Origin of the sequence: Pseudomonas syringae group sp. 26L6, assembly GCF_032587815.1 — a bacterium.
Lineage (GTDB): Bacteria > Pseudomonadota > Gammaproteobacteria > Pseudomonadales > Pseudomonadaceae > Aquipseudomonas > Aquipseudomonas amygdali.
On sequence record NZ_JAWHPJ010000018.1, the window covers coordinates 1 to 115,343 of the forward strand.

General features: G+C 58.4%; 93 protein-coding genes and 4 pseudogenes (1 of these 97 running past the window's edge). 42 read left to right on the forward strand and 55 right to left on the reverse strand.

The window, feature by feature from the left end; translation table 11 throughout:
* Positions 1-347: pseudogene (locus RYA97_RS07675) on the forward strand (threonine dehydratase); the annotation flags it as partial.
* 357 nt (positions 348-704) lie between these two features.
* Positions 705-1,133 carry a DUF2269 family protein gene (locus RYA97_RS07680; RefSeq protein ID WP_005781562.1) on the forward strand — a complete coding sequence of 143 codons (429 nt, stop codon included), beginning with the start codon at positions 705-707 and terminating at the stop codon, positions 1,131-1,133.
* 13 nt (positions 1,134-1,146) lie between these two features.
* Here RYA97_RS07680 and RYA97_RS07685 read toward each other — a convergent pair whose 3' ends face one another.
* On the reverse strand, positions 1,147-1,803 hold the full coding sequence (locus RYA97_RS07685) for an HAD family hydrolase (protein WP_005781560.1): 657 nt from the start codon (positions 1,801-1,803) through the stop codon (positions 1,147-1,149).
* A 142-nt stretch (positions 1,804-1,945) separates the two neighbouring features.
* Between RYA97_RS07685 and RYA97_RS07690 the strand changes: the two genes are divergently transcribed.
* The 6 genes from RYA97_RS07690 to RYA97_RS07715 all read left to right on the forward strand — a co-directional run bounded on the left by RYA97_RS07690 (position 1,946) and on the right by RYA97_RS07715 (position 8,323).
* Positions 1,946-2,425, forward strand: coding sequence for an RNA pyrophosphohydrolase (locus tag RYA97_RS07690; protein ID WP_002555745.1), 480 nt, complete (start codon positions 1,946-1,948; stop codon positions 2,423-2,425).
* A gap of 21 nt (positions 2,426-2,446) precedes the next feature.
* Positions 2,447-4,726: a phosphoenolpyruvate--protein phosphotransferase gene (gene ptsP, locus RYA97_RS07695; RefSeq protein ID WP_002555744.1), complete on the forward strand. Its 2,280-nt coding sequence runs from the start codon at positions 2,447-2,449 to the stop codon at positions 4,724-4,726.
* 585 nt (positions 4,727-5,311) lie between these two features.
* Complete coding sequence (lgt, locus tag RYA97_RS07700) at positions 5,312-6,124, forward strand: prolipoprotein diacylglyceryl transferase (RefSeq protein WP_004655000.1); 813 nt, start codon at positions 5,312-5,314, stop codon at positions 6,122-6,124.
* A gap of 52 nt (positions 6,125-6,176) precedes the next feature.
* The gene (locus RYA97_RS07705) at positions 6,177-7,148 is read left to right on the forward strand and encodes a thymidylate synthase (protein ID WP_005745077.1); all 972 of its coding nucleotides are present in this window, start codon (positions 6,177-6,179) and stop codon (positions 7,146-7,148) included.
* Positions 7,149-7,225: 77 nt separating this feature from the next.
* Complete coding sequence (locus RYA97_RS07710; RefSeq protein ID WP_003343866.1) at positions 7,226-7,423, forward strand: hypothetical protein; 198 nt, start codon at positions 7,226-7,228, stop codon at positions 7,421-7,423.
* Positions 7,424-7,426: 3 nt separating this feature from the next.
* A complete protein-coding gene (locus RYA97_RS07715; RefSeq protein ID WP_005733859.1) occupies positions 7,427-8,323 on the forward strand; it encodes a hypothetical protein in 897 nt (298 codons plus the stop codon).
* Between the two features lie 21 nt (positions 8,324-8,344).
* Here the strand turns inward: RYA97_RS07715 and cadR are convergent, their stop codons facing one another.
* Entirely contained in the window at positions 8,345-8,791 is a 447-nt protein-coding gene (gene cadR / locus RYA97_RS07720; RefSeq protein WP_005758944.1) for a Cd(II)/Pb(II)-responsive transcriptional regulator, read from the reverse strand.
* An 85-nt stretch (positions 8,792-8,876) separates the two neighbouring features.
* Between cadR and RYA97_RS07725 the strand changes: the two genes are divergently transcribed.
* The gene (locus RYA97_RS07725; protein WP_316892053.1) at positions 8,877-11,132 is read left to right on the forward strand and encodes a heavy metal translocating P-type ATPase; all 2,256 of its coding nucleotides are present in this window, start codon (positions 8,877-8,879) and stop codon (positions 11,130-11,132) included.
* A 157-nt stretch (positions 11,133-11,289) separates the two neighbouring features.
* On the opposite strand, the gene hutG is transcribed toward RYA97_RS07725, so the two are convergent.
* The 9 genes from hutG to hutU all read right to left on the reverse strand — a co-directional run bounded on the left by hutG (position 11,290) and on the right by hutU (position 22,493).
* Entirely contained in the window at positions 11,290-12,090 is an 801-nt protein-coding gene (gene hutG, locus RYA97_RS07730) for an N-formylglutamate deformylase (protein ID WP_004654988.1), read from the reverse strand.
* Between the two features lie 11 nt (positions 12,091-12,101).
* Positions 12,102-13,307, reverse strand: a complete 1,206-nt coding sequence (gene hutI, locus RYA97_RS07735) for an imidazolonepropionase (protein WP_117140585.1) — start codon at positions 13,305-13,307, stop codon at positions 12,102-12,104.
* Between the two features lie 15 nt (positions 13,308-13,322).
* A complete protein-coding gene (locus tag RYA97_RS07740; protein WP_117140586.1) occupies positions 13,323-14,699 on the reverse strand; it encodes an amino acid permease in 1,377 nt (458 codons plus the stop codon).
* Positions 14,700-14,805: 106 nt separating this feature from the next.
* Positions 14,806-16,353, reverse strand: coding sequence for a histidine ammonia-lyase (gene hutH / locus RYA97_RS07745; RefSeq protein ID WP_117140587.1), 1,548 nt, complete (start codon positions 16,351-16,353; stop codon positions 14,806-14,808).
* A gap of 54 nt (positions 16,354-16,407) precedes the next feature.
* Positions 16,408-17,949: a histidine ammonia-lyase gene (gene hutH / locus RYA97_RS07750; protein ID WP_117140588.1), complete on the reverse strand. Its 1,542-nt coding sequence runs from the start codon at positions 17,947-17,949 to the stop codon at positions 16,408-16,410.
* 12 nt (positions 17,950-17,961) lie between these two features.
* The gene (locus RYA97_RS07755) at positions 17,962-18,792 is read right to left on the reverse strand and encodes a glycine betaine/L-proline ABC transporter ATP-binding protein (protein WP_005781542.1); all 831 of its coding nucleotides are present in this window, start codon (positions 18,790-18,792) and stop codon (positions 17,962-17,964) included.
* The gene (locus RYA97_RS07760; RefSeq protein WP_005745086.1) at positions 18,789-19,640 is read right to left on the reverse strand and encodes an ABC transporter permease; all 852 of its coding nucleotides are present in this window, start codon (positions 19,638-19,640) and stop codon (positions 18,789-18,791) included. The genes RYA97_RS07755 and RYA97_RS07760 overlap by 4 nt, the downstream gene beginning before the upstream one ends.
* Before the next feature lie 73 nt (positions 19,641-19,713).
* On the reverse strand, positions 19,714-20,682 hold the full coding sequence (locus tag RYA97_RS07765; RefSeq protein WP_005745087.1) for an ABC transporter substrate-binding protein: 969 nt from the start codon (positions 20,680-20,682) through the stop codon (positions 19,714-19,716).
* A 113-nt stretch (positions 20,683-20,795) separates the two neighbouring features.
* Entirely contained in the window at positions 20,796-22,493 is a 1,698-nt protein-coding gene (gene hutU, locus RYA97_RS07770; RefSeq protein WP_029241093.1) for a urocanate hydratase, read from the reverse strand.
* A gap of 651 nt (positions 22,494-23,144) precedes the next feature.
* On the opposite strand from hutU, the gene betT reads away from it, so the two are divergent.
* The gene (gene betT / locus RYA97_RS07775) at positions 23,145-25,100 is read left to right on the forward strand and encodes a choline transporter BetT (protein WP_004663279.1); all 1,956 of its coding nucleotides are present in this window, start codon (positions 23,145-23,147) and stop codon (positions 25,098-25,100) included.
* Between the two features lie 160 nt (positions 25,101-25,260).
* Here the strand turns inward: betT and RYA97_RS07780 are convergent, their stop codons facing one another.
* Entirely contained in the window at positions 25,261-26,307 is a 1,047-nt protein-coding gene (locus RYA97_RS07780; RefSeq protein ID WP_057404920.1) for a LacI family DNA-binding transcriptional regulator, read from the reverse strand.
* 173 nt (positions 26,308-26,480) lie between these two features.
* On the opposite strand from RYA97_RS07780, the gene RYA97_RS07785 reads away from it, so the two are divergent.
* The 4 genes from RYA97_RS07785 (at position 26,481) to mgrA (ending at position 32,428) form a co-directional block, all read left to right on the forward strand.
* Positions 26,481-28,796 carry a TonB-dependent receptor gene (locus RYA97_RS07785; RefSeq protein WP_016982726.1) on the forward strand — a complete coding sequence of 772 codons (2,316 nt, stop codon included), beginning with the start codon at positions 26,481-26,483 and terminating at the stop codon, positions 28,794-28,796.
* Positions 28,797-28,831: 35 nt separating this feature from the next.
* Positions 28,832-30,157, forward strand: coding sequence for an LLM class flavin-dependent oxidoreductase (locus RYA97_RS07790; protein ID WP_016982727.1), 1,326 nt, complete (start codon positions 28,832-28,834; stop codon positions 30,155-30,157).
* Between the two features lie 215 nt (positions 30,158-30,372).
* Positions 30,373-31,308 carry a sulfonate ABC transporter substrate-binding protein gene (locus tag RYA97_RS07795; protein ID WP_005733877.1) on the forward strand — a complete coding sequence of 312 codons (936 nt, stop codon included), beginning with the start codon at positions 30,373-30,375 and terminating at the stop codon, positions 31,306-31,308.
* A gap of 82 nt (positions 31,309-31,390) precedes the next feature.
* Entirely contained in the window at positions 31,391-32,428 is a 1,038-nt protein-coding gene (gene mgrA / locus RYA97_RS07800) for an L-glyceraldehyde 3-phosphate reductase (RefSeq protein ID WP_016982728.1), read from the forward strand.
* 177 nt (positions 32,429-32,605) lie between these two features.
* On the opposite strand, the gene ntrC is transcribed toward mgrA, so the two are convergent.
* The 7 genes from ntrC to glnA all read right to left on the reverse strand — a co-directional run bounded on the left by ntrC (position 32,606) and on the right by glnA (position 39,326).
* Positions 32,606-34,042 carry a nitrogen regulation protein NR(I) gene (gene ntrC / locus RYA97_RS07805; RefSeq protein ID WP_002555721.1) on the reverse strand — a complete coding sequence of 479 codons (1,437 nt, stop codon included), beginning with the start codon at positions 34,040-34,042 and terminating at the stop codon, positions 32,606-32,608.
* Positions 34,039-35,124, reverse strand: a complete 1,086-nt coding sequence (glnL, locus tag RYA97_RS07810) for a nitrogen regulation protein NR(II) (RefSeq protein WP_002555720.1) — start codon at positions 35,122-35,124, stop codon at positions 34,039-34,041. Before glnL ends, ntrC begins: the two co-directional genes overlap by 4 nt.
* A 283-nt stretch (positions 35,125-35,407) precedes the next feature.
* Complete coding sequence (locus RYA97_RS07815; RefSeq protein ID WP_029241094.1) at positions 35,408-36,025, reverse strand: DUF4124 domain-containing protein; 618 nt, start codon at positions 36,023-36,025, stop codon at positions 35,408-35,410.
* 11 nt (positions 36,026-36,036) lie between these two features.
* A complete protein-coding gene (locus tag RYA97_RS07820) occupies positions 36,037-36,579 on the reverse strand; it encodes a DUF4124 domain-containing protein (RefSeq protein WP_080900655.1) in 543 nt (180 codons plus the stop codon).
* A 78-nt stretch (positions 36,580-36,657) separates the two neighbouring features.
* Complete coding sequence (locus RYA97_RS07825; protein ID WP_054996175.1) at positions 36,658-37,215, reverse strand: chorismate mutase; 558 nt, start codon at positions 37,213-37,215, stop codon at positions 36,658-36,660.
* Positions 37,216-37,341: 126 nt separating this feature from the next.
* A complete protein-coding gene (locus RYA97_RS07830; protein WP_057404925.1) occupies positions 37,342-37,755 on the reverse strand; it encodes a cupin domain-containing protein in 414 nt (137 codons plus the stop codon).
* A gap of 164 nt (positions 37,756-37,919) precedes the next feature.
* Positions 37,920-39,326 carry a glutamate--ammonia ligase gene (gene glnA / locus RYA97_RS07835; protein ID WP_002555716.1) on the reverse strand — a complete coding sequence of 469 codons (1,407 nt, stop codon included), beginning with the start codon at positions 39,324-39,326 and terminating at the stop codon, positions 37,920-37,922.
* Between the two features lie 335 nt (positions 39,327-39,661).
* Between glnA and thiI the strand changes: the two genes are divergently transcribed.
* Positions 39,662-41,116, forward strand: a complete 1,455-nt coding sequence (gene thiI, locus RYA97_RS07840; protein WP_004654939.1) for a tRNA uracil 4-sulfurtransferase ThiI — start codon at positions 39,662-39,664, stop codon at positions 41,114-41,116.
* A 144-nt stretch (positions 41,117-41,260) separates the two neighbouring features.
* Positions 41,261-43,081 carry a translational GTPase TypA gene (gene typA / locus RYA97_RS07845; RefSeq protein WP_002555714.1) on the forward strand — a complete coding sequence of 607 codons (1,821 nt, stop codon included), beginning with the start codon at positions 41,261-41,263 and terminating at the stop codon, positions 43,079-43,081.
* 111 nt (positions 43,082-43,192) lie between these two features.
* Here typA and RYA97_RS07850 read toward each other — a convergent pair whose 3' ends face one another.
* From RYA97_RS07850 to RYA97_RS07860, 3 genes are all read right to left on the reverse strand, one after another.
* Positions 43,193-44,014, reverse strand: coding sequence for a DeoR/GlpR family DNA-binding transcription regulator (locus RYA97_RS07850; protein ID WP_057404926.1), 822 nt, complete (start codon positions 44,012-44,014; stop codon positions 43,193-43,195).
* Positions 44,015-44,137: 123 nt separating this feature from the next.
* The gene (locus RYA97_RS07855) at positions 44,138-44,911 is read right to left on the reverse strand and encodes an L-iditol 2-dehydrogenase (protein WP_057404927.1); all 774 of its coding nucleotides are present in this window, start codon (positions 44,909-44,911) and stop codon (positions 44,138-44,140) included.
* Positions 44,912-44,950: 39 nt separating this feature from the next.
* A complete protein-coding gene (locus tag RYA97_RS07860) occupies positions 44,951-46,267 on the reverse strand; it encodes an ABC transporter substrate-binding protein (protein WP_057404928.1) in 1,317 nt (438 codons plus the stop codon).
* A 281-nt stretch (positions 46,268-46,548) separates the two neighbouring features.
* On the opposite strand from RYA97_RS07860, the gene RYA97_RS07865 reads away from it, so the two are divergent.
* Positions 46,549-47,448, forward strand: a complete 900-nt coding sequence (locus tag RYA97_RS07865; protein ID WP_029240989.1) for an AraC family transcriptional regulator — start codon at positions 46,549-46,551, stop codon at positions 47,446-47,448.
* On the opposite strand, the gene RYA97_RS07870 is transcribed toward RYA97_RS07865, so the two are convergent.
* Together RYA97_RS07870 and RYA97_RS07875 are read right to left on the reverse strand one after the other, a co-directional pair.
* Positions 47,449-48,708 (reverse strand): sodium:proton antiporter, encoded by a 1,260-nt coding sequence (locus tag RYA97_RS07870; RefSeq protein ID WP_316892061.1) that lies wholly within the window; start codon positions 48,706-48,708, stop codon positions 47,449-47,451.
* Between the two features lie 279 nt (positions 48,709-48,987).
* Positions 48,988-49,317, reverse strand: coding sequence for a DUF2790 domain-containing protein (locus RYA97_RS07875; protein ID WP_004663292.1), 330 nt, complete (start codon positions 49,315-49,317; stop codon positions 48,988-48,990).
* Positions 49,318-49,534: 217 nt separating this feature from the next.
* On the opposite strand from RYA97_RS07875, the gene RYA97_RS07880 reads away from it, so the two are divergent.
* Entirely contained in the window at positions 49,535-49,759 is a 225-nt protein-coding gene (locus RYA97_RS07880) for a hypothetical protein (RefSeq protein ID WP_004663296.1), read from the forward strand.
* 450 nt (positions 49,760-50,209) lie between these two features.
* The gene (locus RYA97_RS07885; RefSeq protein ID WP_057405703.1) at positions 50,210-51,535 is read left to right on the forward strand and encodes an OprD family porin; all 1,326 of its coding nucleotides are present in this window, start codon (positions 50,210-50,212) and stop codon (positions 51,533-51,535) included.
* 227 nt (positions 51,536-51,762) lie between these two features.
* Here RYA97_RS07885 and RYA97_RS07890 read toward each other — a convergent pair whose 3' ends face one another.
* From RYA97_RS07890 to RYA97_RS07940, 11 genes and pseudogenes are all read right to left on the reverse strand, one after another.
* Positions 51,763-52,152 (reverse strand): hypothetical protein, encoded by a 390-nt coding sequence (locus RYA97_RS07890; protein ID WP_183134543.1) that lies wholly within the window; start codon positions 52,150-52,152, stop codon positions 51,763-51,765.
* Between the two features lie 565 nt (positions 52,153-52,717).
* Positions 52,718-52,963, reverse strand: a complete 246-nt coding sequence (locus RYA97_RS07895) for a hypothetical protein (protein ID WP_080725948.1) — start codon at positions 52,961-52,963, stop codon at positions 52,718-52,720.
* A gap of 7 nt (positions 52,964-52,970) precedes the next feature.
* Positions 52,971-54,534, reverse strand: a pseudogene (locus tag RYA97_RS07900) (RHS repeat domain-containing protein); the annotation flags it as partial.
* 103 nt (positions 54,535-54,637) lie between these two features.
* Complete coding sequence (locus RYA97_RS07905; RefSeq protein WP_005772187.1) at positions 54,638-55,057, reverse strand: NTF2 fold immunity protein; 420 nt, start codon at positions 55,055-55,057, stop codon at positions 54,638-54,640.
* Between the two features lie 8 nt (positions 55,058-55,065).
* Positions 55,066-55,708 (reverse strand): annotated as a pseudogene (locus RYA97_RS07910) (RHS repeat-associated core domain-containing protein); the annotation flags it as partial.
* 193 nt (positions 55,709-55,901) lie between these two features.
* Entirely contained in the window at positions 55,902-56,333 is a 432-nt protein-coding gene (locus RYA97_RS07915; RefSeq protein ID WP_010196009.1) for an NTF2 fold immunity protein, read from the reverse strand.
* Between the two features lies 1 nt (position 56,334).
* Positions 56,335-60,559 (reverse strand): annotated as a pseudogene (locus tag RYA97_RS07920) (RHS repeat-associated core domain-containing protein).
* 112 nt (positions 60,560-60,671) lie between these two features.
* Positions 60,672-61,259 carry a hypothetical protein gene (locus RYA97_RS07925; protein WP_005781260.1) on the reverse strand — a complete coding sequence of 196 codons (588 nt, stop codon included), beginning with the start codon at positions 61,257-61,259 and terminating at the stop codon, positions 60,672-60,674.
* A 290-nt stretch (positions 61,260-61,549) separates the two neighbouring features.
* Positions 61,550-64,705, reverse strand: coding sequence for a CusA/CzcA family heavy metal efflux RND transporter (locus tag RYA97_RS07930; RefSeq protein ID WP_010194684.1), 3,156 nt, complete (start codon positions 64,703-64,705; stop codon positions 61,550-61,552).
* 24 nt (positions 64,706-64,729) lie between these two features.
* A complete protein-coding gene (locus tag RYA97_RS07935) occupies positions 64,730-65,983 on the reverse strand; it encodes an efflux RND transporter periplasmic adaptor subunit (protein WP_016980471.1) in 1,254 nt (417 codons plus the stop codon).
* 67 nt (positions 65,984-66,050) lie between these two features.
* Positions 66,051-67,277, reverse strand: a complete 1,227-nt coding sequence (locus tag RYA97_RS07940) for a TolC family protein (RefSeq protein WP_016980472.1) — start codon at positions 67,275-67,277, stop codon at positions 66,051-66,053.
* A gap of 266 nt (positions 67,278-67,543) precedes the next feature.
* Between RYA97_RS07940 and RYA97_RS07945 the strand changes: the two genes are divergently transcribed.
* From RYA97_RS07945 to RYA97_RS07955, 3 genes are all read left to right on the forward strand, one after another.
* On the forward strand, positions 67,544-68,218 hold the full coding sequence (locus RYA97_RS07945; protein WP_004654919.1) for a heavy metal response regulator transcription factor: 675 nt from the start codon (positions 67,544-67,546) through the stop codon (positions 68,216-68,218).
* Positions 68,215-69,606 (forward strand): heavy metal sensor histidine kinase, encoded by a 1,392-nt coding sequence (locus RYA97_RS07950; RefSeq protein ID WP_016980473.1) that lies wholly within the window; start codon positions 68,215-68,217, stop codon positions 69,604-69,606. The genes RYA97_RS07945 and RYA97_RS07950 overlap by 4 nt, the downstream gene beginning before the upstream one ends.
* Before the next feature lie 114 nt (positions 69,607-69,720).
* Positions 69,721-70,122, forward strand: coding sequence for an MAPEG family protein (locus RYA97_RS07955; RefSeq protein WP_002555701.1), 402 nt, complete (start codon positions 69,721-69,723; stop codon positions 70,120-70,122).
* A gap of 47 nt (positions 70,123-70,169) precedes the next feature.
* Here RYA97_RS07955 and RYA97_RS07960 read toward each other — a convergent pair whose 3' ends face one another.
* Together RYA97_RS07960 and ligB are read right to left on the reverse strand one after the other, a co-directional pair.
* Positions 70,170-70,580, reverse strand: a complete 411-nt coding sequence (locus RYA97_RS07960; RefSeq protein ID WP_005746924.1) for a DUF1090 domain-containing protein — start codon at positions 70,578-70,580, stop codon at positions 70,170-70,172.
* Positions 70,581-70,620: 40 nt separating this feature from the next.
* Positions 70,621-72,306, reverse strand: coding sequence for an NAD-dependent DNA ligase LigB (gene ligB / locus RYA97_RS07965; RefSeq protein WP_005781251.1), 1,686 nt, complete (start codon positions 72,304-72,306; stop codon positions 70,621-70,623).
* A gap of 855 nt (positions 72,307-73,161) precedes the next feature.
* Between ligB and RYA97_RS07970 the strand changes: the two genes are divergently transcribed.
* Positions 73,162-73,782: a LysE family translocator gene (locus RYA97_RS07970; protein ID WP_005781244.1), complete on the forward strand. Its 621-nt coding sequence runs from the start codon at positions 73,162-73,164 to the stop codon at positions 73,780-73,782.
* Positions 73,783-73,863: 81 nt separating this feature from the next.
* On the opposite strand, the gene metK is transcribed toward RYA97_RS07970, so the two are convergent.
* Positions 73,864-75,054, reverse strand: coding sequence for a methionine adenosyltransferase (gene metK / locus RYA97_RS07975; protein ID WP_002555698.1), 1,191 nt, complete (start codon positions 75,052-75,054; stop codon positions 73,864-73,866).
* 20 nt (positions 75,055-75,074) lie between these two features.
* Entirely contained in the window at positions 75,075-76,070 is a 996-nt protein-coding gene (locus tag RYA97_RS07980) for an ArsR/SmtB family transcription factor (RefSeq protein WP_016980677.1), read from the reverse strand.
* A 259-nt stretch (positions 76,071-76,329) separates the two neighbouring features.
* On the opposite strand from RYA97_RS07980, the gene tkt reads away from it, so the two are divergent.
* The 7 genes from tkt to fba all read left to right on the forward strand — a co-directional run bounded on the left by tkt (position 76,330) and on the right by fba (position 82,807).
* Positions 76,330-78,327 (forward strand): transketolase, encoded by a 1,998-nt coding sequence (tkt, locus tag RYA97_RS07985; RefSeq protein ID WP_016980678.1) that lies wholly within the window; start codon positions 76,330-76,332, stop codon positions 78,325-78,327.
* Between the two features lie 151 nt (positions 78,328-78,478).
* A complete protein-coding gene (gene epd, locus RYA97_RS07990; protein WP_002555695.1) occupies positions 78,479-79,522 on the forward strand; it encodes an erythrose-4-phosphate dehydrogenase in 1,044 nt (347 codons plus the stop codon).
* A gap of 22 nt (positions 79,523-79,544) precedes the next feature.
* Positions 79,545-80,708, forward strand: coding sequence for a phosphoglycerate kinase (locus tag RYA97_RS07995; RefSeq protein ID WP_005746919.1), 1,164 nt, complete (start codon positions 79,545-79,547; stop codon positions 80,706-80,708).
* Positions 80,709-80,735: 27 nt separating this feature from the next.
* Complete coding sequence (locus RYA97_RS08000; protein ID WP_005746917.1) at positions 80,736-80,966, forward strand: hypothetical protein; 231 nt, start codon at positions 80,736-80,738, stop codon at positions 80,964-80,966.
* An 85-nt stretch (positions 80,967-81,051) separates the two neighbouring features.
* On the forward strand, positions 81,052-81,249 hold the full coding sequence (locus tag RYA97_RS08005; protein WP_004654900.1) for a hypothetical protein: 198 nt from the start codon (positions 81,052-81,054) through the stop codon (positions 81,247-81,249).
* A gap of 52 nt (positions 81,250-81,301) precedes the next feature.
* A complete protein-coding gene (locus RYA97_RS08010) occupies positions 81,302-81,628 on the forward strand; it encodes an MliC family protein (protein ID WP_002555692.1) in 327 nt (108 codons plus the stop codon).
* Between the two features lie 114 nt (positions 81,629-81,742).
* A complete protein-coding gene (fba, locus tag RYA97_RS08015) occupies positions 81,743-82,807 on the forward strand; it encodes a class II fructose-bisphosphate aldolase (RefSeq protein WP_004654897.1) in 1,065 nt (354 codons plus the stop codon).
* Between the two features lie 218 nt (positions 82,808-83,025).
* Here fba and RYA97_RS08020 read toward each other — a convergent pair whose 3' ends face one another.
* Positions 83,026-83,445 carry a DUF3010 family protein gene (locus RYA97_RS08020; protein ID WP_002555669.1) on the reverse strand — a complete coding sequence of 140 codons (420 nt, stop codon included), beginning with the start codon at positions 83,443-83,445 and terminating at the stop codon, positions 83,026-83,028.
* Positions 83,446-83,500: 55 nt separating this feature from the next.
* On the reverse strand, positions 83,501-83,911 hold the full coding sequence (locus RYA97_RS08025) for a lysozyme inhibitor LprI family protein (protein ID WP_002555668.1): 411 nt from the start codon (positions 83,909-83,911) through the stop codon (positions 83,501-83,503).
* A gap of 228 nt (positions 83,912-84,139) precedes the next feature.
* Between RYA97_RS08025 and RYA97_RS08030 the strand changes: the two genes are divergently transcribed.
* The 6 genes from RYA97_RS08030 to RYA97_RS08055 all read left to right on the forward strand — a co-directional run bounded on the left by RYA97_RS08030 (position 84,140) and on the right by RYA97_RS08055 (position 91,906).
* Positions 84,140-85,117: a dipeptidase gene (locus RYA97_RS08030; RefSeq protein WP_002555667.1), complete on the forward strand. Its 978-nt coding sequence runs from the start codon at positions 84,140-84,142 to the stop codon at positions 85,115-85,117.
* Positions 85,118-85,200: 83 nt separating this feature from the next.
* The gene (locus tag RYA97_RS08035) at positions 85,201-85,731 is read left to right on the forward strand and encodes a DUF5943 domain-containing protein (RefSeq protein WP_005613912.1); all 531 of its coding nucleotides are present in this window, start codon (positions 85,201-85,203) and stop codon (positions 85,729-85,731) included.
* 15 nt (positions 85,732-85,746) lie between these two features.
* A complete protein-coding gene (gene dgcA / locus RYA97_RS08040) occupies positions 85,747-87,807 on the forward strand; it encodes a dimethylglycine demethylation protein DgcA (RefSeq protein ID WP_005746915.1) in 2,061 nt (686 codons plus the stop codon).
* Positions 87,808-87,937: 130 nt separating this feature from the next.
* Positions 87,938-89,899 carry a dimethylglycine demethylation protein DgcB gene (gene dgcB / locus RYA97_RS08045; RefSeq protein ID WP_005746914.1) on the forward strand — a complete coding sequence of 654 codons (1,962 nt, stop codon included), beginning with the start codon at positions 87,938-87,940 and terminating at the stop codon, positions 89,897-89,899.
* A complete protein-coding gene (locus RYA97_RS08050) occupies positions 89,899-91,119 on the forward strand; it encodes an electron transfer flavoprotein subunit alpha/FixB family protein (protein ID WP_005746913.1) in 1,221 nt (406 codons plus the stop codon). Before dgcB ends, RYA97_RS08050 begins: the two co-directional genes overlap by 1 nt.
* The gene (locus RYA97_RS08055) at positions 91,109-91,906 is read left to right on the forward strand and encodes an electron transfer flavoprotein subunit beta (RefSeq protein ID WP_005746912.1); all 798 of its coding nucleotides are present in this window, start codon (positions 91,109-91,111) and stop codon (positions 91,904-91,906) included. Before RYA97_RS08050 ends, RYA97_RS08055 begins: the two co-directional genes overlap by 11 nt.
* An 871-nt stretch (positions 91,907-92,777) precedes the next feature.
* On the opposite strand, the gene RYA97_RS08060 is transcribed toward RYA97_RS08055, so the two are convergent.
* Positions 92,778-95,186 carry a fibronectin type III domain-containing protein gene (locus RYA97_RS08060; protein ID WP_117140772.1) on the reverse strand — a complete coding sequence of 803 codons (2,409 nt, stop codon included), beginning with the start codon at positions 95,184-95,186 and terminating at the stop codon, positions 92,778-92,780.
* Between the two features lie 203 nt (positions 95,187-95,389).
* Positions 95,390-96,688 carry a glycine-betaine demethylase subunit GbcA gene (gbcA, locus tag RYA97_RS08065; RefSeq protein WP_002555658.1) on the reverse strand — a complete coding sequence of 433 codons (1,299 nt, stop codon included), beginning with the start codon at positions 96,686-96,688 and terminating at the stop codon, positions 95,390-95,392.
* Between the two features lie 309 nt (positions 96,689-96,997).
* Between gbcA and gbcB the strand changes: the two genes are divergently transcribed.
* A complete protein-coding gene (gbcB, locus tag RYA97_RS08070; protein WP_004654878.1) occupies positions 96,998-98,098 on the forward strand; it encodes a glycine-betaine demethylase subunit GbcB in 1,101 nt (366 codons plus the stop codon).
* Positions 98,099-98,378: 280 nt separating this feature from the next.
* On the opposite strand, the gene RYA97_RS08075 is transcribed toward gbcB, so the two are convergent.
* Positions 98,379-98,645, reverse strand: coding sequence for a hypothetical protein (locus RYA97_RS08075; RefSeq protein WP_039847315.1), 267 nt, complete (start codon positions 98,643-98,645; stop codon positions 98,379-98,381).
* A gap of 123 nt (positions 98,646-98,768) precedes the next feature.
* The gene (locus RYA97_RS08080; protein WP_004654874.1) at positions 98,769-98,999 is read right to left on the reverse strand and encodes a DUF6124 family protein; all 231 of its coding nucleotides are present in this window, start codon (positions 98,997-98,999) and stop codon (positions 98,769-98,771) included.
* A 379-nt stretch (positions 99,000-99,378) separates the two neighbouring features.
* Between RYA97_RS08080 and RYA97_RS08085 the strand changes: the two genes are divergently transcribed.
* On the forward strand, positions 99,379-100,215 hold the full coding sequence (locus RYA97_RS08085; RefSeq protein ID WP_005744101.1) for a 23S rRNA (adenine(2030)-N(6))-methyltransferase RlmJ: 837 nt from the start codon (positions 99,379-99,381) through the stop codon (positions 100,213-100,215).
* A gap of 281 nt (positions 100,216-100,496) precedes the next feature.
* Here RYA97_RS08085 and msrA read toward each other — a convergent pair whose 3' ends face one another.
* The 6 genes from msrA to RYA97_RS08115 form a co-directional block, all read right to left on the reverse strand.
* On the reverse strand, positions 100,497-101,144 hold the full coding sequence (gene msrA / locus RYA97_RS08090; protein WP_005744100.1) for a peptide-methionine (S)-S-oxide reductase MsrA: 648 nt from the start codon (positions 101,142-101,144) through the stop codon (positions 100,497-100,499).
* A gap of 147 nt (positions 101,145-101,291) precedes the next feature.
* On the reverse strand, positions 101,292-103,985 hold the full coding sequence (locus tag RYA97_RS08095; protein WP_117140505.1) for a GGDEF and EAL domain-containing protein: 2,694 nt from the start codon (positions 103,983-103,985) through the stop codon (positions 101,292-101,294).
* A gap of 250 nt (positions 103,986-104,235) precedes the next feature.
* A complete protein-coding gene (gene mdtD, locus RYA97_RS08100; RefSeq protein WP_005744099.1) occupies positions 104,236-105,648 on the reverse strand; it encodes a multidrug transporter subunit MdtD in 1,413 nt (470 codons plus the stop codon).
* Positions 105,649-105,657: 9 nt separating this feature from the next.
* Entirely contained in the window at positions 105,658-106,983 is a 1,326-nt protein-coding gene (locus tag RYA97_RS08105) for a TldD/PmbA family protein (RefSeq protein ID WP_005744098.1), read from the reverse strand.
* Positions 106,983-108,425, reverse strand: a complete 1,443-nt coding sequence (locus RYA97_RS08110; RefSeq protein ID WP_057404966.1) for a TldD/PmbA family protein — start codon at positions 108,423-108,425, stop codon at positions 106,983-106,985. Before RYA97_RS08110 ends, RYA97_RS08105 begins: the two co-directional genes overlap by 1 nt.
* Before the next feature lie 126 nt (positions 108,426-108,551).
* Positions 108,552-109,592 carry a low specificity L-threonine aldolase gene (locus RYA97_RS08115; protein WP_005744095.1) on the reverse strand — a complete coding sequence of 347 codons (1,041 nt, stop codon included), beginning with the start codon at positions 109,590-109,592 and terminating at the stop codon, positions 108,552-108,554.
* A gap of 99 nt (positions 109,593-109,691) precedes the next feature.
* Between RYA97_RS08115 and RYA97_RS08120 the strand changes: the two genes are divergently transcribed.
* Positions 109,692-110,438, forward strand: coding sequence for a TraX family protein (locus RYA97_RS08120; protein WP_117140506.1), 747 nt, complete (start codon positions 109,692-109,694; stop codon positions 110,436-110,438).
* 108 nt (positions 110,439-110,546) lie between these two features.
* On the opposite strand, the gene RYA97_RS08125 is transcribed toward RYA97_RS08120, so the two are convergent.
* Positions 110,547-111,743, reverse strand: coding sequence for a class I SAM-dependent rRNA methyltransferase (locus RYA97_RS08125; RefSeq protein ID WP_005744093.1), 1,197 nt, complete (start codon positions 111,741-111,743; stop codon positions 110,547-110,549).
* 81 nt (positions 111,744-111,824) lie between these two features.
* Positions 111,825-112,364: a type 1 glutamine amidotransferase domain-containing protein gene (locus RYA97_RS08130; RefSeq protein ID WP_005735018.1), complete on the reverse strand. Its 540-nt coding sequence runs from the start codon at positions 112,362-112,364 to the stop codon at positions 111,825-111,827.
* A 238-nt stretch (positions 112,365-112,602) separates the two neighbouring features.
* Between RYA97_RS08130 and RYA97_RS08135 the strand changes: the two genes are divergently transcribed.
* The 3 genes from RYA97_RS08135 (at position 112,603) to RYA97_RS08145 (ending at position 114,710) form a co-directional block, all read left to right on the forward strand.
* Entirely contained in the window at positions 112,603-113,415 is an 813-nt protein-coding gene (locus RYA97_RS08135; RefSeq protein WP_183134523.1) for an HDOD domain-containing protein, read from the forward strand.
* A 45-nt stretch (positions 113,416-113,460) separates the two neighbouring features.
* Positions 113,461-114,273 carry a bifunctional DNA-formamidopyrimidine glycosylase/DNA-(apurinic or apyrimidinic site) lyase gene (mutM, locus tag RYA97_RS08140; protein ID WP_002555642.1) on the forward strand — a complete coding sequence of 271 codons (813 nt, stop codon included), beginning with the start codon at positions 113,461-113,463 and terminating at the stop codon, positions 114,271-114,273.
* A 98-nt stretch (positions 114,274-114,371) separates the two neighbouring features.
* Positions 114,372-114,710 carry a hypothetical protein gene (locus RYA97_RS08145; RefSeq protein ID WP_005758164.1) on the forward strand — a complete coding sequence of 113 codons (339 nt, stop codon included), beginning with the start codon at positions 114,372-114,374 and terminating at the stop codon, positions 114,708-114,710.
* An 8-nt stretch (positions 114,711-114,718) separates the two neighbouring features.
* Here RYA97_RS08145 and RYA97_RS08150 read toward each other — a convergent pair whose 3' ends face one another.
* Positions 114,719-114,970, reverse strand: a complete 252-nt coding sequence (locus RYA97_RS08150) for a YfhL family 4Fe-4S dicluster ferredoxin (RefSeq protein ID WP_002555640.1) — start codon at positions 114,968-114,970, stop codon at positions 114,719-114,721.
* A 98-nt stretch (positions 114,971-115,068) separates the two neighbouring features.
* On the reverse strand, positions 115,069-115,343 hold the 3' portion of the coding sequence (gene coaD / locus RYA97_RS08155; RefSeq protein WP_002555639.1) for a pantetheine-phosphate adenylyltransferase. 205 nt of this gene lie beyond the right edge of the window; the window shows 275 of its 480 coding nt (coding positions 206-480); the start codon falls outside the window, past its right edge; it ends in the stop codon at positions 115,069-115,071.

Genomic DNA, 115,343 nt, shown 5'->3' on the forward strand with positions numbered 1-115,343 from the left:
CCGGGCAGGGTTTTCCGGTGCTGGACCTGACCGACAACGAACTGGCCAAACTGCATATTCGCCACATGGTTGGCGGGCATGCCGAGCGGGTCAATGATGAAGTGGTGCTGCGCTTCGAGTTCCCGGAGCGACCGGGCGCGCTGTTCAACTTCCTCAACCGTCTGGGCGGCCGCTGGACCATCTCGATGTTCCACTACCGCAACCACGGCGCTGCTGACGGCCGGGTGGTTGCCGGGCTGGTGGTGCCGGAGGATGAGCGGCATCTGGTCGGTGCTGCTCTGGATGAGATCGGTTACCCGTATTGGGATGAAAGCGAGAACCCGGCGTACAGGCTGTTTCTGGGCTGACGTTGGGCGCAGAGCAGGCTTCTGCCCGCAGGGCGTGGGAGCGGACCGGGCGACGCTTCGCTTGTTCGCGAAGGCGGTGTTTCAGGCGACGCAACTTCGGCGGATGTACCGGGCCTTTTGCGAACAGGTTCGCTCCCACGGCCTTCGGCCAGAATCAAAGGCGGATTTGTGTATAACTCTGAGCGCTGGAGCGAAGGTCTGCGAAGCTGCCCTGAAACCGGTAACCTCGGTTGCGTCTGATGTACCGTGTGCACCGGTTTTGCTGCCGGTTCCCGGCAGTTCGCGGACAAGTCCGCTCCCACACAAGCGAAGCGTCGCCTGGTCCGCTCCATTCCGATCTAAAAGGAACACCGCGTCATGGAACCCATCACCGCCCTCAATACCCTGCACATCGTCGCTATTGCGCTGTTGTTGATCAGCGCGCTGGTGTTGGCCAGCGGGGTGGTCAAGGTGCGTCTTGAAGGCGACACGACCATTCAGAATCGCCTGCTCAAGCGGCCCTTGCTGTTTTTCTGGGTCCTTATGGCCGTGTGCCTGGCGACACTGCCATTCAGCGGCTGGTGGCTGGTGCATCTGAAAGGGTTGTCGCTGGGCCAGGCCTGGGTGCTGGGCAGCAGCGTGCTTTACACCCTGGGGCTGTGCAGTTGGGTGTGGCTGGTGGTCAGGCTCAACCGGTTGCGCCTCGGTGCCAAGGGCGGCAAGCGAGGCTTTACCTTGGCGCTGACCCTGATCAGCGTCGTGTGCTTTGTGGCGATGGCCGGTCTGATGGGCTTCAAACCGGCCTGAGCAGTGCCGACGTTCAGTTACGCAGGGTGATAACCGGCCAGCCGCGTCGCTCGGCTTCGGCACGCAATTTATCGTCCGGATCGACCGCAACCGGGTTGGCCACTTGCTCCAGCAGCGGCAGGTCGTTCATCGAGTCGCTGTAGAAATAGCTGTCCTCAAGGCTGAACGCGTTGTCTTCAAGCCAATGATTGAGGCGTGTCACCTTGCCCTCACGGAAGCACGGAACGCCCGTAGTACGGCCTGTGTAACGACCATCAACCATCTCGCATTCGGTTGCCAGCAGTGTATCGATGCCCAGCCGCGCCACAATCGGTGCGGTCACAAAGCGATTGGTAGCGGTAATGACCACCAGCTTGTCGCCTGCGTCGCGGTGTTTGGCGATCAATTCCAGCGCCTTGGGCAGCATGATCGGCTCGATGCAGTCACGCATGAAGTCGCGGTGCCATTCCTCCAGTTGCGCCATATCAGTGTTGCCCAGAATCTCCAGGGTAAAATTCAGGTAGTCGGTCATGTTCAGCGTACCGGCCATGTAATCCTGATAGAACTCATCGTTGCGGGTCTTGTAGGTTGCGGCATCGAGGATCCCGCGTCGGCACAGATAATCGCCCCAGGCATGGTCGCTGTCGCCGCCCAGAAGCGTGTTGTCGAGGTCGAATAAAGCCAGACGCATAGGGTTACTCGCTGAAATAGTTGAAAAAAGAGTCCCAGAATACGAGGTTTTCACAAGTCTTCACATAAGGTGATAAGCCTCGTTGCTGGTTTGATCGCCTTTGTGGAACAATGCGGCGACATGCGTTTGCGAGGTTGTTGCCGTGATCGACCCCGATGGTTTCCGTCCTAATGTCGGGATTATTCTGACAAACGATGCTGGTCAGGTCCTATGGGCTCGGCGTATTAACCAGGATGCCTGGCAGTTTCCTCAGGGTGGAATCAACCCGCAGGAGACGCCGGAAGACGCGCTTTATCGTGAATTGAATGAAGAAGTCGGGCTGGAACGACATGATGTGCAAATACTTGCCTGCACTCGGGGCTGGTTGCGCTATCGTCTGCCGCAACGTCTGGTCCGTACGCACAGCCAGCCGCTGTGTATCGGCCAGAAGCAAAAATGGTTTCTCCTGCGCCTGATCTCCAACGAGCAGCGGGTGCGGATGGATTTGACCGGTAAACCGGAGTTCGATGGCTGGCGCTGGGTCAGTTATTGGTACCCGTTAGGCCAGGTGGTGACATTCAAGCGCGAGGTGTATCGACGCGCACTCAAAGAGCTTGCCCCGCGCCTGTTATCGCGCGACTGACACGGAGTTCGACCCCGAGCCATGCTCAATACGCTGCGCAAGATCGTCCAGGAAGTTAACTCCGCCAAGGATCTCAAGGCGGCGTTGGGCATTATTGTGTTACGCGTCAAGGAGGCCATGGGCAGCCAGGTCTGCTCGGTCTATCTGCTCGATGCCGAGGTCAACCGCTTTGTGCTGATGGCCTCTGAAGGCCTCAACAAGCGCTCCATCGGCAAAGTCAGCATGGCGCCGAATGAAGGCCTGGTCGGTCTGGTCGGCACGCGTGAAGAACCGCTAAACCTCGAAAACGCCGCAGATCACCCTCGTTATCGCTATTTTGCCGAGACTGGTGAAGAGCGTTACGCCTCGTTCCTCGGCGCGCCGATTATCCACCACCGTCGCGTGGTGGGGGTGTTGGTGATCCAGCAAAAGGAGCGTCGTCAGTTCGACGAGGGCGAAGAAGCCTTCCTCGTGACCATGAGCGCGCAACTGGCGGGCGTTATCGCGCATGCCGAAGCCACCGGCTCGATCCGCGGTCTGGGTCGCCAGGGCAAGGGCATTCAGGAGGCCAAGTTCGTGGGTGTGGCCGGTTCGCCGGGCGCTGCTGTAGGTGTGGCAGTGGTCATGCTGCCGCCTGCCGATCTGGAGGTGGTGCCGGACAAGACCGTCACTGACATCGCCGCCGAGCTGGCGTTGTTCCAGAACGCGCTGGAAGGCGTGCGCAATGACATGCGCACCCTGTCAGCCAAGCTCGCCACCCAGCTGCGCCCCGAAGAGCGCGCGCTGTTCGATGTTTACCTGATGATGCTCGATGACGCCTCGCTGGGCAGCGAAGTGACCGATGTCATCAAGACCGGCCAGTGGGCGCAGGGTGCCTTGCGCTCGGTGGTCAGCGAGCACGTCAAACGTTTCGAACTGATGGACGATGCCTACTTGCGCGAGCGAGCCTCGGACGTCAAGGACCTGGGCCGTCGCCTGCTGGCCTACCTGCAGGAAGCGCGGCAGCAGGCGCTGGTCTACCCCGACAACACGATTCTGGTCAGTGAAGAATTGACCCCGGCCATGCTGGGCGAGGTGCCGGAAGGCAAGCTGGTGGGTCTTGTATCGGTCCAGGGGTCCGGCAACTCCCACGTTGCGATTTTGGCGCGGGCCATGGGCATTCCCACGGTCATGGGGCTGGTGGACTTCCCTTACTCCAAGGTCGACGGCATCGATCTGGTGGTCGACGGTTATCACGGCGAAGTCTTCACCAACCCCAGCGAAATCATGCGCAAGCAGTTCGGCAAGGTGGTCGAGGAGGAGCGCCAGCTTTCCCAAGGCCTGGATGCCCTGCGTGAACTGCCCTGTGTGACCCTGGACGGCCATCGCATGCCGCTGTGGGTCAATACCGGCCTGCTGGCTGATGTTGCTCGCGCCCAGCAGCGCGGTGCCGAAGGGGTGGGGCTGTACCGTACCGAAGTGCCATTCATGATCAACCAGCGATTCCCGAGTGAAAAGGAACAGCTGGCGATTTATCGTGAGCAACTGGCCGCCTTCCATCCGCTGCCGGTGACCATGCGCAGCCTGGATATCGGCGGCGACAAGTCGCTGTCCTACTTCCCGATCAAGGAAGACAACCCGTTTCTGGGCTGGCGCGGTATTCGCGTCACTCTCGATCACCCGGAAATCTTCCTGGTCCAGACCCGCGCCATGCTCAAGGCCAGCGAGGGCCTGAACAACCTGCGCATTCTGTTGCCGATGATCTCCAGCACCCACGAAGTGGAAGAAGCGCTGCACCTGATCCACCGGGCGTGGGGCGAGGTGCGCGACGAAGGCACCGACGTGCCGATGCCGCCTGTGGGCGTGATGATCGAAGTGCCTGCGGCGGTCTACCAGACCCGCGATCTGGCGCGTCAGGTCGACTTCCTCTCGGTAGGCTCCAACGACCTGACCCAATACCTGCTGGCGGTCGACCGCAACAACCCGCGTGTGGCCGATCTTTATGATTACCTGCACCCGGCCGTGCTCCAGGCCCTGCAAAGCGTGGTGCGTGATGCACATGCCGAGGGCAAGCCGGTCAGCATCTGCGGCGAGATGGCCGGCGACCCGGCTGCGGCTGTGCTGCTGATGGCGATGGGCTTTGACAGCTTGTCGATGAACGCCACCAACCTGCCGAAAGTGAAGTGGATGCTGCGTCAGATCAACCTCAGCAAAGCCAAGGAACTGCTTGCGCAGTTGATGACCAACGACAACCCGCAAGTCATCAGCAGCTCCCTGCAACTGGCGCTGAAAAACCTCGGCCTGTCGCGGATGATCAACCCGAGCTCGGTCAAAGGGCACTAATCGCCACGATAGTTACAGAACTATCGTTCCTCACGCTCCAGCGTAGGAATGCCGTGGGTGACGTTCCGCTTCATAAATCTGTGCCGCGCCGCCCGCTCAAGATCGGACGCAGAGCGTCCAGACTGCATGCGACGCAGAGCGCCGCACGATAGTCGAGATTATCGTTCCTCACGCTCCAGCGTAGGAATGCCGTGGGTGACGCTCCGCGTCATAAATCTGTGCCGCGCCGCCTGTTCAAGATCGGACGCAGAGCGTCCAGAACTGCATGCGACGCAGAGCGCCGCACGATAGTCGAGATTATCGTTCCTCACGCTCCAGCGTAGGAATGCCGTGGGTGACGCTCCGCGTCATAAATCTGTGCCGCGCCGCCTGTTCAAGATCGGACGCAGAGTGTCCAGAAAGGCGCTACCACGCGGAGCGTGGGAGCGATAACCCCGCTTCTTTACCGCCAGACACATCAGGTGCACCTTTTTTCACTTCGTTCAGCTGGCTTCCATCGGTAGCCGCTAGAGCATCCTGCCGGGCTCCGGTAACATGCGCGCCTGATTCAATCGCTCGCAAGGGCGTTCCAATTGAGGAGTCGCAATGCTGCCTTACCCGCAGATTGACCCGGTAGCCGTCGCTATCGGCCCGCTGCAAATTCACTGGTACGGGTTGATGTACCTGGTCGGCATCGGTGGCGCCTGGCTGCTCGCGTCGCGTCGTCTCAACAAATTCGACCCGACCTGGACCAAGGAAAAACTCTCCGACCTGATTTTCTGGCTGGCCATGGGCGTGATCGTCGGCGGGCGGCTGGGCTATGTGCTGTTCTACGACCTGTCTGCCTACATCGCCAATCCTCTACTGATATTCGAGGTCTGGAAGGGCGGCATGGCGTTCCATGGCGGCTTTGTCGGTGTGATGATCGCGGCCTGGTGGTTTGGCAAACGCAACGGCAAGAGCTTCTTCCAGTTGATGGACTTCGTCGCCCCGCTGGTGCCGATCGGCCTTGGGGCCGGGCGCATCGGCAACTTCATCAATGCCGAGCTGTGGGGCAAGCCGACCGACGTGCCGTGGGCGATGGTTTTCCCGCCGTTCAGCGACCCTGCGCAACTGGCGCGTCATCCTTCGCAGCTGTATCAGTTCGCATTGGAAGGCGTTGCACTGTTCATCATCCTCAATCTGTACGCTCGCAAGCCGCGCCCGACCATGGCCGTTTCCGGCATGTTCGCGCTGTTCTACGGCATCTTCCGCTTTGTGGTCGAGTTCGTCCGCGTCCCTGACGCCCAGTTGGGCTATCTGGCGTGGGGATGGGTGACCATGGGTCAGATCCTCAGTCTGCCGATGATCATTGCCGGCCTGTTCCTGATCTGGCTGGCCTACAAGCGCGACCCGGCTGCCAGCAAGGCAGCGGCTTAATACCGAAACGCCGGGTGTCAGCACCCGGCGCGTTCAACAAGGCAGGTGATTTATGAAGCAATATCTGGAACTGGTCGCACATGTGATCAAGCACGGGACCTTGCAAGCCAACCGTACCGGCGTGAACACCATCAGCTTTCCGGGTGCGATGCTGCGTTATGACTTGCAGGAAGGCTTTCCGGCCATCACCACACGGCGCATGGCGTTCAAATCGGCCATCGGCGAAATGGTCGGCTTCCTGCGTGGCGTGAACAACGCTGCCGAATTCCGCGAGCTGGGCTGCAAGGTCTGGGACCAGAACGCCAACGAAAACGCCCAGTGGCTGAACAACCCGTTCCGCAAGGGCGAGGATGACTTGGGCGAAATCTATGGCGTGCAGTGGCGCAAGTGGCCTGCCTACAAGCGTATCGATGCCGGCAATGTCGCAGCCATCGAACTGGCGCTTGGTCAGGGTTATCGCCAGATTGCCGAATCGGAAGAGGGCGGCCAGTCGTTCGTAGTGCTGTACAAGGCCATCGACCAGATTCGCCAATGCGTCGACACCATCATCAATGACCCAGGCAGCCGCCGCATCCTGTTCCACGGCTGGAACTGCGCACAGCTCGATGAAATGGCCCTGCCGCCGTGCCACCTGCTGTACCAGCTGCACCCGAACCCGCAGACCCGCGAAATCTCGCTGACGCTGTACATCCGTTCCAACGACCTGGGCCTCGGCACGCCGTTCAACCTGACCGAAGGCGCTGCACTGCTGAGCCTGATCGGTCGCCTGACTGGCTACACCCCACGCTGGTTCACCTACTTCATCGGCGACGCCCACGTGTACGAAAACCACCTGGACATGCTCAACGAACAGATGACCCGCGAGCCGTACCCGATGCCGAAACTGGTGATCTCCGACCGCGTGCCCGAGTTTGCCAAGACCGGCGTGTATCAGCCTGAGTGGCTGGAGCTGATCGAGCCTTCCGACTTCACACTGGAAGGCTACCAGCACCATCCGGCAATGACGGCGCCGATGGCGGTTTGAGCCCGTAAGAGAACGAATCTAGCGCTGTGCTATAGTTTCAGCGCACGCCCCCCTGACCTTGTTCAATGGAATCGACTATGTTTTTCAATCGGATTGGACATCGTAGTGATACGAAGAAGGCTGAAGACGCAGCCCTCATGCAGGCAATCAAGAGCATCGACACTCTTGTGGTAAGGGGGGGGCGCATGTCCATGGACGCCAAAGAAATCGAAGGCTTGGTTCGCTCTTCACGCGATAAGGCTAAAAAACTGGTCACTCCTCAAGCCGAATCCTGATAAATGGCTTTTTTACTTCTGCTGCCACTACTTGTCAGCGGCTTTTTGGTGTGCCTGAAGGATCCCACCGTTTACTGCAGGCTGCATCGCTATGAAGGCCAGATGCTTTACTTGCAGGTGGGGCGATACGGTATTTACTGCTTTGTAGCGGCCATGTGTGTCACTGCAGTCCTTGCAGGACTGTTCTCGCATGACTGGGGTGTGCTGTGCCCCAAATGGCTGCAAGCGGCAAACGCGGCCTTGCCAGTCTGTTTTGCCGTGAACACCGACTTCATGGGTGCCTTAGGTCAATTGGGACAGGACTTCGACATCACGGGCAGGAATTTTAGCCAAGTGGGTGTGTTCCTTGCCCTCTCAGGTTTACTGACCTTGGCGATGCCAAGTCTGGGGGCCTTTATTACTGTCAGGATTCTCAAGTGGCAACTGGGTGCCAGTAAAAAAGAAGAAATTGCGGCCTATCTGCTGGGCGAGTCTGTAGATCACAGCCCTATCTGCTCGACTCTTTTCGATGCATTCGTCGAAAAGGATGAAGTGATGATCACGATGGCAGATCGAAAGGTCTACGTCGGCTACATCATGGACGTCGGGGCCCCTACCGAAGTGACGGGTGTGAATCAGGAGATTCTGCTCATTCCCACCGTCAGTGGCTATCGGGATAAAGACACCCTTAAAGTGGTGTACACGACCGATTATCCAAGCGATACACCGCTCAGGCCTATTGGTTTTCGGCAGGAAAATATTGTCTCGATCAGCGTCTTCAGCGAGGAAGTACGCGAAGCTTTCAAGCGCGTTGATTCTGAGCGGGCGGGTGAAGAGGCTGCGAAAGAGAAAGCTGCCAAAGATCAGCTCGTAAAGGCGATCACTGAGCTTGTGGCGGTGGTGCAAGCTGCGCAGCGTTAAACGAGAGATGTCAAACCCAACTCAATGCCCATGACTCCTCCCCACATGTGAAGCCTCGCCCTCTGGCGCTGCCACAGCCCCGGTCACCTCCAGCCTCTCCAGTATCGCGCAGTGTTCTGCCGCGCCATCGCTGCAGCGGCGGCGCAGGTCGAGTAGTTGTTCCTGGAGCGCTTGCAGGCTCGCGACCCGGGCGTTGACGTGTTCGATGTGTTCGTCGATCAGCGCATTGACGCTTTCGCACTGGTCCTGCGGGCTGTCGCGCAGGCTGAGCAGGTTGCGGATTTCCTCCAGAGTCATGTCCAGGCTGCGGCAGTTGCGGATAAACGATAGGCGCTCCATGTGTGTCTGGGTGTACAGCCGGTAGTTGCCATCGCTGCGGGCAGGTGCGGGCAGCAGGCCTTCGCGCTCGTAATAGCGGATGGTTTCGACCTGTGTGTCAGTCAGTTTTGCCAGTTCGCCGATTTTCATTTGGACTCATCTCGTTTGAGTGCTTGACCCTATAGTGGCTACAGGGTGTTCACTTGGCAACAAGCAGAATCCTGGAGCGCAAAGAATGGGTACGACGATCAAGACTTCCCCCGCACATGACCACGACCACGATCATGACCACGGCGAGCATGCGCCTGAGCAAAAGCCCGTAGAACATGCTCATGCGTGCTGCTCCAGCGATGCACAACCTGCTGTGGTGACCTTTAACGATGCGCTGGCATCAGGTAGTCGCTTGAGCAGCTTTCGTATCGAAGCCATGGATTGCCCGACCGAGCAAACCCTGATCCAGAACAAGCTGGGCAAGCTTGCCGGGGTGCAGAAGCTTGAGTTCAACCTGATCAATCGCCTGCTGGGCGTCTGGCACGATCTGCCGTCTACCGACCCGATTCGTGACGCCATCAGTTCGCTGGGCATGCAGGCCGAGCCGGTCGAGGAGGGCGCAGCGTCTGACCAGCCGGCTCCGGCGGTGAAGAAACACTGGTGGCCGCTGGCATTGTCCGGCGTTACTGCGCTGGGTGCAGAAGTGGTCCATTTTGCTTCACTCGGCCCGACCTGGGTCGTTGCTCTGCTGGCGCTGGTGTCGATCTTCAGTTGTGGGCTGACGACTTACAAGAAGGGCTGGATCGCGCTCAAGAACTTCAACCTGAATATCAATGCTCTGATGAGTATTGCGGTGACCGGTGCAATTCTGATCGGGCAGTGGCCTGAAGCGGCAATGGTGATGTTTCTGTTTACTGTGGCCGAGTTAATCGAAGCCAAGTCCCTCGACCGTGCGCGCAACGCAATCAGCGGGCTGATGCAGTTGACGCCGGAACTGGCCACCGTTAAACAGGCGGACGGCAGTTGGCAGGAAATTGAAGCTAAAAACGTCGAAATTGGCGCTATTGTCCGCATCAAGCCAGGTGAGCGCGTAGGGCTCGACGGTGAGGTGGTGTCCGGTAATTCGACCATCGATCAAGCGTCGATCACAGGTGAAAGCCTGCCGGTCGAGAAGACTGTCGGCGACAAGGTCTTCGCAGGCACTATCAATCAGGCGGGCTCGCTGGAATATCGTGTGACCGCTGCGGCGAACAATTCGACGCTGGCGCGCATCATTCATGCGGTAGAAGCGGCTCAGGGTTCGCGTGCGCCGACCCAGCGCTTTGTCGACAGCTTCTCGCGCATCTATACGCCGGTGGTGTTCGTTGTCGCCTTGGGCGTGGCGCTGATTGCGCCGCTGTTTTTCGGCGGCGAATGGTTTGACTGGGTTTACCGCGCGCTGGTGTTGTTGGTAGTCGCTTGCCCCTGTGCGCTGGTGATTTCTACGCCGGTGACGATCGTCAGCGGTCTGGCGGCAGCGGCGCGCAAAGGCATCCTGATCAAGGGCGGCGTTTATCTGGAAATGGGCGAGAAGCTTGATTACCTGGCCCTCGACAAGACTGGCACGCTGACCCACGGCAAGCCCGTGCAGACCGACTACGTGCCGCTGGCCCCGACGGTCGCCGACACTGCGCCGGCCATTGCTGCGAGCCTTGCGGGTCGCTCCGATCACCCGGTTTCGCAAGCGATTGCCAAGGCGGCTGACAGCAGCCTGAGGCTGCATGAGGTCTCGGCGTTTGAAGCCTTGGGTGGAGGTGTGAAGGGCGCAATCAACGGCCAGATGTATCACCTGGGCAATCATCGCCTGGTTGAAGAGCTGGGTCTGTGTTCGCCAGAGCTGGAGGCGAAGCTCGATGTTCTGGAAATGCAGGGCAAGACCGTGGTGCTGTTGCTGGACACCTCCGGTCCGATCGCGCTGTTTGCGGTGGCTGACACTGTCAAGGAAACCAGCCGTGAAGCCATCGCTCAGTTGCATGAGTTGGGCATCAAAACGGTCATGCTGACTGGCGACAATCCGCACACCGCCAAGGCGATTGCCGATCAGGTCGGTATCGACGAAGCGCAAGGCAACTTGCTGCCTGCCGACAAGCGGAGTGCCATCGAGGCCCTTTATGCTCGCAACCACCGTGTAGGCATGGTGGGTGACGGCATCAATGATGCACCGGCGCTGGCTCGGGCCGAGATTGGTTTTGCGATGGCGGCAGCGGGTACTGATACTGCTATCGAGACGGCAGATGTCGCCCTGATGGACGATGATCTGCGCAAGATACCGACGTTCATTCGATTGTCCCGTCGGACCTCGGCAGTTCTCAAGCAGAACATTGTTCTGGCAATCGCGACCAAGGTGTTGTTTATCGGCATCACGTTTGCGGGCATGGCGACCATGTGGATGGCTGTGTTTGCCGACATGGGGGTGAGTTTGCTGGTGGTGTTCAACGGCTTGCGGTTGCTCAAGAAGTGATCAGCCGTGGGCTTTGAAGGGCGGACGCGGAGCGTCCAGAACGGCATTCCCACGCAGAGCATGGGAACGATAATCGTGGCCACCGGCTCCGATCACTGGCTATCGCTCCCACGCTCCGCGTGGTAGCGCTTTTCTGGACGCTCTGCGTCCGACGTTGTCAGCCAAACCGCTCCTGTCCCCAGGCAATGAAGGTTTCCAGCAGTGGCTTGAGCACGGCGCGGGTCGGCTCTGCCAAGTCCGGGCGGTAGTGGAAGGGCACGAACTCCTCCATGTAGGTGCTTTGCGCCAGTTCCAGCTGCACCGCATGGATGTTGTTGGCCGGGTCGCCATAGTGGCGGGTGATGTGGCCGCCCTTGAAGCGCCCGTTCAACACATGGCTGTAGTCTTTGGCCGCAGCGCAGACCTGCTCCATTCGGCTGGCCAGCTCCGGGTCGCAGCTCACACCATTGAAGGTGCCGAGGTTGAAGTCCGGCAGGCGACCGTCGAACAAATGCGGAATGTGCCCGCGAATCGAGTGGGCGTCGAACAGCAGCGCATAGCCGAACTCATCACGCATCCGCTGCAGCTCCTGCTCCAGCGTCTGGTGATAAGGCGTCCAGATCTGCTGCAGATACAGCGCCCGCTCTTCGGCACTCGGCGTCTGCCCATCTTTGAACAGCGGCACGCCATCGAACAGAATCGACGGGAACAGGCCGGTGGTCGCGCCAGCGTACATCGGTTTGTCGTCGGAGGGCCGATTAAGGTCGATGACAAAACGCGAGTATTCAGCGGCCAGGGTACTGGCACCCAATTCAGCAGCAAAGTCATACAGGCGCGGGATATGCCAGTCGGTGTCCGGCAGGCTCAGGGCTTCGTCCACCAGCGCGGCTTCGACCACCGGGGTCAGTTTCAGACCGGCATGCGGCATGCTGATCAGCAGCGGAACGCGGCCGCGTTTGAATGTCAGAACGTTATCCACAGGGCTCTCCTTCAGATCGATGATTCGACGCCGTGGCGCACGATGCGTTTATCCAGATCGCCGCCCAGCCAGTAGGCCAGATCAGCCGGTCGCTCAATGTCCCAAGCGACGAAATCCGCTACCTTGCCGACCTCCAGCGAGCCGTGGGTCGCGCTCATGCCCAGTGCCTTGGCGGCATTGAATGTCACACCCGCCAGTGCCTCTTCAGGTGTCATGCGAAACAGCGTGCAGGCCATGTTGAGCATCAGACGCAACGACAGCCCTGGCGAGGTGCCGGGGTTCAGGTCGGTGGAAATCGCAATCGGCACGCCGTGCTTGCGCAGCGCTTCCATCGGCGGCAGCTGTGTTTCACGGAGGAAGTAAAACGCCCCCGGCAGCAGCACTGCGACGGTCCCGGCAGCGGCCATGGCGACGGCATCGTCTTCGGTCATGAACTCCAGATGATCCGCCGACAGCGCCTTGTAACGTGCCGCGAGGCTTGACCCGCCAAGCGAAGAAAGCTGCTCGGCATGCAGTTTGACCGGCAGTGCCAGTTGCCCTGCGCTGATGAACACCTGCTCGACCTGCGCAGGTGAAAACGCCAGGTACTCGCAGAACGCGTCCACGGCATCCACCAGCCCTTCGGCAGCCAGTGCCGGCAGCATGTCGTTGCAGATGTGATTGATATAGTCGTCGGCGCGATCCGCGTATTCCGGTGGCAGGGCGTGGGCGGCCAGACAGGTGGCGCGTACAGTGACCGGTTGAGTATTGCCCAGGCGGCGGATCACCCGCAGGATTTTGCGCTCGTTTTCCAGGTCCAGCCCATAACCTGACTTCATCTCGACGGTAGTCACGCCTTCCTTGAGCAAGTGTCGCAAGCGTCGCTCGGCACTGGCGTACAGCTCATCTTCACTGGCCGCACGAGTCGCGCGCACCGTGCTGGCGATACCGCCGCCTGCTGCGGCAATCTCGGCGTAGCTCACACCCTGGAGACGCTGTTCGAACTCACCGCTGCGGTTGCCGCCAAACACTGTGTGCGTGTGGCAGTCGATCAGGCCGGGCGTCACCCATGCGCCGCCCAGATCGATGCAGTTGTCATGTTCCGGCTCGGCCAGCTCGGTTTCAGGCCCGATCCACTCGATGAGCGCTCCGGAGGTCACGATGGCGGCATTCTCGATGATCGAGTATTTACCGTGCGCCATGCTTGCGATGTGACAGTGTTTCCAGAGCGTTTTCATTTCGGGCCTCTTTGGTCAATGGGGATTGTTGAGCGCCTTTGGCTTGACCCACAACCCGTAGGCGATGAGCAGCAGCACAATCCAGATTGCGCCGACGATCAAGGCTGCACGGTTGTCCGGGAAATAGCCCAGCACTCCGAAGATGAACAGCATGAAGACGATGGCGGCGGCCGGACCGTAAGGCCAGAACGGCACCGCGAATTTCAGTTGTGCGGCCTCGTCGCGGTTCATCGAACGGCGCATGGCAACCTGGGTGAGCAGAATCATCAGCCAGACCCAGACCGTGGCAAACGTTGCCAGCGAGGCGATCAGCAGGAACACGTCCTTGGGGATCAGGTAGTTGAGCAGCACGCCGCCCAGCAACGCGATGCCCATGACCAGCACGGTCATCCACGGCACACCATGCCGTGACAGACGCGCAAAACTGGCGGGTGCCTGACCGTCACGGGCCAATCCGTACATCATGCGCCCGGCGCCGAAGATGTCGCTGTTGATGGCCGACACCGCAGCAGAGATGACCACGATATTGAGGATAGTCGCCGCCGACGCGATGCCCAGATTGTCGAAAATCTGCACGAACGGGCTGCCTTGGGTGCCGATCTGCGGCCACGGGTAAATGCACATCAGCACAAACAGTGTCAGCAAATAGAACAGCAGAATGCGCAACGGTACGGCGTTGATCGCCTGTGGCAGGCTGCGTTGCGGGTCCTTTGCCTCACCGGCCGTGATGCCGATGATTTCAATGCCGCCGAAGGCAAACATCACCACCGCGAACGAGGCGATCAGACCGGTGACGCCGTTGGGCATGAAGCCGCCATGTGCCCACAGGTTGCTGATGCCGATTTCGGTGCCGCTGGTCGAGCTGCCGATACCGAAGATCATGATGCCGAAGCCTGCGACGATCATCGCCACGATGGCGCTGACCTTGAGGATCGACAGCCAGAACTCGGTTTCACCAAAGACTTTCACGTTGCACAGGTTGAGCGCGCCGATCAGAAAGACGATGCCCAGCACCCAGATCCAGCGGGGTACTTCCGGAAACCAGAAGCCCATGTAGATGCCGAATGCGGTCACGTCGGCGAGGCAGACAATGATCATTTCGAATGCGTAGGTCCAGCCCAGTACGAAACCGGCCAGCGGGCCCATGTAGCGCGTGGCGTAATGGCTGAAGGAGCCGGAAACCGGGTCGTGAACGGCCATTTCGCCCAGTGCGCGCATCACCATGTACACCGCCGCGCCGCCGATCAGGTACGCCAGCAATACGGCCGGACCGGCCTGTTGAATCGCCGAGGCCGAGCCGTAGAACAACCCTGTGCCGATGGCAGAGCCCAGGGCCATGAAGCGGATATGGCGGGCGGATAACCCGCGTTTCAAACCATCTTGTGACGTCATTTCAGGTCCATTTCATTACATACAGGTATGGCAAAAGCCGCGAAAACGCCTGCAATCGGCTTCCCGCAGCAATGACCAAAGCGAGCCCTGCCAGGCTCGCGGTACATCACAAACTCGGTAGCAGACGTGCAGGAACCAGCGGGTTCAGGCAAGTGGAGGACAACAGCTGACTGGCAGCTTCGATGTCCGGTGCAAAAAAACGGTCCTTTTCATAGAACGGGACCTTGCTGCGCAACAGGCTGCGGGCTTGCTCCAGTTTCGGAGAGGTTTTCAGACCCTCACGCAAGTCCAGACCCTGGCAGGCAGCCAACCATTCTACGGCAAGAATCCCGCGAACGTTTTCTGCCATTTCCCATAACCGCTTGCCAGCGGCCGGGGCCATCGACACATGGTCTTCCTGATTGGCGGATGTCGGCAGGCTGTCGACGCTGTGCGGATGAGCCAGCGCCTTGTTTTCACTGGCCAGCGCGGCGGCCGTGACCTGCGCGATCATGAACCCGGAATTGACGCCGCCGTTGGCGACCAGGAAGGGCGGCAGTTGCGACATGTGCTTGTCCATCATCAGCGAAATACGCCGTTCGCTGAGCGAGCCGATCTCGGCAATGGCCAGTGCCAGATTGTCTGCGGCCATGGCGACCGGCTCGGCGTGAAAATTGCCACCGGATATGACGTCGTTCTCGGCGGCGAACACCAGCGGGTTGTCGGACACCGCATTGGCTTCGATTTCCAGCACTTTGGCGGCTTGGCGCAACTGGGTCAGGCATGCTCCCATGACCTGCGGCTGGCAGCGCAGCGAGTAGGGGTCCTGAACCTTGTCGCAGTTGCGGTGCGACTCGGACACGCCACTGCTTTCGCCTAGCAAGTCGCGGTAGCAGGCAGCGGCATCGATCTGCCCGCGCTGACCGCGTGCTGCATGAATACGTGCATCGAAGGGTGAGCGCGAACCGAGCACGGCTTCGACGGTCAGCGAGCCACAGGTCAACGCCGCAGCGAACAGGTCTTCGCCCTCGAACAAGCCGCGCAGTGCATACGCGGTGGACACTTGCGTACCGTTGAGCAGCGCCAGTCCTTCCTTGGCGGCAAGGGTGAGCGGTTGTAGTCCCGCGACAGCCAATGCATCGACAGCATTCAGCCATTCGCCCTTGTAACGCGCCTTGCCTTCGCCCAACAGCACCAGCGACATGTGCGCCAGTGGAGCCAGGTCACCCGAAGCGCCGACCGAACCCTTGAGCGGAATATGCGGATAGACCTCGGCATTGATCAACGCGATCAACGCATCGATCACCACCCGACGAATACCCGAGAAGCCACGGCTCAGGCTGTTGACCTTGAGCACCATGATCAAGCGCACCAGATCATCGCTGATCGGCTGACCAACACCGGCCGCATGCGACAGCACCAGCGAACGCTGCAGATTTTCCAGGTCTTCGCTGGCAATCCGCGTCGAGGCGAGTAGGCCAAAGCCGGTGTTGATCCCGTAGGCGGTGCGGTTCTCGGCCAGAATGCGTTCGACACAGGCGACGCTGTCGTCGATCTGCTGGTCTGCGCTGCTGTCCAGCGTCAGGCTGACCGGCTGCTGATGAATGGCGCGCAATTGCGCCAGGGTCAGTTGGCCGGGGATCAGGTTCAGCGTCTTGGCAGATAAGGTGGTCACGATGCAGCTACTCCTTGATTGATGCAGCAACGGCGTGTGGCCGTCCGCCGCTTTTTATAGGGTTGCCGCATGATCGCGGCAGTGCTGGAAAACCCTTTCCAGCGATGTTGCGTCTTTGAGCAGGGCCGCGCTGCTGGCGATATCAGGGGCCAGCCAGCGGTCTTCATCGTAGGCCGGAACCCGCTCGCGCAGCAGTCGCCACGCAGCACCTGTACCCACGCCAAACCCTTGCGCCTTGAGGAATTCGAACGCCTGGGCCGCCAGCAAATACTCGATGGCCAGAATCTGTGTGACGTTGCCTAGCACTTTGTGCAGCTTGAGCGCGGCACTGGTGCCCAGGCTCAGATGGTCTTCCTGCAGGCCGGAGGTGACGTAGTTATCGACCACCGCCGGTTGCGCCATCTGGCGGTTTTCCGCGCACAGCGAGGCGGCGACGTACTGAACGATCATCATCCCCGAATTCACCCCTGGCTGGCTGACCAGAAACGCCGGCAGGCCGCTGACCATCGGGTTGATCAGGCGGTCGAGACGTCGCTCGGCGATGGAGCCCAGTTCTGCCAGCGCCATGCACAGCAGGTCTGCCGCCATCGCCACCGACTGGCCATGCGGGTTGGCCTGAGACACCACGCGCCAGTCATCGGGCGTGCCGAGCAGCATGGGGTTATCGGTGACCGAGTTCAGCTCGGTCTCGATCTGGCGAATGGCATGAGCCAACTGATCGCGGGTTGCGCCATGCACTTGGGGAATCGAGCGGATGCTCAGCGCGTCCTGGGTACGAATGCCCTGGCGGCTGGCAAGCACTTCGCTGCCAGCCAATACGCTGCGCAGGTTTTTGCCCACCTGCTGCATACCGGGATGCGGTTTGAGGGCAAGAATGCTCTCATCGAATGCATCCAACTGACCGCCCAGTGCTTCGAAGGTCATCGCGCCGATCACGTCGGCCCATTGGCTCAGGCGCTCGGCATCGGCGATGGCCAGGCAGCTCAGGCCGGTCATGCATGGCGTGCCATTGACCAGACACAAGCCGTCCTTGGCACCGAGAATTACCGGAGCCAGACCTTCTTCATTCAAGGCCTGCTCAGCCGGGACGATCTGCCCGCGATAACTGACCTGACCGACGCCCAGCAAGGTGATGCCGACGTGCGCCATGTGGGTCAGGTAACCCACCGAACCCTGCGATGGCACGTGTGGCGTAATGCCCCGATTGAGCAAGGCCAGCAGCGCTTCGACCACTTGCCGGTGAATGCCGGATTTACCCTGGCTGTAATTGAGGATTGCGGCGCAGATGATTGCGCGAGTCTGCTCGTCGGCCAGCGGCGCACCCACGCCGCAGGCATGGCTGAGCAGGGTATTGCGCGACAGGCGACTGAGCTGTTCGCCTTGCAGCGATACGTTGCACAGCGCGCCAAGCCCGGTGTTCACGCCATAGGCGCGTTCGCCGCTGACGACAATCTGCTGCACGATGGCCTGCGCGTTATCGATCCGCGCCCAGGCGGCATCCGACAACACCAGTTGCGCCTCATGGCGGGCCACGGCGACTACGTCCTGCCAGCCCAGCGGGGCTTCACCGATGACGATCTGTTCTGCTCGCGACATCTGCAACGGTCCTTAAAGGGTGGCCACGCGGCGCTGAACGAAACGGTCCACGTAATCGTCGGCGGGCGAGTGAAGGATTTCTTTCGGTGTACCGACTTGAATCAAGCGCCCGTCCTTGAGGATCGCGATGCGATTGCCGATGCGTACCGCTTCGTCCAGGTCGTGGGTAATGAACACGATGGTCTTGTGCAGGCTGGCTTGCAGTTCCAGCAACTGGTCCTGCATCTCGGCGCGAATCAACGGGTCGAGGGCGCTGAACGCTTCGTCCATAAGAATGATGTCGGTGTCGGCTGCCAGTGCTCGTGCCAGACCGACGCGCTGGCGCATGCCACCGGAAAGCTGGTGCGGGTATTTGTTTTCGTAGCCCTTGAGGCCTACGGTCGTTATCCAGTGCTGCGCGCGTTCCTGGCACAGCGCCTTGCTCTCGCCGCGCACTTTCAGGCCGTACGCGACGTTGGCCAGCACGGTCTTGTGCGGCAGCAGGCCGAAGCTCTGGAACACCATGCTGATCTTGTGCCGACGGAATTGGCGCAGCGCCTCCATGTCGTAGCGCAGGATGTCTTCACCATCAACCAGAATCTCGCCGCTGGTAGGGTCGATCAGGCGGTTGAAGTGGCGTACCAGCGTCGATTTGCCGGAGCCGGACAGGCCCATGATGACGAAGATTTCGCCACTGCCGATCGACAGCGACAGGTCGTTGACCCCGACCACGCAGCCAGTTTGCGCCAGTACCTGATCCTTGCTCTGGTTCTGTTTGATCAGCGCCAGTGCTTCCTTTGAGCGATTGCCAAAAATCTTGAATACGTTTTTAACGACGATCTTGTTCGGTTCCACGCTGCTCATTTGTGCGCCTCATGCCGTGGGCGGCCATAGGCCTGCGTGATACGGTCGATGACGACCGCCAGAATGACGATGGCCAGACCCGCTTCCAGCCCGCGTCCGACGTTGAGCGTCTGAATGCCCACCAGCACGTCTTCACCCAGCCCGCGTGCGCCGATCATGGAGGCGATGACCACCATCGACAGCGCCATCATGGTGGTCTGGTTGATCCCGGCCATGATGCTCGGCATGGCCAGTGGCAGTTGCACACCAAACAGCTGCTGCCAGCGGTTGGCACCGAAGGCGTTGATGGCTTCCATCACTTCACCGTCAACCTGACGAATGCCCAGGTCGGTCAGACGAATCAATGGCGGCGCGGCATAGATCACCGTGGCGAAGATGGCCGGGACCTTGCCCAGGCCGAACAGCATCAGCACCGGAATCAGGTAAACGAAGCTGGGCATGGTCTGCATGATGTCCAGCAACGGCATCAGCACCGAGCGCAGGCGATTGCTGCGCGCGGAGAGAATGCCCAGTGGAATGCCGATCAGTACCGCAATGATCGTGGCGACCAGCATCAGCGCCAATGTCTGCATCAGCTTGTCCCACAACCCGACCGCACCGACCAGAAACAGCAGGCCGACGATGACCAGCGTCGTGACGATCTTGCGTGTCGCGTGCCAGGCAATGCCGCCAACGATTATCAGCATCAGCCACCACGGCGCCATGCGCAGCAGGCCTTCGAGGTTGACGATGGCCCATAGCAGGGTGTCGGAAATGTGCCGGAACACATCGCCATACTGAGTCACCAGCGAGTCGACCCCGTCGTTGACCCAGTTGGCGATCGAGAAAGTGAAGCTTTCAGGAAACATAAGCGGCTCTCAAATGAGGTGTGTCGGGTCAACGTCAGGGCAGTCGGATTTGTGAGTCCGACTGCCCTTTCGTTTACAGCGAAGCGTCCACCTTTTTCGCGGCGTCTTCGCTGACCCATTTGTGCCAGACTTCGGGGTGCTCTTTCAGGAAAATCTTCGCCAGCTTCGGCGATTCGATACGTTCCTTGGCCATGCGCCCCAGGTTCTGGTTGAGCAGGTCGATAGGCAGGTTGACCTTTTCCAGGATGGCGACCAGTTCAGGGGCCTCATCGTGGAACACTTTGGACACGCCGACCTTGATATCGATCGTCTTGTTGACCCCGGCTTTCTCCTCCAGATGCACCAGGTCCACCTGGCCCATGAGCGGAGTCGGCGACCAGTAGTAGGTCAGGATCGGCTCGCCACGTTTGTAGCTGGAGAGAATAGCCGCATCCAGCGCAGGGCCGGTGCCCGGGCGGAAGTTGGTGTATTTGCTTTCCAGGCCATAGCTCTTGAGCATTTCGCTGTTTTCCAGCTCGCAGGTCCAGCCAGCCGGGCAGTTGTAGAAGCGGCCTTTGCCGGGTTCTTCCTGATCCTTGAACACCGCCGAATACTGGGCCAGATCGCTGATGGATTTCAGGTTGGGTGCCTTGGCTTCAAGCTTGCGTTTGGCATCGCCTTCGATCACATAGCGGGGCACGTACCAGCCTTCCACTGCGCCAACGATAGGCGCGCCGACACCGACCACTTTCCCGGCTGCGGCGGCCTTGTTCCAGACCTCACTGCGACCGACCCATTCTTCGGCAAAGATCTGGATGTCGTTGGTGCTCAAGGCGTTTTCCATGGCGATGGAATTACCGGGCAGGGCGTCAACGGTGCAGCCGTAACCCTTGTCCAGAACGACCTGCAGAATGTCGGTCAGCAGCATCGCGCTTTCCCAGTTAAGACCGGCGAATTTCACCGGCTTGCCTGATTCGCACCAGCCGGCAGCCTGACTTGCGCCTGCGCTGGCGAGCAGGCCAGCGGATACCAGGGTGGTCAGCAGGGCCTTTTTCATATTCATTATTGATGCTCCTAAGCCTGAAATGGATGACGGCAGCTTCAAGTAGGCATCCGGCCTGTGGGCATGTTCATGCCCGTTCCCCCGAGTCTGTCGGTTTGATAACCGCAGCCCCCTTAACGTCCGATCATCGGCAGGTTCAAGCCCTGCTCTCTGGCACAGTCGATGGCAATGTCATAACCGGCATCGGCATGGCGCATCACACCGGTGGCCGGGTCGTTATGAAGGACGCGGGCGATGCGTTCGGCGGCTTCGTCCGTACCGTCACAGACGATGACCATTCCGGAGTGCTGCGAAAAGCCCATGCCCACGCCGCCGCCATGGTGCAGCGAAACCCAGGTCGCGCCGCTGGCGGTATTGAGCAGGGCATTGAGCAGCGGCCAGTCGGAGACGGCATCGGAGCCATCGCGCATGGATTCGGTTTCGCGGTTGGGGCTGGCGACCGAACCGGAGTCCAGGTGGTCGCGGCCGATTACCACCGGTGCCGACAACTCACCACTGCGGACCATTTCATTGAACGCCAGACCCAGCTTGGCGCGCTGACCCAGACCGACCCAGCAGATACGCGCGGGCAAGCCCTGAAAGCTGATGCGCTCGCGGGCCATGTCCAGCCAGTTGTGCAGGTGATCGTCGTCGGGAATTAGTTCCTTGACCTTGGCGTCGGTCTTGTAGATGTCTTCTGGGTCACCCGACAGCGCGGCCCAGCGGAACGGCCCGATGCCGCGGCAGAACAACGGGCGGATGTAGGCCGGGACGAAACCGGGGAAATCGAAGGCATTGGCGACGCCGACTTCCTTGGCCATCTGGCGAATGTTGTTGCCATAGTCGAAGGTCGGAATGCCCGCTTGCTGGAACGCCAGCATGGCTTCGACGTGTTCGGCCATGGATTGCTTGGCGGCTTTTACGACATTGGCCGGTTCACTGACCGAGCGGACGCGGTACTCGTCCCAGGTCCAGCCTTTGGGCAGGTAGCCATTGAGCGGGTCGTGGGCGCTGGTCTGGTCGGTGACCATGTCCGGACGCACGCCGCGACGGACCATTTCCGGCAGAATTTCTGCTGCGTTGCCGCACAGGGCGATGGAGATGGCTTTGCCTTCGGCGGTGTATTTGGCAATGCGCGCCAGAGCGTCATCCAGATCAGCGGCCTGTTCGTCGACGTAGCGGGTCTTGATGCGGAAATCGATACGGCTCTGCTGACATTCGATGTTCAGCGAGCAGGCCCCGGCCAACGTCGCGGCCAGCGGCTGCGCGCCACCCATGCCGCCCAAACCTGCGGTCAGCACCCAGCGACCCTTGAGATTGCCGTCATAGTGCTGGCGTCCGGCTTCGACGAAGGTTTCGTAGGTGCCTTGCACGATGCCCTGGCTGCCGATGTAGATCCAGCTGCCTGCGGTCATCTGGCCATACATTGCCAGGCCCTTGGCATCCAGCTCGTTGAAGTGCTCCCAGCTGGCCCAGTGCGGCACCAGGTTGGAATTGGCGATCAGTACGCGCGGGGCGTTGCTGTGGGTCTTGAACACGCCAACCGGCTTGCCGGACTGCACCAGCAGGGTCTCATCATCGTTGAGCTGAGTGAGGCTTTCGACGATTTTGTCGTAGCACTCCCAGTTGCGCGCGGCGCGGCCGATGCCACCATAAACCACCAACTCGTTGGGGTTCTCGGCGACTTCCGGGTCGAGGTTGTTCATCAACATGCGCAGCGGCGCTTCGGTCAGCCAGCTTTTGGCTGTCAATTGAGTGCCGCGGGCAGCCCGTACGACGCCTTCGCGATGGCGGGTCCAGTCCTGCTTCAGGTCTTGATTATTCTCAGTCACAAAAAAATCCTCGGCGATCAATGCGAACCAGCCCGTTGAAGGGCGAACAGTGCCTGGCGAAGCAGGCCGATTCAGTCCAGTAGAAAGACAGAATGTCTAGCCTGTCTCTACTTGTACATACAAGCATATGCAATCAGAAGACCAACTTTGTCTGGCGGCTGTTCATTGATCGTTCGATGACCCTGCGGCTCAGTGTTTTCAGGGGTTAGCGGACTTTTCCGAGCTGGCGAACAATGTGTGAGGCGAGGTCAGGCGTGTTACCTGAAGCGTGATTTGCGCGCTTTTGGGGCGGCAGGTAACAGAATGGTGCGGTAAATGTGCGCAGGGTCGCAGGGTCAACATCGGTTATTTATAGGTGCCTGAAAAATCCCCGTTGGTAGGGCCTGAATTGTGTTGCCTGAGGATGGGAACGATCCCGCTCAAGCATGCGTCATACCCAAGCCTGAGCGAGCATTCACTGGCCCCCGATTAGTCTTTACGGGCACTTTCATGTTTAAATTGAACGCTCGTTCAAGTTAAACCGGTGGTTCGCTGCCCGCTCACAACAGGAGGCTTACCCTTGCCGTATCCGCTTTTTGCAGTTGGTTTTATCAGTCCGGAGGCACGCAACCGATGAGCTCTCCGAGTACTTCTTCAAGCGGCAACGTCCGCATGAACGCTCCAGTGTTCTACTTCGCTGCGAGCTTTATTCTGATTTTCGGCATCGTTGTCATTGCCTTCCCGCAAGCCAGCGGAGAATGGCTGCTGGCGGCGCAAAACTGGGCGGCCAATACGGTCGGCTGGTACTACATGATGGTCATGACCCTGTATCTGGTCTTCGTGGTGGTCACCGCCTTGTCGGGCTTCGGCAAGATCAAGCTCGGTGCCGACCACGACGAACCCGAGTTCAGTTACCTGTCATGGGCCGGCATGCTGTTCGCCGCGGGGATCAGCATCACGCTGTTCTTCTTCTGCGTTTCAGAGCCACTGACGCACCTGCTGCAACCGCCGCAGGGCGAAGGCGGTACGGCTGAGGCCGCGCGTCAGGGCATGCAGTTGCTGTTTCTGCACTGGGGCCTGCATGGCTGGGGCGTGTTCGCCTTTGTCGGCATGGCACTGGCCTACTTCGCTTATCGCCACAACCTGCCGTTGGCCCTGCGTTCGGCGCTGTACCCGCTGATCGGCAAGCGCATCAATGGCCCTATCGGTTACGCGGTCGACGGCTTCGGCATCATAGCGACCATTTTCGGCTTGGGTGCAGACATGGGCTTCGGGGTACTGCACCTCAATTCCGGTCTGGATTACCTGTTCGGCGTGGCACACACCCACTGGATTCAGGTCGGTCTGATTACCCTGATGATGGGCGCGGCGATTCTGGTCGCGATAGCCGGTGTCGACAAGGGCGTGCGCGTCATGTCCGACATCAACATGCTGCTGGCCTGTGCGCTGCTGCTGTTCGTGCTGTTTGCCGGCCCGACTCAGCACTTGCTCAACACGCTGGTGCAGAACATCGGTGACTACCTGGGTGCGCTGCCGAGCAAGAGCTTCGACGTCTACGCCTATAACGAACCGAGCGACTGGCTGGGTGGCTGGACCGTGTTCTATTGGGCCTGGTGGATTGCCTGGGCGCCATTCGTGGGTCTGTTCATTGCGCGTATTTCCCGTGGCCGGACCATCCGTGAGTTCGTCTTCGGTGTGTTGCTGATCCCGCTGGGCTTCACCCTGGCCTGGATGTCGATCTTCGGCAATAGCGCCATCGATCAGGTGCTCAACCACGGCATGACTGCGCTGGGCCAGTCGGCCATCGATGATCCGTCGATGACCCTGTACCTGCTGCTGGAAACCTATCCGTGGAGCAAGACTGTCATTGCGGTCACGGTATTTATCAGCTTTGTGTTCTTTGTCACCTCTGCCGATTCGGGCACGGTGGTGCTGTCGACGCTTTCCGCCAAAGGCGGCAACCCTGACGAAGACGGTCCGAAATGGCTGCGGGTGTTCTGGGGTGTGGCGACTGCACTGATCACCAGCGGCCTGCTGTTCTCGGGCAGTATCGATGCGCTTAAATCAGCGGTGGTGCTGACGTCGTTGCCGTTCTCGCTGATCCTGCTACTGATGATGTGGGGCCTGCACAAAGCGTTCGTCATGGAATCCCAGCGCCAGATTGCGCAACTGTATTCGCTGGCACCAGTGTCCGGCTCACGACGTGGCGGCTGGCGTCAGCGTCTGAGCCAGGCCGTGCATTACCCGTCGCGAGACGAGGTGTATCGCTTCCTTGACCAGACCGTGCGTCCAGCGATTGAAGAAGTGACAGCGGTGTTTGTCGAGAAGGGCTTGAGCGTGGTCAACGTACCTGACCCTTCCAACGACTCGGTGACCCTGGAAATTGGTCATGGCGAAGAGCGTCCGTTCATCTATCAGGTGCAGATGAAAGGCTTCTTCACCCCTTCGTTCGCCCGTGGCGGCATGGGTTCCAAACAGCTGAACAACCGCCGCTACTACCGCGCCGAGGTTCACCTGAGCGAAGGCAGTCAGGACTACGACCTGGTGGGCTACACCAAGGAGCAAGTCATCAACGACGTGCTCGACCAGTACGAACGGCATATGCAATTTCTGCATCTGGTGCGGTGATAGAGGATTAAGAGCACCTGTCGTTCCTCACGCTCTGCGCCGCGCCCCATGTTCAGGCGAGGACGCAGAGCGTCCAGAACGGCATGCGACGCGGAGCGTCGTACGATGGCTGAAGTCATCGTTCTACGCCCCCCAGCATAGGCTCGAGATTGCGTCGGGCTCATGTACTCTCGCGCTCTACCAACCTGCACTCCAGCAAATTCAGCCGTTGTATGTCTCCCTCCACCGGCAACACGCCAAGGCTTTCAAGCACTCGTGTTGCTGCCAGTACGCCGATCTCCAGTGCTGGCGGTTTGATGGTGGTCAGGCTAGGGAGCATCATTTCTGCGAAGGCGTAATCGCCAAAGCCCATCACGGCACAATCCTGCGGAATGCTCAGGCCTGCGCGCTGACTGGCGAGCAGGGCGCCGGCTGCCAGGTTGTCGTTGGCGAAGAAGATGGCGTCGGGGCGCGGTGTTTGGCTCATTAGTGTTTCCATGGCCTGTTTGCCTGCTTCGAACGGCGCCCGTCCGGCGTCCGGGACAAAGACCCACGGTTTGATGCCGAGCCCTTCAAGTGTGGCGATATAGCCGTCACGCCGCTCCAGTGCGCTGAAGTCGCCTGCAATGCTGTTCTGCACGAACGCGATGCGGCGGTAGCCCTTGTCGTACAAATAGCGGGCTGCCGTGACGCCGACGTCATAGTGAGAAAAGCCAATCTGGATCGGGCTGCGTTCGGGCTGGTGGTCCCAGGTTTCGATCACCGGGACATCGGTCTGCTCGATCATTTTCTCGGTAGCCGGGCTGTGGAAACGACTGGTCAGCACCAGTGCTGCCGGTGACCAGCCCAGAAACGCCCGCACTGCGCTTTCTTCCTGTTCGGCGGAAAAGTAGCTGGAGGCCAGCAGCAACTGGAAACCATGCTGGCTCAGCGTGTCACTGAAGCCCTGAATGGTGTTGGCGAAGATCGGCCCGGAGATGTTGGGAATCACCATCGCTACCACCCGGCTGCGCGCCGACGCCAGGCCGCCTGCCACCAGATTGGGCACATAGCCCAGCGCATTGACCACGGCTGCAATTCGCTCACGCAGTTCAGGCGAGACTTGCTCCGGCTGATTGAAATAGCGCGATACGGTAATGGCCGAGACACCGGCCTCACGCGCCACTGCCGTTATCGTCACCCGGCCTGCGCCTCGGCGTTTGCGTGTCGCAGGTTTCTCGTCGGCCATGCTCGATCACTTCGTATAAAAGTAAAAAGAATATAAAACTAATTTTTCAGTATTGGACGATCTATTCGCCGTTTCCTGATACTGGCGATGTTAGCGCTAACAAAGATGGTTTGTCTGCTACTCGCCACCGCGAATGCCCGGACCCCGGTTTAGTCAGCAATCAACAGGCGCCAGTGCGTATCGCATTGTCGGATCAGGGCATATTTCAGGTAGGCACGCAGATGCACACAACACGTGGGGATAGCGTCAAATACACACTTCTGGTGCAAGCCATCGATCAGGCTCATGTGGCGCGGGGGCGCCGTTATGGCTGGCTGTTGATGGGGCTTGCGGCGTTGCCATGGGTTCCGGCAATGGCAGATAACGCAGCAACGCAGAGCACTGAAACGGTAGCGCTGGAGTCCGTCACCGTAACGGCCACGCGCCGTGAAGAGTCGTTGCAAAAAGTACCGGTCGCAGTTTCGGTGATTCAGGGCGAGCAACTGGAGCGGGACAATCGCAACGGCGTGGCCAGCATCGTTCAGCAAGTGCCTTCGCTGAATTTCCGTACCGGTGCGTCCAACAAGGACACCTCGCTGTTCATTCGCGGTGTCGGCACCATTTCCACCTCGCCGGGTGTCGAGCCGACGGTGGCGACAGTGATCGATGGCGTGGTGTACGCGCGTCCGGGCCAGGCCACGCTGGACCTGCTCGACCTTGAGCGCATCGAAGTGCTGCGCGGCCCGCAAGGTACGTTGTTCGGTAAGAACGCCTCGGCTGGCGTGCTCAACGTCACCACCAAGGCGCCGACCGAAGAGACTCACGGTTACATCGATCAGTCGTATTACAGCGGCAACGAAAGCCGCACCCGTTTCGGCATCGGCGGCAGTCTGATTCCGCAGACCCTCAAGGGCTCGATTACCACACTGTTCGGCAGCTATGACGGCAACGTCGATAACAAGCTCAACGGTCATGAAGTCAACGGTTACAACCGTAAGGGCGCGCGCGGCAAGCTGGAATTTACACCCAACGACGACATCACCTTCACCCTTGCCGCGGACTACATGCAGTCCCATGATGACGCGCCCAATGGCGTAGTGAGCAAGGCGCTGACCCCAGCGTTCGCCAGTGCGCTGTCACCGGTGCGCGCCGACAGTGACAACCGTGATGTGCTCAGTGATTACCGCAGCCATGTCGAGGACGTCAACAAGGGCCTGTCGGGCCAGCTTGACTGGCAACTGGGCGATTACACCCTGACCTCCATCACCGCCTGGCGGGGCTGGGATAACACCCAGTATCAGGATGGCGACCGTCTCGGCACCGTCACCGCTGCATTCCCCGGCACCGAAGACAAAGGCGATCTGGAGTTCAATCAGTACTCTCAGGAGCTACGTCTGGCATCGCCAAAGGGCCAGTTTGTCGAGTATGTCGGCGGTCTGTTCTATATGCATGGCAAGAGCGACGAGACCTACCAGCGCACGCTCATCACGCCAACCCGTCAGGACCGTGGTATCGCCGATTACAGCACCACCACCGACAGCTATTCGGTATTCGGCGAAACCACCTTCAACTTCACCCCGGACTTCCGTGCGATTGCCGGGGCGCGCTGGACCCACGACGATCTGGAATACGACCATCGCCGCGTTTCGACATCGGCGACCACGGTCAGCGGCATTCAGCCTGCGACCAGCAGTTCCGGTTCGGTGGACGAGGATGGCAAGTCCGGTCGGCTGGGTCTGCAGTACGACCTGAACGACAGCGTGATGACCTACATCACCTACTCGCGCGGCTATAAAGGCCCGGCTTACAACGTGTTCTTCAACATGCAGCCGCGTGACACCGACGCTTTGAAACCGGAGACCTCGAACACTTGGGAAGTCGGGGTCAAGGCCACCACCTGGAACAATCGCCTGACCACCAACCTGGCGGTGTTCCATAGCGATTACGATAACTATCAGGCGAACTTCTTCGACAGCGTTGCCGGGCAGGTCGTTACGCGGCTGATCAACGCAGGCAGTGTCAGTACTGAAGGCGTCGAACTGGATTACGCCTTGCAGGCCACCCGTAACCTGAAATTCTCCGGCGCGCTGTCTTACACCAAGGCGCGCATCGACAGCTTTGCCTGCCCGGCCGGTGCAGCGGCGTCGTGCAACGTCGATGGCAAAACCCTGCCGTATAGCCCTGACTGGAAAAGCTACGTTCGTGCCGACTACACCATCCCGCTGGACAACGGTCTGGATATCGAGCTGGGCACCGATTACAGCTGGCAGAGCGAAGTGCAGTACGACATCAGCCAGAACCCGGACACCAAGCAGGGCGCTTATGGCATCTGGAATGCCAGCGTGGCATTGGCCGATTACAACAGTGGCTGGCGCGTGGCGCTGCTCGGCAAGAACCTGGCAGACAAGTCCTATTCACCGATGCTGGCCACGGGTGGCAGCTATGTTTACCGGTCTGTACCGCGTGATGACGAGCGTTATTTCGGCGTACAGCTACGCAAGGATTTTTGAGTCGTGGCACGCGGTAACACAGTAAGGAGTGAAGAATGAGCACGACTGCTCGACAGATGAAACTCGGCGCTTTTCTGATGGCCACCGGGCACCACGTTGCGGCTTGGCGTCACCCTGATGTGCCTGCCGATGCAGGGCTGGATTTCAAGCACTATCGGCACGTGGCCAGGGTCGCGGAAGCGGCAAGATTCGATACGTTGTTCGTGGCCGACAGCGTGGCTGCCGCCACCGGCGATATCGCCAGCCGCATGGCCCGTTCTGATCATTTCGAGCCGCTGACCCTGCTCTCGGCGTTGAGCGCGGTGACCGATCACATCGGTCTGATCGCGACGGCGACCACCACCTACAACGAGCCGTATCACGTTGCTCGCAAGTTCGCCTCGCTGGATCACTTGTCCGGGGGGCGAGCGGGCTGGAATCTGGTGACCTCCGATGCCGCCGCCGAAGCGCAGAACTTCGGTCGCGCCGAGCATGTGGGGCATGCCGAGCGTTATAGCCGCGCACGGGAGTTTCATCAGGTGGTGACCGGCCTTTGGGACAGCTGGGCAGATGACGCGTTTACCCGCGACAAGACCAGCGGTGAATATTACGACCCGGCCAAATTACATGTGCTCAATCATCACGGTGAGCACTTCAGTGTCAAAGGCCCGCTGAACGTGGCGCGCTCGCCGCAAGGGCAGCCCGTGGTCGTGCAGGCGGGTTCCTCTGAAGTCGGCCGCGATCTGGCGGCGCAGACCGCGGAAGTGGTGTTCACCGCACAGACCTCGCTGGCCAGTGCCCAGGCGTTTTATGCGGACATCAAGGGCCGCCTTGGCGCATACGGACGTGACGCAGATTCGCTGAAAGTCATGCCCGGCGTGTTCATTGTCGTGGCCGAAACCGAGGCGTTGGCGAAAGCGAAATTCGAGTCGTTTCAGGAGCTGGTCGAACCTCAGGTGGGTGTCGCGCTGTTGGGCCGTATGCTGGGCAATTTCGACCTGTCGGGCTACCCGATGGACGGCCCGTTGCCAGAGCTGCCGCTGACTGACAGCGGCCAGCGTAGTCGGCAGAAACTGCTCACCGAACTGGCCGATCAGGAAAACCTGACCCTGGCGCAACTGGGACGGCGGATTGCCGGTGGGCGAGGGCATTACAGCCTGATCGGTACGCCTGAGCAGATCGCCGATGAGCTGCAAACCTGGTTCGAACACGGCGCGGCAGACGGCTTCAACGTGCTGGTGCCGCATTTGCCGGGAGGTCTGGAAGACGTCGCGCAATTGCTGGTGCCGGAGCTACAGCGGCGCGGGCTGTTTCGTACCGAGTATGAGGGCACGACCTTGCGTGAAAACCTGGGCTTGCAACGGCCTGCTTACAAATTTTGATCGTTGCCGCATGCAAGTCCTGATGAGCGCAGAAAGCGGGCTTCTGCCCGCAGGGCGTGGGAGCGACCGGGGCGGTGGTCCGCATTGTTCGTGAAGACGGTATTTCAGACGATGAATTTTCAGTGCTTGTACCGGCCCTTTCGCGAACAAGTTCGCTCCCACGGCCTTCGGCCAGAATCAAAGGCAGATTTTTATACAGAATTAAGGGATCCCCCATGAAACCATTCACGTTTATCGCCGCCATTCTGGCTTTCAGTGGCCTGTTCGGGACAGCTGCTGCCGACGAACCTGACACGCTGCGCATTGGCTATCAGAAGGGCTCGATCACGCTGGTGCTGGCCAAGGAACATGGCCTTCTGGAGAAGCGCTTTGCTGCTACAAAAGTCAAATGGATCGAATTTCCGGCCGGGCCGCAGATGCTTGAGGCTTTGAATATTGGCAGTCTGGACATTGCGTCCACCGGTGACATCCCGCCGATCTTTGCTCAGGTCGCAGGCGCAGACCTGGTCTACATCGGCGCAGAACCGGCCAAGCCACAGGCGGAAACCATACTGGTGCGCAACGAAAGCCCGCTGCACAGCGTGGCAGAGCTGAAAGGCCGCAAGGTCGCACTTCAGAAAGGCTCCAGCTCGCATAACGTGGTGTTGCGCTTGTTGAACAAGGCAGGGTTGACGTTCAAGGATATTCAGCCGATTTACCTGACCCCCGCCGATGCCCGCGCCGCCTTTGAAAACGGCAGTGTCGATGCCTGGGCAATCTGGGACCCGTACTACTCCATCGCCCTGAACGAAGGCCATAGCCGCCTCTTGGCCAATGGCGAAGGGCTTGGACTGTCCGGGCCGTTCTATACCGCACGCCGGGCTTTTGCCGAGAAAAATGCGGCGTTTGTGCAGCAGGTTCTCGACGAACTGACGGTGGCCGATGGGCTGACTCGCTCGCAACGCAACGAAAGCATTCAGATCCTGGCGCGCAGCATGGGCTTGTCCGAAGCGGTCATCACTCAGTATCTTGATCACCGACCTGAATCACCCAGCCTGCCGATCACAGCCGAGATCGTGCGTGCGCAGCAGGCGACCGCCGATCTGTTTTACGACAACCACCTGATACCCAAGCGGGTCGATATCCAGCAGGTGGTCTGGCAAAAGCCATGATTCTCGCGTGGCGAGCAGACGCTTCTGGCTCGCCAACGCACCGCAAGACGCCTCGAATATCCCCCAGACAAGAGAGGATTCAATGACTTACATCGCTGCCGAAAATCGTTACAACGACATGCCTTATCGCCGTACCGGCCGCAGTGGGCTGGTGCTTCCGGCGCTGTCGCTCGGCCTGTGGCACAACTTCGGTGACAGCACGCCGATCGACACCCAGCGCGCCATGCTGCGCACGGCGTTCGATCTGGGCATCAACCATTTCGACCTGGCCAACAACTATGGCCCGCCCTACGGCAGCGCCGAGATCAACTTCGGTCGCCTGCTGCGCGAAGACTTCAAGCACTACCGCGATGAACTGATCATCTCCAGCAAGGCTGGCTGGGACATGTGGCCAGGGCCGTACGGGCAGGGCGGTGGTTCGCGTAAATACGTGCTCGCCAGCCTCGATCAGAGCCTGCAGCGCATGGGCCTGGATTACGTCGATATTTTCTACTCGCACCGCTTCGATCCGGACACCCCGCTGGAAGAAACCGCCAGCGCGCTGGCTACGGCAGTGCAGCAGGGCAAGGCGTTGTATATCGGCATCTCGTCGTATTCCGGGGCCAAGACCCGCGAAATAGCGGCGTTGCTCAAAGAGTGGAAAGTGCCGTTGCTGATTCACCAGCCGGCTTACAACCTGCTCAACCGTTGGGTCGAGAAAGACCTGCTCGACGCGACTGAAGAGCTGGGCGCTGGCGTGATCGCGTTTACTGCGCTGGCCCAAGGGCTGCTGTCGGACAAGTACCTGAACGGCGTGCCCAAGGATGCGCGGGTCAATCGTCCGGGCGGCGGCTCGTTGCAGGCTTCGCACCTGTCCGAGCAGAACATCGCCCACGTGCGTGCGCTCAACGAAATCGCCCAGCGTCGTGGTCAGAGCCTGGCACAAATGGCCCTGGCCTGGACGCTGCGTGACCCGCGCGTGACGTCAGCGCTGATCGGTGCGAGCCGTCCCGAGCAGATTGTCGAAAACGTCGGCGCGCTGAAGAACCTGGCGTTCAGCCCGGAAGAATTGGTCGAGATCGACAGCTTTGCGGTGGAAGGCGGAATCAACCTGTGGGAAAAACCATCACTGGCTGAGTGATGCGGTGCTGAGCTGCGCGTTACACGCAATTCCTGAGATGACTATCGTTCCCACGCTCCGCGTGGGAATGCAGTTCTGGACGCTCTGCGTCCTGCCTTGAATAGTAGGCGCGGCGCAGAGTGTTTCGAAATGCATGCCAATGCGGAGCATTGGCACCAATGACCATCATATAACCACTCAGCCCTCGTCAGCCTCGTCGTCATCCCCGCCGTCGACCTTCATGCCCAGTTCCTTGATCTTGCGGGTCAAGGTGTTGCGGCCCCAGCCCAGCAGCACGGCGGCGTCGCGGCGGCGGCCGGCGGTGTGCTTGAGGGCGGTTTCGATCATGATCCGCTCGAAAGTCGGTACAGCGCTGTCCAGCAGGCTGGACTGACCGCGAGACAACGCCTGGTCGGCCCACTGACGCAGCGCCTGTTCCCAGTTGGTGACCGGGGCGGCGTCCTGCGGCAGGCTCAGCAGTTCTGGTGGCAGATCGCTGATGTGCACTTCACGACCCGAGGCCATGACCGTGATCCAGCGGCAAGTGTTTTCCAGCTGTCGCACGTTGCCAGGCCACGGCAGATGCTTGAGGTATTCCTCGGTCTCGGCCTTGAGCAGCTTGGGTTCGACTGCCAGTTCCTGAGCCGCGCGGCTGAGGAAGTGCTTGGCCAGGGTCGGGATGTCTTCGCGGCGGTCCGACATGCGCGGAATGTGGATACGGATCACGTTCAGGCGATGGAACAAGTCCTCACGGAACTTGCCGGCCTGTACCAGGGTTTCCAGGTTCTGGTGGGTGGCGGCAATGATGCGCACGTCGACCTTGACCGGCGTGTGCCCGCCTACCCGGTAGAACTCGCCATCGGCCAGCACGCGCAGCAGACGGGTCTGGGTGTCGGCTGGCATATCGCCGATTTCATCGAGAAACAGCGTGCCGCCGTCGGCCTGTTCAAAACGACCGCGACGCAGGTTGGCCGCGCCGGTGAATGCGCCTTTTTCGTGGCCGAACAGCTCCGATTCCATCAAGTCCTTGGGAATCGCCGCCATGTTCAGCGCAATGAACGGCGAGGCCGAACGCGGGCTGTGGCGGTGCAGTGCATGAGCGACCAACTCTTTACCGGTCCCCGATTCACCGTTAATCAGAACAGTGATGTTGGAGTGGCTCAGGCGCCCGATAGCGCGAAACACTTCCTGCATCGCGGGCGCTTCGCCAATGATTTCAGGGGTGCGGGTCAGGGTCGGTGCGACGTCCAGGCCTTGCTGTTCCTGGGCGTGCTGATTGGCGCGTTTGACCAGCGAGACGGCTTCATCGACGTCGAACGGCTTGGGCAGGTACTCGAACGCACCACCCTGATAAGACGCCACGGCACTGTCCAGGTCCGAATGGGCGGTCATGATGATCACCGGCAGACGCGGATGCTGCTCGCGAATCCGCGCCAGCAGGTCCAGACCACTGGCACCGGGCATGCGGATGTCGGAAATGATCACGTCCGGCTGCTGACGGGCCAGACGGCTCATCACCCCGTCGGCGCTATCGAAGCTCTGCGTGGTCATGCCTTCCTGTTGCAAGGCCTTTTCCAGTACCCAGCGGATAGAACGATCGTCGTCTACGATCCAGACAGTTTCACTACGGCTCATGTCGAAGCTGCTCCTTGTTCCAGCGGCAGGAAGATCGAGAACGTGGTGTGGCCGGGATGGCTGTCACACTCGATCAGGCCTTGGTGCTGGCTGATGATGTTCTGGGTAATGGCAAGACCGAGCCCTGTGCCATCCGGGCGGCCACTGACCATCGGGTAAAAAATGGTTTCCTGAAGTTCGGCCGGAATACCGGGGCCGTTGTCGATGATTTCGATCTTGCTGACCAGCCGATGGCGAACGTGGCCGATAGTGAACTGGCGCATGGCGCGGGTGCGCAGGGTGATTCGTCCCAGGCGCAATTCGTTCTGGCCGCTGATGGCCTGCATGGCGTTGCGCACGATATTGAGCACGGCCTGGATCATTTGCTCGCGGTCGATCAAGACGTCGGGAATGCTTGGGTCATAGTCGCGCACCAGCGTGATGCAGCCCTGACTTTCGGCCTCGACCAGGCTGCACACTCGTTCAAGCACTTCGTGCACGTTGGTCATCGCCAGCGACGGCAGCTTGTTGGAGCCCAGCATACGGTCGACCAGATTACGCAAACGGTCGGCCTCTTCGATGATGACGTTGGTGTAATCCTTGAGGCTTTCTTCAGGCAGCTCGCGGGCCAGCAGCTGTGCGGCGCCGCGAATGCCGCCCAGCGGATTCTTTATTTCGTGAGCCAGGCCACGCACCAGCATCTTGGTGGTTTCCTGCTTTGACAACTGGGCCTCTTCCTTGGTAATGCGCAGCAACCTGTCACGTGGGTGCACTTCAAGCAGCAGCAGGGTATCGCCCTTGCTGAGAATCGGCGTCACGGCATAGTCGACAGTCAGTGTCTGACCGGTCAGTGCGGTGAGCATCGCTTCGCGCTTGGTGAAAGGATGAGCCTGTTCCACTGCCTGACGCAGCGAACTCAGTGCCTCAGCCGACTCGGTGAACAGCTCGCTGATGAATTGCCCATGGCTGCGCTGCCCGCTGATGGCGAGCAGCATTTCCGCTGCCGGGTTCATGTACTCAAGTCGCAGGTCGGCGTTGAGCAGAATGGTGGCAGTGGTCAGGTTATCCAGTAACAGTCTGTGCAGCGCGTCGCTGATAGTCATGAATCGTGTTGACCTCTTTTGGCACATTGCAGTTGCGCAATGCTGGTGCTGGTTGGTCTGCGCCAGCAGGAGCAAGGCCACCAATACGGTGCTGTCTCAGTGAAGTTGCAAAAACCAAACCAAGGCTCCGAAAAGAAGCGCTTTATCTGCAAAATCGGGCCGTTTTTCGAGCGAGTGCCCGCATACGGCGCTACTTTCAGTGCGTTCCTGAACCAAATTGGACTGTATTGTTGCGCGGGCGTGCAGGCGTCGCACCAAAAAGGTGCTTCTGCGTTGTCGAGGATCAGAAGAAAGGCAGGATGCTGCTTTTAGGCTCGGGCTTGTCCTTGAGCGGACACTCCGGGCGCACGCCGTAGTCATCCTCCTTGCAGGGATGAGTCGCGCGCTTTTGCGCGAGGGAAATGCGCTGCACGTGAAACGGCTGGATCGGCGTTTTTTCCAGGACACGGCCAAGTTCGTCGAAAATCTCTACCGATAATTGATGCGTGCCCCGATCCACATTGCTCAGCGGGAAGACAGGGCTGCGTCCGGCCTCGCCGACGGCAACGCCATCCAGCAATAGCCGGTAGCTGTGACCCGGCTGTAAAACCGGTTCGCTGGTGACGGTAACGATCAGATCGCCACTGGGATTGACCAGCGTGGCGTCCGGCTCGGGCACGAGAATTCTCAGCAGTTGATAATGAAACATGGGCTGCACGGCGGGTTTGGCGGGGTGCGCTTTCAGGGTTCGGGTCGGCGGGGTGCCGGTCATGTTGTTGCTGGGTGGAATATCAACGCGTGTGGCGTTCTTGCGCGGCTGGTCGGTAAACACCCGATTGCCTTGCGCGTCGATGTAGGTATAGACGTCGGCAGCGGCTGGCAGCGCTATCAGCAGCAGCAAGCAGATCAGCGCGCTGTGCATTCTGTGTCTGTTCATGGTTTGCCGAGGTGCACGCGTTGAATGGTCAGCGTAATGGTCTCGCTCTGCTGAATGATCCGCTCGCCGTCTTTCACCACTACCGCGAAACTGTGCTCGCCGCGATCGATGTTGACCACTTGAAAGCGCGGCAGGTTGGAGGGCTGCCCGTACAGGTTGCCGTCCAGCAGCAGTTGCAGGCTGTGAGTCGGTTGCAGACGCGGCTGGATCTTCACGCCAATGATGAACGTGCCGTTGTTGGCACGTAATGCTTCATCGGCTGGCAGGTCCGTCAGTTCCAGTACGTCGTAGGCCGTTTGTGGCTGTGGCTGTGGCTGAGGTTGTGCAGGGGCTGGTTGCGGGGTGCTGTTGACGACCGGTCTGGCGGGCGTCTGCGTTTCTATACTGTTGAGTGGCGGCAGCTCGACCACTTCGGTTTTGGTGCCGTTGGGTGGCTGATTGCTGAACGCAGTGTTGCCGTTCGCATCGGTGTACTTATAGATCTGCGCCAAGGCAGGCAGGCTGATCAACAGCAGCAGGCAAATCAGGCTTTGACGCATGAGACTCTCGGCAGCAATGGCACAATTGGCCGTCAGCATAGAACACATCGCCCTATGCTGCGCTACCCGCCTGATGTGTCAGAGGTTTGCCGAGCAAAGATCGGCGGTGGCCAGTACCAGCGCCTGATCATGAATCGGGTCGGTCTGATAACGCTTGAGCGCCATATCCAGCTTGATCCTGCAGTCTTCGGTCTTGCGCAGTGGCTGGAAGTCGGCATATGCCTGCAGCAGCTGGGTTTGCAGGCGATCCAGCTTCGGACGGATGTCATCGACCAGGCTGAGTCTGACCGTGTCGGGCGCTTTGCCTGCCGCGTGCCACTGGGCGAGCAGGGCGTTCTGCACCTGTTTATTGGCTTCGATCTGGGCGCGGAACAGACGTTGAACATCATCGGGGTTGAGCTTGAACTCGGCAGCGCGGGCCTGCGCTGCGCTGATCACTTGCTGTTCGCGTGGCGGGTCCTCTACCGCCTTGCCGCTGTCCCATTTGCTCAGGGCAACCTGATCGGCGATGGACAGGCGCTCGCTGATGGCTTGCAACAGCGGCTCGATAGCAGAGGGCTTCTGCTCGGCGGCGAAGGCGAAGCAGGAAGACATGCACGTCAGGGTCAGCAGGGAAGAGGCCAGAAGCAGGCGCATATTCAACTCCATATTGATCGGGGCGGGTTCAGAGTTAAGCCCGATTCTTGGGTATGCAGCCAGTGCCCGGTGGTGAAAAGAATTTCACGTTGCAAGGCTGCATTCCGCGTACGTGCTGGTGAGAGCTTATTGCGACAACGGCGTTGCTTCTGTCGCGGCGTAGAAGACGATAAGTTCGACCGGTGTGTCGCCCGTCTTGCCGCGGTGCACGATATCAACCCTCTCTGCGAGTGCGTCGCCTTTTTTCAGGCGGATTTCCTTGTTGCTGTCCCGTTTTTCGACGGTGATTTCTCCTGAGGCCACGTAGGCGGCGTTGGGGATCGGATGGCTATGCCATTTCAGCGCGGTGTTTGCAGGAATGTTGATTTTCAGAACGGTCAGCTCGGGCTGGCCTTTGGGGTAGGCAATGTAAGGCGTGCCATCCCAGGAAGTTTTGCTTTTCAGCAGAACACGGGATTCGACGGTGGGGCTTGCCTGTTGGGCAACGGCGTTGCCTGTCAGTGCTATCAGGGCAGCTGTGATCAGAAGTCTGTAGGGCATGTCGGGATGGCCTTGCTGGCTGAAATTCGAGCCAGAAGTTTGCCCGGTATTTTTTTTCTGATGCGGTATCCCGTTATTGCACAAAATAAAAAATCGGTCCTCAGAAACAAAGAAACCTCCCGAAGGAGGTCTCTTGTTACGCCATCAACGCTGGCGTGGCTGGATCAGCAGCTGTAGTACAGCTCGTATTCCAGTGGGTGTACGAAGGTACGAACGCGGATTTCTTCTTCGCTTTTCAGTGCGATGTAAGCGTCGATGAAGTCGTCGCTGAATACGCCGCCTTTGGTCAGGAACGCACGGCCCTTGTCCAGTTCTTCCAGCGCTTCTTTCAGGCTGCCGCAAACTTGTGGGATCTCTTTGGCCTCTTCAGGCGGCAGGTCATACAGGTTCTTGTCAGCTGCGTCGCCAGGGTGGATCTTGTTCTGGATGCCGTCCAGGCCAGCCATCAACAGAGCCGCGAAGGCCAGGTACGGGTTGGCCGAAGGATCCGGGAAGCGTGCTTCGATACGGCGGCCGCGTGGGCTGTTGACGTAAGGAATACGGATCGAAGCGGAACGGTTACGCGCCGAGTAGGCCAGCATGACCGGTGCTTCGAAGCCTGGAACCAGACGCTTGTACGAGTTGGTGGACGGGTTGGTGAAGCCGTTCAGCGCCTTGCCGTGCTTGATGATGCCGCCGATGAAGTACAGAGCGAGGTCGGACAGACCGGCATAGCCTTCGCCTGCGAAGGTGTTCTTGCCATCTTTGGCGATGGACATGTGCACGTGCATGCCTGAACCGTTATCACCGTACAGAGGCTTTGGCATGAAGGTCGCGGTGCGGCCGTAAGCGTCAGCAACGTTGTGAACAACGTATTTCAGGGTCTGAACTTCGTCAGCCTTTTTAACCAGCGTGTTGAATTTCACGCCGATTTCGTTCTGGCCAGCGGTCGCCACTTCGTGGTGGTGAACTTCAACGGTCTGGCCCATTTCTTCCAGAGCGTTGCACATGGCGGTACGGATTTCGTGGTCATGGTCAAACGGCGGAACCGGGAAGTAACCGCCTTTGACGCCTGGACGGTGGCCTTTGTTGCCGCCTTCCACGTCCTGATCGGACATCCACGAACCCTGTTCAGAGAAGATCTTGAACATGGAACCCGAGATGTCGGACTTGAATTTCACTTCGTCGAAGATGAAGAATTCTGGCTCAGGGCCTGCGAATACGGTGTCACCGATACCGGTGGACTTCAGGTATTCCTCGGCGCGACGAGCGATGGCGCGTGGGTCACGATCGTAACCTTGCATGGTCGACGGTTCGATGATGTCGCACACCAGGATCAGGGTCGGTTCTTCGGTGAACGGGTCCAGAACAGCGGTTTCGTCGTCCGGCAGCAAAATCATGTCGGAAGCTTCGATGCCTTTCCAGCCAGAGATGGAGGAGCCGTCGAACATCTTGCCGACTTCGAAGAAGTCATCTTCCAGCGCATCGCGAGCTGGCATGGTCACGTGGTGCTGCGTACCTTTAGTGTCCGTGAAGCGCAGATCAATCCACTTAACGTCATGATCTTTGATGAGTTGAACCGACTTCGACATGGTGTCCTCCGGGTGGCTAAGAACCGCCTTCTATAGGCTGGGTCCCTTGAATTTGGGTGATGCCGGCGCGAATATTCTGCCAAGGCAACCTGCCTCACAAGGGAGCAATTTGCATGCCAGTGCCCCGTGTTGGGTTTTTTGCTTCAAAAGCAGGCTTTCAGGGGATTTAAACGCGTCTGCCGAGAAAAGTACGCACCGTTATGGCGCTGCAGTTTGGTGCGTCGACTCTTTTTGGTGCGCTGATGATCGGGTATACGATAACTGGTTAAACGTTGAGCAATTTCCGCTATAATCCGCGCCCCCCTTTTTCAGTCGGCACCTCACGCGCTGTTTCCATGAAACTAATCGTTAAAGTTTTTCCAGAAATCACCATTAAAAGCCCGCCGGTGCGCAAGAAATTCATCCGGCAACTGGGCAAGAACATTCGTACCGTGCTCCGTGAACTGGACGCGGACATTGTCGTGGGTGGCGTATGGGACAACCTTGAGGTGGAGACCCGCCAGACCGACCCCAAAGTGCTGCAGGGCATCAGGGACCGGCTAAGTTGCATGCCCGGCATTGCCAACTTTCTGCAGGTGGCCGAGTACCCGTTGGGCGATATGGATGACATCGTTGCCAAGTGCAAACTGCACTACGCCGACCTGCTGCCCGGCAAGATGTTTTCAGTGCGTTGCAAGCGCGCCGGTCGCCACGATTTCAGCTCGATGGATGTCGAGAAATACGTCGGTAGCAAGTTGCGCATGCAATGCGGCGCTGCCGGAATCGAGCTGAAAAAGCCCGATCTGGTCGTGCGGATGGAAATTCGCGACCAACGGTTGTTTGTCGTTCATGACCAGCATCAGGGCATGGGCGGCTACCCGCTGGGTGCGCTGGAGCAGACCCTGGTATTGATGTCCGGCGGTTTCGATTCGACCGTTGCGGCCTACCAGATCATGCGCCGCGGCCTTATGGCGCACTTCTGCTTCTTCAATCTGGGCGGAAGAGCCCATGAACTGGGCGTGATGGAAGTCGCTCACTTTATCTGGAAGAAGTACGGCAGTTCGCAGCGGGTGCTGTTTGTCAGCGTGCCATTCGAGGAAGTTCTCGGAGAAATTCTGCAGAAAGTCGATAACAGTCATATGGGTGTAGTTTTGAAGCGTATGATGTTACGCGCTGCATCCGCCGTGGCTGATCGTCTCGAAATCGACGTGCTGGTAACTGGCGAAGCGATTTCACAGGTTGCCAGCCAGACGCTGCCAAACCTGTCGCTGATCGACGCGGCGACCGACAAGCTGGTCCTGCGACCGCTGGTTGCGAGCCACAAGCAGGACATCGTGGACCTGGCGACCGAAATAGGCACTGCCGATTTTGCCCGCCACATGCCTGAGTATTGCGGGGTGATTTCGGTCAACCCGAAGACCAACGCCAAGCGAAATCGCGTTGAGTACGAAGAAAAACAGTTCGACATGGCGATTCTCGAGCAAGCGCTTGAACGCGCAAAGCTGATTTCGATCGATCGGGTCATCGACGATCTGAGCCGCAATGTCGACATAGAAGAAGTCAGCCAGGCGCTGGCCGGTCAGGTCATCATCGACATCCGTCACCCGGATGCCCAGGAGGACCAGCCGCTGCAAGTGCCTGGCGTGGAGATACAGACGTTGCCGTTCTACGCATTGAACAGCCGTTTCAAGGCACTGGATGACACGCGCCAGTACCTTTTGTATTGCGACAAAGGCGTCATGAGTCGCCTGCATGCTCACCATTTGCTCAGTGAGGGGCATGCCAATGTGCGCGTTTATCGACCGAGCTAAGTGCCCGGGGCTGTTTGCCTGTGGCTTGCGTCACCGGCCCCCCGACACCAGTCGTCATGCCGTAACGGCTTTTGCCGACTCGAAATAGTTAATCGCTGCCTTATAAACAGTCAGCAGACCGAATCCTCTGATCGAGATACACAAGTGATCGAAAATCTACGCAACATCGCCATCATTGCTCACGTTGACCATGGTAAGACCACCCTGGTAGACAAACTCCTGCGCCAGTCCGGCACCCTTGAGCGCAACGAGCTCAACGACGAGCGCGTGATGGACTCCAACGACCAGGAAAAAGAGCGCGGTATTACCATTCTCGCGAAGAACACCGCGATCAACTGGAATGGCTACCACATCAACATCGTGGACACCCCGGGCCACGCCGACTTCGGTGGTGAAGTAGAGCGCGTGATGTCGATGGTCGACTCCGTACTGCTGCTGGTTGATGCCCAGGACGGCCCTATGCCGCAAACCCGTTTTGTGACCAAGAAGGCTTTCGAAGCCGGCCTGCGTCCAATCGTGGTCATCAACAAGGTTGACCGTCCAGGCGCGCGTCCGGACTGGGTTCTGGACCAGATCTTCGACCTGTTCGACAACCTCGGTGCTACCGAAGAACAGCTGGACTTCAAAGTCGTCTACGCCTCGGCCCTGAACGGTATTGCCGGTCTGGAACACACCGACATGGCTGAAGACATGACTCCGCTTTATCAGTCGATCGTCGACCACGTTCCTGCTCCAAAGGTTGACCGTGACGGCCCGTTCCAGATGCAGATCTCGGCTCTGGACTACAACAGCTTCCTGGGCGTCATCGGTGTTGGCCGTATCGCTCGCGGTCGCGTCAAGCCAAACACCCCGGTTGTTGCTATCGATGCCGAAGGCAAGAAGCGTAACGGTCGTATCCTGAAGCTGATGGGTCACCACGGTCTGCACCGTGTGGACGTTGAAGAAGCAGCTGCCGGCGACATCGTCTGCATCAGCGGCTTCGACCAGCTGTTCATCTCCGACACTCTGTGCGACCCACTGAATGTCGAAGCGATGAAGCCGCTGACCGTCGACGAGCCAACCGTTTCGATGACCTTCCAGGTTAACGATTCGCCGTTCTGCGGTAAGGAAGGCAAGTTCGTCACCAGCCGTAACATCAAGGAACGTCTGGACAAGGAACTGCTGTACAACGTTGCCCTGCGCGTTGAAGAAGGCGACACCGCCGACAAGTTCAAGGTCTCCGGCCGTGGTGAGCTGCACCTCTCGGTACTGATCGAAACCATGCGTCGCGAAGGCTTCGAAATGGGTGTTGGTCGTCCGGAAGTGATCATCCGTCGCGTAGGTGACGTTAAGCACGAACCGTACGAAAACGTGACCATCGACCTGCCGGAAGAATCCCAGGGCGCGATCATGGAGCAAATGGGTCTGCGTAAAGGCGACCTGACCAACATGGTTCCGGATGGCAAAGGCCGTGTTCGCCTTGAGTACAACATCCCGGCCCGCGGCCTGATCGGTTTCCGTAACGAGTTCCTGACCCTCACCTCCGGTGCTGGCATCCTGACCTCGATCTTCGACCGTTACGACGTGATGAAGTCCGGCGACATGTCCGGCCGTCAGAACGGCGTTCTGGTTTCGGTTGAAACCGGCAAGGCACTCACCTACTCCCTGGAAACCCTGCAGGCGCGCGGCAAGCTGTTCGTCGAGCACGGTCAGGAAATCTACGGTGGTCAGATCGTTGGTCTGAACAGCCGCGACAACGACCTGGGTGTGAACCCTACCAAAGGCAAGAAGCTCGACAACATGCGTGCTTCGGGCAAAGACGAAACCATCGCCCTGGTTCCACCTGTCAAGTTCACCCTTGAACAGGCTCTGGAATTCATCCAGGACGACGAGCTGTGCGAAGTAACGCCGAAGTCCATCCGTCTTCGCAAGAAGATCCTGGACGAAAGCGAGCGTACCCGCGCTGCCAAGAAAGCCAAGGCTTGATACTTAGCCCGCGCTGAATAAAAAACCCCGGTCGAGAGACCGGGGTTTTTTTATGCCTGATGGATTATCGGGACACGCAACCGGCCGAAGCTCAGGGCGGGTATCAAGTGTCTAGCGCTTGCCACCCACCGGTGCCAGCAGCAGTTCGATACGTTGCTTGCGGATACCATCGGCAGCAGCTTCAGCCAGCGCGGCATCGGTGATGATGGTGTCGAACTGCTCGAGCCCGGCCACCTTGTACATGCCGAAGGTGCCGTATTTCGAGCTGGTCGCGACCAATATGGTTTGCGAGGCTGACTGCATGGCGGCCTGTTTGACCTCGACTTTCAGCGCCGACGGTGTAGTCGTGCCACGTTGCAGGTCCCACGAGCTGGTCGACATGAAGGCCACATCGGTCGCCAGTTGCCGCAACGTCGCTGCCGCCAGCCCGCCGACGCTGGAGCGGTTCGGATGATCGAGCAGCCCGCCGGTGTGAATCACATCCACATGAGCAGCATCGGCCAGCGCGTGGACTACGCCGAAATCATTGGTGACCACAGTCATGCCTGACAGCGCGATGATATGCGGGACGATTTCGAGTGTGCTGGTGCCTGCGTCCAGATAGATCGTCATGTCCGGGTGCAGCAAACCCGCCGCGAGCCTCGCCATGCCCTGTTTGTGCGGCAGCTCTATAACCGCCTTGGACTGATGGCTGGGCTCGCTGTGCACCTGACTGGCAATGCGCACGCCACCGGTGACTGAATAGGCCCGGCCTTCCTGTTCCAGCTGGGCGATATCGCGGCGGATGGTCATGTGCGAGCAGTCGAACATCTCCATCAACTGATGAACGCTGAGCACCTGATGCTTGCGCAATTGACGCAGCATCAGCTCCCGGCGCTGATCGGGGATCATAGGTGTACCGCCGGAAATGGCGATCTCCTCTTCAGTGGACATTCGTGCTCCTTGATGAGCCGCCAAGACAACAGGCGGTCCGCGCATCTTAGCCAATCGCTCCGGCAATGGAAGCAGCGACGGGCCTTTTTGCACGGACTTGCTCATCTTTACAGGCAGTCCACCTCAGTTCATCCAGTTGCCACCATCGACGTTATAGGTCTGGGCGACGACGTATTCACTGTCCGGCGACGCAAGGAAAATCGCCATGCCGGTCAGGTCATCCGCCGTGCCCATACGTCCGTATGGCACCTGCTCGCCGACCAGCTTCTTCTTCTCGCCCAGCGGGCGGTTTTCATAGCGGGCGAACATCGCATCCACGCCATCCCAGTGTTCGCCATCGACCACGCCCGGTGCGATGGCGTTGACGTTGATGCCATGCTTGATGAGGTCCAGTCCGGCCGATTGGGTCAGGCTGATCACCGCAGCCTTGGTCGCGCAGTACACCGCCACCAGCGCCTCGCCACGCCGACCAGCCTGACTGGCCATGTTGATGATCTTGCCGCCGTGCCCCTGGGCAATCATTTGCCTGGCTGCTGCCTGCAACGTGAACAGGGTGCCCGCGACGTTGATCGAAAACAGCCGCTCGTAACTGTCGCGGGTGATACCGACAATTGGTGCCAGATCAAACAGTGCGGCGTTGTTGATCAGGATATCCAGCTTGCCGGCCTGTGCGACCACAGCGGCGATGGCCTGATCGATGGACGCCTGGTCCGTCACGTCCATGCTGACCGCGTAGGCGTTCGGCCCCAGCTCGTTCGCCGTGGCTTGCGCGCGTTGCAGATTGATATCGGCAATGGCTACACGAGCACCTTCCTGGATATATGCCTGGGCAAACGCACGCCCGATGCCTCGCGCCGATCCGGTGATCAGCGCACTTTTACCTTCAAGTCGTTTCATGGGTTCATCATCCGTCCAATACAGTTGAGGGCCGCAGCTTTACTTCGGATAACCGGCGCGTTTCATCTCGCGTTCGGTGACGGCCTGTGCAGCGCTGAGCGCCTGTTCAGTGGTGGTCTGGCCGGTCACGGCAGCGGAGAACAACTTGCCGACCGAGGTGCCGATGGCCTGGAACTCGGGAATGGTCACGTACTGGATGCCGACGTAAGGCACTGGCTTGGCCGAGGGGTGCGCGGGGTCGGCGTGTTGCATCATTTGCAGCGTGACGCTGGCAAACGGCGCAGCCTTGAGATAGGCCTCGCTGTAGGTAGAAGTTCGAGTACCTGGCGGCACATTACTGATGCCGTCTTTCTCGGCGACCAGCTGGATATAGGCTTTGGACGTCGCCCAAGTGATGAACGTCTTGGCCGCGTCCTTGTGCTTTGAGGTGGCCGGTATCGCCAGCGACCAGGCGTAGAGCCATGATGAGCCCTTGTCGGTCACTTCAACCGGCGCAGGTGCGAAGCCGACGCTGTCGACCACCTTGCTCTGTTCCTTGTCCGTCGTGAAGGAGCCGGCCACGCTGGCGTCGACCCACAAGGCGCATTTGCCGCTGTTGAACAGCGCGAGGGTTTCGTTGAAACCATTGCTCGACACGCCCGGCGGGCCATACTTTTTCAGCGTATCGACGTAGAAATTCGCAGCCTTGCTCCATTCCGGGCTGGTCAGTTCGGGCTTCCATTGTTCATCGAACCAGCGCGCGCCAAACGCGTTGGCCATGGTGCTCAGCAGCGCGATGTTCTCGCCCCAACCGGCCTTGCCGCGCAGGCACATGCCGTAAATACCTTTGTCGGGCTGATGCAGCTTCGCCGCGAACTCACCCAGTTGGGTCCAGGTTGGCTGCTGCGGCATGCTCAGACCTGCCTGCTTGAACAGGTCGGTTCGGTAATAGGTGATCGTGCTTTCGCCATAAAAGGGCAGGGCATAGAGCGTGTCCTTGACCGACAAACCTTGGCGCACTGAGGGAAATATGTCTTCCAGTTCGTACTCGGGCGCAAGGCCGGTGATTGGTTCCAGCCATTGCTTGGCACCCCACAGTGGCGTTTCGTAGGTGCCGATGGTCAGCACGTCGAACTGGCCGCCTTGAGTAGCAATGTCGGTGGTCAGGCGCTGGCGCAGGACGTTTTCTTCCAGCACTACCCAGTTGAGCTTGATGTCGGGATGCTGCTGCTCAAAGGTTTTCGACAGGCGCTGCATGCGGATCATGTCGCCGTTGTTCACCGTGGCGATGGTCACGGTTTCGGCAGCCTGGACGGTCAGGTTGAAAAGGGCGACGGACACGCCCGCTGACAGGAAAAGCGCTTTGCGGATGTTCATCTCAGGGCACTCCATCCCGCGCCTTGGCTGGCGGGAGTCATTGTTTTTGTTGTTGGCCACGGCTGAATCACCATGGTGGACGGCTCGATTACAGCAGCCTGTTGCGGCCTGAACAAACGCATGGCAAACGATCGACTGATACTTTTTTAACCGCTGGCCACGCGGCGCTCTGAAAGCAAAAAAGTATCAGTGGCGGATTAATTGTGAGCTAGCACTGGCCGAGCGGCAGGGCGTATGTTTAGTTGTCCACAGCGCATTCATAACGATAAAAGGGGCGTCCAGTGCCTGACAGCCGAGCGGCTTTGTTTGAGCAGCGTCCCGCCGAGCTTGAGGTTATTCTCCCGCAACCAGACCACTGCTTTCGCTGGTACGAGCACGACTATCCCTACTCGCTGGCCCGCTGGAACCACCATCCAGAATTTGAAATCCACCTGATCCGCCAGGGCAGTGGCAAGCTGGTGGCCGGTGATTACATCGGTGAGTTCGGTGCCGGTCATGTGGCCCTGATCGGTCCCGATTTGCCTCACGACTGGATCGGCGATCTGGCCCCCGGCGAGCACTTGGCCGGGCGTGACGTGGTGTTGCAGTTCGATGGCGCGGCGTTGCTGGCGCTACGTGGCACGCTGCCGGAACTGGGCGATTTGCAGCGTCTGTTCGAACAGGCACGTCGCGGGTTGGAGTTCACCGGCGAAACAGCGGTGCAGGCTGCGCAACTGCTGGAGCAGATCGGCCCGGCACAAGGCCTGGAACGGCTGATTCTGTTTCTACAACTGGTCAATACACTGATGAAGGCACCTGCGCAGGAGGCTCATCTGCTGGCCAGCACCTGGTATGCACCGACCCTGGATGCGCGCAGTTCCGAGCGGATCAACAAGGCGTTCGATTATCTGCTGACTGAATTGACCAGCGATATTCGCCTGTCAGTCATCGCGCAACGGCTGGACATGAGTGATCCGGGCTTTTCGCGCTTCTTCAAACGCACCACCGGGCATTGTTTTATCGACCTGATGCGCAAACTGCGGGTTCAGCGGGCTTGCCGGTTGCTGCTGCACAGCGAGATGTCGGTGTCGGACATCTGCTTTGAAGTGGGTTACGCCAACCTGTCCAACTTCAACCGGCATTTCCGCGTGGAGATGCAGCAGACGCCCAGTGAGTACCGGCGCGCCGCTGCATCCGTCTGATCAATGCTCTGCCGGCTCTTTCGCCTGAGGCGAACGGGTGACGGCATGCACCAGCTTACCGATCGTCAGGCCTTGCAAGAGGATCGACAGCAACACCACGATGTAGGTGATGCTCAGCAGCAGGTCACGCTCCGGTCCGGTGGGCAAGGCCAGCGCCAGTGCCACCGAGACACCGCCGCGCAAGCCGCCCCAGGTCAGGATGCGGATCGTACCGTGCGGCACCTTACGCCAGCGACGCAGCAGCAGAATAGCCGGGGCCACGGTGACAAAGCGCGACAGCAGAATCGCCGCTGCCAGCAGGCTGGCGGCAATCAGGTGCTGCCAAGAGAACGGCAGCAGCAACAGCTCCATGCCGATCAGCGCAAACAGCAGTGCGTTGAGCATGTCATCCAGCAATTCCCAGAAACCGTCCATGTAACGACGGGTCATGTCGTTCATCGCCAGATTACGTCCCAGGTTGCCGATGATCAGCCCGGCCACGACCATCGCGATAGGGCCTGACACATGCAGCTCGGAGGCCATCGCCGAGCCGCCGATCACCAGCGCGAGAGTCAGCATGACTTCGATCTGATACTGCTCGATGCTTTTGATCATCAGGTACACGGCATAGCCAATCAGGCCGCCGAACAGCACACCGCCGACTGCTTCGTGGACGAACAGCAGGGCGGTTTCGCCAACCGTCGGCGTCTCGCCCAACTGCGCGATACCCAGCAGAACGGTGAACACCACCACCGCCGTGCCATCGTTGAACAGGCTTTCACCAACGATGGTGGTTTTCAGCGGTTTGGAGGCGTTGGCGGTACGCAACACACCGAGCACGGCAATCGGGTCGGTGGGCGAGATCAGCGCACCAAACAGCAGGCAGAACAGCGGGCTGACGTGCCAGCCGAACAGGGCGAAGATCCAGTAGGCCAGCGCGCCGATCACGGTGGTGGCAATCAACACACCGAAGGTTGCCAGCAGGCCGATGGGCCAGCGATAGCTTCTCAGGTCGGCAAGGTTGACGTGCAGCGCCCCGGCGAACAGCAGGAAGGACAGCATCCAGTTCATCAGCAGGTCGCCGAAGTCGATCTGACCGATCAACTGCTGGACGCGATCTTCCAGGCCGGGATAGCCCAGAAAACTCAGGCCTTGCAGCAGCAAAGAGAACATCAGCGCGGTGACCATCACACCGATGGTGGGCGGCAGACCGATAAAGCGATAGTTCACATAGGTCAGCAGCGCAGTGAGGCAGATAAAACCAGCAGCTAGTTCAAGCATCCGTCATTCCAGAATCCGTAAGTGCAGTGTCTCGATCACCGTAACCGAGCCTGTGTTTGATGGACCGGATCCATGTCCAGACACATCGCGACACGACACAGTGGGGTTTGCGTTGACCACGCAGATGCGGTGATGTTGCAAAAAAGGCAGGAATCAGTGAATGAGGCAGACTTGAAAGCGCAAGAAGCGGGGCATTGCAGACACAAAAAAGTCAGCCCGGATAACGGTCCGGGCTGATGGGGGATGTAACAGTGGGTGGCCTCCCTGGCAGGTTCAGAATCACTGGCTGTTTCTGCACCCGCTCAGGACCTGGTACTGCACGGTGTTCAACTTGCCTTTGGAGTCCTCGTAGGTCATCAGTTTCGGCATCACGCTACAGGTTTGCAGATCCGGGGATTTGCGAATGACCTTGGCAACGTCGAGCTTCATTCCGTATTTGTACTCCTTGATCTCCGGCATCGGCTTGTTATGGATAGCGGCGTATTTCTGCACGCTGGCCTGGTGTTCCTTGATCACTGTGGTGGCTTTGACTTCATCAGTGGTGTAAGCGTAAGCACTCAGTGGCGAAAGAATGACCAGAGCAAGTAACAACGATTTGGCGGTGCGCATTTTCTTTTGTCTCCGTTTGAATGTGGTTCAACCTTACCAAGTGCGCACTAACCGGAAAGTGGCTGAAACATTACAAATCGGTAATCTCGCAGATGTCAGCTTTCTAACAGTATTGTCATTCTCTGCTCACCTTCCTGTTAGCTACCCGGACGTACGCTTGTTTCATCCCTGACGAGCACTGCGCTTTTAAGGAACTCCTTACACACCGAAAGAGGTAATGATGATGAAACTGATCAAGTCGATGGTTTTCGCCGTAGCTGCCTTGTCCGCCACTGCAGCCTTCGCCGACGACGGCAACGAGTACGCAAGCACAGCGGCTGACAAGATGCGTCTTGCACAGGAACTGCGCTTCAAGGAACAGAACAGCAGCAACAAAGCCGAGCGCTACGTCAACACAGACGACAACGCCAAGGCCGAGCGGTCGACCAAGTCCGAAGGCTGATGCCTTTGATGCCCGACCCGCTGCACCCCCATTCGCCCTTGGTAGCTCCCTGCTCCTTTGGTCGGGGCGAATCTTTAAGCGTCCTTCGGGGCGCTTTTTTATTCCCGTATCTACACAAATCGTTATCACGCCCGTGCTCCAGCGCCCGTGGGAGCGAGCTTGCTCGCGAAAAGGCCGGTACAGCCGCCAGAAGGAGTGCACTTGAACCAGGGAATGCCGTTCTGGACGCTCTGCGTCCTATCTTGAATGTCTGATTACACCGGTCAAAGCGTATTTTATTTTATTGAGCAACGGCGTGCTGTAATGCACTTCCTTTCATAGTTGTAATCTTCCCGTCACCTCGGCGTTATCTTCGTCACTTCAAGATTGTGCCCCACTGGCAGCGCTCGGGTTAATAAAAACAGCCAGATCGACATGTTTATAACAATCTGCCGATTGGACGGAGCGCACATGACTCAACTTAAAACTCTATCACTGGCCCTGTGTTCGACCCTCGCCGGTGTCGCACCGGCTGCCGTATTCGCCGAAGAGCAAAAAGAAGGCTTCATCGAAGGCAGCACGCTGACCGTACTCAACCGCAACTTCTACATGAACCGCGACCATCGCAACGGCGAATCCAGCCCTACCGGCAATGGTTACTCCGAAGCGTGGGCGCAAGGCATCATCGGGCGATTCCAGTCAGGTTTTACTCAAGGCACCTTCGGCGTCGGGGTCGATGCATTTGCCATGATCGGTATCAAGCTCGACACCGGTGACGGCCGCAACGGCGGCCGCAGCGCATTCGACGTGCTGCCGGTCGATGGGGAAGGCAGCGCCCGTGACGAATACACCAAGGTAGGTGGCTCACTGAAGGCCAGAGCCTTCGACACCGTCGTCAACGTGGGCGATGTGTTTCCGTCCACCCCGGTGGTTGCCTTCGGCGACTCCCGTCTGCTGCCGGAAAGCTTTCGCGGCGTTACCGCCGTCAACAACAGCATCAGCGGCCTGACCCTGCAAGGCGGTCGCCTGCACTCCATGAGCCAGCCCGTTTCCAGCAACATGCGCGACGGTTTCGTCACCTTCTACGGCGGTGCCGTGGACTCTCCATGGGTTGCCTACTTCGGCGGTGACTATCAGGCCACCGACAGGCTGAGCCTTGGCCTCTACACCAGCCGACTCAAAGACGCCTGGGATCAGAAATACGCTTCAGCGTCCTACGTGCTGCCGCTCTCTGACGACCTGTCGCTGACCAGCAGCCTGAACTACTACAACGCCACTGACGAAGGCAAAAAGCTGCTCGGCGAATTCGACAACGACATCTGGAGCGCAAAACTCGCCCTGCAATACGGCGCGCACACCCTGTCGCTCTCGCACCAGCGCAACGAAGGTGATGACGATTTCGACTACCTCCGGCAGTCCGACTCCATCTACCTGGCCAACTCCATCCAGTACAGCGACTTCAACTCACCCAAAGAGCGCTCGTGGATGGTCACCTACAACCTCGACATGTCCACCTTCGGCGTACCCGGCCTGTCGTTCATGACCCGCTACGGCAAAGGCACCGACGCCGACTACTCCAACGCCAACAGCACCTACATGCGCCGCGACGCACAAGGCAACCCGCTGACCGATCAAAAACGCTGGGAGCGCGATATCGAAGCGAAATACATCGTGCAGACCGGATCACTCAAAGACCTGTCGCTGCGCGTGCGTCAGGCAACGACTCGTGCCACGGCGTTTGAATCGGACCTGGATGAGGTGCGGGTGATTGTGGAGTATCCGTTGAGTGTGCTTTGAATGTTTGACTGAAGCGTCCTTAGGGACGCTTTTTTTGAAGAGGTGCGAATACGCTAACAGGCCCGGTTTTATGACGGGCATGTGCTGCGGAATTACGGCATCTATCCTAGGCTAATTTTTTTGCAAATGATGATGCTTGCATTTGAAACTGTTTGATTTCTTGACAGTTTTGGGTGTTCTGATGTTTGTAACTTGTTACAGGGCTTGGTTGTGTCGAACTCGGGTTTTTATCTTAGTGACATGCAGCCGTCAATCTCAAAGCTTTCAGAGTTTATTATGAAAATTACAAGATAATTTTCTATTTCCAAGGTGACCCAGCTTCGCAACGCCTCATCTTTTGAAGCTTCAAGCGATGCTGCACATAGGTCTGCGCCATTAAGTTGGCGCCCTTGGGCTGCCAGGTTGCTGGCTCTGAATTCTATAATGAATTTTAACGTGTTTTTATTTTGATCATCATAGATAGATACTTCTGGAGGTAGCAAGGATGAAATATCAGATATTTTAGGTTTTTTAATTAATTTACGTGTGATAGGGTCGCAGAGATTCGAAGAAACGTACGTTTTGAAGTCGACTTTTTCTATTATATCTTTAGCTTTCATTTGGGTGATGGTTTTCAAGATTATTAATATCGGGGCTGTGAGCTCGCTTTGATACTGTATTCGTGATATTAAAATGAGCACTTGACTGCCATTTTTTCATCTCTTAATCCTCACTTAAGCCACAAGTCCTAAAAAAACGGCAGTGGCATTTCCTGTTCACTATCCGTGCCTGAAGATAGGACATCCCCTAAAGTAGCAGTTCTACGCTCAAAGTTTAACAGAATATCGAACAATTGAGCTCCAAACCTCTTATTACGAGCTGGGCTCCTGGCTTTATAGAATTCTTCACAGCAGTCGCAAGCAACTCTCGGACAGAATCGTTAAACTCCTGCTCCAAAAAGGCATTAAGTAAATCATTAGTCATAGCGCAATCTCATTTTGTGAATGCCGCATGCATGATTCAGTTTCTAATATTTACCTTGATAATGCTGGTTGACTTTCCGGAAGTATTCACGACTATAGCCTTTTCAACGTTATACTCTACCACATATCCACTCGGGCTATTCGGCCTCATCTTTATATATCGAAAAGTTCTACCCGTACAGCTCGATATATTTTGCCTATACATCGCCACTTTTGAAAATCAGAAAATAATTGAGTCTAAAATAAACTGTAGTTTCACCGGGTCCGCAGCATTCCCAAAATAATATTCATTCCCTCCATCATCGAGCAGCTCAGGGGGTGTCGATTTCCAATACAGCACGAAATATTTCTCGTCCAACAAATCCTCTAATGCGCCTGCGTCATCATATGTTGATACTCTAATGTAAGGCCCATATTCCGAGTGAATAGATACCACCACTCTCTCTCCGACTTTTGAATCAATCATATTTCACCTACCAATTAATGCTGTTAAACCAGTCCAACTCCTGCTGAGTAGGAGCTCGTTTGGTACCTTTAGTATCTAGAGGGTTCTCATATCGTATTGGGCGTGTTGCTCCAGGTACATAAGGGTTAAGTTCTGTTTCTTTGACTCGAGTACTGGTCATATCGAATTCCGTGCCGTCTTTATAGGTTATTTTCACTCCCGGCTCACCAGCCTTACCACCTAGTCGAGTGGTGTTCTTTGTTGTTCTGGTAGTAATCGTTCCGATTTTTTTTGCACCACCCGAAAATCTATTGCATAGACCTAACGGATCAACCCACCCATAAGGATTAGGTGCATATTGATAGAGATTATCCCCCCCACTCAGCCCAATCGGATCCTGCGTAATAAACCGCCCAATCTCAGGATCGTAATACCGAAACGTGTTGTAGTGAAGCCCTGTCTCGACATCGAAATACTGCCCCTGAAACCTCAGGTTCTGCTCGACCTCGTTAACCACCAGCTTTTCAATCGCTCCCCACGGCCGGTATTTGGCCTGCCAGACGATCTGCCCTTCGGCATCAGTCATCTCCAGTGGTGTACCAATCTGGTCTGTGTGGAAGTAGTAGACCTTGTTCTCTAACTCGCCCTTTTTCTCATCAACACGGGCTAAAGGCGCGTAGCTGCCAGGCTCATAGAGATACAAGCTGCTGTGCTCGGGACCCTCTTCACGCAGCAGCCGCAATCCCTGCCAGAGAAAGCGTTTCTCGTCGCTCTGGCCTTTGATATCCGACTGTTTGGAGGCTGTCGTACTGGTAGCTGCTGGTGCTCTCCACTTGACTGTTGGCCATGGTCTCGGTTTTGACCAGGCGGTTTTCGCTGTCGTAGGTGAAGGTTTGCCAGCGGACGATGCCGACGATTTTCTCGACCAGGTTGCCCCACGCGTCGTACTTGTATTCGTGGTTGCTCCATTGCTTGAGACGGTTGTCTTTGACGCGGTCGAAGCGGTTGGTGTTGAAGTTCAGGCGGTTGCCAGCGGTGTCGTAGCGGAATTCTTCGCCTTCGAAGCGTTTTTCGGGGTTGTGTTCAAGCAGGCGGCCGTTGGCTTCGTATTCGTAGGTGACCTCGCCGCGCAGTTTGTCGAGGGTGCGGCTCAGTTCGCCAGCCGGGTCGTACTCGTAGCGGCGGTGGATCGGGTTGTAGGCGTGTTCGACGTAGCGCTCTGGTTTTATGAGCGGGTTCTGGATCTGTGAGAGTTTTTCAGCGGGCAGTGTGGTTGCGTACTGCCAAGCCTTGCGGCCAAGGGCGTCGTAGCCGAAGCAACTGGTGAGTTTTCCCTGCGTGCGGTAGATCTCGCGGTGCAGGTCGTCGCGCTCCATGATCGCTGATCAACTGGCCATCGAGGTTCAGTTGATGCAGGTGACCGCTGCCGTAATACAGGTGGTTCAGGTGCTGGCCGGTGGGAAGGGTCAGCGTAGTCAGGTTGCTGAGCGGATCGTACTCGTAGGCCAGCGCGCCCTGAGGCGAGGTCTCCTGCGTCGGGCGGTCAGTTTCTCTGCAGTGATACCGAGTTCTCTACCGTCTCTAGGCTTACGCTCTAGTGTAGTGATTTTGTCTGACTTTTAAGGAGCAGATTTTTAATATCTAGAATAATGGCTGTGCTTTTAATATCAACAAGTTGAGGATGTTAGAATAAAATTAAAATGTCGATTTTTGCCATTTATCTCTGCGTAGAGTCTCTTTTTTTCTAATCATCCATCCTGATTGAGAGTTGACTAAAGTGAACTTAAAACTTGCCTCAAGTCCAATAGATTGCTCAACGATAAAAGAAGCGGATTGATCGCTTTCTTTGTCCGTTTTCACCTTGTCTCTTATAGGGTCATACATTGTAGGCTCTCCACACGCCAAACCTTCTAATCGTGCCCAGCTTTTCGGAGATTTTATTGAGTGTTTTTGCAAGATTTCTTCAAGTTTTTTTTTATAGTTTTCACTGCATGAGTTTGCATCAATACCTTTTTCTATTAAAGAAAATTTTTCGCGAAAAAAACTACTTTCCCATTCATTCATGTCGCCAAGGAACTGTATTAGCACATCAAGGGGTTTAGGTTTTTCTTTCATGGGTTCCTCTAATTGTCAAATATATTAAATAGTATGCGCTTGCCGTTTTGTGAAACGTTGTACAATATCTGGTCCGGGCGTGTTGAAGACTTTCCATATACAAATTTTATATCTACGTCTACAGGGCCTTTTTTTAGTACATACTCGGCAACGTCCTTTTCGAAGTCTCTAAAAAGCCACCTGTTAATTCCCGGAAGTTGAGGGAAAACACCATTTTTTCCTCCAGCTCCACCGAGTAGCTTGGCGATTATGTGGCCCGCATCGTCGTCCGGATTGCCAAGGCTTCTCGCCCAGCTCCGGGACGATGCGTTTGTCGCAGTTCCACCTTTTTTAATGTCATTTTCGGTAATCGTAGCCGTCGCTCGTAGAGGCTGTCCTGCGGGGCCTCGGATAACATTAGCATTGACGCACCAGCCTAATGGATCAACCCACTCATAAGGATTAGGCGCATACAGATAAAGATTATCCCCCCCACTCAGCCCAATCGGATCCTGCGTTATAAACCGTCCTATCTCCGGATCGTAATACCGAAACGTGTTGTAGTGAAGCCCTGTCTCGACATCGAAATACTACCCCTGAAACTTCAGGTTCTGCTCGACATGGCTCATCACAAGCTTTTCTGTCATTCTCCCAAGCCCGATATTTTCTCTGTCAGACGATTTGCTACCATGCTTCGATCATTTTCAGCCGGCTTGCTATATCGCTCATCGTGAAGTGATATAGAAGGGCTTTCTTCGCCTCCAACTTCGCGTTGATTGACTCTAGCGAGCGCGTAAAGATGCCGATAATTTTAGTATTGTAAATACTCTTTATACTAGTAAGAGTTGCATTCGGGTTGAGTGATTTATAATGGGGCGCGCCGCCATTTATCATCATGGTTTAAGATCTCCTTTTTCTTTATCAACCATTCATTATTTTGGAGTTTTAGTGTTATTTTCGATAAGGTTTCTGCTCCAGCAGTTTGCTGCGCTGTTATAGAAGCAGAGTTTTTTTCGCTAGCTATTGTTTCCAATATATCGCTTTCGGGATCGTATGTGGGTGGGTTCGTACAGCCTAAGTCTATTAGTCTGCCAAAGTTGCTTTTGTCTTCTATCACATATTTCTTTAGTATTTCTTCTAGTTTGCTTCTATAGGCTTTCTTTAAGGATAGATCATCTTTACCCTCTGTTAGTTCTTTTTTTCTTAGTCTGAAAAACTCCGTTTCCCAAAGGTTCATTTCTTTCATGAACTTTTCAATGGTTTCCAGCGCTTGGCTTGAAGATTCTTTATTGTTCATATTAATTCTCAAATATACCTTCTAATATTTTATTACCTTGACGATAGACGTCATAGGTTATAGATGTAGGCCGCGTACCGCCGCTGCCATATATAAAATTAAGCTCGACGTCAACCGGCCCTCTTTTGTTTACAGTGCTGGCGATAGTCGATTCAAAAGCTCTAAATTGACCACGGTTTATCCCTTTTAACTGCGGAAATACCCCATCCTTACCACCCGACCCACCAAGAAGCTTGGCGATTATATGGCCCGCATCGTCGTCCGGATTGCCAAGACTTCTCGCCCAACTCCGGGACGACGCGTTTGTCGCAGTTCCGCCTTTTTTGATGTCGGCCTTGGTAATCGTAGCTGTTGCTCGCAAAGGCTGTCCTGCGGGGCCTCGGGTAACACTGGCATTGACGCACCAGCCTAACGGATCAACCCACCCATAAGGATTAGGCGCATACACATAAAGATTATCCCCCCCACTCAGCCCAATCGGATCCTGCGTAATAAACCGCCCAATCTCCGGATCGTAATACCGAAACGTGTTGTAGTGAAGCCCCGTCTCGACATCGAAGTACTGCCCCTGAAACCTGAGGTTCTGTTCGACCTCGTTCACCACCAGCTTTTCAATCGCCCCCCACGGCCGATATTTGGCCTGCCAGACGATCTGCCCTTCGGCGTCGGTCATCTCCAGCGGCGTACCGATCTGGTCGGTGTGGAAGTAGTAGACCTTGTTCTCTACCTCGCCCTCTTTCTCATCAACACGGGCCAGCGGCGCATAACTGCCGGGTTCGTAGAGGTACAGGCTGCTCTGCCCAGGACTTTCTTCACGCAACATCCGCAATCCCTGCCAGAGAAAGCGTTTCTGGTCGGTCTTACCCTTGATCTCCCACTGTTTGCCAACGCGCCTGCCCAGGCTGTCGTACTTATAGCTGCTGGTGCTTTCCACCTGACTGTTGGCCATGGTCTCGGTTTTGACCAGGCGGTTTTCGCAGTCGTAGGTGAAGGTTTGCCAACGCACGATGCCGACGATTTTCTCGACCAGGTTGCCCCACGCGTCGTATTTGTATTCGTGGTTGCTCCATTGCTTGAGGCGGTTGTCTTTGACGCGGTCGAAGCGGCTGGTGTTGAAGTTCAGGCGATTGCCGGCAGCGTCGTAGCGGAATTCTTCGCCGTCGAAGCGTTTTTCGGGGTTGTGTTCAAGCAGGCGGCCGTTGGCTTCGTATTCGTAGGTGACTTCGCCACGCAGTTTGTCGAGGGTGCGGCTCAGTTCGCCGGCCGGGTCGTATTCATAGCGGCGGTGGATCGGGTTGTAGGCGTGTTCGACATAGCGCTCTGGTTTTATGAGCGGGTTCTGGATCTGTGAGAGTTTTTCAGCGGGCAGTGTGGTTGCGTACTGCCAGGTCTTGCGGCCAAGGGCGTCGTAGCCGAAGCAACTGGTGAGTTTTCCCTGCGTGCGGTAGATCTCGCGGTGCAGGTCGTCGCGCTCCATGTCGCTGATCAGTTGGCCATCGAGATTCAGTTGATGCAGGTGACCGCTGCCGTAATACAGATGGTTCAGGTGCTGGCCGGTAGGAAGGGTCAGCGTGGTCAGGTTGCTGAGTGGATCGTAGTCGTAGGCCAGCGTGCCCTGGGGCGACGATTCCTGTGTCAGGCGGCCCAGAATGTCGTAGGCGAATTCCAGTTTTTCGGCCGTGACACCGAGTTTTCTGCCACCGTCGGTGGGTGTGCGCTGAATGGACAGCAGGCGGTCGCTGTCGTCGTAGGTGAAATCCTGACGGGCGTCGTCGTTGAGTCTGGCCAGCAGGCGACCAATCGGGTCGCGCTCGAAATACGTGCTGCGCTGTGGTCGTTCGCCTTTTTCGCTGTAGCCGGTTTCTTCGACCTGAGTCAGATGCCCGCCAAGGTTGTAGCTGAAACGGCGGGTCAACTGGTCGATGCGTTTTTCTTCGATCAGCCGATCGGAGTGATCGTAGGCGAACGTGTAAGTGGCGTCGTTTTCATTGCTCAGCGCCACGAGGCGCAGGGCTCTGTCGTACTGGTAGGCGACCATCAGCCCTTTAGGGTCCTGACGTCTGGTCGGCAGGCCGCGTGCGTTGCGGGCCAGATGGGTGGTCTGGTCCTTGCCGTCAGTGTGTCATGACCTGACCGTGAGCGTTGTAGGTGAAGCTCTCGCGGGTGCCGTCCGGGTGGTCGATGCGTAGCACTTCGCCGCCGGGCTTGCGCTCCAGCGTGGTGGTGTTGTTTAGGGCATCGGTGACGGCAACCAGTTGATGGCGCTCGTCATAACGGTAATACGTGCTTTTGCCCGAGCAGTCCTGAAAGCGCTCTACCTGCGCGAGGTTGTTCCACCACAGGTATTTGGACTTGAACGTCGGGTCGACGATGGTATGGGGCAAGCCGTTCTCGCCGTTGAGGTATTCGGTCTTGTGGCCCAGTGCGTCGATCTCGGCGACGAGGTTGCCTTTGGCGTCGTAGCGGGCCTTCCAGGTGCTGCCATCGGGGTAGGTGATCTGTTTGACCAGCGTGGTCTTGAAGTGATGCTGATAACGCGTGGTTCGGCCCAGCGGGTCGGTTTCTGCGGTCAGGCGTGACAGATCGTCGTACTCGAAGCCCAGCTGGTTGCCATCGGGCAGCGTCAGGCCGGTGATATTGCCAGTGTTGTCCAGCGCGATACGGTACTGCTCACCGCCGAAATCAGTGCTGGCGATGACGCGACGGTCCTTGTTGTAGGTCACCTCGGCGCGACGCCCCAGCACATCGGTTACGCGCGTCTGGCGCGCCTCGAAATCATAATCGAAATGAAAGTGCTCGCCGTCGCTGGTCCAGTGCTCGACCACGCGCGGCTTGCCGTCGAGAACTTCCCAGCGGTATTCGCAACTGAGCCCCAGCGCATTGGCGTGGCGGGTCATCAGGCCGTCGGTGTAGCTGAAGTTGCGCACCGAGTCGCCATTGCGGTTGTACACACTGTTCAACTGGCCATTGTTGTCGTAGCCATAGCGCACCAGTGTCTCGACGGCCTGGTCGCCGACGATTCGCTTGACGGTGCTCAGACGGTTGGTCACCTCGTCGTAGTGCAGGTGCACGCGATGCCCGCCGGTGGAGCAAATGTCGGTCAGAACGCCGTCTTCGCTGCGTACGAAATGCAGAAAATGACCGAGGGCGTTTTCGACGCGTTGCAGGGGAACTGGCTGGTTGTCGTCGGGTACTTCACCGAAGTAGTAAAAGACGTTATCCAGTGTTTGCAGCAGGTAATGACCACCCTCGGTACGCACCAGGTACAGCTGTTCCTGTGCGTTGTAGATGCGCTGGTTGTAGTCCAGTGTCACGAAGGGCACGCTGCGGCCCTGATTGTCGCTGAGGTACAGAAAGCTGCCCTTGCGCCGCAGGCTTTGTTCCCAGGGCAGCACCCAGCCCTTGCCCAGCGCGCTGTCGACATCAAGGTCGCTGGCGTAGAAGCGTGTCCACTCGATCGGCATCAGGCCGGGCAGGCTGAAATCGGACTCGTCGATCAGCAGTTTGCGTCCGGCGGTGGTGTCGACCGGGTTGCCGTGCAGGCCGCCCAGCACTTTTTCGGCCACGGGGGCGACGCCGAAGCGAAAAATGGCGTCCCCGAGAAAGACACCGCCCATGAACTGCAGCGCGCAAGGGCCTGCCGCTTTCAGACCGGCCTGCATGCCCAGCTTGGCAATGCTGAGCACGGCCTTGGCGCCGCCGGCTACGACCAACAGAATGTCCACGGTGTAGCGGGCCATCGCCGAGACTTCGTCGTCCACCGGCAGGTAGCGTTGGGTACCGCCGCCGATGAAGACGTTGGGCGAGCCGGTGCCGATCTTCGCGCCGCAGGTCAGCTTGTCGCCCTTGCGCGCAGCGGGCTGGCCGTTGATGAAGACGTTGCTGGAGCCTTCGGCCACCTTGACGATCGGCGAGTGCTTGTCACACACGGCGGTGCTTTCGATGGCAAAGGCAGCGGGGCGGCCATTGATGAACACGTTGGGCGAGGCAGATTCGATCTGCCCCGCGGGAGAGCTGAAGGCGCTGCCGATACTCTCCCCGATACTGGCGATAGCATTACCGGCCAGGCCGACTGCCATGGCCAGTAAAAAACCGCCGAACCCGCACGTGGCGACGGTGAGCGAGACATACGCCACGGCCGCGATGCCCACGATCGCCCCGAGCACAAAGCCCGCCATCGCTCCGGTGTGTTCGATATCATCCAGTAACCGCGCGGCCTCGAACATCGCCGTTACTCCTGCGGGCTGCGAGTAGTGGAGGTGCGATCACCTGGCGTGACGCTGATGTTCTGCAGCGGATAGTCCATTAAAGCGTGTCCTGTCGGCGATGAAGTAGAGTTCAGGGGGCGGTCAGGCCTTCAAGCATGCTGTCGAAATCCAGCAACCAGGTTTTCAGCGCGGGCTTTTCGGAGTCAATCACGCAGCCCACGCTCAGCCATTGGCGTTCGTTGTGATCGGCACACGGCACGATGGAACCGATCAGGCGTCCATGCCGCTCTTCAAGGCCTGCGTGAAAATGAAAATCCAGCGCCAGCGCGGCATTACCCGCCAACAGCGTTTCATAGTGGCGAATGACCTGGACTTCGCCATGCAGTGGCTGCAGCGCCTTGACGGCTTCGGCGAACGCTTCGGCAAGCGTTGCCTCTTCAGGTACATCGCGACGCTGAATGGAGACGACGACAGGCTCTCCGCCCACTTGAACGGTGGCTTCAATCGCGTTGCACTGGAAATCTTCCGGGAAGCCGAAGTGGAACCCGCCGAAATTGAAACTGCAGGGCGCGTCGAGCAACGGCTTTGGAGCAGGGATGAGCGCTTCGACACGTTCAAGTGCCTGCTGCGCGGCGGCATGTTCGGCTGCCTCACGCGCCAGGGCTTCGTCAGCCAGTCGGCGCTCGGAGATGCGGTCGTAAATACTGGTGCGCGTCATATGGCCGGAACCTTGTTCGTCAACATCTACATGTCCTTATGCACGGCGGCCCCAATGACTGCCATTTGCAAGTTGACGATAAGCACTTGCGCGGGTGGTTTGTATGCCCTGCGGCTACCTGCTTGCCTGGAAATGTCTGAAAACACCGCGGGAAGTAGGCTACAGACACAGTCTACTGTCGAAGGCTGAATCGTTTGACCTTTTCCCAAATGAAAGTTCAGTGCGGGCAGGGCAAAGCTCCAGAAGGCTATTTGTCGAGCGTTCTGGAGCTTGAACGGTTGCTTTGAACCCTATTTCAACGCCTCAACCGCCTCCTCATCCTCCCGCCGATGCGCCCACTGATACAACGCCGGTAACACCAACAACGTCAGCGCCGTCGACGACAGAATCCCGCCAATCACCACCGTCGCCAGCGGTCGCTGCACTTCCGCACCAGTCCCGGTAGCGAGGGCCATGGGGATGAAGCCAAGGGAGGCGACCAGTGCGGTCATCAGCACCGGGCGCAGGCGGGTGAGGGCGCCTTCGTTGATGGCGTTGTGCAGCGAGTGGCCTTGTTCGCGCAGGCTGCGGATGAAGGCGATCATCACCAGGCCGTTCAGCACCGCCACACCCGAGAGGGCGATGAAGCCCACGCCTGCGGAGATCGACAGGGGAATGTCGCGCAGCCACAGGGCCATGACGCCGCCGGTGAGGGCGAACGGGATGCCGGTGAAGACCAGCAGGCCGTCCTTGAGGTTGTTGAACATCATGAACAGCAGCGCCAGTACCAGCAGCAATGCCACTGGCACGACGATCTGCAGGCGTTTGGCGGCTGATTGCAGTTGCTCGAACTGGCCGCCCCAATTGGTCCAATAGCCTGCCGGGATCTGCACGCCGCTGTCGATGGTGGTGCCTGCTTCTTCGACAAACGAGCCGAGATCCCGACCACGCACGTTGGCGCTGACGATGACCACACGCTTGCCGTTCTCGCGGCTGATCTGGTTCGGGCCGAGCACCAGGTCAAGGCTGGCGACCTGGGACAGCGAGATAAAGCTGATCTGCTGGTTGCTGTTGGCGCTCGCAGGCACCGGAATGAGCAGGCTGGAGAGCCCGTTCACATCGGTGCGCAGTTGCTCGGACAGGCGCACCACCATGTCGAAGCGGCGATCACCTTCATACAACGTTCCCGCGTGACGACCGCCCAGCGCAATGGCGATGGCGTCCTGCACATCGGCCACGTTGAGGCCGTAACGCGCGGCCTTGTCGCGATCGATGTTGATGGTCAGTACCGGCAGGCCGGTGGTCTGCTCGACTTTCACTTCTGAAGCGCCTGGCACTTTTTGCAGGGTGGCGGCAATTTTTGCGGCGGTCTGGTTGAGCACGTTCATGTCGTCGCCGAACACTTTCACCGCGACGTCACTGCGTACACCGGAAACCAGCTCGTTGAAGCGCAACTGGATCGGCTGGGACAGTTCGTAGTTGCTGCCCGGCACACTGGCGGCGGCCTTTTGCAGGTCGGCTATCAGTGCCTCGCGGGATTTGTCCGGGTCCGGCCACTCACTTTGCGGCTTGAGCATCACGTAGCTATCAGAGATGTTGGGCGGCATCGGGTCGGCGGCGATCTCTGCGGTGCCGGTGCGGGCGAACACGCGCTGCACTTCCGGTACTTTTTCGATGATGGCTTTTTCCAGACGCTGCTGCATGTCCACCGACTGGGTCAGGCTGGTGCCGGGAACCCGTAGCGCCTGCAAGGCGAAGTCGCCTTCGCTCAGGCTCGGGATGAATTCGCTGCCCATGCGGCTGGCGGTGAAGCCGGACAGCACGATCAGCACCAAGGCCATGCCGAACGCTATCGAGCGATGCCCCAGTACCCAGCTCAGGATCGGCGCGTAGCGCTGGCGGGCGGTGCGCATCACAAAGCCTTCTTCTTCCTTGACCTTGCCGGTGACGAACATGGCGATGGCGGCAGGCACGAAGGTCACCGAAAGAATCATGGCACCGAGCAGGGCGATGACCACGGTGAAGGCCATCGGGTGGAACATTTTGCCTTCTACACCGGTCAGGGCGAAGATCGGCAGGTACACGACCATGATGATCAACTGACCGAAAATCAGCGGCCGACGGGCTTCTCTGGCGGCGGCGAAGACCTCGTGGAAACGCTCGGAGCGGGTCAGCATGCGGCCGTATTTCTTCTGGGCATGCGCCAGCCTGCGAATGGCGTTTTCGACGATCACCACCGCGCCGTCGACAATGATGCCGAAGTCCAGCGCGCCCAGGCTCATCAGGTTGGCGCTGACCTTGTTGGTGAACATGCCGGTAAAGGTGAACAGCATGGCCAGCGGAATCACCATGGCGGTGATCAGCGCAGCACGGATATTGCCCAGAAACAGGAACAGAATCACGATGACCAGAATCGCGCCTTCGATCAGGTTCTTTTTCACTGTTGCGATGGCTTTTTCGACCAGGTTGGTGCGGTCGTAAACCGTTACCGCTTCGACGCCTTCAGGCAGTGTGCGATTGATGTCGGCAAGTTTGGCGGCCACGGCCTGTGACACCGTCCGGCTGTTTTCACCGATCAGCATGAACACTGTGCCAAGCACGACTTCACGGCCGTTTTCGGTGGCTGCGCCGGAGCGCATTTCCTTGCCGATACCGACCTCGGCCACGCTGCTGATTCTGATAGGCGTGCCCTGCACATTGGCGATGACGATGTTGGCGATATCGTCCACCGTGCCGAGCTGGCCCGGTGCGCGTATCAGTAGTTGCTCACCGCCGCGTTCGATGTAGCCTGCGCCGACGTTGGCGTTGTTGCGCTCAAGCGCAGCCACCAGATCGTTCAGCGTCAGCTTGTAGGCCGCCAGCTTCTTCGGATCGGGCGCAATCTGATACTGCCTGGCGAAACCGCCGATGGTGTTGATCTCGGCCACGCCTGGTACGTTGCGTAATTGCGGCTTGATGATCCAGTCCTGAATCACTCGCAGGTCGGTCGGCGTGTACGGCGTGCCGTCTTCTTTCAGTGCGCCCTCACGGGCCTCGACCGTCCACAGAAAGATCTCGCCGAGGCCGGTGGAAATCGGCCCCATCATCGCGTCGACGCCTTCAGGCAACTGGTCCTTGGCAATCTGCAGGCGCTCGCCCACCAACTGCCTGGCAAAGAACAGGTCAGTGCCGTCTTCGAAAATCACTGTGACCTGAGACAGGCCCGAGCGCGACAGCGAGCGCGTCTGTTGCAGACCGGGCAGGCCTGCCATGTTGGTCTCGATGGCGAACGTGATGCGCTGTTCGGTTTCCAGCGGCGAGAAGCCGGGTGCCGACGTGTTGATCTGCACCTGTACGTTGGTGATGTCGGGGACGGCATCGATAGGCAGTTTCTGGTAACTGGCAATGCCCAGCCCAGCCATGAGCAGCACAGCAAGCATCACAACGATGCGCTGTTCAATCGCGAATTGAATCAACCGTTCAAACATGGAGGTGTACTCGTGTGACGCAGATCAATGGGCGTGCTCGGCGGAGCCTTTGCCCAGCTCCGACTTGAGGATGAAACTGCCCGCGGCAGCCACTTGTGTGCCGCCAGCCAGGCCTTTGACGATTTCCACGTAGCCGCCATCGCGGCGACCGAGCGTTACCGGTGTCAGTTGAAAACCTTCAGCGTTGCGTACGAAGACCGAGGGTTTGTCCTCAATCGACTGAACCGCAGACTCGGGAATGCTGACCGCCACGCTGGTCTGCTCGGCGGCGACTTCCACCGACACGAACAGGCCGGGACGCCAGGCACCCTGCGGGTTGGCAAGGGTCACGCGCACGGCGGCAGCGCGAGTCTGCTCGCCCAGCAGGCTGCCGACGTAACCAATCTTGCCTTCGACCCGCGCATTCAGATCGGGCGCGCTGACGATGACCGGACGACCGACCACTACCTTGTCCAGGTCCTTGGGTGCCACGCCGAAGGTGGCCCAGACACGCGACAGGTCGGACAGCGTGAAGGCATTGCTCGCTTCGCTGACCATCTCGCCGATGCCGAGGTGTTTCTCCACGACCATGGCGTCAAATGGCGCGATCAATTCGTAGCGATTGCCTGCGGATGGGTTCAGGCTGGCACCGATGGCGCTGATCTTCTGTCGGGCGTTGGCCAGGTTGATGTCGGCCTCCTGAAACTCCTGGCGCGCTTGCAAGTAGTCCTGCTCGGCGGAAATCTTGTCTTCCCAGAGTTTTTTCTCGCGCTGTAACGTCAGGCGTGCCAGTTCCTGGCGGCGTTGTGCGGCGTTCAGTTCGCTGCGTTGATCGGAGATCTGCTGGCTGGCAATCACCGCCAGCACCTGGCCCTTTTTCACGGCTTGACCCAGATCGACCTTCACTGATTCGACCACACCGCTGACCCGAGGCACGACATGCGCGGTGCGGTCCTCATCAAAGCGGATTTCGCCGGGGAAGGTCACAGTGGTGCTCATCTGTCGAGGCTCGGCGGTGGCCAGCTCGATGCCCGCAGTTTTGATCTGCTCGGGGCTCAGTTCGATGTGTCCCTCTTCCTCTTCATGGGAAGATTCTGACGCTGCGGCGCCTGGTGTTTTCTTCTCGTTGCCTTGGCTCTTCTCGTCGGCATGACCTGGCTCGGTGTCATGGTCGTGTTCCTCGCCTGATGGCTCTGTTCCAGTTGCGAATGGCAGCATCTGCGGGTTCAGCGTCAGACTGCCCAGACCAATGATGGCCACCACCGCCAGCGTGATGGCAATGCTTCGTTTGTTGTTCATAAAGGCTCCCGGCGATTTGGTGCTTGCGGCACCTTGCGATACGCTCGATACAGGCGGAAAAGGAAAGTCAGGGGTTGAAGCTGAACCGGTTGAGATCACCGTGAATTCGCTCGACAGCCACTCGGGCTTCGGTGGCGGTTGCCAGCGATTCCAGGTACTGGCTGCGCGCTGAAATCAGCGTTCGTTGCGCATCCAGCACTTCCAGAAAACCGAACTTGCCCATTTCGAAACCGCGCGTTGCGGTGTCGACGGCGCGCTGCGCGGCGGGCAGGATGACCTGATTGAAGGACTCGACTTCCTGCGCGGCAGTACTCCACTGATCGAGGGCTGACTGGGTCTGGGTGCGCAGCTTGAGTTCAACGGCATTGCGCAGATCGCGTGACTGGTCGGCCCGGCGTGATGCTGCAAGTACGTTGCCCTGATTCCGGTCGAATAACGGCAGCGGCATCGACAGACCCACGACGTTGATCCGTTCGCGCTCTTCGCGGCTGTACTGGCTGCCGACGCTGACGGTCAGGTCCGGGATGCGCTTGGCGCGTTCTGAACCCAGCGCGGCTTCGCGCTGTTCTATTTGCGCCTGAGCGAGGCGTAGCTCTGCGGACTGGTTGATGGCGCTCAGTAGCTTTGCGCTCGGTGGCAGCTTGCCCGGCGACAGATCGGTGTATTCCAGGCGCTCGAAAGAGGCGACCGGCGAACCGGTGGTGCGCGCCAGTTCACGGTTGCTGTTAATCTTCAGGGTCTCGGCGCGCCGTACCAGCAGATCGGTTTCAGCCAGTTGCACCTGAGCGCGCGTGGCCTCCACCGGTGACACCTTGCCCGCCCGAACACGCCCCTCGGCAACCTGCAGACCGCGTTCTGCCAGTGTTCTGGACTGGCGCGCCAGGTCCAGACCTGCCTGCGCCCGCGCCGCTGCGTAGAACGCCTGTACCACTTCGGCCCGAAGTTCGTTGCCGCGTCGCTCCAGCTCCAGCCGGGCGGCGTCCTGGCCCTTGCTGGCGGCTTCGATGCGTGCTCCGCGCTTGCCGCCCAGTTCCAGTGCCTGGCTGAGCATCACGGTGGTGGTGCTGGTCTCACGGCGTGTGTCTTCAACCTCCCAAGACACCACCGGGTTGGGAATCAGTCCGGCCTGCTGGCGATCACCTTCGGCAACGCCGATCTCCCATTGCGCGGCGGCGAGTTCCGGGTTGCGCGCAAAGGCTGCTTCCAGCACCTGAGCCAGGCTGATGCTCTGGGCTGCTGCGATGCCGGGAGCAGCAAATGGCAACAGCAGTAGACAAAGTGCGGCGACTTTCATGCCGGGCACCCTGTTACCAGACCGGTACGCGGAGTGCGTACGTTGTTCTTCAGTCGCATGAATTACCCTGTCCATGAAGCACCCCATCAAAACAAAAAACAAACAGGCACCTTGGCGCTGAAGTTGGCTGTGGGGACTTTATGTAACCGGAGCTATCAGAGGGATTGCTGGAAAATTACGATTTTGTTATCCAGCAAGATAAGCGTTTCTTTTCAGTACACTGCACGGCATCGTCATCATCCGTTCATCAAACAGGAAGCCTGGTTATGCGAATCCTTGTCGTAGAGGACGAGCCGAAAACTGCCGAGTACATGCATCAGGGTCTGACCGAAAGTGGCTATATCGTCGATATCGCTGCAACCGGGCTCGATGGCCTCTATCTCGCGCAGCATCAGGCTTACGATGTGGTGATACTGGATGTGAACCTGCCGGAAATGGACGGCTGGGAGGTGTTGAGTCGCCTGAGGAAGACGGTCAGTACGCGCGTCATGATGGTCACTGCACGAGGGCGCCTGGAAGAGAAGGTCAAGGGCCTGGAATTGGGCGCGGATGACTATCTGGTCAAGCCGTTCGAGTTTCCCGAGCTATTGGCAAGGGTCCGCACGTTGATGCGGCGCAGCGAGCAGACCACCACCTCCAAGGTGTTGCAGGTTGGCGATCTGGAGCTTGATCAAGGACGGCACCGGGCGTTTCGCGGCAGCCAGCGCATCGACCTGACCACCAAGGAGTTCGCGCTCCTGCACCTGCTGATGCGTCACAGCGGTGAAGTCATGTCGCGTACCCAGATCATTTCTCTGGTCTGGGACATGAACTTCGATTGCGACACCAATGTGGTGGAAGTGTCGATCCGTCGCCTGCGCGCGAAGATCGACGATCCTTTCGAGACCAAGCTGATCCACACGTTGCGCGGCGTGGGCTATGTGCTGGAAGTGCGTGAATGAAACCGACGCGTCTGTCGACGCGCCTGGGGCTGACCGTTACTGCTCTGATTGCGTGCCTGGTACTGGTAATGGAAATGCTCGCTTATGCGGCTATTTCCCGTCAGCTCGATCTGCGCGCCGAAGACAGCCTGAACGAGAAGTTCGCGCAGATCGAACACAGCATGAGCGAGGGCTTTCTCGGCATCGAAGATATTGTTCAATACCCTCATACCCTGCGTGACCAGATCATCGGACACGACAGCTACTCGTTGATGGTGCTCGACGCGGGCAACCCTCGGCAGCAATTGATGATGGTCGGTAACGAGGAAGGCCGGAACCTGCCTGTCCCCGAGGCAGATCACATACCTCAAGGCTTTCAGGAGTTGCAGTCGGTACACGGCCACAAGATTCTGATGGGTTACAGGGAAATACACCTCAAGACAGGGCAGGACATTCTCGTCAGGCTGTCGATGGATCGGGAAAGTGACAGCACGCTGCTGCACGCTTATTTGAAATCGACTTTCCTGATACTGCCGGTGATCTTGCTGCTGGTCGGCTTCGGTGCCTGGTGGGTGGTGCGTCGTGGTCTCAGGCCGTTGGGTGCTTTCAGAAAAGTAACGGCGCTGATCTCGGCTCGCGATCTGTCTCATCGCATGAAAGTGAAGGGCCTGCCTGATGAATTGCGCGACCTGGCGCATGCGGTCAATTTCATGCTGCACCGGCTGGACGGCGATGTGCAGCAACTGGCGCAGTTCTCGGACGACCTCGCACATGAGTTGCGCTCGCCCATGAACAACCTGATGGGCAAGGCGCAGGTCACGCTGTCCAGGCCGCGCCCTTCGGAAGAGTACAAGCAGGCGCTGGAATCATGTACCGAGGAGCTGGAGCGCATGTCGCGCATGATCAGCCAGATGCTGTTTCTGGCCAGTGTCAGCCAGCCTGCCGCGCCGTTGCCGGTTGAGGTCATCGACCTGCGCGAAGAGGCCGATAAGGTCGCCGAGCTGTTTTCATCTTCGGCGGAAGAGCGCGACATCACCTTGCAGGTTCAGGGTAACGCGAAGGCAACAGGCGACCGGCTGATGATTCAGCGAGCGATTTCGAACCTGCTGTCCAACGCTATTCGCCACGGTCTGTCCGGCAGTGTCATTACCATCACCCTTGCCACGCATGCAGATGAAGTGTCACTGGCGGTGCGCAACGCGGGCGATGGTATCGATGCCGAACATCTGCCGCGGCTGTTTGATCGCTTCTACCGGGTTCATGTCAGCCGCGCGCGACAGCAGGGCGGGACGGGGCTTGGGCTGGCGATTGTGCGTTCCATCATGAGCCTGCATGAAGGGCAGGTGACGGTCGAGAGTGAGCCCGGCCACTTCACGACGTTCAGCCTGATCTTTCCTAAACTGGTGTAATGCGTCAGGTTGGTGGTCGTTCTTCAAGAACCTTTCGCTGCCCCCCGGCTCATAGCTTGTGAACGGGTATTGCCCGGATGCTTCAGATGAAGCTGAACCTATAAGGATGGACGTATGACAGTTGCTTTCTGGTGCGTGCTGGTCGCGATCCTGCTGCCGATTATGTGTGCCGGTATCGCCAAGTTCGGCAGCGGCAAATTCGGCAGCGGACACAATCATGACCCGCGCGCCTTTCTCGACAAGCTGGAGGGTTTCCCGCGCCGTGCGCATGCTGCCCAGCTCAACAGCTATGAAGCGACACCGGCGTTTGCCGCAGCGGTCATCATCGCGCACATTGCCGGCAATGCGCAGCTGGTGACCATCGATGTACTGGCTGTGCTGTTCATCACCAGTCGTCTGTTGTACATCATCTTCTATCTGGCTGACCTCGCCGCACTGCGTTCGATAGTCTGGCTGGTGGGCATGGGGCTCATCGTCGCGCTGTTCGGCGTGTCGGCTTTCCCGGCCGTATCCTGACAGCCAGGTTGCGGCGCTGCCTATAAGCAGCAGCGCCGGGACCTTGATCAATCGTCAGGCTGGACTTTCTCAAGGTCGGTCTGGGCTTCCTGCAACTCTTTGCGCGATTCCGCCAGCTTGTCCTTGCGCTTGTTGATCTTCTCCGGATCACCTTTGTCCATGGCCTTGTTCAGGTCGGTCTGGCGGCGGCTGACTTCCTGCTTGGCATCCAGCACCTTTTGCTTTCTCTGCTTGATCAATGAGGTCTCGGTGCAGTTGGCATTGACCTCGGCGAGGGCCTTCTCAAGCCCGGTCTGCTCGGCCTTGTTACCTTCGGTCTTGGCGTCCTGAATCTTGCTGCTGATTTCCTGGCTTTTGATCTGGCACTCGGAAGGTGCGGGTGCCTGCTCATCTGCCAGCAGCGTTGTAGCCAGTAGCGTGCAACTGGTGAAAAGGATCAGTGGTGATAAAAACTGCATATGAACTCCGTTTGAACACGGACCAAAAAATGGACGTCCGCTACTTAAAACCTGAAATACCCTGAGCCTGCAATTGATGGCTCAATGCCTGCACCTCTGGGGCTTGAAAAAAAGACCTCAGTTTCGCTGCCCGGCCAGGACCTATGCCCGGCTCTGCTTGCCATTGCTCAACGCTACGCCCGGCCAGTTCCTGCCAATTGTCAGGAAGTGTTGCACTTCCTGTGGGCGGCAGTCCGATGGCCTTGAGCCACGTCTGAAACGGCCGTTCACGCGCTGTTTGCAGGCTGGCGAGCAGTTTAGCGCTGCTGCGCTCTGCGAAGCCGGGAATGTTAGCAAGCTCAGCATGATTCAGGGTCATCCAATCGAGCAGGCTCTCTATTTGGCCGTTTTCAATAAGCTTGTCCCAGGTCCCCGGACCGACGCCGGGCAGCGCAAGGCCTTTCTTGCCGCTGAGCCAGATCAGTCTGGCGCGGAACTGGCTTTCACAGCCTGGGGTGGCTTGCCAGCAGCTCAACTCATGAAAGTCGTCGGCTTGCGGAATGATCATTTCAACTCGTTCGGCCGCGCGGGATATCACGCCGTCGAGTCTCGGAATCGTCAGCCCGGCCAGGCTCACGGCTACCTGATCGCCAGGTCTTATATCCAGTGTTTGCCAGCGTTGCAGTGAGCCGGTGCTGATGCGGCTGACGGTACGGTCGTCGAGACGTACCGGGGTCAGCTCCAGCACAGGGGTAATCCTGCCGCTGCGACCGACATTGAAGCTGACCTTGCGCACCTCGGCCAGTGCCTGTGCGTAAGGGTGCTTCCAGGCCGCGATCCAGTAAGGCGCACTGGCTTGCCAGCGTTGGGCGGGTGGACGTTGGCCTTGACGCATGATCACGCCATCGGTGGCGAACGGCAGGGGATTGCGATACCAATGCTCGCGCCATCTCGCAGCCTGAACATGATTTTCCAGTGAGAGCGTGTACGCCTCGCTGCCTTCAAAGCCCATGGCTTGCAGGCCTGAGAGTCGTTGAGCCATATCGGTAGGCCCGTTCGGCCAGTCCCAGACGAATAGTCCGATGGCATCAGCCTGCTGCGGGCTGATTGTCTGCCGGGCCAGCATGCCTGCCACCTTGCTGCGCGCGTTGACGCTGCCGGATGTTGCCTGAATATGATCGGTCAACCGCCAGTACAGCTCGCCTTGCAGGATCAGGGAGTCATGGTGGGGCAAACGCTGAGGAATGGCTTTTATCAGTCGTGCCTGCGAAGTCCAGTCCTGGCCCTTGCGCCCATCGCCGCGACTGATCGCCTGCACCAGCTGACCTTTTTCGTAAACGAGTGTGACTGCCACGCCGTCGATCTTGGGCTGAATCCACAGGTCGTTGCGGCCCTTGAGCCAGGCCTTGACGCTGTCTTCGTCCTCCAGCTTGTTAACGCCCGTATGCGGTACGGGATGAGGCAGCGGGCCAACTGCTGTCGTTAGCGGATCGGACTCGGGTTTGGAAATGGCAAAGCACGAGCGCCACACGCTCAGCTTCTGCCGCGCCTGATCGTAAAGCTCGTCAGGGATTTTCGAGAGGCCCTGGCGGTGGTAGCTGTCGTCCCACGCAGCCATCTGCTGTTGCAAGTTTGTGACCTCGCTGCGCGCCTTGGCTGCAGGCCAGTCAGGGCATTGACTGGCATTGCCGAGGCCGGGCAGAAGAAACACAAGAGCGAACGTCATCAGGCGAATGGTGGGCAGCATCGAAGCATCCTTGCTTTAGGAATGGGCTCGATGAGGCTAGTCGTTGTCGTGTGGTGAAGGGGCAGGGCTTGGTTACCAGGTTTTGCGATTGCGCAGGGCGGTATGTCTACGCAGAGTGATCAGTGGCTGTACCGGCGTCCTCGTGAGCAAGCTCACACGCCCTTCAGGCAGAAGCGCAGAGCATCGGGCACGATAGTTGAGGTTATCGTTCCTCACGCTCCAGCGTGGGAACGCAGTTCTCGACGCTCTGCGTCGTCAAGAGGACGCGGAGCGTCCAGAAAGGCATACGACGCAGAGCGCCGCACGATAGTCGCGACTGCACCTGCCCCTTCGTGAGCAAGCTCACACGCCCTTCAGGCAGAAGCGCAGAGCATCGGGCACGATAGTTGAGGTTATCGTTCCTCACGCTCCAGCGTGGGAACGCAGTTCTCGACGCTCTGCGTCGTCAAGAGGACGCGGAGCGTCCAGAAAGGCATACGACGCAGAGCGCCGCACGATAGTCGCGACTGCACCTGCCCCTTCGTGAGCAAGCTCGCACGCCCTTCGGGCAGAAGCGCAGATCATCGGGCACGATAGTTGAGGTTATCGTTCCTCACGCTCCAGCGTGGGAACGCAGTTCTCGACGCTCTGCGTCGTCAAGAGGACGCGGAGCGTCCAGAAAGGCATGCGACGCAGAGCGCCGCACGATAGTCGCTACTGTACCGGCGTCTTCGTGAGCAAGCTCACTCCCACAAAGGCTGGGAACGCATGGCCTTGCCAGTAAAGCCCGGCCGCATTTCACGGCGCAGTTGTGTCTTGACCGCTCACTAAAAAAAGCCAGACTGAGTAGCTGACTCAACTCAGGGATTGGAGCCAATGGACATCTCGACTCTCGCTGTATTCATTCCGGCCTGCTTTGCGCTGAACATGGCGCCCGGTCCGAACAATCTTCTGTCGATCAGTAATGCTACGCGCTATGGCTTCGCCAGCTCTTGCGTCGGCGGAGCGGGGCGCTTGTTGGCGTTTGTCATCATGATCGCCTTGGCCGGTGCAGGACTGACTGCTGTGTTGCATACGTCCGAATGGTTGTTTCATGTGATCAAAGTCATCGGCGCGGCTTATCTGTTTTATCTCGCGGTGCAGTTGTGGCGCGCTGCTCCGTCCATACAGGACCAGGCAGCGGTCACAACAGCCAACGCTGGCAGCCTTGCGCGGCAAGAGTTTCTGGTGGCTATTGGTAATCCGAAAGCGATCCTGCTGTTTACTGCTTTTCTTCCGCAGTTTGTAGATCAGCAGAGTGATGTGTCAGGTCAGTTCGCGGTGCTGGGTAGTTTGTTTCTGGTATTGGAGTGCGTAGCGATCGCGTTGTATGCCGCGATGGGGATACATGCTCGCCGCCTGTTGGCGAAACCCAGTGGCAAGCGGTTGTTCAACAGGATGTGCGCAGGGTTGTTGGCGGGCGCTGCATCGGTACTGCTGGTGTCGCGGCGGGCTTGAAGTGTGACTTTGGAATAACCGCCGCGCAGACGAAAAAAAGCCCCGAAACGACCAGGTCGTCCGGGGCTTTTTTCTGGTTTTTTACAGACCGGCAGCGGCGCGCAGGGCGTCGGCGCGGTCGGTTTTTTCCCAGGTGAAGGCGGTGAAGGTGTCATCGCCAACGGTCATTTCGACCGGGGTACGGCCGAAGTGGCCGTAGGCCGCAGTGGCCTGGTACATCGGGTGCAGCAGGTCGAGCATGGTGGTGATGGCGTATGGGCGCAGGTCGAAGTTGTCGCGGACCAGCTTGATGATCTTGTCGTCGGACAGCTTGCCGGTGCCGAAGGTGTTCAGCGAGATCGACGTCGGCTGGGCCACGCCGATAGCGTAGGACACCTGAATTTCGCAACGCTCGGCCAGACCGGCAGCCACGATATTCTTGGCCACGTAACGACCGGCGTACGCAGCCGAACGGTCAACCTTCGATGGGTCCTTGCCGGAGAATGCACCGCCACCGTGACGGGCCATGCCGCCGTAGGTGTCGACGATGATTTTACGGCCGGTCAGGCCACAGTCACCTACCGGGCCACCGATGATGAAGTTGCCGGTCGGGTTGATGTGGAACTGGGTGTCCTTGTGCAGCAGGTGCGCAGGGATGACGTGCTTGACGATCAGCTCCATCACGCCTTCGCGCAGGTCCTTGTAGGACACATCCGGGTTGTGCTGAGTCGACAGTACGATGGCGTCGACGCCGACAACCTTGCCGTTTTCATAACGGCAGGTTACCTGGGATTTGGCATCCGGGCGCAGCCACGGCAGCAGGCCGGATTTACGCGCTTCGGCCTGACGCTGCACCAATTGGTGAGAGAAGGTGATCGGTGCTGGCATCAGCACGTCGGTTTCGTTGCTGGCGTAGCCGAACATCAGGCCCTGGTCGCCAGCGCCCTGATCTTCAGGCTTGCTGCGGTCAACGCCTTGGGCGATGTCTACCGACTGTTTGCCGATGATGTTCATCACGCCGCAAGTCGCGCCGTCGAAACCGACGTCGGAGCTGTTGTAGCCGATGTCGAGGATGACGTTACGCACGATGTCTTCCAGATCGACCCAGGCCGAAGTCGACACTTCGCCAGCGATGATTGCCACACCGGTCTTGACCAGTGTTTCGCACGCTACACGGGCGTATTTGTCTTCAGCGATGATAGCGTCCAGAACCGCGTCGGAAATCTGGTCGGCGATCTTGTCCGGATGCCCTTCGGACACGGACTCGGAGGTGAAAAGTGAATATTCGCTCATCTCTACGGGTTTCCTTCATTTTACCGATGGTGAGTGTCGCCAGCCGGTCGCTGAAAATGGCGAACCTGGATCTGGAAACCATTACGTAAGCCTACATAGAGGCTTTCCCCGGGAACTAGCCCCGCAGCGATGGCCCAACGGGCCAGGTCTTCCTGCTCGAAACCTAACCAGAGATCGCCACAGGCCTCCCTGGCCCAGCTCTGGTCATGACTACACAATTCTGTTACCAGCAAACTACCGCCGGGTTTTACGTGTTCGGCCAGTTGCCTGAGGGCCTGGGCCGGGACTGCGAAATGATGCAGCACCATGTTGAGGACGACGCAGTCGGCACTGACTTTAGCGTCCGTCAGTGCATCGGCCAGCCTCAGCTCAACGTTAGCCAGCGCCTTGCGCTCGCAGACGCCACGCGCCAGGTCCAGCATCACCGGGCTGTTGTCCATCGCGATAACCTGGCGGAAGCGCCGGGCCAGCTCTGGGAGAAAGCCGCCGTCGCCGGGGCCTACTTCCAGCGCCGTTGCCTGCGCGCCGAAGCTCAGTTTGTCGAGCAATGTCAGCAGGCTTTCGCTGTACTGCGCCAGACCGGCGATCAGGTCTTGCTGGGCACGAAACTTTTCGGCGGTACGGGCAAAGAAATCCTGGCTGGCCAATGCACGTTGCCGATGCACCAGACTTATGCGGCTCTGTACGTCTTCCGGTAGGTTCAGGGTGTCCACTTCATCAAGCAGCGCTGTATGCAGCCTGCCGCCCGGCAATCCAGTGTGGGGCAGGGCGCGACGGTAGAAAATCGCGTTGCCTTCACGCCGCGTTGCAACCAGATCCGCCTGAGCCAGCACCTTGAGGTGATGGCTCATGCCGGACTGACCAATGGCAAAAATCTGCGCCAGCTCAAGCACGCCGAACGAATCGTTGGTCAGCACACGCAGTACGTTGAGCCGCAAGGGATCGCCGCCGGCCTTGCACAATGCAGAGAGGTCGTCGCATGCATCATGGCGAATGGCAGGTACACGCAGGTTCATAGCTGCGCAGTCTAGAGAGCGATCCGGAGCGCTGCAAGGGCAATATCAAAAAGTTTTGATATTGCTGGATGGGTGGCACCGGTCAGGCATTCTGAACTTGTTGCGCTGACGGGTAATCCAGTCTTTACAGGGCAAATAATGTCCGTAACCCCGGAAAAAAGCCTATGGTCGACTATCTGTGATTGCCCCCGGCCTGTCCCTGAGGGAAAATGGCCGTCTTTTTTCCGATCCTAATTTTACAATTCCCAGGAGATCAGCGATGCCAAGCCGTCGTGAGCGTGCCAATGCTATTCGTGCCCTAAGCATGGATGCCGTGCAAAAAGCCAACAGCGGCCATCCGGGTGCCCCGATGGGCATGGCGGATATCGCCGAGGTTCTGTGGCGTGATTATCTTAAGCACAACCCGGCAAACCCCGCGTTCGCTGACCGTGACCGTTTCATCATGTCCAACGGCCATGGTTCGATGCTGGTCTATTCGTTGCTGCACCTGACCGGCTACGACCTGTCCATCGACGACCTGAAAAACTTCCGTCAACTGCACAGCCGCACACCGGGTCACCCCGAGTTTGGCTACACTCCTGGCGTTGAAACCACTACTGGCCCATTGGGTCAGGGTTTTGCCAACGCCGTCGGTTTTGCCGCTGCCGAGAAAACCCTCGCCGCACAGTTCAACCGTCCAGGCCATTCCATCGTTGATCACCATACCTACGTGTTTATGGGTGATGGCTGCATGATGGAAGGTATTTCCCACGAAGTCGCTTCCCTGGCCGGCACGTTGCAGCTGAACAAGCTGATCGCGTTCTACGACGACAACGGCATCTCCATCGATGGTGAAGTGGAAGGCTGGTTCACCGACGATACCCCTAAGCGTTTCGAGTCGTACGGCTGGTTGGTGATCCGCAATGTCGACGGTCATGACCCTGAAGAAATCAAGACCGCCATCGACACCGCGCGCAAGAGCGACAAGCCGACGCTGATCTGCTGCAAGACCACCATCGGCTTTGGCTCGCCGAACAAGCAGGGCAAGGAAGAATCCCACGGTGCGCCGCTGGGTGCGGACGAAATCGCCCTGACCCGTGCGGCCCTGAAATGGAACCACGGTCCTTTCGAAATTCCGGCTGATATCTACGCCGAGTGGAATGCGAAAGAAAAAGGCCTGGCTGCCGAAGCCGAGTGGGATCAGCGCTTTGCTGCCTATTCCGCCGCTTTCCCTGAGCTGGCCAACGACTTCATTCGTCGCATGAGCGGCGAGTTGCCTGCTGACTTTGCAGAGAAATCCGCTGCTTATGTCGCCGAAGTCAACGCCAAAGGCGAAACCATCGCCAGCCGTAAGGCCAGTCAGAACGCCCTGAGCGCACTGGGCCCGTTGCTGCCGGAAATTCTCGGTGGTTCGGCCGACCTGGCCGGCTCCAACCTGACCATCTGGAAAGGCTGCAAGAGCATCACTGGCGAAGACCCCAACGGCAACTACCTGCACTACGGTGTTCGTGAGTTCGGTATGGGCGCCATGATGAACGGTATCGCCCTGCACGGCGGCTTCGTGCCGTACGGCGCAACCTTCCTGATCTTCATGGAATATGCTCGCAACGCGGTGCGTATGGCCTCGCTGATGAAGAAGCGCGTGATCTACGTATTCACCCACGACTCCATCGGTCTGGGCGAAGACGGCCCGACTCACCAGCCGATCGAGCAACTGACCAGCCTGCGTACCACGCCGAACCTGGACACCTGGCGTCCGGCAGATGCCGTGGAATCGGCCGTGGCCTGGAAACACGCCATCGAGCGCAATGACGGTCCATCCGCGTTGATTTTCTCGCGTCAGAACCTGACTCACCAAGCGCGTGAACAGCAGCAAATAGATGCCATTGCCCGTGGCGGCTATGTACTGCGTGACTGCGCTGCAGAGCCTGAGCTGATCCTGATCGCGACCGGTTCGGAAGTCGGTCTGGCTGTGCAGGCGTATGACAAGCTGACCGAGCAGGGTCGCAACGTTCGTGTGGTCTCCATGCCATGCACCAGCATCTTCGAAGCTCAGGATGCGGCCTACAAGCAGGCTGTTCTGCCACTGCAGGTCAGTGCACGTATTGCCATCGAAGCGGCTCACGCCGACTACTGGTACAAATACGTGGGTCTGGAAGGTCGCGTGATCGGCATGACCACGTTCGGCGAGTCGGCCCCTGCGTCAGCCTTGTTCGAAGAGTTCGGCTTTACGCTGGAAAACGTCTTGAGCACGGCTGAAGAGCTGCTCGAAGACTGATCAGCTATGTAATGTTGATGTTGTGGGAGCGACCGGGGCGGCGATCCGCCTTGCTCGCGAATGTAGCAACTCGGTAAATCAGCTGCACCGAGTGCTGCCATTCGCGGACAAGTCCGCTCCCACATGACTGTTATTCCCTGGCGAAAACTTCATGCCCCAGCCCCGCCCTTACAAAGTTGCTCTGAACGGTTACGGCCGTATTGGTCGTTGTGTTGTTCGCGCGCTGTGCGAGCGGGGGGCCAAGGCCGGGTTTGAAGTGGTTGCCATCAATGATCTGGCCGACATGGCCAGTCTCGAATACCTCACGCGCTTTGACTCCACACACGGCCGGTTTCCCGGCGAAGTGCGGGTCGAGGGGCAATACCTGCATATCAATGATCACCGCATCAAGGTCCTGCGCAGCGCGACACCGGAAGGTATCGACTGGGCCGGGCTGGAGGTCGATCTTGTGCTCGAGTGTTCCGGTGTCTACAACACTCGCGAAGACGGCCAGCGCTTTCTGAATGCGGGTGCGCCGAGGGTGCTGTTCTCTCAGCCGATGGCCAGCGAGCGGGATGTCGACGCCACTGTCGTGTTCGGTGTCAACCAGCAGAAGCTGACTGGCCGGGAATTACTGGTCTCCGCAGCATCGTGTACCACCAATTGCAGTGTGCCGCTGCTGCGTCTGCTGGATCAGGCCATCGGCCTTGAGTACATCACCATCACGACCATCCATTCGGCAATGAATGATCAGCCGGTGATCGACGCCTATCACCACGAAGATCTGCGCCGTACCCGCTCGGCGTTTCAGTCGATCATTCCGGTGTCCACCGGTCTGGCGCGCGGAATCGAGCGGCTGCTTCCGGAACTTGCCGGCCGAATTCAGGCCAAAGCTGTTCGTGTTCCGACCGTCAATGTGTCTTGCCTGGACATTACGCTGCAAATGTCGCGAGACACCGACGCTGTCGAGATCAACCGTATTTTGCGTGAGGCCGCCACCAGCGGCCCGCTCAAGGGACTGCTGGCCTACACTGAGTTGCCGCACGCCAGCTGCGATTTCAACCATGACCCGCATTCGGCGATTGTCGATGCGAGTCAGACCCGCGTTTCCGGTCCCAGGCTGGTCAATCTGCTGGCCTGGTTCGATAACGAATGGGGTTTTGCCAACCGAATGCTCGACGTCGCCGATCACTTTCTGCGCGTCGCTGACCAATAACAGTAAAAAAACAGGAATGCTCATGACCGTCTTGAAGATGACCGACCTCGATCTGCAAGGTAAACGTGTACTGATCCGCGAAGACCTCAATGTCCCGGTAAAGGACGGCGTTGTCAGCAGTGATGCACGTATTCTTGCCTCGCTGCCGACCATCAGGCTGGCGTTGGAAAAAGGCGCGGCCGTCATGGTCTGCTCGCACCTGGGTCGTCCGACCGAGGGCGAGTTCTCTGCTGAAAACAGCCTCAAGCCGGTTGCCGAGTACCTGAGCAAGGCATTGGGTCGTGATGTTCCGCTGGTTGCCGATTATCTGAACGGCGTTGACGTCAAGGCCGGCGACGTCGTGCTGTTCGAGAACGTTCGCTTCAACAAGGGCGAGAAAAAGAACGCCGACGAGCTGGCACAGAAATATGCGGCCCTGTGCGACGTGTTCGTGATGGACGCTTTCGGTACCGCTCACCGTGCCGAGGGCTCGACCCACGGCGTTGCCAAATTCGCCAAAGTGGCAGCGGCAGGCCCGTTGCTGGCCGCCGAGCTTGAAGCGCTGGGCAAGGCCTTGGGCGCTCCGGCTCAGCCGATGACTGCCATCGTTGCCGGCTCCAAGGTGTCCACCAAGCTTGACGTACTCAACAGCCTGAGCGGCATCTGCAATCAGTTGATCGTCGGCGGCGGCATTGCCAATACCTTCCTGGCTGCAGCGGGTCACAAGGTCGGTAAATCGCTGTACGAACCTGACCTGCTCGACACCGCTCGCGCCATTGCCGCCAAGGTCAGCGTGCCATTGCCGACGGACGTGGTGGTTGCCAAGGAATTCGCCGAGAGCGCCACTGCAACCGTCAAGCTGATCGCTGACGTGGCCGACGACGACATGATTCTCGATATTGGCCCGCAAACTGCTGCGCATTTCGCCGAATTACTGAAATCTTCCGGGACTATCCTGTGGAACGGTCCAGTCGGCGTGTTTGAATTCGATCAGTTTGGTGAAGGCACCAAAACGCTGGCCAAGGCCATTGGCGAAAGCCAGGCGTTCTCCATCGCGGGCGGTGGCGACACACTGGCGGCCATCGACAAGTATGGTGTTGCAGAACAGATTTCCTACATTTCGACCGGTGGCGGTGCATTCCTCGAGTTCGTGGAAGGCAAGGTTCTGCCAGCGGTAGAAGTGCTCGAACAACGCGCCAAGGCTTGAATGAAAGCTTTGGACAAGGAGTGGTCAATGGTCAGGGCGTTACCGTGGTTTCTCATCGCAGGTTTGCTGGCCGGTTGCGCGGGCAAACCTGCGGTTGAAGAGGTGGAGAGCGACTCCTCGAGCCAACCGCTCCAGTTAAGCTGTTATCAGGCGGGCTGGCAGGCCGAAACGGTGCCGGTCATCTACAAGCGTGGCGGTCCGCAGGCATGGGATCGTTACGAGTTCATGCCCAGAACAGGCAATGTAGGATGTTTGTGAGCCAGGTCTGAAATCCGTTTGGCAACATTGACGGGCTTGGGCGGTCTTTAAAGAGTGGATATTTTTCCGGCAAAGGAGTTTCGCCATGAAGATCGCTGCCCTGGCTCTGATGAGCTGCGTTGTATTGGCTGGTTGTACCGGTTCTGGCTCACATGCCAAGACCTGTCAGATATTCAGCCCGGCCTCTGTGAATGTGCCGACGACTGAAAACAGTCAACGGGTCGAGGCACATGTAACGGGTGAGCCGGCCGACGACCGTAAACAGGAACAGAACTGCCCCTGACAGTTGAGACGACCGGCATACACCGCGTTTCGCAGGGCAGCCAGGAGATGTAATGAGACGCGTGATTGCCCTTGGGGTTTTGGCAGTGCTCGGCGGTTGTTCGAGCCTGAGCACATCGCAGCACAATGACCCTTGGAACCGTTGGGTGTGTGACAGCAATGCAGAGGTCAACTGGCGCTACATCGATTCGGCCAAAAAGGAAGTCGATGTTCGTCTGAATCAAAGCGATCAGGTGTTCAGGCTCAAGGCTGAACCCGGCGCTGCCAGCGGAACGCTTTACAGCAACAATGTGTTGGCATTCGTCAACAAGGGTAGCGAGGGCCTGATCTATTGGGACGCTACCAACGATCTGATCGGTCGCGGCTGCAAGGCCAGATAAGTCGGATCTCGGGCACACACGCGCAGCCTTCGTGGCTGAGCTTATAACTTGAATGGCAGCCGCCACTACGGCAGGCTTGCTCGATTAACGACCCTACCGGGAGAGAGACAGACAATGGCACTTATCAGCATGCGCCAGATGTTGGACCACGCAGCCGAATTCGGCTACGGCGTTCCAGCTTTCAACGTAAACAACCTGGAACAGATGCGCGCCATTATGGAAGCGGCCGACAAGACCGACTCCCCGGTGATCGTCCAGGCTTCTGCCGGTGCCCGCAAATACGCCGGCGCGCCGTTTCTGCGTCACCTGATTCTCGCCGCGATCGAAGAATTTCCGCACATCCCGGTGGTTATGCACCAGGACCACGGCACCAGCCCTGACATCTGCCAGCGCTCGATCCAGCTGGGCTTCAGCTCGGTGATGATGGACGGCTCGCTGCGTGAAGACGGCAAGTCCCCAGCCGATTACGACTACAACGTCGACGTTACCCGTCGCGTAGTGTCCTTTGCTCACGCCTGCGGCGTTTCCGTGGAAGGTGAGCTGGGCGTGCTGGGTTCGCTGGAAACCGGTATGGCCGGTGAAGAAGATGGTGTTGGCGCGGAAGGCGTTCTGGACCACAGCCAGATGCTGACCGACCCTGAAGAAGCGGCTGACTTCGTCAAGCGCACTCAGGTCGATGCTCTGGCCATTGCCATTGGCACCAGCCACGGTGCGTACAAGTTCACCAAGCCGCCTACCGGTGACATCCTGGCGATCGAGCGCATCAAAGAGATCCACAAGCGCATCCCGAACACTCACCTGGTGATGCACGGTTCTTCGTCCGTTCCACAGGAATGGCTGAAAATCATCAACGAGTTCGGCGGCGACATCAAAGAAACCTACGGTGTGCCGGTCGAAGAAATCGTTGAAGGCATCAAGCACGGCGTGCGCAAGGTCAACATCGATACCGACCTGCGTCTTGCCTCTACCGGTGCCATCCGCGAATTCATGGCTAAAAACCCAAGCGAGTTCGACCCGCGCAAGTATCTGGCCAAAACCGTCTCGGCCATGCGTGACGTGTGCATCGCGCGCTACGAAGCCTTCGGCACCGCTGGCAACGCCTCGAAGATCAAACCGATCTCCCTGGACGCCATGTTCGAACGCTACGCGCGTGGCGAGCTGGATGCCAAGATCAACTGAGTTGATTGCGCATTGAAAAAACCCGCAGAAATGCGGGTTTTTTTATAGCGCTTCGAAATTGGCAGCGCGGCGCAGATTTGTGACGCAGAGCGTCACGACAGGCATTCCCACGCTGGAGCGTGAGGAACGATCGGCGTCCGGGAGAACACCTACAACTATCGTGCGACGCTCCGCGTCGCATGCCTTTCTGGACGCTCTGCGTCCTCTCTTGAAGTTGCTTAAACGCTCTTCATCAACCCCGCACACGCCGCCTTGTAAGCTTCGTGCTGATACTTGTTAAGCGTATCGGGCAGGGCGAAAGCGTGTTTCTTGTTCTGCGCATTAATGGTCTGCGGCGAGATCAGCGCTACATCGCAATCGGACATCAGTTGAAAGATGGTTTCGATCTTGAATGTGGTCGGGCCGCCGGCGAATTCGCCTTTCTTGCTGCGTTTTTTGATGGCGATGTGGCTGACGCCGTGTTCGCGTACGAAGCTGGCGAGCTGCGTAGCGAAAGCCTTGACGTTGGCAGGCTCTTCATCGTCCTCCAGCGCGATCTTTTTCGTGGCCAGCGGCAGATGAGCGAGCCCGCTGCTCTGCCGAGTGGCAAGGGCGAATATGGCTTCGCTGCCTTTGATTTCTACACCGCAAATAATCATGAGAAAACCTGATGAGCTCGTTCATATAAAGAAGCAGGTTATCTCATCGTAGACGTTATTCCTGTGCAATCGACTCCAGGTACTCCGAGCGCTCGTCGCTCATGCGCGCAATGCAGTCGTTTTCACTGATGGTGAATGCTTTGCTGCCTGCCGCAGAAGGGAAGACTTCAACGGCGCAATCTGCGTCACGCAGCTTCTCCCAGGCTTGCTGGGCGGTCTTGAGTTTGCTGGTAAAGTCGTTGAATTGCGTCTTGTTGGCAACGAACTGCGACTGAACACGCTTGAGCAGGTTGTTGAAGTTTTCCTTGAGCAATTCTTCTGCAGTCGTGCGGCTGTAAACCGAGCACTCCAGAGTCTGCTTGTCATCGTCAACACCGTCGCAAGGCGAGACATCCGGGTTCTGAGCAGCCTGTACGCCTGTCACAGCCGTTGCCATCAGGGCCAGGGTCAGCAAAAACGTTTTCATCGAGTCGCTCCGATCCATTGATACGCTGGATTCTGTCTCAAGCGCGAGACAATGAACAGGTTTACGACATCGTGGGGCGACACGCCGTCACCCTTTGTCGCATCTTGACGCTTTCGGCAAACCCCCTGTCGTTTTTGCACCCGGTTCACGCGACCCTCCGGCATATGCTGACCCCATTAGCGCCGACAGCCGATTCGGCGCGCCGGAATCAAAAAAGGGGACAGCCTGATGAGCCCAGCCGAATTGCACGCCGACAGCATCGTTATTGACGGGCTGATCATCGCCAAGTGGAACCGCGAGCTGTTTGAAGACATGCGCAAGGGCGGTCTGACCATGGCCAACTGCACGGTGTCGGTATGGGAAGGCTTCCAGGCCACTATCAACAGCATCTGCAGCAGCCAGAAACTGATGCGCGAAAACAGCGACCTGGTCATGCCGGTACACACTACCGCCGACATTCGCAAGGCCAAGGAACTGGGCAAGACCGGCATCCTCTTCGGCTTCCAGAATGCGCATGCCTATGAAGACCAGATCGGCTACGTCGAGATCTTCAAGCAACTGGGCGTCGGCATCGTGCAGATGTGCTACAACACCCAGAACCTGGTCGGCACCGGCTGCTACGAACGCGACGGCGGGCTGTCGGGTTTCGGTCGTGAGATCGTTGCTGAAATGAACCGTGTCGGGGTGATGTGCGACCTGTCCCACGTGGGTTCGAAAACCTCGGAAGAAGTCATTCTCGAATCGAAAAAGCCGGTCTGCTATTCCCACTGCCTGCCTTCAGGCCTCAAAGAGCATCCGCGCAACAAATCCGACGCTGAACTGAAGTTTATTGCCGACCACGGCGGCTTTGTGGGCGTGACCATGTTCGCGCCGTTTCTGGCCAAGGGCATCGATTCGACCATCGACGATTACGCCGAAGCCATCGAATACGTGATGAACATCGTGGGTGAAGATGCCATCGGCATTGGTACTGACTTTACCCAAGGGCACGGTCAGGACTTTTTTGAATACCTGACCCACGACAAGGGCTACGCCCGCCGTCTGACCAGCTTCGGCAAGATCATCAACCCGCTGGGCATCCGCACCGTGGGCGAGTTTCCCAATCTGACTGAAACATTGCTCAAGCGCGGTCATTCCGAGCGCGTGGTGCGCAAGATCATGGGCGAGAACTGGGTCAACGTACTGGCCGACGTCTGGGGCGAGTAATCCGCCAGCCACACCTTATCGAATTGAACCCCCGCGGCCTTTCGGGCGGTGGGTGTAACCCGAATCATCTGGAGTTTGACCCCATGGCTAAAATCGCCCCGCAACTGCCTATCGAAGTCGACAGCGAAACCGGCGTCTGGACCTCCGATGCGTTGCCGATGCTCTATGTGCCACGGCACTTTTTCGTCAACAACCACATGGGCATCGAAGAAGTGCTGGGTGCCGATGCCTACGCTGACATTCTCTACAAAGCCGGTTATAAGTCCGCTTGGCACTGGTGTGAAAAAGAAGCCGAATGCCACGGCCTGCAAGGTGTTGCCGTGTTCGAGCACTACATGAAGCGTCTGTCGCAACGCGGCTGGGGACTGTTCAAGATTCAGGACATCGATATCGAAAAAGGCACCGCCAGCGTGAAGCTTGAGCACTCCTGTTTCGTGTATGTCTACGGCAAGGTCGGACGCAAGGTCGACTACATGTTCACCGGCTGGTTTGCCGGGGCGATGGACCAGATACTCGCCGCCAGCGGCAGCTCGATCCGTACCGTAGCCGAGCAGGTTTACGGTGGCTCCGAAGAAGGTCACGACGACGGACTGTTTGTCGTCAAGCCGCTGTAAATCGAGGATCGCGTTATGGCTTTCGAAGCGATGTTCCAGCCGATCCAGATTGGCAAACTGACAATCCGTAACCGTGTGTTGAGTACCGCGCACGCTGAGGTTTATGCCACAGACGGCGGTATGACCACCGACCGGTATGTGAAGTACTACGAAGAGAAGGCCAAGGGCGGCATCGGTCTGGCCATCTGCGGCGGCTCATCAAGTGTCGCCATCGACAGCCCGCAAGGCTGGTGGAAATCGGTCAATCTGGCGACCGACAGAATCATCCCGCACTTCCAGAACCTCGCCGACGCCATGCACAAGCACGGCGCCAAGATCATGATCCAGATTACTCACATGGGCCGTCGCTCGCGCTGGGATGGTGATCACTGGCCGACCCTGATGTCGCCGTCAGGCATTCGCGAGCCGGTACACCGTGCGACTTGCAAGACCATTGAGCCGGAGGAGATCTGGCGAGTGATCGGCAACTACGCCAGCGCAGCGGCGCGTGCCAAGGCCGGTGGGCTGGACGGGGTCGAGTTGTCGGCGGTGCACCAGCACATGATCGACCAGTTCTGGAGCCCGCGGGTCAACAAGCGCACCGATGAATGGGGCGGCAGTTTCGAGAACCGCATGCGCTTTGGTCTTGAAGTTATCAAGGCGGTGCGCAAGGAGGTCGGCCCCGACTTTTGTGTGGGCCTGCGCATCTGTGGCGACGAGTTCCACCCCGATGGCCTCAGTCACGAAGACATGAAACAGATCGCCAAGTATTACGACGACACCGGCATGATCGATTTCATCGGCGTGGTGGGCTCGGGTTGCGACACCCACAACACCCTGGCCAACGTCATTCCAAACATGAGTTATCCACCGGAGCCGTTTTTGCACCTGGCGGCCGGGATCAAGGAAGTGGTCAAGGCCCCGGTGCTGCACGCGCAGAACATCAAGGACCCGAACCAGGCAACGCGAATTCTGGAAGGCGGCTATGTGGACATGGTCGGCATGACCCGCGCGCACATTGCCGACCCGCACCTGATCGCCAAGATCAAGATGGGCCAGATCGATCAGATCAAACAGTGCGTCGGTGCCAACTACTGCATCGACCGCCAGTATCAGGGGCTGGATGTGTTGTGCATCCAGAACGCTGCGACGTCCCGCGAATACATGGGCGTGCCGCACATCATCGAAAAGTCCACTGGGCCGAAACGCAAGGTCGTGGTAGTCGGTGCCGGTCCTGCCGGTATGGAAGCGGCTCGGGTATCTGCCGAGCGTGGCCATGACGTGACCCTGTTCGAGAAGAAGGAATTCATTGGCGGGCAGATCACTACCGCGTCCAAAGCACCGCAGCGCGACCAGATTGCCGGTATTACGCGCTGGTTCCAGCTGGAGCTGGCGCGCCTGAAAGTAGATTTGCGTCTAGGCGTTGCGGCCGATGCAGCAACCATCCTGGACCTGCGCCCAGACATCGTGGTGCTGGCGGTGGGCGGTCATCCGTTTCTGGAGCAGAACGAACACTGGGGCGCTGCCGAAGGGTTGGTGGTCAGCAGCTGGGACGTGCTGGATGGCAAAGTTGCGCCGGGCAAGAACGTGCTGGTCTACGACACCATCTGCGAGTTCACCGGCATGTCGGTAGCCGACTATCTGGCCGACAAGGGCAGCCAGGTCGAAATCGTCACCGATGACATCAAGCCGGGCGTGGCAATTGGCGGAACCTCGTTCCCGACCTACTACCGCAGCATGTACCCCAAGGAAGTGATCATGACCGGCGACATGATGCTGGAAAAGGTCTATCGCGAGGGCGACAAGCTGGTGGCGGTGCTGGAGAACGAATACACCGGTGCCAAGGAGGAGCGAGTTGTCGATCAAGTGGTGGTGGAGAACGGCGTGCGTCCGGACGAAGCGATTTATTACGCGCTCAAGGAAGGCTCGCGCAACAAGGGCCAGATCGACATCGATGCACTGTTCGCCATTCAGCCTCAGCCTTCATTGAGCCAGCCGGGCGACGGTTACCTGCTGTTCCGTATCGGCGACTGCGTGGCGCAGCGCAATACCCATGCAGCGATCTATGACGGCTTGCGCCTGTGCAAGGATTTTTGAGAACAGCTACAGGTTGCAAGCTTCAAGCTGCAAGTAGAAGCCTTTGCTCGGTGCTTTTTCTTGAAGCTTGCAGCTTGAGGCTTCCAGCTTAAAGCTTCCAGCTTAAAGCTTGCATCTTGAGGGCAACGTGATGCTAGATACTCTTCTTCCCATCCTGCTGTTCAGCGCCCTGGCCCTTGCGGCGCTGGGTGCGTGGCGGCGGGTGAGCATGTGGCGCAACGGACGGCCCTCGAAAGTCGACTTGCTCGGCGGGCTGCTGGCCATGCCCAAGCGCTACATGGTTGACCTGCACCACGTAGTCGCACGCGATAAATACATCGCCAACACCCATGTTGCCACTGCAGGCGGGGCGGTTGCCTCAATCGTGCTGGCGATTCTGGTGCACGGCTTCGGCCTGCATAACCGCGTTCTTGGCTACGCGCTATTGCTAATGACGGCGGTGATGTTTGTCGGCGCGGTATTTGTCTATAAGCGTCGTCTCAATCCGCCCGCGCGTTTGTCGAAAGGGCCTTGGATGCGCCTGCCGAAAAGCCTCATGGCGTTTTCAGCGAGCTTCTTTCTGGTCACGCTGCCGGTGGCGGGCATTCTTCCCGAGCATTTTGGTGGCTGGGTGCTGGTCGTTATCCTCGGGTTGGGCGTGTTGTGGGGCATCAGTGAACTGCTCTTCGGCATGACCTGGGGCGGGCCGATGAAACATGCTTTCGCCGGGGCGCTGCATCTGGCTTGGCACCGGCGAGCCGAGCGTTTTGCTGGGGGACGTTCCACGGGCCTGAAACCTTTGGACCTGAACGATCGAACCGCACCGCTTGGTGTGGAAAAACCTCAGGACTTCACCTGGAACCAACTGCTGGGCTTCGACGCCTGCGTGCAGTGCGGCAAGTGCGAAGCGGCCTGCCCGGCGTTTGCGGCAGGCCAGCCACTCAACCCGAAAAAGTTGATTCAGGACATGGTGGTCGGCCTTGCCGGTGGCACCGACGCAAAATTTGCGGGCAGTCCATATCCGTCGCTGGATGGCAAAGGCAAGCCGCTGGGCGAGCATGGCGGCAATCCGCATCAGCCCATCGTCAACGGGCTGGTGGACGCCGAAACGCTATGGTCCTGCACCACGTGCCGAGCCTGCGTCGAAGAGTGCCCAATGATGATCGAGCACGTCGATGCCATCGTCGACATGCGCCGTCACCTGACCCTCGAAAAGGGCGCGACGCCAAACAAGGGTGCCGAGGTGCTGGATAACCTGATCGCCACCGATAACCCCGGCGGTTTTGCACCGGGCGGGCGGATGAACTGGGCAGCGGATCTGAACCTGAGTCTGCTCAGCGAGAGAAAGAGCGTTGACGTGCTGTTCTGGGTCGGCGATGGCGCGTTCGACATGCGCAATCAGCGCACGCTGCGCGCCTTCGTCAAAGTGCTTAAAGCGGCCAGGATCGATTTCGCCGTGCTGGGCCTCGAAGAGCGCGACAGCGGTGACGTGGCGCGGCGTCTGGGTGATGAAGCGACCTTCCAGATGCTCGCCCGACGCAACATTCAGACCCTGGCCAATTACAGCTTCAAGCGTATCGTGACCTGCGACCCACACAGTTTTCATGTGCTGAAAAACGAATATGGCGCTTTTGGCGGTGACTATCAGGTGCAGCATCACAGCACCTTCATGGCTGAACTTGTGCGCAATGGCGCATTGAGTCTGGGCCAGCACAAAGGTGCCAGCGTGACCTATCACGACCCGTGTTACCTGGGCCGTTATAACGGCGAGTACGAGGCCCCTCGTGACGTGCTGCGTGCGCTGGGTATAGAAATCAGGGAAATGCAGCGCTCGGGCTTTCGTTCCCGCTGCTGTGGCGGTGGTGGCGGCGCGCCGATCACCGATATCCCCGGCAAACAGCGAATTCCCGACATGCGCATGGACGACATTCGTGAAACCGCTGCCGAGGTGGTAGCAGTCGGTTGTCCACAGTGCACGGCCATGCTTGAAGGCGTGGTTGAACCACGCCCGTTGATCAAGGATATCGCCGAGCTGGTGGCCGATGCGCTGATTGAAGAAGTTATCCCCAGCCCGTCTTTTGCCAGCAAACGTGAACCCGCGGAGGTGCACTGATGAGCGACATTATCCGCCGCGACCCTCGTGCCGAGTGGATCGCTCGCAATCGACTGCACCCGCTGCATGCGGCCATGCAGCCTGTGCAGAGCAGTTGGATGGGACCAAACGGTTTGCTGCGCAAGAACGTGCATGGCCTGGGTTTTATCGGTCCCAGCGGTATAAAGCGCATCGACCGTAGCGGCGCTCAGCAGGGTGGCGCGGTCAAGCGTTCGGCCGTCGCCGACGTGCAGTTGCCACTGCATACCATCGTCGAGCCAGCGTTCTATATCACGGTGGTGCCCGATATGGTCGGCGGCCGCCTGAGCAGCCACGATCGCGACTTGCTGGGGCTGGCGCGTCAGCTTGCCGGAGTTGAAGGTGCCGTGCTGGCAGTGGTGTTCGGCGAACACAAGGAAACTGCTTTCGACGTTGCTGGCGTGGATCGGTTATTGATTATCGACGGTGCCGGGTTCGACGGTTATTCACCGGAACAGCGCGTGCAGGGTTTGCGAGCTGTGGATAACCAGTTCACCCCGCGCCACTGGCTGCTGCCGGATAGCCGTAGCGGCGGTGGCGAACTGGGAAGACGTTTTGCCGCCAGCATCGGCGAGCGACCTGCAACGCGGGTCTGGCAGGTCAAGGACCAGCTGTGCATAAGTCGGGCAGGCGCGGGACGCGAAGACCTGGTTCGGCCTTTGGCCCGTCTGATTCTGGCCGCGGTGGAGTGCGCCGAACCGGTCAGCGAAACCCGCCACGAGGTAGTGCCGGTCGAGTTGTCCACAGGCGTCGCACGCAGCCTGCCGCGTATCGAAGACCTGGGAGCAGTTGCCGTCGATCCTGGCGTTATCCCCATGGCTGAAGCCGAATTCATTCTGTCTGGCGGCAATGGTGTCAAAGACTGGGACCTGTTTCATCAGGCCGCTTCGGCACTCGGGGCCACCGAAGGGGCGTCGCGGGTGGCGGTGGACGATGGTTTCATGGGCCGCGAGCGTCAGGTAGGCGCGAGTGGTACCTGGGTGACCGCAAGGGTGTATGTCGCCGTCGGTATTTCCGGGGCCATCCAGCATCTGCAGGGCATCGGCGCCTGTGACAAGGTCATTGCGATCAATCTGGATGCGGGGTGCGACATGGTCAAGCGCGCTGATCTATCGGTCATCGGCGAAAGCGCCGAAGTGCTCACGGCGTTGATAGCCGCAGTGCAAGCCTGGCGCAGCGGAGGTAAGCGTGATGCAGCCTGAAGTGTCTGTGGATAAGCATGCGGTACAGATCATCAGTCTGGTATCCATCGGAGCGCACCCGACATCAGGTCGTGCGCGCCGCGCCGAACAGGATGCGCGGGCCGTCGAGCTTGGTTTGCAGCTGACTGGGGATAACTTGCAGGTACTGCACGCCGGCAATGCCGAAGAACCGGCGCTGCGCGCTTACCTTGGCATGGGGCTCAACGAGCTACATGTGCTGGAGCAACCCGAGGGCGCCGATGCGCTGGTCGCGTTGACTGACTACCTCCGCGATTCTGCCGCACAGGTGGTGCTGGCCGGCAGTCAGGCTGAAACCGGTGAAGGGTCGGGCATGCTGCCTTTTTTGTTGGCTGAAAGGCTGGGCTGGCCACTGGTGACCGGTCTGGCTGAAGTCGAGTCGCTGAACAATGGTACCGCAGTGGTGTTGCAGGCTCTGCCTCGCGGCCAGCGTCGTCGGCTGAAGGTCCGCCTGCCGTTTCTGGCCACTGTGGATAACGCGGCTCCCAAACCTCGGCAGAGCGCGTTCGGGCCTGCACAGCGTGGCACGCTGGACACCGAAAGAGTTCAGGTCGTTGCCGATGAGTTATTGACCAACCAAGCGCTGCAGCCAGCCAGACCGCGGCCCAAACGCCTGAAAGTGATCAAGGCCAAGAGCGGCGCTGATCGCATGAAAGCCGCCACTGCCAAGGCCAGCGGCGGCGCAGGCCAAGTGCTGAAGGGGCTGCGCCCGGAAGAGGGCGCAGCCGCGATTCTGAAGCTGTTGATTGATGAGGGCGTCGTAAAGTAAGGCTATGGTCTTGTGCTGCCCTCTTTGATGGGCGGTTTGCCTTTCTGCTCGGAGAGAGGCCGGAAGCAGGCATAGGAAATACTCCCGTCCAGACCACCGCCATTACTGACCTCGACTTTTACATTCGCGTTTTCGTAACTGCGGTTGAAACTTGAAATGGTGATGGGGTAGTAAGATGGCTCGTTTGAACGTTACGCCTGTACGGCCTTGACCAATACTCTTTTCGGGAAGACTTACGCACAATCCCTGTGTGTGTGCCTGTGGATAATGTGTTCGTGAACGTCTGAAGGGCTTTTAGAACGTGGCTTTCGGAGTGGTGTTCAAAAAACGATCAATCTAACTCTTTATTTTTATTGCATTTTTTTGTGGATAAATGCGCACTGCCATCTGCCAGCCACTGGGTTTGCCCACAATCTCTGTGCGCGTGCTTGTGGACAAGTTGTTTGTGATTACCTGCAAGCCTTGTAAATAAAGGCTTTGGAGGTTTTGTATGAAAAATGATCAAAGCAGGGTTTTGCGTGCAGCGTTGGTTCATTCGGGTGGTTTTTCAGCCATTTTATACGTTGTCCACAGCAGGCCGGGTATTCGGACGAAGTTGTACCCAAAGTCTGTTGGTGCTTCTGTGGATAAGGTGTTCGCGCTCCTCTGTAACCCAGTGAAACTGTGGGCTACAAGGTTTTGAGCAAAAAATGTACAGGTGCAATGTTTGCAAGGTGATCTGGATAAGTGATTGTTATCCAGTACATTCCTGCGTCAGCGCAACGACTCACCCACATGAACGCTTTGAAGGCTGTGTGGATAAATCATTTCGTCTCTATATTTTCAAGCCCGTCTCATCGGCTATGGCAGCAGGTACCTGACGCCACGAGGATTACTGCCATTTTTTCGGCAAACCGGGATAAAGTTTGCCGCCTGCTTGCTCCACCCAAAGCGCCCACAACGTTGGTGCACTACCTGGCTTCCAGTCTATTTGTGAGGTGTGAGGATTGAGACAGATATAGGTGTCGCCGCCATACGTCACTTTATCCCCCTCCAAGTAGGATTGAGCTGTTTTCCACTCAGAAATCGCTGCGCTGGTCGAAGCGTGTACAACATTGCTTGGGCCAGACAGGTTTTTCTCTGTATCGAGCGCGCCGGCAAGACACTGATACGTTTTAGCCGCTGTTAGTCCTTCCACAGTGTACGTGAGTGTTGTGGCGTCGAGACTCACTGTCTCTCCGCCAAAGGTTATGAGGCGGTAGGACGCGACACCCAGTGCACTGAAAGACGCGTCCCACTCTAATGAAACACTGGTCATTGTTGCGGCGGTCTGGCGTAAGTTGCCTGGTGGCGTAGGGCGATCGTCAGAGGGCTCGGACTTTGTAGTGACCAAGGGCGTTTCAGAGCGCTCAGAGCTGTTTCCCACGCTGTCAATCGCCTGGATCTGATAACCATAAAGACGGCTGTGCAAGACACTTGTGTCAGTAAAGGGTGCGCTTCCAACGCGCTGTAAAAAAACATTATCCCTGAAGAGGTCATATTGGACGTGAGCAACTTTCGCCTTGCTCCAGTCGAGCGTTACCGACGTTGTGGTCTGTTCGGTGGATTTGAAGTCGAGAGGCAGTGACGGGTTACCGGGAACAGGTGTTTCGCCAGCGGTCTTGACCTTTAGTACATTACTGACCTCTGACCACTGAAGTTCGGTATCTTGTGCAACGACGTAGTATTCATACTGAGTATCGGCAGTGACGTCGCTATCGGTATACGCGGTCGTTACGCTTGCGATCGTTTGAAAAGGCCAGCCATTTCGGCCAATTTGATACCTGACGATTTGGCTATCGCTGGTAGACGGTGTCCACGTTAGCGACACACTGCTCTGGGTGACTTCTGCGAGGCTCAATACAGGCGTCGTCGGTTTTGCATCGCCTCCGCCTTCACTCTGTGTACGTACGGTGAGCGCGGCCGAGAATTCGGATGTGTTGCCTATGACATCAATTGCACGCACCTGGTAACTGTAAGCAGTACCGGGCTGAAGGCCGGTATTGTTATAAACAGGGTTGTCTACAAGAAAGGAGTCCGCACCGTTACGACGCAATTCATATTGCAAGACCGGTTGCGGGCCTTCCGAGAGCGACCAGTTCAGTTTCACCGACGTTGCAGTTTTTTCGGTTGATCTGAGATCAGCAGGTACTGATGGTTTTTCCGGTACAGGTGTTTCGCCTCCGGTGAGATAACCGTAGCGGTTCACGAACTCCCAGTTGTACTCCTCGCCGCTTTTGTTCTTGCCGGCATCCCAGTTGACTGACCAGGTCATCAGCCCGCGAATCGGATTGCCGGCGTCTTCCAGCTCTTGCAGTGCATCCTTGACGTCCTGCGGATCAACCACGTAACCGGTGGCGGCGGCGTCATTGTTGGTCGGTAGACCAATGGCCAGCCTGTCGGCCGGAATTTTAGTGAAGCCACGCGTACCGTGGATCAAGCTGTCGGTCAGGTAGTAAATAAACTCTTTCTTATGGGCGTCGTTGTTTTGAGTGACCCACAGGTTCAGCTCATCGACCCATATGCCATCGCCGCCCTGGTTATAATACTGTGGCGCGATAAAGTCATAGATGTCTTCCAGAGCGTTGATGTAGGCCAGGTAAGCGCCGTCGCTTCTCAACGATTCCAGGAACGTCACGACGTCTTTTAGAAACGGAAAGTACGCAGTGATTTCTTTCAATAAAGGCAGTTTTTTGCTGACTCTAAGGTAAGGAAATTCCGGGGCCATGCTGATGATGAAGTGCTTACCTTCTGTCTCGTAATACTCGCGCACCATCCTCAACGCAGCGGGTAATACGGTCTGGTTATCGGCAAAGGTAATAGCAGCTTGTTCAAGGTCGATATCCAGGCCGTCAAAGCCATAGGTTTCAACCAGACGAATAATTTCATAGGCCAGTGCATCTTCCTGACCGGCATGCAACTCAATATGCGCGTCAGCCCCGCCAAGAGAAATCAGCACTGCACGGCCTTGTGCATTGAGTGCTGCCACCTGAGCGCGAAACGCATCATCACTCAGGTTATAAGGTTTGAAGGTGGGAATGCCGGCACCTTTCATAAAGGCCACTGCCACAACGTTATACGCTTCGGGTATGTCGGTCAGCGCCATCTCTTTGAAGAGGCCTTGCTGGTAACCTTGACCGGGTTCGGAAGGCCAGTTATGCCAGAACCCCATGAGAATATTTTTGCCCCTTATATCCGGCATGGCCGAGGCGGCATCGGTTGTTTTGTTTTTATATTGATTAATGATTTTTGGGTTGAGCATAGTCCGTGTCTCCTTCCGTTGGATTGACTTCAACGAGAGTTGATCACGAGAGGGGTTTTCAGGTAACTGTCAGAAATGACGGTATCGGCGGAGGAGTTGTTGTGCGGGGGAAACGGGAAATTCGTCAGTCGACGATCGTTTGAGCAGGCTCACCTCGCTGGAGAGTGAGCCGTACTCAGTATTGCCAAGGGCAGGTGTGCCCTCTACTCGTGATTCACCGCCACGCCCTTCAGATAGGGTGCAGGCTCTGCCCCGAGGTTTTCCAGCATGCGCGAGCTGTACCAGTCGACGAAGTTGACCACGCCGAACTCATAGGTTTTCGAATAAGGCCCGGGTTGATAGGCGGTAGAGTTAATGCCACGCTGGTTTTCTTCGGCAAGACGGCGGTCCTGATCATTGGTGGCATCCCAGACCTGGCGCATGCGTTCCACGTCGTAGTCCACACCCTCGACTGCATCCTTGTGGACAATCCATTTGGTCGTAACCATGGTTTCCTGCGCACTGATCGGCCACACCGTGAACACGATGATGTGATCGCCCATGCAGTGGTTCCAGGAGTGCGGCAAGTGCAGAATACGCATCGAGCCCAGGTCCGGGTTCTGGATGCGGCCCATCAGTTTTTTGCAGCCGACCTTGCCGTCCAGGGTCATCGACACCGTGCCTTTGAGCAGCGGCATGCGCACGATACGGTTACGCAGGCCGAAACTGGCGTGGGCGTACGGGATTTTCTCGGCGTCCCACGCAGCAGCAGATGCGGCCACGTGATCCTTGAAGGCCTGATCGGCACGCGGGTCTGTGACATCGTCCCATTCCAGCAGGGTTTTGAGCAGCTCAGGGTGCGAGCCACCGCAGTGGTAGCACTCGCGGTTGTTCTCCAGTACAAGCTTCCAGTTGGCCTTTTCCATCAAGGTGGTTTGCACCGCCACCTTGGTGTTCTCCATATCATAGGGTTCCATGTAGTGCCGCAGCGTCGACAGAAACTCGTCGATGGCAGGCGGGTTCTCCGCCAGGCTGATGAAAATGTAACCGCCTGCGGTCTTGACGTGCACCGGCTTGAGGCCGAACTGCTTCATGTCGAAGTCGTCGCCCATTTCAGTGCCCGCATACAGCAGGCGGCCATCCAGCTCGTAGGTCCACTGGTGGTAGTGGCAAACCAGTTTGGCGACCTTGCCTTTCTCTGCGGTGCACAGGCGCGAGCCGCGATGGCGGCATACGTTGTGGAACGCGTTGACTGCACCGTCCGGGCCGCGCACCACCAGGATCGGGTTCTTGCCGATCTGCAGCGTCAGGTAATTGCCCTTGGTCGGGATCTCGCACGTCATCCCGGCAATCAGCCACTCCTTGTGAAAGATTTCCTGCATGTCGATTTCAAACAGTCGGTCATCACTGTAAAAAGGCTGCGGCAGCGAGTAGGTGCGCTCGCGATTCTGCAGCATCTCGGCAGTGGCCTTGCGTGCAGGTTCCAGCGGATCGCCCAGGCTCAAGGTTGCGGTGACGTCCATCGATTAAATCCCTCATGACCGCGGCATGGGCGGCCTGCGAATGTGGCTGATACGGGTGTGATCGCGTTTCACGCATGACGATAGATCAGTCGACCATGCTTATGACCCTTGGTGGCGAGTGTGGAGCCGGGCGCGCAGCGAACCTTATCCATGGGCGACATGGCCGCATCCGTTCCCGACGCGACAGGCCTTGTTGCACGGGGCTGGTCGCGGTAAGTACGTGAATGTCGTTGATAGGTAAATGGCCGCCTCGCGCGTTACGCAGAATCCGCAGCATGAGAGGCCGACAGTCGGCCGTGGAGATCGAGTATGTCGCAAAGTTTCCTGAGCCCGGTCACGACCCAGACATGGGCCAACGGTCGCCACCTGGTACGTGTCGTCAAAGTCATCCAGGAAACCTGGGATGTGCGCACTTTCTGCTTCATGGCCGACCAGCCGATCATGTTCTTCTTCAAGCCGGGCCAGTTCGTGACCCTGGAGCTGGAGATCGATGGTCTGCCGATCATGCGCTCTTACACCATCTCCAGCTCACCGTCGGTGCCCTACAGCTTTTCGATCACCGTCAAACGCGTACCGGGCGGCAAGGTCTCCAACTACCTGCACGACACACTCAGTGAGGGTCAGGAATTGGCCGTGCACGGGCCGGTCGGGCTGTTCAATGCCATCGATTTCCCCAACCCGAAGATTCTCTACCTTAGCGGTGGCGTCGGCATCACGCCGGTGATGTCCATGGCGCGTTGGTTCTATGACACCAACGCCAATGTCGACATGGTGTTTGTGCACAGCGCCCGCTCGCCCAAGGACATCATCTATCACCGCGAGCTGGAACACATGGCCTCGCGGATCGATAACTTCAGCCTGCATCTTGTCTGCGAAAAGCATGGGCTGGGTGAGCCGTGGGCCGGTTATCGCGGCTACCTGAACCAGAAAATGCTTGAACTGATGGCCCCGGACTTCATGGACCGCGAGGTGTTCTGCTGCGGGCCGACGCCGTACATGGCGGCGGTCAAGCGTCTTCTACTGGAAAACGGCTTCAACATGGCGCAATACCATGAGGAGTCGTTCGGCGCGACACCGCCTGAAGCGCGGGCCGATGCAGTCGAGCAGGCCGAAATCGCAGCCGACACGCCGGATGTCGACGCCGCCGACCTGCATCAGGTGGAATTCACCGACACCGGCAAGAGCATTCGCGTGGCCCCGGGCGAAACTGTTCACGCCGCTGCCGCCAAACTCGGCCTGATGATCCCCAAAGCCTGTGGTATGGGCATTTGCGGCACCTGCAAGGTTATGAAGCTGAGCGGCGAAGTGGAAATGGAGCACAACGGCGGCATCACCGACGAGGATGTTGCAGAGGGCTACATTCTGTCCTGCTGCAGCGTACCGAAGGGGGATGTGCGGATTGAGTATTGAGCACGCCTGAAACTGTGTGACGCGGAGCGTCCGGAACGGCATACCCACGCGGAGCATGGGCACGATAGTGATCTCTCTGACGACTATCGTTCCTCACGCTCCAGCGTGGGAATGCCGTGGGTGACGCTCTGCGTCACAAATCTATGCCGCACCGCAGGTTCAAGACCGGACGCGGAGCGTCCAGAACGGCATGCGACGCGGAGCGTCGCACGATAGTTGGTGTCATCCTTCCGCACGCTCCAGCGTGGGTACGATGGGCATTCTTTCGGGTATCTATCGGTTACCTTCCACTGTGACTCTGCTTATAAGCCGCCAGCGCTGGCAGCAGTTGCTGGTCGATGGCCTGGCGGACGGCGGGGAGGAGGGTGGCACTGCCGGTCAGGAGTTGCTCTACCAGACGTCGCAGGGCTGTAGCGCGTTCGGCGTTCAGGCCGCAAACGGCTTGCGCGCAGGCTTGTTCAGCGGTTGCGCCGCCGGGTGCTTCGAAGCCCAGGGCTCTGAGTTGGCCGAGCAGGTCTTCCTGGTCAATCAAATCTGCGTGCATCATGGCTTCTGTTCCTTTGATCGGGCTTTTTTCCGATTCTGGTAGGGCAGACTGCCAAGGGCAAGTCCTGTGCGTCGCGCATGGCAGGATTGACTACAGGTACGTCGTTTTCAGTTCAGGTCGCGCTTATTCGATTTGCAGGTTTTCTATTGTGTTGTCGACCATGACCTTTGCCATTTCCACCAAGTGCATGATCGTGAGCGTCATGTCTCTTTGCGCGCCGGTCATGCTGTCGCTGAATTCGTAAGCGCTGGTTGCAGCACAGCGCAGCAGGTCGCTGGCATACATCAGCGCATCTTCATGGCTGACTTTGGGGCGGGCGTTGAAGAGGGGTGGGTCGGGGACGATTTTTAGCATGTGATGTATCTCCTGGAGTTTTAGAAGACCATCACCGTCGGCTACTAAGCGAGGGTGGTGATCATGCGCAGGTAGTAGCCCGGTCCAGGAACCCCGGTGCATCCGAAGATGCCCCACGCACGACCACCATAAAAAATGCAGGCCGTGAAAGGGCACCTGCACAAGGTGGCGCAATGCGCCTGGATTAACGAGGGCTACTAATCCTCATCGCTGAATATGCAGCGACGGGCGCAGAGTAGTGATCGAAATCGGCAGGCACAAGGGGGCGGGAGTTTCTCGGAAATTTCCTTCAAACGAAAGAGACGAGTCCCGCAAATTCGTTACAAATTCTTGTTCATTGCTCAGGTTTGCTAAACTGCGCAGCTTGCCAGGAGCTGCCATGAATTACCGTCACGCCTACCATGCCGGCAACCACGCCGACGTGTTCAAACACTTGACTCTGACTCGCTTGATCGCCCTCATGGCGCGCAAGGAGCAGCCGTTCGCCTATCTCGACACCCACGCGGGGTTGGGGTTATACGACCTCAAGGGCGATCAGGCCACCCGCACCGGAGAATGGCTGGAAGGCATCGGCCGTCTTTGGGATGCACCGGATTTGCCCGCGCTGGCCTCCGATTACTTGCAAGTGCTGCACGACATGAACCCCGACGGCGAGCTGCGCTACTACCCCGGCTCGCCGGAGCTGGCCCGCCGCCTGACTCGCGAGCGCGAGCGTGTGCTGCTCAACGAGAAGCACCCCGAAGATGGGCGTCTGCTCAAGGAAAACATGAAGGGCGATCGCCGCGTGGCAGTGCATCTGGGGGAAGGCTGGCATGTGCCACGCGCCTTGCTGCCGGTGGCTGAAAAGCGTGCCGTGATGCTCATCGACCCGCCGTTTGAGCAGCTCGATGAAATGAAACGTTGCGCTGTAGCGCTCAAGGAAACCATCGGGCGCATGCGTCAGACGGTGGCGGCGATCTGGTACCCGATCAAGGACCCGCGCCTGCTGCGGCGTTTTTATCAGGACCTGGCCGAGACTGGCGCACCCAAATTGCTGCGCGTCGAGCTGTTCGTCCACCCGCTGGACACCCCGGCCAGCCTCAACGGTTCAGGCTTGGCCATCGCCAACCCGCCGTGGGGCCTGGAAGAAGAGCTGCGTGAGCTGATGCCGTACCTCGCCCAGAAACTGGGCCAGACCCAGGGCGGCTGGAAGATGGACTGGTTGATTGCGGAGTAGGCTTGCCTGCATCCATCACTGCGTGCCCATGCGGAGCACTCAGCGTTGTACACAGATCCTGGCAAGCCCAGAAGGCTGTGTAGGGCATATAGGTGCGTACCGTGCAACGCTTCGCTGGTTCGCGATCTGCCGGGAACCGGCAGCAAAACCGCTTGCCTCGGTGCATCAGATACAGCCGAGTTGGCCGGTTTTGGGGCCGCTTCGCAGCCCATCGCGGACAAGTCCGCTCCTACGCCCTCCGGGCAGAAGCCCGGTTCCTGACGCCCCGGCAGGGGCGTGTCTCAAGCCGGCATGCACACACCCGTGCCGCCCAGCCCGCAGTAGCCCTGTGGGTTCTTGGCCAGATATTGCTGGTGGTAGGCCTCGGCAAAGTAGACCGTCGGGGCTTCTTCGATTTCAGTGGTAATTGCGCCTAGCCCGGCCTTGCTCAGTTCCGCCTGGAATTCTGCAGCGCTGGCCTTGGCGGCGTCGAGCTGTTCGGGAGTGGTGCAGTAGATCACCGAGCGGTACTGAGTACCGATGTCGTTACCCTGACGCATACCCTGGGTCGGGTTGTGCGCTTCCCAGAACACCTTGAGCAACGACTTGTAGCTGATTTTCTCGGGCTCGTAGACAACCAGCACCACTTCAGTGTGGCCAGTCAGACCGGAGCAGACTTCTTCGTAAGTCGGGTTCGGGGTAAATCCGCCCGCATACCCCACGACGGTGCTCACCACACCTTCCTGTTGCCACAGGCGGCGTTCTGCGCCCCAGAAGCAACCCAGGCCGAAGATGGCGAATTCCACATTGCTCGAAAACGGTCCCAGCAGCGGGTTGCCGTTGACGAAATGAGTTTCCGGAAGCGCCATAGGCGTTTCACGACCCGGCAGTGCTTGTTCGGCGGTGGGCAGTACGTTTTTGTTCACTAGAATTTCCGAGCGCAGAGTCATGAACCATATCCTCTCGTTTAGAGACAGGCAGCAGGGGCCAGGACAGATGAGCAGAGTTACATAGGTCCCGTTACACGCACAAACAAGTGCTGCCGTGTAATAACAGCCTGACAGTGTGCCCGAGAGAGCAGGGTGCAGGGAAGGTTGTCAGGCGGACGGACGACGCGGGTAGCGCTTCAGTTTCTCGATCAGCTCTTCGCCGGGGATAGGCTTGTCGAACAAATAGCCCTGGCCCACATCGCAACGATGACGGCGCAGGAACGTCAACTGTGCAGCGGTTTCAATGCCTTCGGCGACCACTTTGAGCTTGAGGTTGTGGGCCATCGCGATGACCGCAGAGGTGATTTCCATGTCGTCTTCATCATCCGGAATATCGCGGATGAAGCTGCGATCGATCTTGATCACATCAATAGGGAATTTCTTCAGGTAGCTGAATGACGAGTAACCGGTGCCGAAGTCATCCATGGCCAACGACAGGCCAAGCTTCTTCAGCGAGTCCAGCTGCTGGCGCGTGTCTTCGGTGGCTTCCAGCAGCAGGCCTTCGGTCAGTTCCAGTTCCAGCAGCGAAGGATCCAGCTCTTCTTCTCTGAGGATAGCGGCAATCGATGACACCAGCTCGGGGTCGGAAAACTGCTTGGGTGACACGTTGATCGCTACCTGCAAATTACCGAAACCAGCGGCGGTGAGGTCCTTGCTCATGCGGCAGGACTGGCGAGCGACCCACTTGCCGATGGGGATGATCAGGCCGGTTTCTTCCGCCACGCTGATGAACTGATCGGGGCGGATCATGCCTTTTTCAGGATGATTCCAGCGCAGTAGCGCTTCCATGCCCAGCAGACGACCGGTCAGCAGGCACAGCTTGGGCTGATAGAACACCTCAAGCTCGTTCTGGGTCAGGGCGCGGCGCAGGTTGTTTTCCACGAACAGCTTGTAACTGGCCTCGGCATTCAATGCTTCGGTAAACACCTGAACCTGATGTTTGCCGTTGGCTTTGGCCTTGTGCAGGGCCAGACCTGCGTTTTTCATCAGGGTCTGCGGGTCACGACCGTGCAGCGGCGCGCAGGCAAGACCCACCGAGCCGGTGACGCTGATCAGCTGATTGTCGACGAACATCGGCTTGTCCAGCGTGGCCAGCACTTGTGTGGCGGTGGCCTGTCCGGCTTCCTGATCGGTGTTGTCGATCAGTACGGCAAATTCGTTACTGGCAAAGCGCGCCAATACGTCGGACGGGCTCAAGGTGTTGCGCAGGCGCCGCGCCAGGCTGATCAACAGTTTGTCACCGGTCTGGTGGCCGAGGCTGTCGTTGATGCGCTTGAAGTTATCGATGTCGACCAGCAACAGGCTCATCGGCGTATCGGTGTCGCGGGCAAAGCGTTCGTCCAGATTGCGGATAAAGGCCGGACGGTTGCCCAGATTGGTGAGGTTGTCAGTGTAGGCCAGGCGCTCGATGCGCTGCTGAGCCAGCTTGCTCTGGGTGATGTCTTCGTAGATGCCGATATAGTGCGTCAGCTCACGATTGTCGCCATACACCTTGGAAATCGACAGCTGGCCCCAGTAGGGTTCGAGGTTCTTGCGTCGACTTTTGAACTCGCCCTGCCAGCTGTTGCTGTTGGTCAGGCTGGAGTTGGCTTCCAGCAGCAACTGGTTGAGGTTTTCCAGCGCAGGCAGTTCCGAGAGCTTGTGTCCGGAGACTTCATCGGAACTGTACTGCGTGATCGCCGTGAAGCTTGGATTGACGTATTCGACCACGCCGTTGCAGTTGACCAGCAGAAAGGCGTTGGCGCTCTGTTCGACCGCACGCTGGAACAGGTGCAGCGCATTGGTCGCGGCTCGACGGTTATGGTTGTTGATGACCTGAGCGAACTGGTCGGCCAGCTCCCCGGCGAAGGCGATTTCGTCGGACTGCCACTCGCGTGTCGAGCCGGACTGTTCCAGGCAGAGCACGCCAATGACCTGGCCATCGATACGAATACTCGCATCGAGGACCGCCTTGTCTTCTCCAGGGTTCAGGCTTTCGGCCATTTCGCGGGTGCGCGGGTCGGTCTGGATATTGCTGGCGTCAATCGCCCTGCTGGTATTGAGCGCTTGCAGATAGGTGGGGTAGGCGCTGATATCAATCGGCGTACGCGACTGATAGTCGCCGCTTTCCCGACGATAGTCGGTGATCGGTTCCAGACGCTTGTCGGTGAGGTTCCAGATACTGACATGATCGACGTCATAAATGTCGCAGGCACTCTTGGTGATCAGCTTTGCCGCTTCCAGCAGGGTATTGGCTGTGGTGTAACGATGCCGGGTCAGGCGCAGGATCAGGTCCTGCTGGGCACGCACGCGTTCCAGATGGGCAAACTGGTCACGCTGGGCGCGCTGGTTGAGTTCAAGGGCAATCTGCAGGCGCAGGTTACGGGTTTCGAGATCGGAGTCAGTGGCGGTCTCGCTTTCTGTGACAAGGCCATCGACGATCAGAAAATAACCACGCAGCAGATGACGATTGTGCTGCTTGTAGGCTTCGCCGATTTCCAGCAAGCCAAGCGCGCCCTTGGGGCTGTGAAGGGTGTAGCGAATCAGGTAATTCGGAGAAGAAGCCAGTTGCTGCTGGATGTCGTCATGCAGTTGATAGCGTGCTTGCGGCTCCATGAGGCTGGCATAAGGGGATCCAATCAAGGCGCAAAGGTCGACGGCGGGCAGGCCGAACTGCTTTTCGCAATTCGGATCGAGAAACAATAGCGCCCAATTGGCTTCATTCAGCCGCTCGAAACGCAGCATGCCCAGGCGCGATGGCACTGGCAATTGCGTCACTACCTCGGCTGCGGATCTACCGGCAGCATCGGTTTGGCTTTTCATGAACAAACTCGCTTCCGGAATACTAGTCGCGACGGGCGTAAACCCCACTTTCGCGTATGGCAAGGTTGCATGATGCGGCTCGTGCTTACAAGAGACCACAGTGGCTTAGTGCTATAAAAGTGTCGGCCGATTGCCCAGGTTCTTCAATGTATCTGGTCGGATACTTGAAACTGCTCGTTTTTCGGGCAAAGTCCCTGTTTTAAAGGGGATTTCGCCATACAGGTTTGCTCCTGTCCGGAAGGGTTGTCAATCAAGTCGTCGCTACCCTGGCCTCCTTCGCTGGTAATTGCAGGAAAATCCCGGCGGCAAACATGGCCAGAACTCCGACGCTCAGGAACGTCAGCTGGAAAGCCTCCAGCACGCTGCTCAGCTCGCCGCTGGCCACTTCTTCGCTGAAACCGCCCAACAAGGCCGCAGCGCTTGCAACCCCAAGGCTCAGCGAAAGTTGTGCCACCACCGAGAGCAGGCTGTTGCCGCTTGCAGCGCTGGCATCGTCCAGATCGATCAGGGTGACGGTATTCATCGCGGTGAACTGCAAGGAGTTGACTGCACCGAGCAGGCCCAGATGCACCAGCAAAACCCAGTAAGGCGTCTGCACATCGACCAGTGCCAGGCTTGCCAGCAGGATGCCCAGCAGCAATGTGTTACCGGTCAGAATGAGGCGATAGCCCATATGCTCGATCAGCCAGCGCGCTACCGTCTTGGCGAACATTCCTGCAGCTGCCAGCGGTAACATGCTCATGCCCGCCTCGGAAGGCGAATACCCCAGTGCCACTTGCAGCAGCAACGGGATCAGGAACGGCAAGGCTCCGCTGCCCAGACGGGCGAACAGATTGCCCAGAATACCGACCGCAAACGTTCGGGTGCGAAACAGCGAAGGGGCGAACAACGGCGATTCGATGTGCCCGGCGCGCAGCCAGTAGGCCGCCAGGCAGCCCATCCCGGCAAACAGCAGAAGCACCACGCGCATATGTGGCAGGTTCAGCTCGCCCAGCCCCTCGAGGGCAATGGTGATCAGCACCATTGCCGCGCCAAACAGGATAAACCCGATGCCGTCAAAACGCGTTCGACCGCCTCCGGGAAGGTCGGGGATGAAGTGTTTGACGGCATAGCAGCCGATAATCCCGACTGGAATATTGAGCAGGAAAATCCAGTGCCAGCTCAGGTACTCGACCATCCAGCCGCCAAGCGTCGGCCCTAGCAACGGTCCCAAAAGACCGGGCACGGTGATAAAGCCCATGATTCGTACCAGCTCCGACCGCGGATACGCACGTAAGACGATCAGGCGTCCGATGGGCAGCATCAGCGCGCCACCCAGCCCCTGAATCACCCGCGCCGCCACCAGCACATTGAGCGACCAGGAAAGCGCGCACAGCAACGAGCCGAAGCTGAACAGCAAAATGGCGCTGAAGAAGATGCGCTTGATCCCGAAACGATCGGCAATCCAGCCCGAGGCCGGGATCAGCAGTGCTATGGTCAGCATGTAGGCGATAACCACCGACTGCATGCGCAGGGGGTCTTGCGCCAGCGAGCTGGCCATGGACGGCAGGGCGGTGTTGAGGATCGTGCCGTCCAGGCTTTGCATGAAGAACGCAATGGCGATGACCCAGGGCATCCAGCGCAGGGTCTTTTCATCCATGATTGGCGCTGCTGAGTTCGACATAAGCTCCTGCTACAAGGTTAGGGTGAGTCGGCTTATCAGAGCGCCGGGCAGTTGAATCGACCCCGTCTGGCGCTGAGTGTAGGTACTCGATTGAAGAATCAGTTCCCGCTCGCGAGTCAGGTCCTCCAGTGCGCTACCCAACAGGCTGTAGGCGCTGTCATCGAAACGCATGGTGCTGACCGGTGCAACGATCTTGCCGTCTTCGACCCAGAATGTTGCGAAACGTGTCATCCCGGTCAGACGTGCGGCAGCGCGATCCGAAAAGTTCAGGTACCACAGGTTGCTGATGTAAAGGCCTGTGCCGAGCTTTTCAAGGATCTGGTCCAGCTCCAGCGAGCCGCCGGCAATGCTCAACGCGCTTGGACCTTCGCCATAATCCGCGCCGTTGGCAGGCAGGTCGTACTCAGCGGCGCTGCTCGAGTCCACCAGTCGCTCGCGGGCCTGCCCGTTGACGATCAGCTTCAGGTCCTTGCGCGGGTAGCCTTCGCGTGAGAAGGCTGGCGAGAGCGAGCCACTGACTTGCTCGTCGAAGTTGATCAGCGGGCTGAAATGAGTCTCGCCGTCATACAGCCTTTGCAACGGGCTGCGCTTGCTGGCCACCGCTTGCGCGGAAAAGCCGCCCCAGCTGAGCATGCCAATGACTTCGTCCAGTGCCGCTGGAGCCAGATAGGCGCGGTATTGACCGGGCTTGAGGGTGTGCAGTGGGCGGCCGAGAAATTCGAGCTGCTCACGGGCCTGCTGAAAGCGTTGCACGAACGCTTCGTTGTTCCAGTCGTGACCTGCGTAATTGGCTTTCACCGCCTGGCCGTTTTCATGAAACAGGCTCCAGTCGAAATTGAAGCTGTTGGCCTGATGCCAGCCCAGCGCTCCCCACGAACTGGCGAAACCCCGGTACAGCGGGCCAGCCGCGTAAAAACCCACCAGATCGAGGTCGCCTGACAGTTGGCTGATCTGCTCGACGACCTGCGCGCTGTCCGGCAGCGGTAAGTCCTGCACATTGCTGCTTTGCCAAGCCTGCGTGTTAGGCAACAGATACGGGTCTTTCGCCAGCGAAGGCAGGGTTTCGCGCAATTGCTGCAAGGCATTGGAAAGGCGCCGAGTATCGGTCTCCTGATCCCCGGACAAGGTCACTTCCAGGTTGGCATGACGCCCGTCGTCGATCAGTTTGAAGGTCGCAATGACCTGCTGCACGCTCCCGGCCTGCCGAACCTGGCCGTGGTTGAAACGAATGAAGTCGGACGCTTCGGCGTCGTAGGCCAGGGTGAAGTGTTCCGTCGGGCTGATGGCAGCCTTGAGCACGGCGACCAGCGCCTCGAATTGCTGTTGGTGCGACATCAGGCATCCCCTCCAAACACATCGACATTGGCAAACACACACGCCGGAGAGGCATGGCCTACACGGATCACCTGATTGGGTTCGCCCTTGCCGCAGTTGGGCGTGCCCAGCACTTTGAAGGTACTGGCGTCACCGACTGCGCTGAGGTTTTTCCAGAACTGAGCAGAAATCGCCCGATAGTTGGGGTTCTTCACCACGCCCTTGAGTTCACCGTTTTCAATTAATTGGCCCCATTCGCAGCCGAACTGGAACTTGTTGCGCGCATCGTCGATGGACCAGGAGCGATTGCTCGACATCAGGATGCCGTGCTCGATGTTACCGATCAGGCCGTCCAGTGACTGGTCGCCCGGTTCGATGTTCAGGTTGGCCATGCGATCGATGGGCGCACGGTTCCAGCCGCAGGCGCGGCTGTTGGCAACCCCGTCCAGGCCGCTGCGGTATTGCGACAGTGCGCCGCCGAGCGGGCGTTGCAACAGGCCGTCACGAATCAGGAACTGTTTGCTGGCGGCCGTGCCGTCGTCGTCGTGCGCGTAGCTGGCCAGTTGCTCAGGAATGTCCGGGTCGAACGTCACGTTCAGCAGGCTGGAGCCGTATTGCAGGGTGCCGAAATCGGTCGTCTTGACGAAGCTGGTACCTGCGTAATTACGCTCGTCGCCGAGAATCCGGTCCAGTTCCAGCGGATGGCCGATGGACTCGTGAATCTGCAGCACCATCTGATCCGGCATCAGCAGCAGGTCGCGTGGGCCTGACGGTGTGTTGGGGGCGAGGATAAGCTGCAAGGCCTCATCGGCGACGTTGGTCGCAGAGCCGATCAGACCGCAACTGCTCAGCACTTCAAGACCGCCCTGTTGGCCGAAGTTGTCGCCGCCCAGGTTACGCGTCTGGCTGTCGCGACCGTCGTAGGCGGTGACGCTCAGGCCCGGAAAAACGAAGCGTTGCGCCTGACGAAGCTCTGCGCCCGCGGTGTTCAGGTAAATCTGCTCAACCGTTTCCAGCCTCAGTACGGCCTGCCAGTTGACCAGCCGTTCGTCTTTCGGGACGGCGCTGGACTCGGCCATCAGCAGGCCGATGCAGTCGCTCAGTGGCGGGAATGCTTGATCCATGTGCGGCGACAGATAGTCAGCCTTGGCAGTCGAGACAGCTTGATCGCTCAGGTTCAGCAACGCATGCGGTGCCAGGCGACGTGCCAGCGCTTCGGCCTGCTGCAAGGCAGCTTGCAAACCCCGAAGGGAAATGTCGTTGGTGGCGGCGTAGGCTTCAACACCGTTCAGGCGCACGGTCAGCATTGCGCCCTCGTCGCTGCTCAGCGACGGCGGCTCGGCCACATTCTTGCGCACGCACAGGCGTTGGCCGGTGCGGTGCACGTAACGTACGGAAAAAAATTGCGCTTCACTCTGCAGAGCAGCGAAATGCTGCTTGAGCCGGGCGGAGAAATCGAACATGCAGACAAGCTCCTTCTTGAGGGTGGTCAGTGAAGTCCGGGCGGCCTTTTGAGCCGATTGCCGTTAAGGGGGAGATTACCCCCCCACGATTGCCAGGCTGCACCTGCAAGCTTTGAGCCAGACGCTTCAGCCCTGCATCACCAGCTTGATATCGGCGGCCAGTTCACGCACGCGCTCTTCTTCGGTGTCCCACGAACACATGAAGCGTGCGCCGCCGTTGCCGATGAAGGTATAGAAACGCCAGCCCTTGGCGGTCAATGCTGCAATGGCCGGTTGCGACAATTGCAGGAACACACCATTGGCCTGTACCGGAAACATCAGCTCCACGCCGGGAATATCCTTGACCAGTTCGGCCAGCAGTTGTGCGCAATGGTTGGCGTGGCGGGCATGTTTGAGCCAAGCGTCGTTTTCCAGCAGCCCGACCCACGGCGCAGACAGAAAGCGCATTTTCGACGCCAGTTGCCCGGCCTGTTTGCAGCGGTAATCGAAGTCTTCAGCCAGGTCATGGTTGAAAAACAGGATGGCTTCACCCACCGCCATGCCGTTTTTGGTACCGCCGAAGCACAGCACATCGACGCCGGATTTCCAGGTCAGTTCTGCCGGTGAGGCCTCCAGAAAGGCGCAGGCATTGGAGAAGCGGGCACCGTCCATGTGCAGATGCAGGCCCAGCTCCTTGCAGGTCGCACTGATTGCCTTGAGTTCTTCGGGCTGATAAACGCCGCCTACCTCGGTGGCTTGGGTCAGTGTCACGACGCGCGGTTTGGGGTAGTGAATATCCTGACGCTTGAGCGCCACTTCGCGAATCGACTCCGGAGTCAGCTTGCCGCCTGCGCTGCGTGCTGTCAGCAGTTTGGAGCCGTTGGAGAAAAACTCCGGCGCGCCGCATTCATCGGTTTCAACGTGAGCCGTTTCCGAACAGATGACACTGTGGTAACTCTGGCACAGCGATGACAGCGCCAGCGAGTTGGCCGCTGTGCCGTTGAAGGCAAAAAACACTTCGCAGTCGGTTTCGAACAGACGGCGGAAATCATCTGACGCGCGTGCAGTCCATTGATCGTCACCATAGGCACGTTGATGCCCCTTGTTCGCCTGCTCCATGGCTGCCCAGGCTTCAGGGCAGATACCGGAATAGTTGTCGCTGGCGAACTGTTGGCTTTGGTCTGTCATGGCCGATTCCTTATGGGCGATTATGGTGCGCACTGTAGCGACAATATAAGGTTCGGTCATGTGTTGACTGCATGACGCAATTCCCCATTCAGGAGCGATATGGATCTGTCCAACCCGCCTTTTCTGCCCGGACGCAACAAGGCGCTGGACCTGCTCAAGTGGCTGGCGATGCTGAGCATGGTGCTCGATCATCTTCGCTATGTGGGCTGGTCAGTTGATTTTCTTTACGTGCCGGGGCGTTTCGCCTTTCCCTGGTTCTGTCTGGCAATTGCCGTAAACCTTTCCCGGCGCAGCGCAGCCATTCTGGCCCCGAGGGTGCAATGGCGCTATCTGGGGTGGCTGCTGGCATTCGCAGCGCTATCAGAAATCCCGTATCGGCTGTTCATGGCGGACGTGACCGTGCTGAACGTGATGCCGACCCTGTTGCTGGGGCTGCTGATTGCTCAAGGCTGGCAGCACCGCAACGTGACGACGCGGATCATGGCCATCGTTGCCCTGCTGCTAGGGGCGGTTTTTCAGCAACAATTGATGTTTGGTTTTGCCGGCGTGTTGCTGCCGCTGGTTTTTCTGTTGGTGCTGCAAAAGCGCCTTTGGTATTCGGTGTTTCCGGCAGTTTTCTGCCTCGCAGCCAATGCCTGGCCGCAGATGATTGCCGGCGCGAGCTGGGGCGATCCGATTTCCATTGGCTCGATAGCCGCCTGCCTGGTGGCACCTACGCTGGGCATAGCGCTACTGCGCACCAAACCGAAGTTCGCAGTGATCCCGATGCGGCGCTGGGCCTATGCGATCTACCCGCTGCACTTTCTGGTATTGCTGGGTTTGCGGACGGTGTTGGAGCGTGGCTGAACGATAACCTCAACTATCGTGCGACGCTCCGCGTCGCATGCCGTTCCGGACGCTCTGCGTCCTCTTGCAAGGCAGAGCGTCGTGAACTGCATTCCGACGCTGGAAGCATCAGCTGTTAGGCAGCAACCGGCAAGTGATGCTCTTGATGTAGCGCGTCTCGGCAATTGCCGGGTGTACCGGGTGATCCGGGCCCTGGCCGCCGCGTTCCAGTAGCTGGATGTTGCGGTCCAGATGGCGGGCGCTGGTCAGGAGGATGTTTTGCAGGTCGTCTTCCGGCAGGTGCATGGAGCAGGAAGCGCTGACCAGAATGCCGTCCTTGCTGAGCAGGCGCATAGCTTGCTCGTTCAGGCGGCGGTAAGCGCCTTCGCCGTTTTTCATGTCTTTCTTGCGTTTGATGAACGCAGGTGGATCGGCAACGATCACATCGAAACGCTCTTCACCGGCTTTCAGCTCTTTCAGCGCTTCGAAAACATCGCCTTCGATGCAGGTCATTTTTTCTGCGAAGCCATTCAGGGCTGCGTTACGCTCAACGCCATCAAGGGCGAAGGACGATGCGTCGACGCAGGTCACGTCGCTGGCACCAAAAGCCGCTGCCTGAATTCCCCAGCCACCAATGTAGCTGTACAGGTCCAGTACACGCTTGCCTTTGACGTAGGGGGCAATGCGCGCGCGGTTCATACGGTGGTCGTAGAACCAGCCGGTCTTCTGCCCGGCCATCACCGGTGCTTCGAATTTCACGCCGTTTTCTTCCAGCGCAACCCATTCGGGAACCAGGCCGAACACGGTTTCGACATAACGATTCAGACCTTCCGCATCGCGAGCGGCTGAGTCGTTCTTGAACAGGATGCCGCTTGGCTTGATGACCTGAACCAGCGCGGCAATGATGTCTTCCTTGTGGTTTTCCATGGTGGCCGAGGCCAGCTGGACAACCAGAATGTCACCGAACCGATCCACCACCAGACCCGGCATCAGGTCTGAATCGCCGTAGACCAGGCGGTAGAAAGGCTTGTCGAACAGACGCTCGCGCAGCGACAGCGCCACGTTCAGGCGATGGACCAGCAAAGACTTATCGAGCGGCAGCTTGATGTCGCGCGACAGCAAACGTGCGCAGATCAGGTTGTTGGGGCTCATGGCGACGATGCCCAGCGGCTTGCCGCCAGCAGCTTCGAGGATGGCCTGATCACCGGCTGCAAAACCATGCAGCGGGGTGGCGGCTACGTCGATTTCGTTGCTGTAGACCCACAAGTGACCGGCGCGCAGGCGGCGGTCGGCGTTGGCTTTGAGGCGCAAGCTAGGCAGGGACATGACGTCGCTCCTGAAAAAAGAGCGGGATTATAGCGCGTCATCCCGGTAGTGCGCCGGGATGACTACAATAATCGCAACCGATCAAGCCGACAGCGCTTCAATCAACTTGCTGTTGAAGGCCGGGATGTCATCAGGCTGGCGGCTGCTGATCAGCGTGCCGTCGGTGACAACTTCCTGATCAACCCATTTAGCCCCGGCGTTGACCAGGTCATCCTTCAGCGTCTTGAAGCTGGTCAGGGTTTTACCCTTCACCAGGCCTGCCGATATCAACAGCCAGCCGCCGTGACAGATAACCGCCACTGGTTTGCCGGAGCCCTCTATGTCCTTGACGAGCTTCTGTGCGTCCGTGTCTATGCGAATGGTGTCGGAGTTCTGTACGCCGCCCGGCAGAACCACGCCATGGTAGTCGCTGGCGTTGGCCGCCTTGAACGTGCGGTCGATCTTGAAATCATCGGCAGGTTTGTCGTGATTCCAGCCTTTGACCTGGCCCTCTTCGGTGGACAGGATTTCCACGGTGGCACCTGCTTGCTCCAGCGCTTCTTTCGGGCCGGTCAGTTCGACCTGTTCGAAACCGTCGGTTACAAGAATTGCGATGCGTTTGCCAGTCAGTGCTTTAGACATGGGATCCTCCAGTGTCGGGCTTTCAGGGTGGCGTCTGGCGGTCGTTTTGAGGCCGCCATATACGCCGTCAACACAAGGTCCGAAGCCTGGCATTTGGCAAAGTTCCGAGAATATCTTCGTCTTGGGTGATGGACCGTTTCCCCGCAAGGGGTCAGAATCCAGTCATTACGGTGAGTAAATTCCTATGTCCGAAGAGCTAAGCCCAGAACAGATCCAGCAAGCGTTGCAGGGTATCAGTGTGCCCCCGCAGCCGCAGATCATGGTGGATCTGCAGATGGAGCAATACATGCCCGATCCGGACCTTGGGGTAATTGCGCGGCTGATTGCGCAAGATCCGGGTTTGTCCGGGGCGCTGCTGAAGATCGTCAACTCTGCGCACTACGGCCTGTCCAACAAGATTGCCTCGATTGACAAGGCCGTGAATCTGCTGGGCAGTCGTACCGTGATCAATCTGATCAACGCACAGTCGATCAGGGGCGAGATGACCGATGAGACCATCGTCGCGCTTAATCGCTTCTGGGACACCGCGCAGGATGTCGCAATGACCAGTCTGACGCTGTCCAAGCGCATCGGCTCGCAGACTGTGGATGAATCCTACGCATTGGGCCTGTTCCATGACTGCGGTATTCCGTTGATGCTCAAGCGCTTCCCGAATTACATGCCGGTCCTTGAAGAAGCCTACGCCAACGCAGGGCCTGATTGTCGCGTTGTCGATACTGAAAACGCCGCGTTCCACACCAACCACTCGGTGGTCGGCTATTACACGGCCAAGTCATGGCGCTTGCCTGCGCACGTGACTGACGCGATCGCCAATCATCACAACGCATTGGCGATTTTTCAGGACGATACCAGTCGCAATGCCCCGCTCAAGAACCTCTTGGCCCCCCTGAAAATGGCCGAGCACATCTGCCAGTCCTACCAGGTGCTGGGCAATCAGGGCGAAGATCACGAATGGGAATGCATTGGTGCGCTGGTGCTGGATTACGTGGGCTTGTCCGAATATGACTTTGAATACCTGAGGGAAAGCATCCGCGAGCTGGGCGCGCGCTGAGCCTGTGCGCTGCTGGCTTGCCCTTCCTGTAAAACCGAGTGATACATGCCTGAATTACCCGAAGTAGAAACCACCCGTCGCGGCATTGCACCCCATCTTGAAGGTCAGCGTGTCAGCCGCGTTATCGTGCGCGACAGCCGTTTGCGCTGGCCCATTCCCGAAGATTTGGACATCCGCCTTTCCGGACAGCGCATTGTGCAGGTTGACCGGCGCGCCAAGTACCTGCTGATTCAGGCCGAAGTGGGCACGCTGATCAGCCACTTGGGCATGTCGGGCAATCTGCGCCTCGTCGAGGCCGGGCTTCCGGCGCTCAAGCACGAGCATGTCGATATCGAACTGGAGTCCGGGCTGGCCTTGCGCTACACCGACCCGCGTCGATTCGGGGCGATGCTCTGGAGCCTTGATCCGCATAACCACGAGTTGTTGATTCGTCTGGGGCCGGAGCCGCTGACTGATCTGTTCGACGGTGAGCGCCTTTACGAGCGCTCGCGCGGCAAGTCGATTGCGGTCAAACCGTTTGTCATGGATAACGCCGTGGTGGTCGGGGTGGGCAATATTTACGCGACCGAAGCACTGTTCGCAGCGGGCATCGACCCGCGACGCGAAGCCGGAGGCGTCTCACGGGCTCGTTATCTCAAGCTTGCCATCGAGATCAAGCGCATTCTGACCTACGCTATAGAGCGCGGCGGTACCACCCTGCGTGACTTCATCGGCGGCGACGGCAAGCCGGGGTATTTCCAGCAGGAATTGTTTGTCTACGGGCGTGGCGGCCAGCCATGCAAGGTCTGCGGTACAACGCTGCGTGAAATCAAGCTGGGGCAGCGCGCCAGTGTTTACTGTCCAAAATGCCAGCGCTGAAATACGAGAGGCGCAGAGCGTCAGGCCACTTGCTTAAGCTGCACCCCTGTTTATAGTGATGGCACCTTAATTATTTGCTACGCCTGAAGGACCAAGCCATGAGACCGTTTCGTATTCTTGCTGCCACGCTGGCGCTGCTTATCGGCCTGCAGGCGCTGCCTGCGATTGCCGCCGATGTCTCCACCGGCAGCGGCGATCCGGTCTACACCATTCAAAACCCGCCAGCGTTCGCGATGATCGGCGATCTGCTGATTGCCCGACCGCTGTTGATAGCAGCCACGGTCATCGGTACAGGGCTGTTCGTGATTGCTGCGCCTTTTGCAGCGGCAGGCGGCAACCTCGGCGCAACGGGCAAGGCGCTGGTGGTCGATCCGGGCAAGGCAGCCTTTGTGCGTTGCCTGGGTTGCACCGGTGACGGGTACGGCAAGCAGCAGTAAAGGCTGTATCAGACCTTGCTGGTGATGATCCGGTACTTGTCCATCAGCTGCTCTTTGCTCTCGACGTGATTTTCATCCAGGGGGATGCAGTCGACCGGGCAAACCTGCTGGCATTGAGGCTCGTCGTAGTGACCCACACATTCGGTGCACAGGTTCGGGTTGATCACGTAGATCTCCTCGCCTTGTGAAATCGCCTCGTTTGGGCACTCGGGTTCGCAGACGTCGCAGTTGATGCAATCGTCAGTGATGATAAGGGACATGAATTGCTCCTGCCGCAGCCGACGCCGGGGCACATTAAAACCAATGCGGCGAATTGTGCCGCATTAGGCTTCGGGATGCACCTTCACATGCAGTGCGTCTAGCGCTTGAAGCGTTCGGTCAGCGCCTGAGCGACGGCAGGATGAACGAATTTGGTGATATCACCGCCCAACGCCGCGATTTCACGCACCAACGTCGAGGAAATGAATGAGTAGCGCTCTGAGGGCGTGAGGAACAGGCTTTCGACGTCCGGTGCCAACTGACGGTTCATGTTGGCCAGCTGAAACTCGTACTCGAAGTCCGATACCGCGCGAAGGCCGCGCAGAAAGACGTTGGCATTCTGTTCCTTGGCAAAATGCGCGAGCAGCGTCGAGA

Excerpts from the sequence above, each read along its gene's own strand:
- RYA97_RS08120 (WP_117140506.1), top strand. The coding sequence starts at position 109,692 with ATGGATCTGTCCAACCCGCCTTTTCTGCCCGGACGCAACAAGGCGCTG.
- RYA97_RS07885 (WP_057405703.1), top strand. The coding sequence starts at position 50,210 with ATGACTCAACTTAAAACTCTATCACTGGCCCTGTGTTCGACCCTCGCC.
- RYA97_RS08030 (WP_002555667.1), top strand. The coding sequence starts at position 84,140 with ATGAGCCCAGCCGAATTGCACGCCGACAGCATCGTTATTGACGGGCTG.
- RYA97_RS07895 (WP_080725948.1), bottom strand. The coding sequence starts at position 52,963 with ATGATTGATTCAAAAGTCGGAGAGAGAGTGGTGGTATCTATTCACTCG.
- RYA97_RS07715 (WP_005733859.1), top strand. The coding sequence starts at position 7,427 with ATGGCTTTTTTACTTCTGCTGCCACTACTTGTCAGCGGCTTTTTGGTG.
- RYA97_RS07875 (WP_004663292.1), bottom strand. The coding sequence starts at position 49,317 with ATGCGCACCGCCAAATCGTTGTTACTTGCTCTGGTCATTCTTTCGCCA.
- metK (WP_002555698.1), bottom strand. The coding sequence starts at position 75,054 with ATGAGCGAATATTCACTTTTCACCTCCGAGTCCGTGTCCGAAGGGCAT.
- RYA97_RS07740 (WP_117140586.1), bottom strand. The coding sequence starts at position 14,699 with ATGACGTCACAAGATGGTTTGAAACGCGGGTTATCCGCCCGCCATATC.
- RYA97_RS08145 (WP_005758164.1), top strand. The coding sequence starts at position 114,372 with ATGAGACCGTTTCGTATTCTTGCTGCCACGCTGGCGCTGCTTATCGGC.
- RYA97_RS08010 (WP_002555692.1), top strand. The coding sequence starts at position 81,302 with ATGAGACGCGTGATTGCCCTTGGGGTTTTGGCAGTGCTCGGCGGTTGT.
- RYA97_RS08035 (WP_005613912.1), top strand. The coding sequence starts at position 85,201 with ATGGCTAAAATCGCCCCGCAACTGCCTATCGAAGTCGACAGCGAAACC.
- gbcA (WP_002555658.1), bottom strand. The coding sequence starts at position 96,688 with ATGGACGTCACCGCAACCTTGAGCCTGGGCGATCCGCTGGAACCTGCA.
- RYA97_RS08050 (WP_005746913.1), top strand. The coding sequence starts at position 89,899 with ATGAGCGACATTATCCGCCGCGACCCTCGTGCCGAGTGGATCGCTCGC.
- hutH (WP_117140588.1), bottom strand. The coding sequence starts at position 17,949 with ATGTCGCGAGCAGAACAGATCGTCATCGGTGAAGCCCCGCTGGGCTGG.
- RYA97_RS07955 (WP_002555701.1), top strand. The coding sequence starts at position 69,721 with ATGACAGTTGCTTTCTGGTGCGTGCTGGTCGCGATCCTGCTGCCGATT.
- dgcB (WP_005746914.1), top strand. The coding sequence starts at position 87,938 with ATGCTAGATACTCTTCTTCCCATCCTGCTGTTCAGCGCCCTGGCCCTT.
- hutI (WP_117140585.1), bottom strand. The coding sequence starts at position 13,307 with ATGAAAACGCTCTGGAAACACTGTCACATCGCAAGCATGGCGCACGGT.
- msrA (WP_005744100.1), bottom strand. The coding sequence starts at position 101,144 with ATGACTCTGCGCTCGGAAATTCTAGTGAACAAAAACGTACTGCCCACC.
- RYA97_RS07795 (WP_005733877.1), top strand. The coding sequence starts at position 30,373 with ATGAAACCATTCACGTTTATCGCCGCCATTCTGGCTTTCAGTGGCCTG.
- RYA97_RS07940 (WP_016980472.1), bottom strand. The coding sequence starts at position 67,277 with ATGAAAGTCGCCGCACTTTGTCTACTGCTGTTGCCATTTGCTGCTCCC.
- RYA97_RS07825 (WP_054996175.1), bottom strand. The coding sequence starts at position 37,215 with ATGCGCCTGCTTCTGGCCTCTTCCCTGCTGACCCTGACGTGCATGTCT.
- RYA97_RS08000 (WP_005746917.1), top strand. The coding sequence starts at position 80,736 with ATGGTCAGGGCGTTACCGTGGTTTCTCATCGCAGGTTTGCTGGCCGGT.
- RYA97_RS08115 (WP_005744095.1), bottom strand. The coding sequence starts at position 109,592 with ATGACAGACCAAAGCCAACAGTTCGCCAGCGACAACTATTCCGGTATC.
- RYA97_RS07880 (WP_004663296.1), top strand. The coding sequence starts at position 49,535 with ATGATGATGAAACTGATCAAGTCGATGGTTTTCGCCGTAGCTGCCTTG.
- RYA97_RS08130 (WP_005735018.1), bottom strand. The coding sequence starts at position 112,364 with ATGTCTAAAGCACTGACTGGCAAACGCATCGCAATTCTTGTAACCGAC.
- RYA97_RS07705 (WP_005745077.1), top strand. The coding sequence starts at position 6,177 with ATGAAGCAATATCTGGAACTGGTCGCACATGTGATCAAGCACGGGACC.
- ligB (WP_005781251.1), bottom strand. The coding sequence starts at position 72,306 with ATGCTGCCCACCATTCGCCTGATGACGTTCGCTCTTGTGTTTCTTCTG.
- ptsP (WP_002555744.1), top strand. The coding sequence starts at position 2,447 with ATGCTCAATACGCTGCGCAAGATCGTCCAGGAAGTTAACTCCGCCAAG.
- RYA97_RS07710 (WP_003343866.1), top strand. The coding sequence starts at position 7,226 with ATGTTTTTCAATCGGATTGGACATCGTAGTGATACGAAGAAGGCTGAA.
- glnA (WP_002555716.1), bottom strand. The coding sequence starts at position 39,326 with ATGTCGAAGTCGGTTCAACTCATCAAAGATCATGACGTTAAGTGGATT.
- RYA97_RS08150 (WP_002555640.1), bottom strand. The coding sequence starts at position 114,970 with ATGTCCCTTATCATCACTGACGATTGCATCAACTGCGACGTCTGCGAA.
- RYA97_RS07945 (WP_004654919.1), top strand. The coding sequence starts at position 67,544 with ATGCGAATCCTTGTCGTAGAGGACGAGCCGAAAACTGCCGAGTACATG.
- mgrA (WP_016982728.1), top strand. The coding sequence starts at position 31,391 with ATGACTTACATCGCTGCCGAAAATCGTTACAACGACATGCCTTATCGC.
- lgt (WP_004655000.1), top strand. The coding sequence starts at position 5,312 with ATGCTGCCTTACCCGCAGATTGACCCGGTAGCCGTCGCTATCGGCCCG.
- thiI (WP_004654939.1), top strand. The coding sequence starts at position 39,662 with ATGAAACTAATCGTTAAAGTTTTTCCAGAAATCACCATTAAAAGCCCG.
- RYA97_RS08080 (WP_004654874.1), bottom strand. The coding sequence starts at position 98,999 with ATGCTAAAAATCGTCCCCGACCCACCCCTCTTCAACGCCCGCCCCAAA.
- RYA97_RS08110 (WP_057404966.1), bottom strand. The coding sequence starts at position 108,425 with ATGTTCGATTTCTCCGCCCGGCTCAAGCAGCATTTCGCTGCTCTGCAG.
- RYA97_RS07780 (WP_057404920.1), bottom strand. The coding sequence starts at position 26,307 with ATGGCCGACGAGAAACCTGCGACACGCAAACGCCGAGGCGCAGGCCGG.
- RYA97_RS07820 (WP_080900655.1), bottom strand. The coding sequence starts at position 36,579 with ATGCGTCAAAGCCTGATTTGCCTGCTGCTGTTGATCAGCCTGCCTGCC.
- RYA97_RS07950 (WP_016980473.1), top strand. The coding sequence starts at position 68,215 with ATGAAACCGACGCGTCTGTCGACGCGCCTGGGGCTGACCGTTACTGCT.
- RYA97_RS08125 (WP_005744093.1), bottom strand. The coding sequence starts at position 111,743 with ATGTCCCTGCCTAGCTTGCGCCTCAAAGCCAACGCCGACCGCCGCCTG.
- RYA97_RS08025 (WP_002555668.1), bottom strand. The coding sequence starts at position 83,911 with ATGAAAACGTTTTTGCTGACCCTGGCCCTGATGGCAACGGCTGTGACA.
- RYA97_RS07790 (WP_016982727.1), top strand. The coding sequence starts at position 28,832 with ATGAGCACGACTGCTCGACAGATGAAACTCGGCGCTTTTCTGATGGCC.
- ntrC (WP_002555721.1), bottom strand. The coding sequence starts at position 34,042 with ATGAGCCGTAGTGAAACTGTCTGGATCGTAGACGACGATCGTTCTATC.
- RYA97_RS08085 (WP_005744101.1), top strand. The coding sequence starts at position 99,379 with ATGAATTACCGTCACGCCTACCATGCCGGCAACCACGCCGACGTGTTC.
- RYA97_RS07760 (WP_005745086.1), bottom strand. The coding sequence starts at position 19,640 with ATGTTTCCTGAAAGCTTCACTTTCTCGATCGCCAACTGGGTCAACGAC.
- RYA97_RS07855 (WP_057404927.1), bottom strand. The coding sequence starts at position 44,911 with ATGAAACGACTTGAAGGTAAAAGTGCGCTGATCACCGGATCGGCGCGA.
- RYA97_RS08055 (WP_005746912.1), top strand. The coding sequence starts at position 91,109 with ATGCAGCCTGAAGTGTCTGTGGATAAGCATGCGGTACAGATCATCAGT.
- RYA97_RS08105 (WP_005744098.1), bottom strand. The coding sequence starts at position 106,983 with ATGTCGCACCAACAGCAATTCGAGGCGCTGGTCGCCGTGCTCAAGGCT.
- betT (WP_004663279.1), top strand. The coding sequence starts at position 23,145 with ATGAACGCTCCAGTGTTCTACTTCGCTGCGAGCTTTATTCTGATTTTC.
- RYA97_RS07925 (WP_005781260.1), bottom strand. The coding sequence starts at position 61,259 with ATGACGCGCACCAGTATTTACGACCGCATCTCCGAGCGCCGACTGGCT.
- RYA97_RS07970 (WP_005781244.1), top strand. The coding sequence starts at position 73,162 with ATGGACATCTCGACTCTCGCTGTATTCATTCCGGCCTGCTTTGCGCTG.
- RYA97_RS08095 (WP_117140505.1), bottom strand. The coding sequence starts at position 103,985 with ATGAAAAGCCAAACCGATGCTGCCGGTAGATCCGCAGCCGAGGTAGTG.
- gbcB (WP_004654878.1), top strand. The coding sequence starts at position 96,998 with ATGTCGCAAAGTTTCCTGAGCCCGGTCACGACCCAGACATGGGCCAAC.
- RYA97_RS07860 (WP_057404928.1), bottom strand. The coding sequence starts at position 46,267 with ATGAACATCCGCAAAGCGCTTTTCCTGTCAGCGGGCGTGTCCGTCGCC.
- RYA97_RS07980 (WP_016980677.1), bottom strand. The coding sequence starts at position 76,070 with ATGAACCTGCGTGTACCTGCCATTCGCCATGATGCATGCGACGACCTC.
- RYA97_RS07725 (WP_316892053.1), top strand. The coding sequence starts at position 8,877 with ATGGGTACGACGATCAAGACTTCCCCCGCACATGACCACGACCACGAT.
- RYA97_RS07905 (WP_005772187.1), bottom strand. The coding sequence starts at position 55,057 with ATGAAAGAAAAACCTAAACCCCTTGATGTGCTAATACAGTTCCTTGGC.
- RYA97_RS08005 (WP_004654900.1), top strand. The coding sequence starts at position 81,052 with ATGAAGATCGCTGCCCTGGCTCTGATGAGCTGCGTTGTATTGGCTGGT.
- RYA97_RS07765 (WP_005745087.1), bottom strand. The coding sequence starts at position 20,682 with ATGAATATGAAAAAGGCCCTGCTGACCACCCTGGTATCCGCTGGCCTG.
- RYA97_RS07830 (WP_057404925.1), bottom strand. The coding sequence starts at position 37,755 with ATGCCCTACAGACTTCTGATCACAGCTGCCCTGATAGCACTGACAGGC.
- fba (WP_004654897.1), top strand. The coding sequence starts at position 81,743 with ATGGCACTTATCAGCATGCGCCAGATGTTGGACCACGCAGCCGAATTC.
- cadR (WP_005758944.1), bottom strand. The coding sequence starts at position 8,791 with ATGAAAATCGGCGAACTGGCAAAACTGACTGACACACAGGTCGAAACC.
- RYA97_RS07960 (WP_005746924.1), bottom strand. The coding sequence starts at position 70,580 with ATGCAGTTTTTATCACCACTGATCCTTTTCACCAGTTGCACGCTACTG.
- RYA97_RS07850 (WP_057404926.1), bottom strand. The coding sequence starts at position 44,014 with ATGTCCACTGAAGAGGAGATCGCCATTTCCGGCGGTACACCTATGATC.
- RYA97_RS08060 (WP_117140772.1), bottom strand. The coding sequence starts at position 95,186 with ATGCTCAACCCAAAAATCATTAATCAATATAAAAACAAAACAACCGAT.
- RYA97_RS07930 (WP_010194684.1), bottom strand. The coding sequence starts at position 64,705 with ATGTTTGAACGGTTGATTCAATTCGCGATTGAACAGCGCATCGTTGTG.
- RYA97_RS07935 (WP_016980471.1), bottom strand. The coding sequence starts at position 65,983 with ATGAACAACAAACGAAGCATTGCCATCACGCTGGCGGTGGTGGCCATC.
- RYA97_RS07680 (WP_005781562.1), top strand. The coding sequence starts at position 705 with ATGGAACCCATCACCGCCCTCAATACCCTGCACATCGTCGCTATTGCG.
- RYA97_RS07755 (WP_005781542.1), bottom strand. The coding sequence starts at position 18,792 with ATGAGCAGCGTGGAACCGAACAAGATCGTCGTTAAAAACGTATTCAAG.
- RYA97_RS07915 (WP_010196009.1), bottom strand. The coding sequence starts at position 56,333 with ATGAACAATAAAGAATCTTCAAGCCAAGCGCTGGAAACCATTGAAAAG.
- RYA97_RS07995 (WP_005746919.1), top strand. The coding sequence starts at position 79,545 with ATGACCGTCTTGAAGATGACCGACCTCGATCTGCAAGGTAAACGTGTA.
- dgcA (WP_005746915.1), top strand. The coding sequence starts at position 85,747 with ATGGCTTTCGAAGCGATGTTCCAGCCGATCCAGATTGGCAAACTGACA.
- RYA97_RS07815 (WP_029241094.1), bottom strand. The coding sequence starts at position 36,025 with ATGCACAGCGCGCTGATCTGCTTGCTGCTGCTGATAGCGCTGCCAGCC.
- RYA97_RS08020 (WP_002555669.1), bottom strand. The coding sequence starts at position 83,445 with ATGATTATTTGCGGTGTAGAAATCAAAGGCAGCGAAGCCATATTCGCC.
- glnL (WP_002555720.1), bottom strand. The coding sequence starts at position 35,124 with ATGACTATCAGCGACGCGCTGCACAGACTGTTACTGGATAACCTGACC.
- tkt (WP_016980678.1), top strand. The coding sequence starts at position 76,330 with ATGCCAAGCCGTCGTGAGCGTGCCAATGCTATTCGTGCCCTAAGCATG.
- RYA97_RS07870 (WP_316892061.1), bottom strand. The coding sequence starts at position 48,708 with ATGCTTGAACTAGCTGCTGGTTTTATCTGCCTCACTGCGCTGCTGACC.
- RYA97_RS07685 (WP_005781560.1), bottom strand. The coding sequence starts at position 1,803 with ATGCGTCTGGCTTTATTCGACCTCGACAACACGCTTCTGGGCGGCGAC.
- RYA97_RS08075 (WP_039847315.1), bottom strand. The coding sequence starts at position 98,645 with ATGATGCACGCAGATTTGATTGACCAGGAAGACCTGCTCGGCCAACTC.
- mutM (WP_002555642.1), top strand. The coding sequence starts at position 113,461 with ATGCCTGAATTACCCGAAGTAGAAACCACCCGTCGCGGCATTGCACCC.
- mdtD (WP_005744099.1), bottom strand. The coding sequence starts at position 105,648 with ATGTCGAACTCAGCAGCGCCAATCATGGATGAAAAGACCCTGCGCTGG.
- epd (WP_002555695.1), top strand. The coding sequence starts at position 78,479 with ATGCCCCAGCCCCGCCCTTACAAAGTTGCTCTGAACGGTTACGGCCGT.